The sequence below is a fragment of the Ruegeria sp. O11 genome, assembly GCF_056535285.1.
The window spans coordinates 336739-452081 of record NZ_JBQERS010000001.1; the positions used below are offsets into that span (position 1 = coordinate 336739).

The window sequence follows — 115343 nt, forward strand, 5'->3', positions numbered from 1 at the left end:
GCGTGGGTGATTTCACCAAGATTCCGAACGGGACCGGAGGGTTGGAAGATCGGATGCCGATGCTATGGACCCATGGGGTGAATACCGGGCGTCTGACGCCGAATGAGTTCGTGGCTGTTACTTCAACTAACATCGCCAAGATATTGAATTGCTATCCGAAAAAGGGCGCACTTCTTGTGGGCGCGGATGCTGATTTGGTTGTTTGGGACCCGGACAAGGCCAAGGTAATCTCGGCCGAGACACAGCAATCCTCCATCGACTACAACGTCTTTGAGGGCAAAGAGGTGCGCGGGTTGCCGCGGTTCACGCTGACCCGCGGTGCGGTGGCCGTACATGATGGTGAGATTCAGACTCAGGAAGGGCACGGGAAGTTCGTGGCGCGTGAGGCCAATACCCATGTGAACAAGGCGCTGAGCACCTGGAAAGAGTTGACAGCGCCCCGGCCTGTTGAGCGGACAGGTATACCGGCAACGGGTGTGTAAACCCCTTGGGTTGCCTTTCCGGCGACCCGGGTCTGACTTCTTCAAGGCAATGGAATGAATACAGAAAATACTACTCAGCCCGTTATTGAGGCAAGGCAGCTGGATCTTACATTTCAGACGAATGATGGGCCTATTCATGCGCTGAAAGATGTGAACTTGTCGATTGGCAAGGGGGAGTTTGTCAGTTTCATCGGTCCATCTGGCTGTGGCAAAACCACTTTCCTGCGCTGTATCGCGGCGCTGGAGACGCCGACGGGTGGGTCCTTAACCGTCAATGGAATGACCCCGGATGAGGCGCGGAGAAACCGGGCTTACGGGTATGTGTTTCAGGCGGCGGGGCTGTATCCATGGCGAACGATTGCGAAGAATATCAAGCTGCCCCTTGAGATTATGGGTTATTCGTCTGCTGAGCAGAATGAACGGGTTAAAAAGGTCTTGAAACTTGTTGATCTTGAAGGGTTTTGGGGTAAATTCCCCTGGCAGCTATCAGGAGGCATGCAGCAGCGGGCCAGCATTGCGCGAGCCCTGGCCTTTGATGCAGACATCTTGCTGATGGATGAACCGTTCGGTGCCTTGGATGAGATTGTGCGCGACCATCTGAACGAACAGCTCTTGGCGCTGTGGGCTCGGACCGAGAAGACTATCGGCTTCGTGACCCACTCGATCCCCGAGGCGGTGTATCTCAGCACCAAGATCGTGGTTATGAGCCCGCGGCCTGGTCGGATCACGGATGTGATCGATAGTCCTCTGCCGAAAGAGCGGCCATTGGATATTCGCGATACGCCCGAGTTTATCGAAGTTGCTCATCGCGTGCGCGAGGGGCTGAGGGCCGGTCATGGGGATGATGTTTGATGGCGGGTGACGGCATCAGACGGGCATCTTTGGATGATGTGAAAGATTGCGCGCGGATCATTTGGACTTGGGCGAAGCAGACGGGCTGGATGCCCGATGAACTGCCGCAAGAGGAACTGGCGGGCCTGATCCGTGAGGCGTTTCCCAACCGGGACGTCTGGGTCGCCGGAGATCCGCCTGATTGTTACATGTCGGTTGATCCGGTCCAGAACAAAGTGGGCGCGCTTTATTGTCTGCGGACGGGACGGGGTGTCGGCAAACGGTTGTTGGATAAGGCGAAGGAAGGGCGCGACCATCTTTGGCTAACGACGCATGAGCCCAATGTGGACGCGCAGCGGTTCTATCGTCGCGAAGGGTTTATCGAGACGGGACGGGAGCCTCCGGTGCCGCCTGACACGGTACCTGTCATTCGGATGGAGTGGCAGGCATGAAGCAATTTATTGCAGTCCTCACTGTCCTCGCGGCCATTGTTATCGTGTGGTACGCGGCCTGTATCCCGATGAATATCAAAGGGGTTCTGACTGAACAGGAGCGTGCGGGGGCCGAAGTCCAGCCGCCCTCAGCCAAAGATCGCCGAGACATGGGTGAGATCGGTCTGGCCTTGAATAACTCTTTCGCCATACCAGCGACATGGGAGCAAGAGCGTCCGCGCCTTCCAGCGCCCCATCAGGTCGCGATTGAAATGTGGGAGACCACGGTTCAGAAGAAAATCACCTCAAAACGCTCGCTGATCTATCATGGTTGGGTCACGTTAAGTGCCACAATGCTAGGTTTCGTTATCGGGACCGGGCTGGGCATTCTGCTTGCCGTTGGAATTGTGCACAGCCGGGTGATGGACTTGTCGGTGATGCCTTGGGCGATTGTTAGCCAGACCATCCCGATCATCGCGCTGGCACCGATGATCATCGTAGTTCTTTATTCGGTTGGCGTTCAGGGGATCATTCCCAAGGCCATTATTTCGGCTTACCTGAGTTTCTTCCCTGTCGTCGTCGGCATGGTGAAAGGGCTGCGTAGCCCTGATGCCATGCAGTTGGATTTGCTGCGAACCTACAATGCCAGCCGCTCGCAGGGGTTCTGGAAACTGCGTCTGCCGGCCTCGATGCCCTATCTGTTTACATCGCTGAAGATTGGTGTCGCTGCGTCTTTGGTAGGGGCCATCGTTGGGGAACTGCCTACAGGTGCTGTGGCGGGGTTGGGCGCGCGATTGCTCGCAGGCAGCTATTATGGCCAGACCGTGCAAATCTGGTCAGCGCTGTTTGCAGCGGCCATTCTTGCCGCTTGTCTTGTAGGGTTGTTGGGGCTGATTGAGCGGACGGTTCTGAAACGGATGGGGATGGCACAATGATACCTATTCTTGGTGCAATAGCTGTCTGGTTATTGGGCTGGTGGTTGAACAGCCGTCTGGCCAGCGGACCCTATTCCGACACTCGGATGGTGCGGTTTCTTGCGCCTTTGATCTTCGGTTTAACCGTCATTGGCATCTGGGAGCTGGTCGTGCGCGGCCTCGAGGTGCCATTGGTCATCCTGCCGGCACCATCTGTCATCTGGGTTCGTTTCTGGGACAGCTTGCCAACTCTTTGGGCGGACTTTGTACAAACGATCATCAAGGGCGCTTTGAGTGGCTATCTCATCGGCTGCGGTTCGGCCTTCCTTATGGCGATTGCGGTGGATCGATGGGATTTCCTGCGCCTCGGGCTGCTTCCTGTCGGAAACTTCGTCGCAGCACTGCCGATCGTGGGCACAGCGCCTATTCTGGTAATGTGGTTCGGCTTCGACTGGCACTCTAAGGCGGCCGTTGTCGTAGTGATGGTGTTCTTCCCAATGCTGGTGAACACGGTCGCGGGGCTGCGCGAAGCCACTGCGATGCAGAGGGATTTGATGGAGACCTATGCGGCCACCTATTGGCAAAGCTTTCTTAAACTGCGCCTGCCTGCCGCGATGCCATTCATATTCAACGGATTAAAGATTTCTACCACACTCGCCCTGATCGGCGCTATCGTGGCTGAGTTCTTTGGTTCTCCCACCTTGGGCATGGGCTTTCGGATATCCACCAGCGTCGGGCAATTGTCGCTGGATATGGTGTGGGCCGAGATCGTGGTCGCAGCGCTGGCTGGGACGGCCTTTTACGGCCTTGTGGCGATGATCGAAAAGGCGGTGACCTTCTGGCATCCCTCGCAGAGAGGATAAATGGAATAATTCAACAGACCCCACAAACGGGGCAAACATAAGCAACTAGGAGATATGATGATGAAGAAGCTACTCAGCGGGGCGGTTGCCGCCTTTAGCCTGGCAGCCAGTGCGGCACTTGCTGCGGATGAGGTGACGCTGCAATTGAAGTGGGTCACGCAGGCCCAGTTTGCAGGCTACTATGTGGCGAAGGACAAGGGGTTCTATGAAGAAGAGGGCCTGGACGTTACAATTCTACCCGGTGGTCCCGACATTGCACCCACTCAGGTGATTGCAGGCGGTGGTGCAGACGTGACGGTTGAATGGATGCCAGCCGCGCTGGCCGCGCGCGAAAAGGGTCTGCCTCTGGTAAACATCGCACAGCCCTTCAAAAGCTCTGGTATGATGCTCACTTGCTGGAAGGATGCTGGAATTGCTGCTCCCGAGGACCTGAAGAACCGTACTTTGGGTGTTTGGTTCTTTGGCAACGAATTCCCGTTTATGAGCTGGATGAGCCAGCTGGGTATCAGCACCGATGGCAAAAGCGACAGCGGTGTCGAAGTTCTTAAGCAAGGCTTTAACGTCGATCCGTTGCTCCAGCGCCAGGCCGATTGCATTAGCACTATGACCTACAATGAGTACTGGCAGGTCATCGATGCCGGTGTCACGCCCGAGGAACTGGTGACCTTCAAATATGAAGATCAAGGCGTCGCAACGCTTGAGGATGGCCTCTATGTGCTTGAGGAAAACCTGAGCGATGCGGCCTTTGCCGACAAGATGGAGCGTTTTGTCCGTGCCTCAATGAAAGGCTGGAAATACGCCGAAGAGAATCCGGATGAGGCTGCTGAGATCGTGCTTGAAAATGATGCAACCGGTGCCCAGACCGAAGAGCATCAGAAACGCATGATGGGTGAGATTGCCAAGCTGACCGCAGGGTCGAATGGTGCTCTGGACCCGACAGATTTCAATCGTACGGTTGAGACTCTGCTGGCCGGTGGTTCCGATCCGGTTATCACCAAGCAGCCTGATGGTGCTTGGACACACCAGATCACGGATGCTGCGCTGAACTAAGTTCAGCGACACGCGCAACTCTAAACGCGGTCCCATTGGGGCCGCGTTTTCTATTGTAGATGCCGGATTCGTGCCTGTACTTACTGCTTGAAACGTATAGTATTTCACTGAAATTACCGGCATTTAGTGACGCCGTAAAATATATCAGGTAAAAAATGCAGAGTTTTGCATCAGAATTCAATCAAGCGATCTCGTTGATCCTGAATGGGGATGCCGAGTTGTGGGCGATTGTTCTGTTGTCGCTGCGTGTTTCGGTATTTGCGGTGCTGATTTCGGCAGTCATTGGAATGCCTGTCGGGGCAGCATTGGCAGTCGCCCGATTTCCAGGGCGGCGCGCGCTTATCATTTTGATGAACGCTCTGATGGGATTGCCACCGGTTGTGGTCGGATTGTTGGTTTACCTGATGTTGTCCCGATCTGGCCCATTGGGTGTGCTGGAGCTGCTCTACACACCCACTGCCATGATCATAGCGCAGGTGGTTCTGGTGACGCCGATCATGGCCGCGCTTACCCGCCAGGTGGTTGAAATGCTGGCCGAGGAATATTCCGAACAGCTCCGCTCGCTTGGGGTATCGCGGTTGGCGTCGGTACCGGTGCTGTTGTGGGACGCGCGGTTGGCGCTGGTTACCGCCTTGTTGGCTGGGTTTGGCCGGGCGATTGCCGAGGTTGGTGCGGTGATCATAGTGGGTGGAAACATCAATCACGTCACACGCGTGATGACGACCACGATCGCTCTTGAAACCTCCAAAGGTAACCTTGCGATGGCGCTGGCCTTGGGGGTGATCCTGATCGGCTTGGCCGTGGCGGTAAACGCGATGGTCAGTGCGCTGACACTTCGTGCCGAGCGGGAAGGGCTGCGCCATGCGTGATGTCGTGACCGGGGCGCCGGGTATTCTGGACGTGAGCGGCCTGAGTATTGCACGTAATGGCAAGGCATTGCTGGACGTCCCGCACCTTTGTCTGGATGGTCCGGGCCCGACCCTTATTCTTGGACCGAATGGGGCGGGTAAAAGTCTGCTGCTGCGTTGCCTGCACGGACTGATACAACCAGATCGGGGACGGGTTTGTCAGAACGGTGCTGTGTTGAATGCCCGCCACAAGGCACGACAGGCGATGGTATTTCAAAGCCCTGTTTTGCTGCGCCGTTCTGTTGCTGCCAATCTGGACTTTGTTCTGAAGCTGGGATCCATGCCGCGCGCGGAAAGGAAGCATCGTATCGAATCCTTGCTGGATGAGGGCGGGCTAGGTGGCAAGGCGCGTCAACCCGCGCGTTCGCTTTCCGGTGGTGAGGCGCAAAGGCTCGCAATATTGCGCGCATTGGCCTTGGACCCCGAGACGTTGTTTTTGGATGAACCCACCAGCGCACTGGATCCCAGCGCAACGCAGATGATCGAACGGATGATCCTGCGCGCCTCTGAGCGGGGCGTACGCATCGTTATGGTGACGCATGACATTGGACAAGCACGCCGGTTGGCATCTGACATAGTGATGATGCAAGCAGGGCGAGTTGTTGAACACGGTAAAGCAATGCAGGTTCTGGAAGCACCAGAAAGCGACGAGTCGCGCCGGTATCTGGCCGGTGGCCTCGTTACCTGATTTATACAGATGGAGAAATGGGATGATCCCAGATTTCATTCGGGCATCAATTGTTGCGCTTGGGCTAACCGCTGGCGCAAGTTTGGCGGAAGAACCCTTTATTATCGTGCAGTCTACGACCTCTACTCAAAACTCGGGTTTGCTTGATTATATTTTGCCCGGGTTTGAGGCCGAAACCGGTATTGACGTGCGGGTTGTGGCTGTTGGAACTGGTCAGGCGATCCGAAATGCAATCAACGGGGATGGTGATGTCCTGTTGGTTCATTCCAAGACAGCCGAAGAGCAGTTCGTTGCTGATGGTTGGGGGGTTGAGAGGTTCGATGTCATGTATAATGACTTTATTCTCGTCGGCCCGAAATCTGACCCGGCCGAGGTCAAGAGCGATACCGATATCATCGCAGCCCTTGCGGCAGTGGCCAGCTCCAAGGCGCCCTTCGTTTCGCGCGGCGACGACAGCGGAACCCACAAGGCCGAGATGCGTTATTGGCAGGTGACAGATGTCGACCCGACAGTTGCGTCGGGAACATGGTATCGCGAGGCTGGAGCGGGCATGGGCGCATCGCTGAATATCGCTAGCGGAATGGGCGCTTATATCCTGACGGATCGCGCAACATGGCTTTCGTTTGGAAATCGAGGTGATTTGGAAATCCTGGTTGAAGGCGATCCTCGAATGTTCAACCAATATGGTGTGATTCTGGTGAACCCAGAGAAGCACTCAAAAGTTCGTGCAACTTCGGGGCAGAGGTTCATTGATTGGTTGATTGGTGCTGATGGTCAGGCGGCGATTGAATCCTATGAGTTGGATGGGCAGCAGATGTTCTTTCCGAACGCAAGATGAATTTCATCTTTGCCAATTGTCATTGGAAAAATGGAAAGATCAGCCACTTGCGCCGTTGTGGTGAATCTTGCCCAGATACCTGAGGTCATATCCGCCCAGGTCGGTAGCGCGTTCAGAGAAACGCTCGGATTGCAGGAACTGGATTAAAGTCTGCATCGGCGGCTCAAAGAAAGCGCGTCGCCAGATGGCAAGATCTAACCGTTCAGAGTGAGTGGGCACAAAGCTCAGCCCATAAGGGCTCGCAAGTGCACCGAGGCCGAACCCGGCTTCTGCTTTGCCATCCCGTACGGCAATCGCCAGTTCTTCTTCAGTGCGGGCGCAGATCGGGAGGGCATTCAGATCCTCTCGGCCGAGCCCATGCTTGCTAAGCTCTGCGTCGAACAGATGCTGACTGGCGGCACTGTCCTGTCGCAGGATGACGCGGCGGCCTTTCAAGTCCTGAATACCAGAGATCTCAGGTGTGCCAGTCGCAAGCAGCAGACCGCGCTGCCGATGCGCGATTTGGTAGAGGATCACCGGAGCGTTGCCCATTTTGTCGCGCAAAGACTGGGTGTTAAAGCCTTCGGGTTCATGGATATGCAGCGCAGCCGCTTGTGCTGTGCGGTCAGATAGGCGGTTCAGCCCGTCGAATGAACCGTCATAATAGGTGGCCAGCCCCGAGCCACTTTCCCTCAGCGCCCAATCCAGCAGCGGATCATGGCTGCCGGCGACAATGGGGGGCAGGGGCGGTTCTGCCACTTTCGGACCAGAGCGCGAAGCATTGAGCCATGCGATGATCTCTGCCTTCGGGAAGAGCAGTTTTCCCATTGCCCGCACACAAGGGATTTCACCAGAGGACGCCAGATCATAGGCTTTCCGCTCACCAATGCGCAGCAGATCCGCCAATTCGCGGGTTGTCAGGTATTGCGACATTCAGTCTAGGCGCACAGAAGAGCCGGAACCCGACGCTGCAGCGCTGAATCCGATCTTGTCCAGAACGATCGGCGCGGCAGCGGTAATGACGACCATCGCAACGACGGCGGAAAGGAAGGCTTTCATTATTTCCTCCGGCTCAGTTTTCGGGTGCCGTGGCGTGTCGTAAAAAGGTGACCAGATCAATGCGGTCTTGCGATCCGCTAATCCGCTGCATTGGCATCTTTGATCCCGGAATGTAATGATCCGGGCCCTTGTCGAAAAGAGCGTTTATTGTCTCTTCATCCCAAATGATATCAGAAGTTTGCAGTGTATCTGAATAATGATAGTCCGGTACTGTCCCTGCTTTGCGTCCAAACACCCCATACAGGGTTGGACCCGCGCGCCGCTGGTCATCCGGTGAAAGGCTATGACAGATTGAGCATTTGCGGGCAAATTGGCGTTCCCCATTTCCCATATCGTTCGGGTTCTTCAGGAAACTGGGTTCGGCCGCCGCCATCTGCTCGCGGTCTTCCGAGGCCGCGATCGGCCAGCTATACATCGCTTCGTCAATTCCGCCAGCATGAATATTTTGCCCATCGTTCGAAAAAGCCAGAGCCCAGACAGGCCCGCGTAGCGTAGCCCTGAAATCTTGCGAGATACGCCAGTTCAGGGTGTCGATGACCATGATAAAACCTTCACCATCACCGACAGCGAGAAGGCTTCGATCAGGGCTGAGGGCAAGCGCCAGTATCGGCCTTCGGTCCAGGGTGAAATCGCGTTCCTCGCCGGTTGCCAGGTCAAGGATGCGGGTGACGCCATCGACGGCACCGTATGCGATCCAGTTGTCGATAGAATTCAAGACCAACCTGTTCACGCCGAACCCGTGCTCGATAAGGCGATCCACCTCCTGACCGCTCGCGACATCCCAGAGGCGGACTGAACCATCGACACCCGCCGAATAAAGCTGTGACCCATCAGCAGTGAATTCCACGGCGTTTACCCCGCTGCCCGTTGGCCCGAGCAACATAGGTTCTGACCCATCGACCGGCCAAAGCCCGATCATTCCGTCCCAGCTTGCCGTAGCGACATGAGTTTTTGATGCAGCGAGCCCGACGATCTTTCCTTTGTGTTGTCCAACGATTTCGCCTCCGGGCCAACGGCGTAGCGTGAAATCATCACCAGCTGAATAGATTGCGGTGCCGTTGAACACGACAGTGTTGACGGCAGCTTCATGGCCTTCCAGCCATTCCGGGGTCTGTCCGGTCCACAGGCCAACCGAATTGTCGAAACTCGCCGTTGCGATGCGCCCGTCTTGTGCGATTGCGATCCCCATGATCGGCCCGCCATGGCCTTTGAGCGTGAAGAACTCGGACCAAGCGGGCAGGGGGATCAAGCCAAGCGTCAGAACCAGCCAGCGCATTTATTCAGCGGGTGAGGCCGCCGCCTTGCTGGCCTCTTTTTCCTGTACCTCTTCCAGCCACAGCGAGTGATGCTCGCGCGCCCACTGCTCTTCGACTTCACCAGTGCCCATGGCGTCAAAAGCACCTTCCATGCCGACTGAGCCGAGGTAGATATGAGCTATGATGATTGCAATGAACACATAGGCCACCATGACGTGCCAAACCTGGGCATATTGCATCTCTTCCTGTGGCGACATCTGCACGGGCAGGTTCAGGCCCAGCATCTGCGGAATGCCGGTTGCGTTGGCGATTTGGAATGTTTTTGCGAACATCGGCAGCTCAAACGGGAACAACAACGAAAGGCCCGACAAGCTGATCGAGGCGCCGAGTAGTATACAGGCCCAAAAAATCACCTTTTGACCTGCGTTGAACTTCTTCGCGGGCGGGTGGCTGTTCTTGGTGAACAAACCACCTCCGGCTGCGAGCCACTTCAGGTCTGTCTTGTTGGGTATGTTATGTGAAATCCAGTTCAAGGTGACGATGATCAAACCAAGCATGAAGGCCCAGGCGAGATTGTTATGTAGCCATTTACCCCCCTGCGCGATGGTTGCGAACCCTTCCTTGCCGAAAATCGGGATCAGGAAGTCACGACCATAAAGCGCCAGCAGGCCGGTGATGCCAAGGATCAGGAATGAACCGGCAAATAACCAATGTCCGAACCGTTCGAAACTATTGAACCGCAGGACCTTGCGCCCGGTCTTTTCGCCATCAATGCGGATTTTTCCGCGGATCAGGAAGAACAGAACGATGACCGCAATCATTCCCGCGATGATGTATGTACCGTATTCGCGCAGTGGCCCGGTACGGAAACTCAGCCACCACATACCGCCATCTTGAATCAAAACGCTGTCTGCTGGTCCATGGGATGAAACGGTGACATCTGCCGATCCATAGCGCAGCGCGCGATAGACATCGCTGTCTGAGGCGACGCCGCGTGTGCCGATTTGCCCGAGCAGGCCTTCCACATTGCCCTGTCCGGTATTTTCCGACCGATAGCTGTTGTCGACCTTCTCGCCGCGCTGTCGGGCCAGAATGTCCTCAAGCGTTGTCGCTCCGCCAGTCGAAGCGCGTTCATTCGTGGTTGCGGGTGCCTCAGCATCGTTGGTTTGGGCAACGGAAGCGTGGACCAGCCCGATGGTGAACAGCAATGCGAAGAGTAAGCGGAACATCTGAACCTCGGTCAAAATCCCTGATCAGGCGACCCACGGATGCGGGTCGCCTGTTTGGTTCATGAAAGCGGAGTTATCCGTCTTTCTGGTCGTAGGCTGTACCCCAACCCCAAGCGCCCGAGCCGAAGCCGCGCGCCACTACGCGTTCGCGGTAAACGGCAGACACTACGTCGCCGTCACCGGCAAGCAGGGCTTTGGTGGAACACATCTCGGCGCAGATCGGCAGTTTGCCTTCGGCGATCCGGTTGCGACCGTATTTGGCGAACTCCGCGGTCGAGTGCGTTTCCTCGGGGCCGCCAGCACAGAAGGTACATTTGTCCATCTTGCCGCGCGATCCGAAGTTGCCCGCCTGCGGATATTGCGGCGCGCCGAAGGGGCACGCGTAGAAGCAATAGCCGCAGCCAATGCACAGGTCTTTGGAGTGCAGGACGACCCCTTCTTCGTTCTGATAGAAGCAGTCGACCGGGCACACCGCCATGCAAGGCGCATCCGAACAATGCATACAGGCCACCGAGATCGAGCGTTCGCCCGGGTTACCATCATTGATCGTTACCACCCTGCGGCGGTTGATACCCCATGGCACTTCGTGCTCGTTCTTACACGCGGTTACGCAGGCGTTGCACTCGATGCAGCGTTCAGCGTCGCAGAGAAACTTTGCTCTAGCCATTATCGTCCTCCTTACGCTGCCCAGATTTTGCAGAGAGTACACTTGGTCTCTTGCATCTGGGTCACTGAATCATAGCCATAGGTCTGGGCGGTGTTGGTACTTTCACCCAGCACATAGGGGTCTGCACCGGCGGGATATTTGTGCCGCTGGTCTTCGCCCTGGAAATGGCCGCCAAAGTGGAATGGCATGAAGGCGACACCGGCACCAACCCTGTTGGTCAGCATCGCCATCACCTTGACCTTGCCACCCTCAGGACCTTCGACCCAGACCTGTGATCCGTCCCGAATACCAAGGTTGTTGGCATCGCGCGGATTGATCTCGACGAACATGTCCTGCTGAAGCTCGGCCAGCCACGGGTTCGACCGCGTCTCATCACCGCCGCCTTCATATTCGACCAGACGACCTGACGTTAGGATTATCGGGTAATCCTTTGAAAAGTCATTCTTTTGGATCGAAGCATAAAGGGTGGGCAGGCGATAGGCTTGACGGTCCTCGTAGGTCGGATAATCCGCCACCAGATCGCGACGCGGCGTGTAAAGCGGCTCGCGATGCAGTGGGATCGGATCCGGGAAGGTCCAGACAACCGCGCGGGCTTTGGCGTTCCCGAAGGGCGCACAGCCATGGGCGATTGCAACCCGCTGGATACCGCCGCTAAGGTCGGTCTTCCAGTTGGTTTTCTCGCCCGCAACAGCGTCAATGGCCGCGCGTTCTTCTGCGGTTAGATCGCCGTCCCAGCCAAGATCCATCAGCATCTGCATCGTAAATTCGGGATAGCCATCCTGAATTTCCGATCCAACGCTATAGACCCCTTCGGCCAGCAGGTTGTCGCCGTCACGTTCCACGCCGAATCTGGCGCGGAAGGTCAGGCCGCCTTCGGCTACCGGTTTGGACATGTCATAGAGGTTTGGTGTCCCTGTATGACCCATCTCAGCGGTACCCCAGCAGGGCCACGGTAGACCGTAATACTCGCCGTCGTTTGGTCCACCAATGGCTTGCAGCGTGGTCCTGTCGAAGGTGTGCTGGTTGGCCATATGGCTTTTCAGACGTTCCGGCGACTGACCGGTATAGCCGATGGTCCAGAGGCCCGAGTTGAACTCACGCGTGATGCTTTCAACATTCGGGGTTTCGGGATCTTCCATCTCGATATTGCGGAAGAACCGGTCTGCCCAGCCAAACTTGTTGGCGAACTTGGCCATGATGACCTCGTCCGGCAGGCTTTCGAACAACGGATCAACCACCTTGTCGCGCCACTGCAACGACCGGTTCGATGCCGTGACCGAGCCACGGGTTTCGAACTGCGTACAGGCCGGCAGCAGGTAAACGCCATCGGTACGGTCATGCAACACGGCGGAAACTGTCGGATATGGGTCGATCACGACCAGCATGTCCAGCTTCTCCATCGCCGTCTTCATTTCCGTCATCCGGGTCTGTGAATTGGGCGCGTGGCCCCACAGAACCATGGCGCGGACATTGTTGTCCTGGTCCATGTTGGCCGGGTCTTCCAGAACGCCGTCGATCCAACGAGAGACCGGGATGCCGCGCTCATTCTGAAGCGGTTTATCCTTGCCTTCCTTGTCCTTGATCGTGGCGAATTGGCCTGCGAGCCATTCGGGCTCTTCACCCCAAACGCGCGCCCAGTGACCCCATGCGCCTTTCGACAGACCATAGTAGCCGGGCAGGGTGTGGGACAGAACACCAAGGTCCGTCGCGCCTTGCACGTTGTCATGGCCACGGAAGATGTTGGTGCCACCACCCGTGGTGCCCATGTTTCCAAGTGCCAGCTGAAGCACACAGTAGGCGCGGGTGTTGTTGTTGCCGTTGGTATGCTGAGTACCACCCATGCACCAGACGACTGTACCTGGACGGTTGTTCGCCATTGTGCGGGCAACGCGCTTCAATTGCGATCCTGGAGTTCCAGTAACGCGTTCCACCTCATCCGGGTTCCAATTAGCAACCTCTTCACGAATTTGGTCGATGCCCCAGACACGGGTACGGATGAACTCTTTGTCTTCCCATCCGTTGTCGAAGATGTGCCAAAGGATACCCCAGATCAGCGCCACGTCTGTACCGGGGCGGAAGCGGACATACTCATCCGCATGCGCTGCCGTGCGTGTAAAGCGCGGATCGCAGACGATCAGCGGGGCGTTATTCTGCTCTTTTGCGCGCAGAATATGCAGCAGTGAGACAGGGTGTGCCTCGGCCGGGTTGCCGCCGATGATGAAGATCGCCTTGCTGTTGTGCATGTCATTGTACGAATTGGTCATGGCGCCATAGCCCCATGTATTCGCGACACCCGCAACAGTGGTTGAGTGGCAGATACGGGCCTGGTGATCCACGTTGTTCGTGCCCCAGTAGGCAGCGAACTTGCGGAACAGATAGGCCTGTTCGTTGTTATGCTTCGCAGAACCCAGCCAATACACGCTGTCTGGCCCGGATTCCTCGCGGATGCTCATCATGCCGTCGCCGATCTCGTTGATCGCCTCTTCCCAGCTGATGCGCTTCCACTCGCCGCCTTCCTTTTTCATCGGATACTTGAGGCGGCGCTCGCCATGGGCGTGCTCGCGGACCGAGGCCCCCTTGGCGCAGTGTGCGCCCAGATTGAACGGGCTGTCCCAGCCGGGTTCCTGCCCGATCCAGACACCGTTCTGTACCTCGGCTACGACCGTGCAGCCGACCGAGCAGTGAGTGCATACGGATTTGATATTCTCAACGGCGGTGTTTGCCGCTGTCTGGGCGCTGGCAGGCGTCACGGTTCCACCCGTGGCGCCGATCGCGGCAAGGCCGCCGATCGTCAGGCCCGAGCCACGCAGGAATGCGCGGCGATCGACGGTTTTCTCGCCGACCTGGGACAGGATACTTGTCCGCTGGGGGCGTCTCGCAACCCCGTTGGTCTTTTTCCTAAGCATTTCTTTCCTCCCTTGCGCGCCGTGTAAGCCACGGCTGGCTTGGTACTGCTGATCCTGACGTCAGGGCCAATCGCAACCGTCTGTCAGGTATGAAAACGTCCAGTCCTAGAACCGGGTGCTTTCGATGTATGCGCGCGTATGCGCGGTATCCTGCATCCGGGTTTCGTCCGTCGGCAGCTCGGCTGCTTCGGCCTGTCCGGTCAGGCTGGCTGCGGCAACAGCAGCAGGGGCTGCGGTTCCGGCCAGTTTCAGGAAGTCGCGGCGGGTTGCGCCTTCTTCCTTTGTCTTGCTCATGGGCTCCTCCTGTCCCAATTGCGGTTTGGCGCTGCAAAGCACCGGCGATTGGCGGATTAATCCGCCGTCATTCGGAAGGCTTCGCGCTCGATCTCCATGAACACCCGACCGGCGGTGCCGACCGAGGCATAGAGAACCGAGTTCTCAGCGCCTTCCAAATCTGAATAGAAATGTGCAGCCCATGGGCCGATGTGTTTACTCCAGAACGCCTTCTGGTCTTCCAGCGAGGCAGGCGCGCCGAAACGCCCGACGACCATGCCCGCCATCATCTCCATCAGAGAGGCAATGTTGTCTTCGGGTTCGTAAACATTTTGCGCCCGAGTGATTCCGCGCGCGGCCATGTCATTCCGAAGCTGGGCCAGCGGTTTTTCGTTCAGAAAACCGGTCAGATAGAAGCTGGCATAAGGCAACAATTCACCACGCCCCAATCCGATGAAAAGCGCATTGAACTCACGCTCGGCAGCGGCGGGCTTAGTGACCTTTGCCACGCGCGCCATCGCCTCTATGGCCTGACCCAGATCAGAGGCGTCACCGCTTAGCCCTGCCATCTGGTCCAGTAGCAACTGATCGGGCGGACCGGCCAGAAGCAAACCCAGAAAATTGTAGAAATCCGCGCGCAGACGATCCTCGGCCGAGATATCAATGGTTTGCGCGTTGTCTGCGGTCATAGAGTTATCCTTCGAATTCAAATTTCATGCGGCGCGGAGCAGGGGGGGCTTCAAGCTCCTCTGGTTCTTCCACATCAGCCACCATCATGGGTTCCGGCGCAGGTTCTTCGGCCTTGGCCGCTTCTTCACGCGCCTCGATCACATCAAGCGTATCTGTCTCTGGATCGCATTCTTGCTCTTCAACCTCGGCAGCGAGCGCTTCGACATGAGCCAACATGCCCTTGCCTACCTGATACGCGGTCTGAAGGTTCTCAATCACGCAGGCTGCGTCGGTGTAGTCCTCGCCGTAGTCGACCAGCCCGTCGACATTGGCCAGAACAGGGTTCAGCCGCCATAGGCGCCGCAAAGCGCGGCGGCGCAGGCGGTCAGGCACGGCTTTGGCCATGAAGCCCGAGACATCATCACCTGCTTGCAGCGTATCGGGATCGGGCAGATCAAACTCGGACAGAATTTCGGCGTCGCTTTTTTCTTCCAGCTCAGCTTGCCGCGTCGTGATGATCTGTTCCTCTGCGGCGAAAGCTTCTGCTTCGGTCTCGGCCTGAACGGCGGCCTTGCGGCGGGACCAGAAATCGCGCGCTTGGGTCATTGCAGCACCCGACGCGGTGCGCGGTAGACATCTGTGTCCTGACGGATGCGAGCGTCGCCTTTTCCGTCCTCAACCAAATCTATGCGCTTCTTATCCCGACGGCGCTTTACGAACACTTCGTCCCGATGATGCTGCAGCGTGAAATCGCGCACCCAAGCGATTAGACCTTCTGTCATCGGGATCTTCTCGACAATCTCCTCGCCGGTATCAGCGTAGTCCTGACCTTCAAACGGAGAGGCCGTGATCAGCACTGCATTCAAGGGAGTTTCACCTTTCAACTCATCCCGAAGCACCAGGTAAAGCGACGGCTGTCCGTCCGACAGGTTCACCATATAGGCCTCTGTCTCGTCAGCCCAGAGTGATAGAGGCAGTGTGGCAGCGTGATATTCGACGGTTTCACCTTCGCGGCGCAGCTCTTGCCAAGCCGCAGGTCCGGCGCCAGGCAACAAAGCGACTGCGCGCCAGCTCCAGCGGGCCCAACGAGTGACCCCGGGTGTTTTGCGCACGATGACGCCAACCGGCATTTCAATCTGGCTTGCGGCCTTGGCCACTGGCTCCTCCCCGGAAGGCTCTCCCCTGCCTTCCCTATGATGTACTATGGTACATAAATCGGCGCTGTGCCAAGTCCACTTGCATTGATCAGGTCGTTTTCTTCGATAATTTATTCGTTATTGACCTCAGCGGTTCGTGTATCGCTTGGGGGTCGATAAAAAATAGTGCACAAATCTACCATTCTGCCCAGTATCGCATTGCCACGGTGCGGATTGGGTCTAGTGTGAATTGGGGCGCGAACAGTCCGGGAGAAGATATGACCAGCAAGCTTTTGTTGTGTGATTGCGAGGGGACGCAATCAATTGACGCAGATCGCATATCTTCTGCCTGTGAACTGAGCTGTTCAAAGGTCCATACTGCGCTTTGTACCCGAGAACTTGGCGTGGTGGCTGAAATGCTTCAGACTGACGATCAGGTGGTGATTGCCTGCGGGCAAGAGACTGTCGTGTTTTCTGACCTTGCAGATGATCTGGGTGTGGATCAGCCGGGATGCGTTGACCTCAGAGACCGTGCTGGCTGGTCGGAGCAGGGCCAAAATGCAGCGCCTAAAATGGCAGCGTTGGCAGCTGAAGCGATGTTGCCGCAGCCGATCACTTCTGCAGTTGATGTTATCAGCGAAGGCACTTGTTGTATCATCGGGTCGGGCGAGATCGCTTATGATCTGGCTGAACAATTATCGGACAGCTTGGCCGTAACGGTTTTGGTCACAGATGAGGTTCAACCGCTGAGCCGTGCTTTTGATGTTATTCGTGCCAAGGTGCGGAACCTGTCGGGCGCACTGGGTGGGTTCACGTGGCATCTGGATCAAGTGCAACAGTTAGAACCCGGCGGGCGCGGTGACTTCGCGTGGAGCGCGCCGAGGGATCGGGCCACATCGCGCTGTGATATTGTCGTTGATCTGACTGGAGGTACGGCTTTGGTTGCGGCCCCGGATAAGCGCGAAGGCTACCTGCGCGCCGATCCTCGTGATGCGGTGGCAGTTGCGCGCCTGGCCTTCGATGCGCTGCAACTGGTCGGTACCTTTGAAAAGCCTCTTTACGTGCGACTGGATGAAGCGCTTTGTGCCCATTCACGCGCAGGACAGACCGGGTGTTCGAACTGTTTGGACATATGTCCGACCGGTGCCATCACATCAGCGACAGATCATGTGGCAATCGACCCCATGATTTGCGCCGGGTGTGGTGAGTGCTCTGCCTTATGCCCGTCTACAGCCATTACTTACGAGGATCCGCCGGTATCTGCCATTCTCTCTAGGATGCACATACTAGCGCGAACTTTTCGTCGGGCAGGGGGTACAGCGCCGCGTTTGCTGGTGCATGATGCCCACGGGGCGCAGATGATCCGAATGGTTGCCCGGTTTGGCCGAGGTCTTCCAGCGGATGTCATTCCACTAGAATTGCACGTGGTTTCAGGGTTTGGTCATGCCGAGATGCTGGCCGGGTTGGCACACGGCTTCGCCCGCGTCGACGTCCTGTTGGGGCCCAAAGTCGAACGGGACGCTCTGGATCGGGAACTGGTCTTGGCGCAGGCCATCGCGGGGCAGAGTGCCCTGAGCCTGATTGACGAGGTTGACCCGGATGCGTTTGCTGATCTGCTTTATGCGCAAGAGGTGCCGCTACCATTGACCGATCCGGTTCTTCCATTGGGGAACCGGCGACAAATCACCCGACTGGCGGCACAAGCGCTGAATGCCAAGACCGAATCACCGTTGGCCTTGCCCGATGGCGCGCCATATGGCGCCGTCGTAGTAAACACTGACACCTGCACCTTGTGCCTCAGTTGTGTATCATTGTGCCCCTCAGGTGCGCTGATCGACAATCCAGACAAGCCGCAGTTGAACTTTCAGCAGGATGCCTGCCTGCAATGCGGTATCTGTCGCACGATCTGTCCTGAGCACGCCATTGATCTGGTGCCGCAGCTTGACCTAAGCGACAAGGCCCTGTCGCAGCAGGTTCTTAATGAGGAAGAGCCGTTCGAATGTATCGAATGTGGTGCGGCCTTTGGTGTCAGGTCGACGGTCGAGCGCATAATGGACAAACTGTCCGGAACACATTCGATGTTTGCAACTTCGGATCAGGCAAGGCTGATCCAGATGTGTGATGATTGCAGGGTAAATGCTCAGTTCCACAGCACCGACAATCCGTTCCAGTCATCTCCCAGACCCCGTGTCGTGACGACGGATGACTATTTTTCAAAGCGTAAGGATCACTGAAGTTGCAGCGGTGCGCCCAGATCGGCGGCGCTGATGGCGGCGACAAAGGCCAAAATGGCTTCGAGATCATCCAGACTTATTTCCACCGGATGGATCGGGGATGGACGCTCGGGCGGGAAGGGCTCGGTTACGCCTTCAATCTGGGTGAAGGCGGGATGCGGGTTCAGGGCAAAAAAGGCCTGAAACCGCTCGGACCAATCAGGCATCGCGCGCAGGACGGCGAAAGACGGCGTAGAACCCAATCCGTTCATGCGGTTTTGCGGCCCGATCACATGGCACCGACCACAGTGAGTAAACGACAAATCCTGACCCAATGCAGCATCTCCGTCGATTTTAGCGTCTTCGACAACATCTGCGATTTCGAAGTTCGCGCTAAAAGGCCCACCTTCAGCGGGAACAAAGCTTTCGACGGTACGTTTGCCAATGTCGGACAACAGCCAGTCTCGGAACTTGATTTCCTTTGCGCTGGCATTAATGCGCAGATGATAGACTGTTTCGTCACGGGCAAAAACCGGATCGCCAGGAGGTGCCGGAGCAAGAGCCATTACACCATCATTGTCTGCGAGAACGCGGACCCCGGTCTTGAGAGAGAAGCGCGGAAGGATATGTTGCAGAAGACCCGAGTTTGAAATCTCATCTGGCGCTGCGAGTCCAATTGCCTCTTGTGACCAAGAGGGGGTGGCGGTGAGCGTCAGGCTCAGGCACAACAGGACAAAGCGCATGGCCAAACTTAGCGGTGTCAGGCCAATTGCGTCAAATGAACGAAAAGAGACGGAGTATCATGCAATGAGCGGCGACCGCAATCAGTCGACACGCAAGGCCCTAATCGAAGGGTGGATAACGGAGGTGGTCGCATGAGCATCCGTGACGCCGTACTGGCGAATCTAAAGAAGATCACTGATCCTGTTTCCGGGCAGGATATTGTCAGCGCAGGTATTGTGCGCGCACTGAATGTCGAGGGGGATACGGTGCGCTTTGTACTTGAGATCGATCCCAAACAGGCCGAGAAAATGGAGCCCGTGCGCGCCACAGCCGAGAAAGCGGCGCAGATGGTGGACGGCGTGTCCAACGTCTCGGCCATGATGACCGCGCATTCGGACAAGGCCCCACCCGATTTGAAGCCCAAGCCTAAGCCTTCGCAAACCGGACCGCAGGCGGTTCCGGGTGTGGACCGGATCATCGCGGTGGCGTCTGGTAAAGGGGGCGTCGGCAAGTCCACCGTGTCGGCCAACCTTGCCTGCGCGCTAGCCGCAGAAGGACGTCGCGTGGGACTTTTGGATGCAGATGTCTACGGGCCGTCGCAGCCCCGGATGCTGGGGGTTTCGGGTCGTCCGGCCAGCCCTGATGGCAAGACGATTCTGCCTTTGCGCAATCACGGTGTTACCATGATGTCGATGGGGCTGATGACCAACGAAGGACAAGCGGTTGTCTGGCGTGGCCCGATGCTGATGGGCGCATTGCAGCAGATGATGGGGCAGGTGCAATGGGGCTCGCTGGATGTGCTGATCGTTGATCTGCCTCCTGGCACGGGTGATGTGCAACTTACGTTGAGCCAGAAGTTTAAGGTGGATGGCGCCATCGTTGTTTCAACCCCACAAGACGTGGCTTTGATCGATGCTCGTAAGGGGATCGACATGTTTAATCAGCTCAAAACACCCATCGTTGGGATGATTGAAAATATGTCGACTCATATCTGTTCGAATTGTGGACACGAAGAGCACGTATTCGGTCATGGCGGTGTGGCGTCAGAAGCCGAGGCATTGGGAGTGCCACTGCTGGGTGAGATACCATTGCATCTGGATATCCGCGAGGCAGCAGACGGGGGGGCGCCGATCGTAGTCAGCAAACCCGACAGCCCACAAGCAGAAGCCTTCCGCAAGATCGCTCGCGACATGGTTGCCAAGGGGAATGCATGAGCCACCCGGTCTTTCCCCCATTGCTCAGCGGGCATCCTGCCAAGGCCGGAGAGGATCCGTTCGAAAAGGCTCAGGCCATGGCGGCGCTAGGCTGTGATGGGGGAACCGTGGTCTATAGTATTCAGGCGGATCGTCTGCGCGTTGCCATCGTCTTTGCCCCCGAGGTGCCGCTGCAGGATGCAATAGCAATGTTGCCGCTATGTGCCGTCGGTTTCCAGAACGCCCTGGGCGCACTGGCTCCTCCAGAAGTTGCTGTGCATCTAGGCTGGGACGGCGTAATCTGCGTGAATGGCGCAACATGCGGGACGATGAAGGTTGCAGCCTCGTCTGCCGAGGCAGGCGAGATTCCTAATTGGCTTGTCGTCGGTTGGGAGCTTGCATTGCTGTCGACCAGCGACGCCCCCGGGGAAACGCCGGATGTAACTGCGCTTTATGATGAAGGTTGTGCTGACGTGTCGGCGACGCAACTGGTCGAAAGCTGGTCGCGCCACATGCTGACATGGCTCAACCGCTGGCAAGAAGAGGGCAACGCGCCGCTCCATGCCGAATGGATGGGGCTACTGCGAGGGGTTGGAGAACCCATCGCGGATTCCGGTGTATTTCTCGGCACCGACGAACGGTTTGGCATGCTGATCCGCGAGGGCGCAGACACCCAAATACGCCCGCTGACAGAACTGTTGGAGACCGTCTGATGAATCTCGCCCGCGCAATCCATTTTGATGAAAGCGACATGAACGTGTTCCATTCACCTGCACGAACCGGTGAGTGGTGCATCCCGGGTGGATTCGAGTTTTCGAATTGGGGAGAGGCCGACTTGGAAGGCAAGGCACGTCAGGCCTTTGCCAATGGTTGGCTGGGGCTTGAGACGTTTGGGCGCGTGACATTCGTTGCGGTTACGCAAATTGAGCAGGCCGAAATTGACCAACTGACACAGAATCTGGCTGAGCATTTTGTGCAGTTATACGGTGCACCATCGGTCGAGGCGGCGATGGATGTCGCGCAGACCGAAATTGCGCACATGACCGAGATGTGCGAGGATCATGCCCCGAACACGTTGCTGACTGTGGCCCGGGAATTGACAGGGGCAGGGGTGCACGAGGCGTTTCGCGTGATCACGCCGCAAGAAACGCAGCTTGAAGCATTGGCCGTCCACGGATCGCTGGACGACTAGATCAAATCTGCGAAACCACCAAACTGGCCGCGTTTAAAGATCAATCCTTGACCGGGGCGGTGCATAACTTTCTCGACATGGCCAACAAGAATCAGGTGATCACCTGCCGCGTGACGCGCCGACAAGCGACAGTCGAAGCGGGCCAGACATTCAGCAAGACGGGGACGCCCGGCATCATCTTCCTGCCAGTCGGCATGAGAAAAATCGAACCCGTTACGCGCAAATTGCAGCGCCTGATCGTGCTGGTCCTGCGCCATCACATGGATCGCGTAATGTTCGCAGGTGCTGAAGGCGTCATACCGGTTCGAGTTCCGGTCGAGACACCATAAAACCAAAGGTGGGTCCAGAGATACGGATGCGAACGAGTTCACCGTGATCGCGGCGGGTCCTTCGGCGGTGCTGGTAGTGACTACGGTGACTCCGGTGCCGAAACAGCCCAACGCCTCGCGAAAGGCAAGATTGTCCTCAGGGCCAGGAATGAATGTTTTTTCCGTCATCACGCGCTCGTTCAAGGGGCCTGTCTCAGGTGCCATGTGGCGCAGGGATTGTCCACGAAAAGCTGCGGTGAATTGAGGATTTTCCGGCTAGTTCAGATCCTCCAGCAACCGCCCGTGTTTACGGGTTTCCGCGATGACGTCGCCAAAGGTTGTCATGCCGCGTGCCTTAAGCATTGGCAACATTCGGACCAGAGCCTCGGCAGTGGCAACCGCATCGCCCAGAGCAGTATGGCGTAGGGTTTCAGGTATGGTTACACCCAGCCGATCACAAACCGCATCCAGTGTGTGGGTTTCGCTTGCTCCGAAAAGAACAGCCGACAGCAAAACAGTGTCAAGAATGGGGTGGGACCAGTCTACCTCCATACGGTCGGCATGACGGCGTAGGAAAGCCATGTCGAATGGTGCGTTATGGGCGACAATCACAGCGTCACGGGCGAATTGGTGAAAGCTTTGCCCGGCCCCGGCGATGTCGGGCGCACCCTGCACCATCCTGTCGTTAACCTTATGGACTTTGGTCGAGGCTGGCGGGATCGGTATACCCGGATCGACAAGTGTGTCGAACTTCTCACCCTCGACAATCTTGCCCTTTACCACCCGCACGGCTCCAATCTGAACGATCTCGTCTTTATGAGGCAACAAGCCGGTCGTTTCAGTGTCAAAGACCACGAAACACAGGTCCGACAGGCTGCGTTCCTCAAAGACGTCATCCCCGGGTGTGTCGAGCAGCTCGAAATCATAGACCAGAGGGCGGGCATCCTCGGGCGGAATGCGGGCAACGCTGCCTTCAAAGACCAGCATATAACCCGGAGCGTCACCCAGCGGTTTCATCCGCGCGGTATAGGTTTGCCGCCCATCAACGCTGGACAAAGTGCAATAGACATCCATGCCGGTCTTGCACATCTCTTTGTAGGCATCGGTGAGGCCAGTGCTTTCAAGATAGTCAAACAAAGATGCGTTCAGGCGGGGGTGGGCGATCTGGGCCAGTACCCCGGCGGCCTGCGCATCATACAGAACGATCTGATGCTTGGGGCTTGCCAGAAGCATGGCGACGGGTATCTCGGTCAGCAGGGCGGTGAGGCGTTTTTTCTCAGCCGCCAGATGGGCGGTTTCCGCTGCGACGGCCTGGGCGGTGGTCATGGCGTTTTCGGCCAGCTGTTCTGCTAGCCCCGCGGCCGCTGGGGCAAGATCACCCAGATACCGCGCAGCTTCCAAATCGAGATCTGTGCTGACCCCTGCATGGGCGCGGGCCCGAAGTTGCGCGGAAAGACGTTCGATCGGTTTAGCCACGTTATCATCGAACAACAGCCAGACACCTGCGACCAGTCCGAGCAAACCGAAGGCGATCAACGCATCCGCGAAGATAAATGCATTGATCAGTGCCGGGTCGGCCGCACGTTCATAGCTAATCCACAAGACCACTGTGCTAACAAGTATCCCGCCCAAGGCCAGCAGACAAAAAAACAGGAAGATGCGCAGGCGTAGGCTTAGCTTGTGCAACATGGTCAGACTCCGCAAGTCGCCTCGATGATCGGATCTCCGGTCTCGGCCTTGAACCATGTTGCGTTCGTCAGGCTGCCATCGGTTGCAAATTCTGCACCGTCAACCAAATTGGCGCGACTATTCTCGGCACAATTGACTGCAATCGGCAGTTTTGAAACCGGTGCCCAGCGGCCGAAGAAGTAGAGATCCACAAGACGTTGATCAGGGACACTTTCGTTTGTGCGAACAGATACGGTATCGATGGCTGCGAAGCGATCGACGAAGGGCACCGCATATGTCCAAGGTCTATAAATCGCGCGGCTTTCGATCTCTTCGACAATTGCTAGCCCATCGGGCAGTTGACCACGCGTGCGATCATACCAGGAATATTCGCTTGAGATCGTCATGGCGATCATCCCAACGCCTGCCGCGACCGGAGCGGCCCATTTTGGCAACCGGCCACCGGTTAGTTTGTTCAGCACCATGACAACGCCGGCAAAGGCAAAACCTGCAAAGACCGTGCCTATCAATTCCAGAAACATATTGTCTCTCCGTTATTCAGGCCTGAATTAGCCCAGCATACCTTTGCCATGACCAACCGCCGATTGCATCGTTTTTACCACGACGAAGGCATCGCGAAGATGACTTCGCTCAAAGTCCGAAAGGGCGGTTGGGGGCAGATAATTGTCCGGCGCGTCACCGGATTTCACTAATCTGACCTGATGTTCCAGCCGCGTCTCGGCAATCAGATCATAGGCGTCCAAAAGATCGCGCGCACCGGATGCACTCAGGACATCTGCTGCCTGGGCAGCACTCAGACGGGCGCGTGTGTTGGCCTCAGATAACTGACCCTGAAGGCTGTAGATGCGTGCCAGATCAACCACAGGCACGACGCCATTGTGCTTGAGGTCCAGCGTATTGCGGTGTTCACCCGACCGGATCGTTGCAAAACCGCGCAGCAGCCCCAATGGTGGCGTGTGTTTCAGCGAATTCGAGATCATGTGCGCCACGAAGATCGAGTTTGCGCTGGCATTGGCCAAAGTCTCGGACTGCAGATCAGTGAATAGGTCGAAATTGCCCCCGATTGGGCGCAGATCGAACATGACTGAGGCCAGCATCTGTGCCTCAGGGTTCGGCCTGTCAATCCATCCTTTGAAGTAATCGCGCCAGACCCTGACTGGTTGGCACCAACGTGGATTTGTCGCCATCATGTCGCCGGGGCAATAGAAATACCCGCATGTGTCCAGCCCGTCCGATACGAACTTGGCCAGATCTGCGAAGTACGCCATGTCGTCTTCGGTTACGCTGTCATCCAGCATCAGGCAATTGTCCTGATCCGAAACACCGGTCTGCTCCTGCCGTCCTTGCGAGCCGCAGGCCAGCCACAGGTAAGGCACCGGAGGTGCCCCAAGCTCGGCCTCGGCCAGTGCCAGCAAGCGCCGTGTTGCGGTGTCAGCAATGTCGGTGATCAGTCGTGTCACGATCTCGTGCCGGTTGCCGCCTGCAACGAGTTGAACCAGCAGTTGGGGTATCTCGGCAGTGACTGTAGCCATCTCATCGGCAGTATTGGCGCGGGCGATCCGGCCCACCAACTCGGCAGAATTGACCGCCTGATAACGGGTGAGGTCGGTTTGAGTGACGATGCCAACCAACCGCCCGGCCTCGGAAATCGGGATATGCCCGATGCCGCGCTCCATCATCACATGCAGCACGTCCGAGCCGATATCGGTGGGGGACAGCGTGATCGGGTTGGTGGTCATGATGGCTGAAACCGCAGTGTCTGCTGGCATCGACTCGGCGACGAATTTGCCCGAGATATCGCGCAGGGTCGCGATGCCCAGCAACTTTTCACCCTCGGTCACGCAGAGTGATGAGATATTTCGGTCGCGCATGATCTGCGCGGCGTTTTGAACCGGAGTATCGGGCGGGCAAGTGGCAGGGTCGCGCGCCATCAAAATGTCAATTGCACTGGTGGCCAGGCTTTGCGGCCCGCTGCGTCCACCGCGTGTGCGGTTGAAGAATTTGGACACCACGTCGTGCCCGTCGATCAGGTTTTTCACCAATTCTGGTGGCAGCACGATCAGCACCGTCGGTGTATGCGCGCGCGCATGGGTTGCGGCCTTGCCGTCCTTCAGCAATCCGCGTTCACCAAATGAGTTGCGCAGTCCCAGATGCGAGACGACAGCGCCATTCTCATCTGTAATCTCCACCTGTCCTTCGTAGATCACAAAGACGCCGGGCAGAGCATTGCCCAACTGGTAAATGCTGCCATCGGCATCGACCTCGCGCACTTCGATCTGCTGGGCCAACTCGTCCAGCGCATCGTGGGGCAGGGCGTCATAGGGGTGCACAGATTTCAGAAACCGGGTGATTTCGTCATGGGACAGGGGCATTTACGCTCTCCGGAGTTCCGAATAAAAATCCCACCCGGTGGTGTGCCGGGCGGGAACAGTAAGTCGAAAGACGCGATCGAAGACAAGAGCCGCCGACCGCATCACACTCAGTGATCCTGAGCTGCGCCCGCACCACGGGGAATGCGAATGCTTTCGACCATATCTTTGATCTCCTGCGGAGTCTCTTTGGTTGCGCCCGCTACAAAGTAGGCGACCGCAAAGTTGATCATCGCACCGATGGCGCCGAACGAGGTCGACTTGATCGGACCCAGAAGCGGGTCAGCATCGGTGAACGAGTTGGTGCCCGGAATGAACAGCCAGCCCTTATGCAGGAAGATGTAGACCAGAGTTACGGTCAGACCAGCCAGCATACCCGCAACCGCGCCGGTGTTGTTGATGCGGGTCGAGAAGATCCCCATCATCAGCGCCGGGAAGATCGAGGCAGCCGCCAGACCGAAGGCCAATGCAACCGTCTGCGCCGCAAAGCCCGGAGGGTTGAGACCAAGATAGGTTGCAACAACGATGGCTACAGCCATGGCAATCCGCGCCGCCAGAAGTTCACCCTTTTCAGAGATCGACGGGTTGATTGCACCTTTGACAAGGTCATGGGACACAGCCGACGAAATCGCCAGCAGCAGACCCGCAGCGGTAGACAGAGCAGCCGCAAGACCACCGGCAGCAACAAGACCGATCACCCAACCTGGAAGGTTGGCGATTTCGGGGTTGGCCAGAACCAGGATGTCGCGGTTGAACTTGGTCAGCTCGTTTCCGACCCAGCCTTTTTCTTCGGCAAGCGCCTGCATGTCGGCATTCTTGTCGTTGTAGTACTGAATCTTGCCGTCGCCGTTCTTGTCTTCCCAATCCAACAGACCGGTTTTCTGCCAAGTAGCCATCCAATCATAGCGCGGATCGTTGTCGATATCTTCGACCGAGACAGCGCCACCTTCGATGCCGCCATTGGGCCACATCATGTCACTGATGTTCAGACGCGCCATGGCACCAACCGCAGGGGCGGTCAGGTACAGCAGAGCGATGAAGACCAGTGCCCAGCCAGCCGACCAACGTGCGTCAGATACCTTAGGAACGGTGAAGAAGCGCATGATGACGTGCGGCAGACCCGCTGTACCGATCATCAGCGATAGGGTGAACAGCACCATGTTCAGCGTGTTCGAGTGGTGGGCCGTGTACTCATTGAAGCCCAACTCGGTCACGATGGCGTCCAGCTTGGTCAGCAAGGGTTCACCGCTTGCGGTGTCACCAAACAGACCCAGCGCCGGAACCGGCGTACCGGTCAGCTGCAACGAGATGAAGATGGCCGGGATAGTATAGGCGGTGATCAGCACGCAGTACTGAGCGACCTGAGTGTAGGTCACGCCCTTCATCCCGCCAAACACCGCGTAGGCAAACACAACAGCGGCACCGATTAGCAGACCCGAGGTGTTGGACACTTCGAGGAAGCGGCCGAACGCCACGCCCACGCCAGTCATCTGACCAATCACATAGGTCACCGACGCAACGATCAGACAGATAACCGCCACGATACGTGCGGTCTGGCTGTAGAAACGGTCGCCGATGAATTCCGAGACGGTGAACTTACCGAACTTACGCAGGTAAGGCGCAAGAAGCAGCGCCAGCAGCACGTAGCCACCGGTCCAACCCATCAGGAAGGTTGAGTTGTCATAGCCGGTAAAGGCAATCAGGCCCGCCATCGAGATGAACGAGGCCGCAGACATCCAGTCCGCCGCTGTCGCCATACCGTTGGTGACCGGGTGAACGCCGCGTCCGGCAGCGTAGAACTCCGATGTGGAACCCGCACGGGCCCAGATCGCGATGCCGATGTACAGCGCAAAGGACGCGCCCACAAACAGCAGGTTGATGGTAAACTGATCCATGGCTCTTACTCCTCGTCCACGCCGTGTTCAGCGTCGAGCTTGTTCATGCGCCAGGCGTAGTTGAAGATCAGCACCAGAAAGACCAGGATCGATCCCTGCTGAGCGAACCAAAAGCCCAGATCTGTACCGCCAACGGCGATGCCAGACAGCAGCGGACGCAGCAGAATGCCGAATCCAAACGACACCAGCGCCCAAATCGCGAGGCTGATGTAGATGAGGCGCAGGTTGGCCTGCCAATAGCCCTTGTCGGCTTCGGCAGTCTGCGCGGAGTTTGTTGAATGATCCGCCATCGCGGGTTCCTCCTTCGCTTCCCTCATTGGCGGCCCGTTGCCCAACTCCTCCAGTGCCGTGGGCCGCTTCTCGAAATTGCCAGATGCCGGATGGCGTCAGGCATAGCTTCTCCGGTCTGCCGAGGCAGTTCCATTGAAGTATTCTGTTTTTGGATCAAGGCCCTAGGGCTTATCTGCTCCCCTTAGTCCATGACTTCGCCGACAATCCCGTTAAGGTCTCGCGCGATGTCGTCGATCTGACCCATGGCATCGATGCCTTTCAGCACGCCCTGGGCTTGATAGTAGTCAATCAATGGTGCGGTTTGCGCGTGATAGGCGGTGAGCCGCGAGGCGACCGTCTCGGCATTGTCATCAGCGCGGCGCTTGAATTCGGTGTGGCCGCACTTGTCACATTTGCCGTCTTCTACGGGCTGCTTGTAGGTGTCATGATAGCCTTCACCGCATCCGGCGCACGTGTAGCGACCCGAAATCCGCGTAACCATTTCGGCGTCTTCAACCTCAAGGCTGATGGCCGCGTTGATCTTCTGATCTGACGACGCGAGTAAACCATCAAGCGCTTCGGCCTGAACCGTAGTGCGCGGGAACCCATCAAGAATGACGCCCTTGGAGCAGTCCGGTTCCGCCATGCGGTCGCGCAGGATAGCGATGACGATCCCGTCGCTGACAAGATCACCGGCCTCCATTACCGCTTTGGCCGCATTACCGGCATCAGTGCCTGCGGCAACCGCGTCGCGCAGCAGATCACCGGTGCTGAGTTGTACAAGCCCGAACTTCTCTTCCAACATACGGGCCTGCGTACCCTTCCCGGCGCCCGGAGGGCCGAGAAGGATCAGAACGGCGGGGGATATGGTCGTGGCAGCGTCCATCACATCCTCACTTGTTCGCGCGGTTTTCGATCAGGTCTTCGACCACCGAAGGATCGGCCAGTGTGGAAGTATCCCCAAGCGAGCCAAAATCGTTCTCGGCAATCTTGCGCAGGATGCGGCGCATGATCTTGCCCGAGCGGGTCTTAGGCAGGCCAGGAGCCCACTGGATCACATCCGGGCTGGCGATCGGGCCGATCTCGGTCCGGACCCAAGTGCGCAACTCCTTCAGTAGATCATCCGAAGGCTCGCGATCATTCATCAATGTGACATAGCAATAGATGCCTTGCCCTTTGATTTCATGTGGATACCCGACAACGGCGGCCTCGGCCACGGCGGCATGTGCCACCAGTGCGCTTTCCACTTCGGCAGTACCCATCCGGTGACCCGAGACGTTGATCACATCATCGACGCGGCCAGTGATCCAGTAATCGCCATCCTCATCGCGACGGCAGCCGTCGCCTGTGAAGTAGTAGCCTTTGTAATCCGAGAAATAGGTCTTTTCGAACCGCTCATGATCGCCCCAAACGGTGCGCATCTGACCGGGCCAGCTGTCCTTGATGCACAGAACGCCTTCGACACCATTGCCTTCGATCTCAACACCGGACTGAGGGTCCAGAACCACAGGCTGAATGCCAAAGAAGGGCTTCATCGCCGAGCCGGGCTTCATCGCGTGAGCACCGGGCAGGGGGGTCATCAAGTGACCGCCAGTTTCGGTCTGCCACCAGGTGTCAACGATCGGACAACGTCCACTGCCAACCACTTCGTTATACCAGTTCCAGGCCTCCGGATTGATAGGCTCGCCGACCGTGCCCAACGTGCGTAGGTCGCTCAGGTCGCACTTCTCGACCCACTCGTTGCCTTGCCCCATCAGAGCGCGCAGCGCAGTTGGGGCGGTATAGAACTGGTTCACCTTGTGCTTTTCACACACCTGCCAGAAGCGCGAGGCATCCGGATAGGTAGGCACACCTTCGAACATCAGCGTGGTCGCACCGTTGGCCAGCGGGCCATAGACGATATAGCTGTGGCCGGTGACCCAGCCTACATCCGCCGTGCACCAGTAAATGTCGCCTTCGTGATAATCGAACGTGATCTCATGCGTCATGGCCGCATAGACCAAATAGCCGCCGGTCGTATGAACAACGCCCTTGGGCTGACCTGTCGAACCGGAGGTATAGAGGATGAACAGCGGGTCTTCCGCGTTCATCTCAGCGGGTGCACAATAGTCGTCCGCCTCAAGCGCCATTTCGTTGTAATCGTAGTCACGACCGTCGATCCACGTGGTTTGCCCACCAGTGCGTTTAACGACCAAGCATTTTACTGTGTCCTTACAGTGCAGCAGTGCAGCGTCTGCGTTCGACTTCAGCGGGGTCTTGCGGCCACCACGGGGCGCCTCATCGGCAGTGATGACGACTTTGGCGTCGCAACCGTTGATACGTGCCGCCAACGCGTCGGGTGAAAATCCGGCAAATACAATCGAATGAATCGCTCCGATCCGTGCACAAGCCAGCATCGCGTAAGCTGCTTCGGGGATCATTGGCAGATAGATGACAACGCGGTCGCCTTTGCGTACACCCATCGACTCAAGGATGTTGGCCATCCGGCAAGTGCGGCGATGCAGTTCGGCATAAGTAATATACTGAGCCGTGTCGTTTGGATCATCTGGCTCCCAGATAATGGCCGTCTGATCGCCACGCGTCTTCAAATGACGGTCCAAGCAGTTGGCTGAGACGTTCAGCGTACCGTCCGCATACCAATTTATGCCAACCGAACCAAATTCATAGCTGACGTCTTTGACCAGAGTGTAGGGCTTGATCCAGTCAACGCGCTTGCCTTGCTCATCCCAAAACGCCTCAGGGTTATTGATCGACGCAGCATACATATCTGCGTATTTGTCGGCGTCGACATGCGCACGGGCGACGGTTTCTGCGGATGGCGGATATGTCTTGGCATCTGCCTGGGCAGCGGTGGTCATTTTTGAGGCTCCTCCCTCTGGACTGGATTGCATGGGACCGATATTGCCAGCCGATCAGACAATGTCGATCCATTTCCTCCCCAAGTTGAATAATACGGAGATCAGAAAAGAAATAAATAAATTACGATAATCCTTGAACTTCTTTGTAAATAAGTTTCAGAATAATCGCGATACTTGTAAATAAATATGAAATTACCAGTAATTATTAAATAATAACAGTAATATGACTGTAACGTACAAAAAGCTCACCGGATCGGTTCTAGAATATTAGTATATAGCCCCATTTTGTTGAGCTGAATTGATGGCGGTAACACCGCTTATCCAAGCAGGGGTTGGCAGATTCCAGACTAGGCGCTAGCTTCTCTTTCAAGCGCCTCGATAGGGGGCGCATCTATGGGAGAGATCACAATGAATAAGATAGTGAGTGGTGCGGCCTTTGCCGCCCTGAGCGTGGCGTTTGTCACCGAGGCAGCCGCGACCGAATGGAATGCCTCGGTCTGGGGTAAACGTCGTGCTTTTACCGAACATGTTGAAAAACTGGCTGAACTGGTGAACGAGAAAACCGGCGGCGATTTCACCATCAATGTCAGCTATGGTGGCCTGTCGAAGCCCAAGGAAAATCTGGACGGGATCGAGATTGGTGCGTTTGAGATGGCGCAGTTCTGCGCGGGCTACCACCGCGACAAGAACCGCGCGATCACTGTTCTGGAGCTGCCCTTCCTGGGTGTGAACACACTGGATGAAGAAGTGGCTGTCAGCCACGCGGTTTATGATCACCCGGCGGTCAAAGATGAGATGGCGCAATGGAACGCGCGTATCATCATGACCTCGCCGATGCCTCAATATAACCTTGTTGGCACCGGTGACCCTCGTGATGAACTTGCCGAATTCGACGGGATGCGTGTTCGTGCCACCGGTGGTTTGGGGCAAGCATTTGAAGCGGTTGGTGGAGTACCTACGTCCGTGCCCGCAACCGAAGCCTACAATGCGATGGAATCGGGCGTGGTCGATACAGTGGCCTTCGCTCAGCATGCGCATCTGTCGTTTGGAACCATCAACGAAGCCGACTGGTGGACGGCGAACCTCAATCCGGGAACCGTGAATTGCCCAGTTGTGGTGAATATAGACGCCTATGAAGCCCTGCCAGCGGAACACCGTGAGGCGCTTGATAGCTCGATTGATGAGGCGATCGCACATTATCTGGCCAACTACGGTGGACTGCTTGAAAAGTGGGACGGCGTTCTGGAAGAAAAGGGCGTTGAAAAGGTCGAGATTGACGGCGCAGTTCTTGAAGAGTTCCGCGCCAAGGCCGCCGATCCAATCCGCGCAAAATGGATTGAAGACATGACAGCGCAGGGTTTGCCAGCGCAGGACCTGTACGATCTGGTGCAGGCAACACTGCAACAGCAACGCGGCGGTAACTAATCGCTCTTCGCCGGGTGTCATTGGGCACCCGGCCTTTCCTACAATCAAAGGATTGCGGAGATGGCAGGACATGCCACGGTGCTTGAGGATGGCAGTCTTCTAAGTCGGCTGGATCACCGATTGTTGCGACTGGAGCGCTTTATGGCGCTGATCAGTGGATTTGCGGTCTTCGGACTGATGGTGCTGGCTGTTGTGTCAGTCAGCGGCCGAAACGCCTTGAACGCGCCGTTGCCCGGCTATGTTGACTGGATCGAACAGGCGATGCCCCTGATCGCATTTCTGGGCATTTCGTTTGTGCAACGCGATGGCGGGCACATTCGAATGGATATCGTGATCTCGCGCCTGAAAGGGCGGGCGCTGTGGTTGTTCGAACTGATCTCGGTCCTGTTGATCCTACTGCTGATGCTGGCGCTGGTTTGGGGCAGTTGGTCCCATTTCGACCGCTCCTTTGATTTTGGCGCCCCGATGTGGAGCCGCGATAGCTCGATTGACATCGGGATTCCTATTTGGCCAGCCAAGCTGCTGGCGCCCGTTGCTTTTTCGGTTCTTTGTGCCCGGCTGATCTTGCAGGTCTGGGGCTATGGGCGCGCGTTCTTGCTGGGGCTCGAAACCCCGGTTGCCGTCCCGTTGATACAGGATGCCGCTGCACAGGCTGCAGCCGAGGCCGAACAATTCGAAGGACGTAACTGACCCATGGATACGATTGATATCGGCCTTTGGGTCACTGCCGGTCTGCTGATCCTGGTCGTCACGGGCATGCGGGTGGCATTCGCCGCTGGCTTGGCAGGCTTGATTGGCCTTATTTGGATATTCTGGGCCAAGTTTGGGTATGATCCTGGGCGATTTGGCAAAGCGCTAACGGTCGCAGTCAAAACAGCCGGGCAGGTGCCGCACTCTAAGGTGGCATCGCATACACTCAGCCTGATCCCAACATTCATACTGATTGGCTATCTTGCTTACTACGCTGGCCTGACCCGCGCCTTGTTTGAGGCGGCAAAACGCTGGGTGGCTTGGGTGCCTGGCGGTTTGGCCGTTTCAACAATCTTTGCGACCGCCGGTTTTGCAGCGGTCTCAGGTGCCTCGGTCGCCACATCAGCTGTCTTTGCGCGCATCGCCATCCCCGAGATGCTGTCCGTAGGGTATAACAAACGTTTCGCCGCCGGGGTGGTCGCCGCTGGTGGGACCTTGGCTTCTCTTATTCCGCCGTCTGCGATCCTTGTGATCTACGCCATAATTGTCGAGCAGGACGTGGGAAAACTGTTGCTTGCGGGTTTTATTCCCGGTGCGTTCTCGGCGGTGATTTATGGGTTGTTGATCGTTGGCATCGCCGTGATTTTCAAATCCGTCGGGCCGCCTGTGACAGGATTTACCTGGAAACAACGATTTGCGGCGCTTCCGGGCGCGTTGCCCATCGTGGCAGTGATCCTCATCATCATCTGCTTCGTCTATAACCCGTTTGGCGACAAGGCCTGGGGCACCCCAACCGAGGGAGGAGCCATCGGGGCCTTCATCGTGTTCTGCTTTGCCATGATCCATGGGATGCGCTGGCCAGAGTTCAAGTCGGCCTTGCTTGAAACCGCCAAACTGACCGCCATGATCTTTGCGATCATCTGGGGCGTTCTGATTTATGTCCGCTTTTTGGGATTCGCTGATCTGCCCGGAGCGTTTTCCGACTGGATCACCTCGCTCGAGATGTCGCCGATGCTGATCCTGATCTGCATCTTGCTGGCCTATGCAGTGCTGGGCATGTTCATGGATGCGATCGGCATGCTGCTTTTGACACTGCCTGTCGTGTATCCCGCCGTTATGGCCCTGAATGGGGGCGAGGCCGTTAGCGCCGCAGACAGCGCCTTTGGCATGTCCGGGCCGATGTGTGCGATCTGGTTTGGTATTCTTGTGGTGAAAATGGCCGAGTTCTGCCTGATCACACCACCCATTGGCCTGAATTGCTTTGTCGTTGCCGGGGTGCGCCCTGACCTTAGTGTTCAGGATGTGTTCAAGGGGGTGACGCCTTTCTTCATTGCAGATGCTCTGACCATAGCGCTGCTGGTGGCTTTTCCGGGGATCGTTCTATACTTGCCATCGCTGGCCGGATAAGAAAAAGCCCCGGCCAAAGGCCGGGGCACAGTTATTGATGTGCGGGTTCTTTATCCTGCCCGCATCAACATCCCAAACAGGTCCCTTGGGTCGTCAGGGTCTGCGAGCATATCCAATGCTTCATAGAAATCAGTGCCTTCAATTGCACTTTTGATATATCGTAATGCCGAAAAATCTTCGATTGCGAAGCCCACACTGTCAAACAACGTGATCTGTCGATCGTCGGTGCGGCCTTTGGCCTGTCCGGTCATCACTTCCCACATCTCGGTGACCGGGTGATCATCCTCCAGAGCCTGTATTTCACCTTCGATCCGCGTTTGCTCGGGGTATTCTACAAAGATATCCGAGCGCAGAAGGATATCGCGGTGCAGTTCGGTTTTGCCGGGGCAATCGCCGCCAATCGCGTTGATGTGGACGCCGGGGCCGACCATATTGTCTGTCAGGATGGTAGCGTATTTCTTGTCAGCGGTGCAGGTCGTTATGATCTGAGCGCCTTCGATCGCGTCCTCCGGCGTTTTACAGGGCACGACCGTCAGCCCTTTGCCCTGCAGATTGGCAGCACATTTCGCCGTCGCGTTCGTATCGGTGTCGTAGAGCCGGACAGTATCGATCCCGCACATGGCTTTGAATGCGAGACACTGGAACTCGGATTGCGCTCCGTTTCCGATCATCGCCATCGTCGTCGCCGATTTGGGTGCGAGGTATTTGCCAACCAGCGCCGAAGTTGCTGCCGTCCGCAGAGCGGTCAGCATAGTCATTTCGGTCAATAATGTCGGGTAGCCGGTATAAACATCAGCCAGCAGGCCAAACGCTGTCACGGTTTGCAGGCCCTCAGACGTGTTCTTGGGGTGACCGTTTACGTATTTGAACCCGTAAGCCTCACCATCCGAGGTTGGCATCAGTTCGATTACGCCGTGTGGTGAGTGAGCCGGGATGCGGGGCGTTTTATCAAAACTCTCCCAGCGTTTGAAATCAGCTTCGATCTGCGCAGCAATCTGTGTGATCATCTGTTCGACCCCGACGTGGTGAACCAGACGCATCATGTTGTCGACGGATACAAACGGCACGAGGGCCTTATCAGAGGGTTGCATCAAAGACTCCTATCGGCGGGAAAGATGGATACCAGCGATCATACAACGTACGGATCCACCGGCTGTTTCAATTGTGGGAACCGAGAGCGGCAGCGGAGTTGCGCTGGCTTCGATAACTGCGACTTGAGCGGGCGTAAGAGCCTTTAGGGCACGACTGGACAGCGCCAGAACAAGACCATCCTTGCCGCTAAGCTCAATCGCGTTTCCTGCAAAATCTGCGATCTGTTCATGAGACAGATCGATGACAGTACGACCAGACTCCTCAAGCCGTGCCCGAACTGTTGCCCGACGTTCTGGGTCGGAAATCATGTCCAAACAGATCAGCGCGTAGTGCGTCCCGATCCCCATCAGAACATTGGTGTGATAGACATCGCGTCCTTCGGCATCCTTTGCATCGAACGCGATCGGCTCATAGTTGAAATGCGTACAGAAACGTTCCAACAACACCGGATCAGCGCGGTTGGATCGAACGGTGTAGGCAATACGGCCCACGTGATCCAGAACCAATGCGCCCGTACCCTCAAGCGCGAGGTCGTCCTGTTCGAGGCCGGAATAATCGATGATGTCCTGAACACGATATTCATGCTTTAGCATCTCAATCACATCTGAGCGTCTTTCGCGTCGGCGCGATGGTACGAACATCGGATATATGGCGACATGACCGCCCGGATGGGTCGAAAACCAGTTGTTTGGGAACACGCTGTCGGGTGTATCGCGCTCACCTTCATCGTCAAACACATGAACGGTTACACCAGCAGCGTGAAGCTGTTCTACTGCTTTGTCGTGCTCATCCCGCGCAGCCGCTGAAGTCGCTGCGGCAGATCGATTTGCCAGCGTTTGAAACGCATTGTCGTCTCGGGTTTCTGGATTCGACGCGAATGCATGGGGGCGCACCATCACTACAGCCGAAGGCGATTGAAGAGATATCATCAGAAGCTCCGGGTTGGGCGATCGAAGATGCGACGACCCATCAGCGAGGCCGCAAGATCGACCATCAGTTTTGCGGTCCGGCCGCGCTCATCAAGGAACGGGTTCAACTCGACGAGGTCCAGCGAACAAACGAGGCCGCTTTCGTGCAGGAGTTCCATGACCAGGTGCGCCTCACGCTCGGTCGCGCCTCCGGGGACTGTGGTGCCAACCGCTGGTGCGATCGAGGGGTCAAGGAAATCCACATCCAACGAGACATGCAGCATGCCGTTGGCCTCGCGTACTTTGTCGAGAAAGGCCAGAAGTGGGGTCTTGATGCCGTGTTCATCGATGCTGCGCATATCGGCCAGCATCGCGTCATCCTTTTCCAGCGCTGCGCGTTCGGCTGGATCAACCGAGCGCAATCCTATCATCCCAACGCGATTGGTTGGGATTGGAGTGGTTACAGGAGGAAAGGGTTCAAACCCCGGTTGACCGGTGAAATAGGCAACGGGTGTTCCATGTAAATTGCCGCTATCTGTACTGCTCGGTGTATGAAAATCACTGTGTGCATCCAACCAAAGAACAAAGAGCGGGCGCCCGATTTCATTCGCATGTGCCGCCATCCCTGTGACCGTACCCATCGACAGCGCGTGATCGCCGCCCATGAAGATCGGCAAACCTTGCTCTGCGACTTCATTCGCAGTCCGGCTCAACGCCTGTGTCCAGCCCACGCATTCCGGAAGCGAGAACAGATGGGCGTCTTCTGGCACGTCTACCTGATCCGGGCGAGTGTCGCCGATGTCGGTCACGGTATGGCCCAGGTCAGACAGCGCTTGTTCAAGCCCGGCGACACGGTAGGCGTCAGGGCCCATTCGACAGCCCTGACGATGTTTGCCAGCATCCATCGGAATCCCGGCGAGAATGATGTTCTGTTTGCTCATAAATCTATCTATCGATACGATATGAGTTGAGAGAAGAGGGCAAATTGATCAAACTGGATCAACAAAATTCTATTTGGTAATTAAGTATGGACGAACTGGATAATAGATTGCTGAATGCCCTGCATAGGGACGCTCGTGCATCGCTGTCCGAGTTGGCCGAATTGCTTGGCGTAACACGAACGACTGTACGCAGCCGACTGCAGCGACTTAAGCAATCTGGCGAAATCGTGGGGTTCACTGTGGTGACCCGGCAGGGTGTGTCGGAAAGCCCCGTACGTGGATTGATGATGCTTGGAATCGAAGGTCGCGGGACCGAGCGGATCCGGTCCCGGCTGGCTGCGATGCGGCAAGTTCGGGCAGTACACTCGACTAATGGCAGTTGGGATCTGATAGCCGAGATCGGCACAGATACTCTGGACGAGCTTGATGAAGTGTTGTTCCAGATCAGGCGGATGGAAGGCATCACGCGGTCCGAGACAAACCTGTTGCTTTCTACGCGCAAGGGCCGTTCGTGACAGGCTGTTCAAGCCACTTTGACGGATTCGAGAATCGTGCAAAGCTTTGAATTAACACTGATCTGAAGATCATAGGGCAGGGACGTACGGTATGACCACAGAGGCGAGCACCAATGAGACGCGCGTGGAAAATTTGGCCGAGCGCGTAGCAGGGTTGCTGGAAAAGCCATTGGTCAAGATTGCGGTTCCGCTGCTGATCACCGGAATAGCACTCGCGGTTCTGCACGACCTGTCTGCACATGTGAAATGGTCAGATATCCAAAGTGATATCGCGGCGAAGCCTGGGAAGTTCATGTTCTTCGCGCTGTGTTGGACGGCGTTCAGTTTTCTGTCTCTATCATTCTATGATGTCCTTGCCGTGCAGAGCGTGGCTGGTGGAAAGGTGCCATTGCCCGTTGCCGGGATGGCTGGGGCGAGCGGTTACGCGGTGTCGAATTGCCTTGGATTCTCTTACATCACCGGCACCGCGATCCGATATCGGATCTATGCCTCGCTCGGGCTGGATTTGGGGCGCGTTGCGGGGGTGATCGCGACCTCGTGGGTGGCGTTCTGGATGGGGCTGATCCTGCTTCTGGGCCTGCTGCTTACCATCCATCCTGACGGTATTTCCAAGGTCCTGCCGATCAGTGAGACAATGGAAACTGTGATAGGCCTCTGCATGCTTGCGGGGCTGATTGTTCTGTTTGTCTGGCTTTCAAGCGGTGGGCGGCGATTGGCGTATGGCGGCTTCGGGTTCAACCTGCCGGGTGGTAAGCTGGCCAGCTTGCTGACAGTCGCTGCAGTTGGCGATCTGTTCGGCGCGTCCATGGCGCTATGGGTATTGATGCCTGACGATCTGGGTGTTGGCTATCCATATTTCTTCGCGGTCTATATCGGCGCAATCGCGGTGGGTATCCTCAGCCATGCACCGGGTGGAATAGGCGTGTTCGAAGCGACCCTGATTGCAGGCCTCGGGGCATCGGGCCGGTCTGATGTCATTGCTGCACTTCTGCTGTACCGGCTGATCTATACTTTTTTGCCATTTGCCATTGCCAGCCTGTCGATTGCGGTCGCATCGGCAATGACTCAGCGCCAACGCATCGGAGGCGCGATGAGCTGGGTTTATCGCGCAATCCGCCCCATTGTCCCGATGGTGGCCGCGGGCGTTGCAGCAGTGGCCGGGGTGATCTTGCTGGTCTCGGGTGCCTTACCTTCCAGTTCCCAAAACCTTGGCGTACTGCGTGCGGTGCTGCCTTTGTCGTTTGTCGAGGCCTCACACCTCGCAGGCAGTGTAGTGGGCGTTTTGTTGCTATTGGTATCGCGTGGACTATTCCGCAAACTCTATCGCGCATGGGTGGTGGCCATGTTGTTGATGGCGGCTGGTTTCTTTGCCTCGCTCGCCAAGGGGCTGGATACACACGAAGCCCTGTCCTTGCTGTTTACGATTGGCCTTCTGGCGATGTTTCGGGGGGCTTTCTACCGGGTTAGTGGTGCGTCGATCTTTCGGCTGAATATCCCATGGCTGGTCAGCGTAGTCGCATTGCTGGCGGTAATTTTCTGGATCGGGTTGTTCGCTTATTCCCATGTTGAATACGAGAACGCCTTGTGGTGGGATTTTGCCTGGAGCGGCGATGCCTCACGTTTTCTACGCTCGAGCCTTGTTGTCGCTGTGATCCTTGGCATTGTGGCGGTGAACTCTCTGTTTGGGCGCGAAATACCGGCTCCGGTTCGCACTGAAATTCCCAAAGTCGTTGAACGGCTTGTGATGGAAAGCGAAGATACCGAGTCTCAGATTTCGCTTACGGGCGACAAGCAATTCCTGATTTCACCCGATGAAACAGCATTTCTCGCCTATGCTGATACTGGCAACGCGCTCATCACCAAAGGTGAGCCGGTGGGAGATGAAAAGGCAGGGCAACAACTGATCTGGCAACTCAGAGAAATGGCCGACCGGGAGGGTAAGCTTTGTGCCTTTTACAGTGTCTCGACCAAGTATTTGCCAACCTTCTTGGACCTCGGTCTGTCGATTTTGAAGATCGGAGAGGTGGCCCGCGTGCCGCTGCAGGATTTCTCTCTGGATGGAAAATCGCGCAAACGGTTTCGTCAGGCCAAGAACCGTGCCGAGCGTGAAGGGTACAAGTTCGAAATCATCCCCAAGGAACAGCTTGCACCGGTGTTGCCCGAGCTTCGTCAGATCTCGGACGACTGGTTGGCGCAGAAGGCGGGTGAAGAAAAGGGCTTTGCCTTGGGTGGGTTCGACGATGACTATTTGTCTTATTTTGACCACGCCGTTCTGCGGGATGTGACAGGCAAGATCATGGCTTTCGCCAACCTATTTCAAGGCGGAAACAAATTCGAATTGTCTCTGGACCTGATGCGTTACGAACCCGACAGTCCCAGTTTTGTCATGGACGCACTGTTCGCCGAGATGATGGTCTGGGGTTCCGAGCAGGGATTCCACTGGTTCTCGCTGGGCGCTGCTCCGTTCTCAGGGATTGAGAACCGGCAGTTGGCCTCGCTTTGGAATCGGATCGGTGGGTTCGTTTATGAACATGGCGAGCAGTTCTACCACTTCGAAGGCCTGCGCGCCTTCAAGCAGAAATTCGATCCGGAATGGAGCCCCAACTATCTGGCCAGCCCCGGCGGATTGGCGGCGCCACGTATCCTCTACGAAGTTAACATCCTGATCTCGGGTGGCCTGCGCGGGTTGACGAAATAGCGTTTAGTTCAGGCTGGCGCGTGTTGGCGTTTTCTCAAGCAGATCACCCCAATCGGTGCGATAGGCCATTTCGGCCAGAACAGTCTCGGGTAGGAACTCCTGATTCTGACGGATCTGCCAGCCGCCACCCAAACCTTTGTAGATCGCGACCAGATTGGACGAGACTTCTTGCCGCGCCTCGATCAAGTTTGCTTGTGAACGGAGCAGGGCAGTCTGTGTATTCAAGATACGGGAGTAGCTGGCGATGCCGTCGCGATACTGGTCAACGGCAATATCGGCGGCTTTGCGCGAGGCATCGACGCTGCGCTGATAAAAGGTGACCTGTTTGCGCGCCTGTGCATAGGCGACCATCGCGCTTTCGACCTCGGAATAAGCGGTCAGCACGGTGTTCTGGTAATTTGCGATCAGCGCCTGATAAGCCGCATCCTGTGCGCGGACGTTGTTCTTGATGCGGCCATAGTTCAAGACATTCCAGACAACGCCCGCACTGGCCAATCCTGTGGCACTATTGGTACTGAACAGATCGCGCCCGCCCGAGGCTTGTAACCCGATCGACCCAGACAGGATGAATTGCGGATAGAGATCAGCCAAAGCGATCCCCACCTGCGCCGACTGGGTGGCTGCCGCAAGTTCGGCGGCGCGAACGTCGGGCCGCCGCCGTAGCAATTCGGCGGGGACTCCCACAGATACGTTGCTGCGCCCTGTTGGAATGCGACCCGAGTTTCCGATCAAGCCCGCCATCTGAGACGGCGTTTTTCCCAACAGAACCGCAAGCGCGTTCTTGGCCTGTTGGATATCGCTTTCCAGCTCGGGCACTAACGCCTTGGTGTTGTTGAGCAGGGCGGTTGATTCCTGTACATCCAGCTCGGTCGTCACGCCGTTGTTGAAACGCAGCTGGGTCAGATCTGTCGATTCCTGCTGAATCGTGATGTTTTCCCGCGCGATGCGCAGCGCCTCCTGCAACGAACGGATGTTGATATACAGCGCTGCAACGTCCCCGGTAAGCGTGACCAGAGCGTCGTCATAATTGGCGACCTGTAGTGCAAGGTTAGACCGTGCGGCCTGTACGCCGCGACGTTGTTGGCCCCAAACGTCTAGCTCCCATTGCGCATCAAAACCCACTTGCGAGGTTGAGAATTCGGTGTCCAAAGGGATGATACGCCGGATATCCGAAATCGGCCCAAGGTTGTCGCTGATCTGTCGGCGTTGCAGCGAGCCGCCCACGGCTTGTGATTGCGGGTAAAGCTCACCAAATGCGATGCCAAGCTGCGCGCGGGCCTGCAGTACGCGGGCACCGGCGACCTGCAAGGTCAGGTTTTGCGCATAGGCTTCGGCGATTAGTTTGTTCAGCGTCGGATCGTTGAATGTCTCCCACCAGCGCAAAACGGGGGCGCTGCGCGAGGTCAGGCCGCTTTGACCCGCGCTGGGGTTGTTGACCTCCATCCATTGCTTCACCACTGGAGAGTTGGGACGCACGAAATCGGGCCCCACCGGCGTACAGGCGGCGAGAGTGGCGGCGCAAAGGGCGGTGCCCAACAACCGGCGGAGAGTCATCTTACGCATCCTCAGATATCCAGCGGCCGGATGAAGTTGGCAAAGGAATAGAGGCGGATATTGATGCGCCTCAGAAACTCAAAACTTTGGCCCATGCCCGTGTAGATCGCCACGGCTGCATGACCACCTGCAGGAAAGGTATGCCCCTCAGGCACTTCGACCGAGATTTGAACCGCTATGCGACCGGGAAGTTTAGGTAGCTCAAAACCGGGCAGGCGGCCTGAGGGCAGGTATTGGCCTTGACGTGTGGCCCACCAGACGGCTTCGACCTTGCCGGTCAGAATTTCTCCGGGGTAAAGGTCTAGCGCAACTTCAACCGGTTGGCCGACCTCGACGAATTTCAGGTTTTGCTGGCGGAAGGTGGCTAGAATATAGGGGTCTTCTTCGGTGACAAAGCTGGCAATGGCACCCAGACGAATTTCCCCCACGACCATACCAGGACGCGCCTGTTGTGAAACGATCATGCCATTTTCGGGGGCATAGATCGTTGTGTTGTCTAGAAAATACTCGGCTTCGGCCAGCTGTGCCTCAGCCTCCAAAATGCCGGTATTCACCCCGTCGATCTGTGAATCCAGCGCGAGGTTGGCCTTTTCCAGATTGGCCTGAGCCTCTTTGATTTTAGCCTGATCTTCCGCGACCTGTTCGTTCCAGCGGTCTAGTTCGTCCTGACGTGCCCCACCAGCCGGAACGAGGTTTTCGTAACGCGCCTGTTCCGTTTGGGCATACGCCAATTGCGCATTTGCACGCTCAACCGCTTCGCTTGCAGCGATGACGTCCTGTTCGAGAATTTTCGCGTTTTGCTGTGCCGCCACCAACTGGGCATTTGCCTTGTCCACGGCCAGCGAGAACACCGTGTCGTCGAACTTATACAGCGGATCGCCCTTCGTGACCCATGTGTTGGGCTCGACCAGAACCTCGGACAGGATTGTGGGCTGTGTCAGGCGCGGAACGATCTGGATCGTGGACCGCACAACGTGGCTGTCGACTGAGAAGGGCTGAAAGAACCGCAGCGCGACCAAAAAGATCAGCAGCAGATGAGCGCCGACCCAGAACGAGACGATCCCCCACATGATGTTGAATTTCAGCCATTCCATCTTGAAAAAGATGAACCAGACAAAAATGATGTAGAACAGCGTGATGCCAAGGGCGACAAACATGAGTGCTGAATTCCTTTGGCGTTAGTCTTGCTTGGTTTCGTCGGTGTCCAGCGGGTCTTGGTATTCCGGTTTAACGGTGCCGCCCAGACGCTTGATCTCATCCCGGATCGCTTTGCGTTCTTCATCAGGGCCACGGCGCATGTCGACTGTCACCCCGTCATGGAACGCCCAGATAAAGGCATGCACCCACGGGACTATAGCCAAAAAACCCATCCATCCCATGATCTTGACGGCTTCGGCATGCGGGTGATTGCGTTTGATCGCTATTCGCCCCGGCAGACCCATGAGAAACAGAAACAACGCCATCACGGCAGCCAGAAGCAGAATGAGTGCCACAAATGTCAAATAGTCATAGTAGCCTAGCGGCTGCCCCAAAAGTCCCATGCTCGCGCCTCCTGTTGGGAAGGTTGTGCCATCCTCAGTTGTTGTTGCCCAGTTCGTCAATCAATTTGTAACTGGTCGGCGGGTCCGCACAAATGGTTGGGCCGCATTCGATCAGGGTCGAGATCGCGTTTAGCCCCGCCAGAGCCAACAACGTAAAAAATGCAGCCTTCGCCAACCCGCTTCCCCCGAAACGCGGGCCTTGCTGCGCGTCACTGACATATTGCCTGTCAAACATCAGCATGATCGCCGTTCCCAGAAGGACCAGAAAAAAGCAGATGGCGGCCCAGGTGTAGTAGTGCAGTCCTAGAACGGGAGAGCCATAGTGGCCCGTGCCTGGTACGATATGCAGCAGGATTTGACGGATCGAAACGCTGCCTCCGTAAAGTGCGGCAAGCAGCATCAGCGCATAGTGACGTGCGCGCGCTCCGTAAAGCAGGTTCAGCCCAAGTCCAACGCCGACGGCGACAAAGCCGACCCTCTGCAACAAACAAAGCGGGCAGGGCAACTCGTTCAGCGAAAACTGATAGGCGTAGGCCAATACAAGTACGAGGCTGACAGCAAATGCGCCAACGGCATTCAGGGTACGAGACAGTTCAGGTGTCATTGAAGCGCCCCCTATAGCTGAATGGTCAGCGTGCTGGTGGCGTGAAATTTCAGCCAATAGATGCACAACGTCAGAGTGATCAGAAACAGTGCCATTCCGGCGCCTGTCCGGCCAAAGTAATTTAATCCCATTGTGACTGTAAGTAACGAAAATAAAAGCGCGATCATGGTCCGCTGCCGCCCCCCTTGCGCCAATTGCAATTGATCACGACTTTGTCATCTGGTTTGTGGTCTGGCAAGCAAAGACAACCGAAAGGCGCAGTAGAGGGCTATTTGCATTCCATAATTTGCGTTTGCCAGTCATTGCATTTCCGGGCCAGCGTTTCAGGGAAGTCAGAATCTGTATAAACCGTATCAATATCCGCCAATGACGCTATGCGCGCAGGTGCGGTTCTGCGGAATTTGGAGTTGTCAGCGACGAGGCTGATCTGCCGTGCCTGTTCAATGATTGTTTGGCTGACCAGTACTTCCTGTAGGTCAAAATCCATCAAATCTCCGTCCAAATCTAAGGCCGAGCACCCAATTATGGCGTGATCAAATTTGAACTGTCGGATGGTTGAAACTGCCAGATTGCCTACCAGCCCGCTATCCGATCGGCGCAGAACACCACCTGCAACGACAATCTGACAATCCGGGTTCTCTACAAGGATATTGGCCACGTTCATGTTGTTGGTTACGACCATCAGATTCTTGTGGTCGAGCAACTGTCGTGCGACGGCCTCGGTCGAGGTGCCGATATTCATAAAGATCGAGCTGCCTTCCGGAATATCTGCTGCGCAGCGTTCGGCGATGCGAATCTTGGCCTCATGGTTCAGGGCACGCCGGTCCTCGTAACCAATATTGGACACGCCCGAACGCAGGACGGCCCCTCCGTGCACTCTGTCCAGTTTTCCTGCATCGGACAGCTCGGACAGGTCGCGGCGGATGGTCTGAACCGTCACCTGAAAGCGTTCGGCCAGTCCGTCGACGGTAACGCGACCCTCTTCATTGGCGATTTCAAGAATATCTGATTGACGGAAGGATAAAGACATAGATCAGCTCTGCGCTTGGGATAGTTCGTTTTTGTTCTATTTATTCAAACTGGCAAGAGTCTTTGAGCAGTAATTGTAATAATTTCACGAGATTTGACAATAAACGAACATTTTCGAAAAGTAATGTTGACGATACGAAGTGTTGTGATGCTAATGCCATCGAAACTGCCACTTTTGGGGAATCGTTTGGATATGTCATCAGACAGCAGTCATGTAACCGATCTTTTCATAATCGGTGGCGGCATCAACGGGTGCGGAATTGCAAGGGACGCTGCAGGGCGGGGATTGTCTGTCACTTTGGCAGAGATGAACGATCTGGCGTCTGCCACATCCTCGGCGTCGACCAAACTGTTCCATGGTGGGCTAAGGTATTTGGAATTTTTTGAGTTCCGTTTGGTCCGCGAAGCTCTGATCGAGCGGGAAACGCTGCTGCGCGCGATGCCGCATATCAGTTGGCCGATGCGTTTTGTGCTACCGTATCACGCCGATATGCGCTTTGATTCTGAGACGCCAACCTCGCGATTGCTGAGTACGGTGATGCCATGGATGCGTGGGCGGCGCCCGGCCTGGCTGATCCGGTTGGGCTTGTTTTTGTACGATAATCTTGGCGGCCGCAAAATTCTGCCGGGAACGCGCGCGTTAAACCTGCGCTCTGTGCCTGAGGGCGCGCCTTTGCAAGACAAGTTCGAAACAGCCTATGAATACTCGGATTGCTGGGTCGAAGATTCTCGGCTGGTGGTTCTGAACGCCCGAGACGCTGAAGCAAGGGGCGCGAAGATCAGGGTCCGGACCGAGGTTCTTGCGGCCAGGCGTGTTGATGACTTGTGGCATATCACGATCCGCGATCAGCAGAGCGGTGAGACTGAGACAATTCTGGCAAGGATGTTGATCAATGCAAGTGGCCCGTGGGTGGGCGATATCATTCAGACCAAGATCCACATAAATTCACGCGAAGGGGTCCGGTTGGTGCGGGGCAGTCATATCGTGACGCCCAAGCTGTTCGATCACGACAAATGCTACTTCTTTCAGGGTGAGGATGGGCGCATCATCTTTGCCATTCCCTACGAGCAAGACTTCACCCTAATTGGCACCACAGATCAGGATCATTCTGATCCATCGGAGCGGCCAGTTTGCACCGAGGCCGAGCAGGAGTACTTATGCGCATTTGCCACGAAGTATTTTAAGAAACCGGTGACTCGTGCTGATATCGTCTGGACCTATTCCGGCGTGCGTCCACTTTATGACGACGGCGCAAGCAGTGCCACCGCAGCGACCCGAGACTATACTCTGAAGGTTGATGCCACAGGCGGCGCTCCGGTTCTGAATGTCTTTGGCGGCAAAATCACCACATACCGGCGCCTCGCGGAAAGCGCGCTGGAGAAGATCGGAGAGTACTTCCCAGATCTTGCAGGGCCGTGGACTGCCGGGGTATCGCTGCCCGGAGGAGATTTCCCCGTTGATGGTGCGCCGGATTTAGTTCGGCAGGTGCAAACGGACTATCCTTTCCTTACAGAAGCATGGGCGTATAGGCTGGTCCGGGCCTACGGCACCGAAGCTTGGGACATTCTGGGGGCGGCCAAAGATCAGACCGATTTGGGCGAGGATTTTGGGGCGACGCTGACCGAGACCGAACTTGTTTGGTTGATGGACAAGGAATACGCGCGCACCGCCGAGGACGTTGTATGGCGCCGCAATAAGTTGGGTCTAAGACTAAGCCCCGAGCAGATTGATCGGCTCGATGACTGGATGACAAATCGGTAACGCAACAACCAGTCGCTTCACACGAAAAAACGCCCCGCTGTTTTGCGGGGCGTTTTCGTTTTGGTGCCGTTTTTACGCGGTTTCCTCTGACGGTCCTGGATCATTCTTGCTCCCTTTGATCCACTCTCGCATGCTTTGCATAACGGCATAAAGGACGGGAACCAGAATGACGCCGAACAGTGTCGCAGCAAGCATACCGCCAAATACGGCCACACCAATGGCCTTCTGGCTGGCCGCCCCGGCACCGTTCGCTGCCAGCAATGGAACCACGCCCAACAGGAAGGACAATGCGGTCATCATCACGGCGCGGAAACGCTGGAAAGCAGCCTCGACCGCGGCGTCTTTGACGGACAGCCCCTTGGCCCTTTGTTCCATCGCAAATTCGACGATGAGAATCCCGTTCTTTGACGCAAGCCCGACCAGCATGATCATCCCGATCTGAGTGTAGAGGTTGATGTCGCTGCCCACGATTGCCACCGCTGCGACGGCACCGAACAAGGCAACGGTCACCGACATCAGGATCGAAACGGGCATCGTCCAACTTTCATATTGGCCGACAAGGAACAGGTACCCAAACAGGATCGCCAACCCAAGGATCACAACGACCAGACCACCCGAGGCCAGCTGCTGCTGCGCCGTTCCGGTCCATTCATAGGCATAACCGGGGGGCAGGGCGGTCGCCGATTCTTCGGTCATAGCGGTGATGGCGTCACCGGTTGACAGTCCGGCCGCTGGAACTGCGGTCACAGTCGCAGAACGGAACAGATTGTGCCGTTTCAGCAGAACCGGGCCCAGTACGTTCTCGACGTCGATCAATGTGCCCAACGGCACCATCTCGCCTTTGGTGGAACGTACATAGAGGTCCGAGATATCCTCGACCTTGTTCCGGTACGAGCCTTCGGCCTGGATCATGACGCGGTAAACACGACCAAACAGGTTGAAGTCGTTTACGTAATATGAACCAAGCTGCGCCTGCATGGTCTGGAAGATCTCGGCCACCGACACCTGCAGCGTCTTGGCTTTTTCCCGGTCCAGATCAACGAAAAGCTGCGGGACGTTTGCGCGGAAAGTGGTGTAGGCCTGTGCGATTTCAGGCCGCTGGTTCGCGGCATAAACATATGAGCCAACAGCCGAGGCCAGATCCTGCGGCGATCCGCCTCCGGTTTGCTGTACCTCCATTTCCACACCGGCGGACATGCCCAAGCCCTGAATGGGTGGCGGGTTGAAGGACACAATCGACGCTGCGGATTCCTGGTTTGCAATCGCCAGAACCTTGCCCAGAATGGCATCGGCGCCCAGATCAGGTTCTTGCCGCTCCTCCCAGTTGGTGAGGTTGACGAAAATGGCCGCTCCGTTTGTCGTCGTGCCGTTCAGCAGCGAGAACCCGTTCACCAGAACGGTGCTCGCGACACCGGGGATCTCTTGAATCTGCGCATCCAGACGTGCCGAGACAGTTTCGGTGCGTTCCAGCGTTGCCGCGTCGGGCAGTTGGATGTCGACAAACAGATAGCCATTATCCTCAAGCGGAATAAACCCTTTCGAGGTGGTACCCATGATGGACCCTGTACCGGCAGCGAAGGCTGCGATGATGCCCAGTGAGATCACCGGCAGGATCAGCAATTTTCGTACAATTGCGGTATATCCGTTGCGCATCGTACCGATGAACCCTTCGAACACAGCCAGCAGCCCGGTTGGGGGACCGGAGCGTGCCTTTAGAACCAACCCACACAAGGCCGGAGACAATGTCAGGGCGTTGATCGATGAGATCACAACAGCGGTCGAGATCGTGACTGCGAACTGAGAATAAAGCCGCCCTGAAATGCCAGGCATAAAGGTGACGGGTACGAACACTGCCAGCAAAACCAGGGTTGTCGCAATCACCGGACCAGTGATTTGGCCCATCGCCTTGCGCGTCGCTTCGGCAGGGTTCAGCCCTTCATCCGCGATGATACGCTCGACATTTTCAACTACGACAATGGCGTCATCCACCACGATGCCGATGGCTAAGACAAGCGCAAATAGTGAGATCGTATTGAGCGACATGCCGAATGCCAGAAGGAAAGCGAATGTTCCGATCAGTGAGACGGGAATTGCCACCGCGGGAATAATAGTCGCGCGCCAACTGCCAAGGAAAATGAACACCACTGTAATCACGAGCATGAATGTCAGGATCAGTGTTGACACCACGTCATTGAGCGATTGTTCCACAAAGTCTGTCGTGTTGAACGGAACGGCATATTCTACATCCGACGGAAAGGCTCGGGACAGACGGTCTAGCTCGGCTTCAACACGTTCGGAAACCGCAAGCGCGTTCGCGCCGGGGGCCTGATAGATGCCGATAACCGTTGCTGGAACGCTTTGAAAGTAACCCGAAGCTGAATAAAACTGCGCACCAAGTTCTGTGCGTGCGATGTCTTTGACACGTACAATCGCGCCTGCATCACCGGTGCGGATAACGATATCTCCGAACTCATCAGCAGAGGTCAGGCGGCCTTTGGTCTTGATCGTGTATTGAAAGGTTTGCCCTTCCGGGACCGGAGGAGACCCTATTGACCCTGCAGAGACTTCGATATTCTGCTCGCGGATTGCGTTTATGACATCACCCGGAGCGATCGACAGCGCGGCCATCTTATCCGGGTTCATCCATATCCGCATCGCGTATTCCAGGTTGGTCAGAACATCCGCCTTACCTACGCCCTGAACGCGTGCCAGCGCATCCTTCAGGTTGATCGATGCATAGTTCGAAAGAAACACACTGTCATACGTGCCATTGGGCGAGGTCAGCGTGACCAGCAACAGCATGTTCGTTGACGCTTTTTGGGTTACCACGCCCGATGAGGTCACTTCGCTCGGCAACGAGGCCATGGCCTGCGCGACGCGGTTCTGCACGTTGACCGATGCAATATCGGGATCGGTGCCAACTTCAAACGTTACATTCAGAGAATAAGAACCGTTATCTGACGAAGTTGACGTCATATAGATCATGTCGTCCACGCCGTTGACCTGCGCCTCGATTGGCGCGGCTACAGTGTTCTCGACAGTTTCGGCATTCGCGCCGGTATAGGTGGTCGTTACACTGACAACTGGAGGCGTGATATCAGGGAATTGCGCAACCGGCAGGACCATATAACCGATCCCGCCCAAAATGGTAAGGACCAGCGAAATTACAAGCGCCAGCTTGGGCCGGCTGATGAACAGGGCAGAGAACATCTGTTATTCTCCTGGCTGCTCAGAGGCGACAACGGCATCGACGGCGACGCCGGGACGAACGCGCTGCAGGCCTTCGACGATCACACTTTCGCCCTCACGCAGACCATCCGTTACGATAATGGCCGAGTCGACGGGGTCTCCGGTTGTGATGTAGCGCTGCTCGACCATTTGTTTGTCATTGACGACCAAAACGAATTCCCCGCGTTGGTCACGTTGCAGGGCCGCTTGAGGGATTAAGACCTGCAGCGTTGGCTCCAAAGCATCGATTTGGACGTTTACGAACGCGCCATCGACAAGCAGACGTTTGGCATTTTCGAACTGTGCTGTGAGGGTGATCGCACCGGTCAACGGGTCAATGCGGTTATCTACAAAAATGATTTCGCCTGTCTCGTCCAGTACGGTTCCATTCGGCAAGGTCACATGGACGTTTGGACTTTTGTTGCTTTCTGCCAGGGTCGCTGGATCTTCACCAATTTGTTCAAGAACCGAGGTGAACTGTTTCTCGTTCAATGAAAAATTCACGTAGATGGGGGCTTCGCTAACTAGCGTGACGAGGGGCGGATTATTGGGGCCGACGACGTCGCCAACACTAATTTCGACCCGACCGATCCGACCAGAAAATGGCGCGTGAATCTGGGTGTAGCTGAGATCAAGTTCGGCCTGCTGGATGGCCGCATTCGCAGCTTTTACTTCGGCTTCCGCAACCAATTCGTTGGCACGTGCGATATCACGTTCGGACTCGGGTGTGGCGTCTCGCTTGTACAGTTCTTCTTTTCGCGCCAGATCGACTTTGGCCAGTTCAAGGTTGGCCTGAGCGCGGTCAAGATCAGCTTTGCGCGCCTCCAGAGTTGCTTGGTAAAGGTCTGGTTCGATCGTGAACAGCAGGTCATCTTTAGACACGGGGGCGCCGTCATCTACGTTCTGACTGTCCAGAAATCCGCTGACGCGCGCGACGATGTCGACCTTGTCGATGGCCTCGGCCCGCCCAATAAACGTCGCCTGATCAGTAATCTCTTCTGTATAGGCCGCCGCGATCGAGACTTTTGGCGCGGGGGCGTCTGACTGATCCTGTGCCATAACTGAGTGCGGAAGGATGGACCATGCGATTACACCGAGAGATGCGCCTATTGTCCTGAAATATCCGCGGCGGCGGTATGTGGGCTTTTTAAATGCAAAGGACATGATGGCGCCTCGTTCAAACTAAAGATAATGCGCCCGGGCATCAGATATGCGCGGACGAGTCGAGTGATGTTTCAGGCAGGATGGCGGGTTTGGCGCAGTTTCTCAAGCATGTTGAGACTTCCTGCTAAGTTCAGATGGTAAAAAATTTCTTTCCAATTGGCGGACTTAGCTTGCGTCAACAGCAGATTTGCAGAGGAAAGGGCATCTTTTAGGGCCGGTGGGTCCCCTGAATAAAACACGACAGAGGATTGCTCAGCCCTCTGCCGCTTCATTCACAGATGAAGATTTGTTGTTACTTACGCGTCCCGGCGAAGCGATTCTGCCAGTCTTCACGTTGCTCATCGGTCACCTTGGCGAACAGCACATCGGGAACCGTGAAGTCGTGGCCTGCGGGTAGGGCACGCAGTGCGGCGTCGACGTCATCAGGCCAGCTGGTGTCCAGCGTGTTCATCGCGCTAAGCATTTTTGCCGAAGTTTCAGGAATAAACGGCGCGCTCAGAACCGCATAGAGTCGGATCAAGTTCAGCCCCAGCCTGACTTGAACCGCAGCCAGCGCCGGGTCTTCCTTGAAAGTTGACCAGGGGGCCGCGGCCTGCAGGTATTCGTTGCCTGCGACCCAGATCGCCCGCAACTCCTGCGCAGATTTACGCACTTCCATTGCTTCCATGTGGCCTTCATAGGCGCGGATGCGTCGGGTCAGTTCTGCGATAAGCGTTTGCTCATGCTCACCATATTCACAATCACCCGGAACGGCCTCACCGAACTTGGAGCGGCAGAACTTGGTGATCCGGCTGACAAAGTTGCCCAGAACGTCAGCGAGGTCCTTGTTGACCGATTGCTGGAAGTTTTCCCAGGTGAATTCGCTGTCGCTGCTTTCCGGCGCATGGCTCAAAAGCCACCAGCGCCAGTAGTCGGCAGGCAGAAGCTCCAGCGCCTGATCCATGAACACGCCGCGCCCTTGTGAGGTTGAGAATTGGCCGCCGTCATAGTTCAGATAGTTGAATGATTTCAGGTGATCGACCATCTTCCACGGCTCGCCCGATCCCAGAATGGTAGCCGGGAAGCTGAGCGTGTGGAACGGCACGTTGTCTTTGCCCATGAACTGGACGTAACGCACGTCATCTGCGCCTTTGTCGGTGCGCCACCAGCGTTCCCACTCGGCATCGGACTTACCGTTGGCATCCGCCCATTCCTTTGCGCAGGCGATGTATTCGATGGGCGCGTCGAACCAGACGTAGAAGACCTTGCCTTCCATTCCAGGCCAGTCCAGATCGCCTTTCTTAACCGGCACACCCCAATCCAGATCGCGGGTGATGCCGCGGTCCTGCAGACCGTCGCCATCATGCAACCATTTCTTGGCAATCGAGGTGGTCAGGATTGGCCAGTCTGACTTGCTGTCAATCCACGCATCCAACTGATCCTTCATAGCGGATTGGCGCAGATAGAGATGTTTGGTCTCGCGTACCTCTAAATCCGTCGAACCGGAAATTGCTGAGCGGGGCTCGATCAGGTCGGTCGGGTCCAACTGCTTGGTGCAATTCTCGCACTGATCACCACGCGCGCGATCATAACCGCAATTGGGGCATGTGCCCTCGATATAACGGTCAGGTAGAAACCTGCCGTCGGCGTTTGAATAAACCTGCTTCTCGCTGACCTCACGGATCAGCCCGGCCTCATCCAGTTTGCCTGCGAAGTGCTGGGTCAGGTTACGGTTCTGATCGCTGGATGAACGGCCAAAGTGGTCAAAACTCAGACCAAAGCGTTTGGCGATGTCTGCCTGCACCGCATACATATCGGCGCAGTATTCCGCGACGGGTTTGCCCGCTTTCGCCGCAGCCAGTTCCGCAGGGGTGCCGTGTTCGTCGGTTGCGCACAGGAACATGACCTCATTCCCCCGACCACGCAGATAGCGCGCGTAAAGATCGGCGGGCAACTGCGAGCCGACCAGATTGCCGAGGTGTTTGATCCCGTTGATATAAGGGATCGCCGAGGTGATGAGAATCCGAGCCATTTTGCGTTTCCAGATAACTGTCTGCGCGCCCGTCTACAGTATGTCGGCGGTTAGCAAAAGGCCGGGTTTTGCGACTCTGTGTAATTCACACTGAAATCGCGCTTAGTGCTTTTCACGCGAACCTTTCAGCAATCTGCCAATCGTAAACGAAGTACGCGGCGCATAGACGTAATTTGTCCGTTCGTCGGGCGTTGGGCGCGAGCGCATGCGGGCAAGGCCAAACACGATCAGGAATGCATGACCCAGAGCCACGAAGGCAAATAGGGCGCCAGGGCCGAACTGCTGGATCAACGTGGATGAGATGTATGGTGAGGCAATCGCGCCCAGTGCGTACCAGAACATCAGTGCTGCGGCCAGTTCTACGCGTTGTTCGGTAGTGGCAAAGTCATTCGCATGGGCTGATGAAACCGAGAAGATCGGGAATGTGGTCAGGCCGAAAAAACCGGCTGTCAGCATGACGCCGACAGTGCCGGTTCCGCTGGCCAACATTGTGATGCCGCAACTTAAGACCGCTGCTGCCGATAACCAGATCAACACCCAGCGTCGGTCATATTTGTCGGCCAGCCAGCCCAGCGGGTACTGCGCCAGTGCGCCGCCCAGAACGAATGAGGCCAGAAAGAACGCAATCTGATCTACAGCCAGCCCCACCTCCTGACCGTACACAGGGCCGACCATTCGAAATGAGGCCGAGCTTAGGGCTGCGACGATCACTCCGGCCACCGCAAGCGGTGAGTTTTGCCACGCCAGCCGGGGCCGTAAGCGTGGTGCGTCCGGGGTTTTGGGTTGGCTCGCGCGTGTTAAGGTCAAAGGCAGTAGAGATGCGCAGCATAAAATGGCCAGAAGATTATATGAAACATAGGATGCCGGAGGCAGAACCGCGATGATCAACTGCGCGCAGAGCGAGGCGCCCAGATCCGCGATGCGATAGCTTCCCATCACACGTCCACGTGATTCATTTGTGACCTTTGCATTTAGCCACGCCTCAATCACCGTGTAGCACCCGGCAACGCAAGTGCCCGACGCGATCCGTAGGATGGCCCAAACATAGGGGTTCTCGGTCAGCGTGTGTCCCAACAGCCCCATGGCACCCAAGGCGGTGCAAACGGCAAATGCGCGCGAGTGTCCGACGCTTCCCATCAGGCGCGGTGCCCACCAGCAGCCAATGAAAAAGCCGAGGAAATGCGAAGAGCCCAACAGACCTATTTGTTCTGTCGAAAAGTTCAGTGTCAGGCCCGAGATCGCATCCAATGGCCCGACACCGCCGGTCGACAATTGCAATAGTATCACCGAAAGAAAAAGTGCGGCAAATGAAATGATCGTACGCATGATGGGGGCAGCTTGTCTTTATTGTCACGAATTGCGCGTGTCTATTCGACACCTTAGCGTCGTTTTTTGGCGTTCCTTGGCTAATCCTGTCGAATGATTTCGGCTCGGATGTTTAAACCAATCATTGGCTGTACCAGATCAGGATAGCCTGAGGCACCAAATTCGTGCCGATTAAGCGCGCCCACCAACTTTATGAACAGGATGTCCAGATCATCCACTGCGCTGCCTGGTCTTCGATAAAGATCAGCCTTCAGCGTTACGGGACGGGTTACATCACGCACTGTCAGATCCCCCGTTACAGTCGCGCCTTCCGAGATGCGACCAGTGGGTCCAAGTTGAATATTGGTCGTGACGAACCGAATGGTTGGATATCGGGCGGCGTTCAACACGCTGCTGCCTAACATCGGACCGCGCGCAAAGGGTAATTTCGTACGAGCTCGGGCCACGTCCATCGCAACATCGACCCTACTGTTTTGAAGGCGTCTCGTGTCGATTAAAATCTGCGCCGACTGAACTGGCATCGTCCCTGTTTGTGCTGTGCCAGACAGAGTGTAGGTAAATTCGACCGAGCTGCGCGCAGTTGCCAGAACGTATGGGGTGAGTGCTGCATGAGCGTCGCGCGCGAACGGTAGAGCCGCAAGGCCAGCGATGAGTGTGCGGCGCGTGAGGTCGGTCATGCCAATGCTGTGTCGCCGCGTGGCCTTGAGCGTTTCAAGAGCATCAGCAGGATCGCGATGTTCATGCCATTCCATACGATGCCGTTGATAAAGGCGAGTTGATAGTTGCCGGTTACATCGTAGATCCAGCCGGACATCCAGCCGCCCAGTGCCATGCCCAGAATGGTCATCATCAAGACTAAGCCGACGCGCGCGCCGGCCTCTTGTGGCGGCATGTATTCGCGCACAACCAAAGCATAGCTGGGAACGATACCACCCTGCGCCAATCCAAACAGCATGCTGACAACGTATAGCGAAACCATTCCGTCGTAGGGCAGAAACAGGAACAATGCGATACATTGCAGGGTCGAGCCGATCAGCAGTGTGGAAAGTCCACCCAATTGGTCCGCAACCAGCCCCGAGATTATTCGGCTGACCACTCCTCCCAGTAGCATCAGTGACAGCATTTCAGCCCCGACCGCTGGGCCGTAGCCGAGGCCGATGCAATAGGACACGATATGGACCTGTGGCATCGACATTGCCACGCAGCAGCCGATACCAGCCAGCCCGAGGATGTATTGCAGGGCGCGGGGTGAAAAGCCGACGCTCTGAGCCTTGATCTGTGCTGCTGCTGCTGCGGTGCTGTGCGCTTCGACCGGAACTTGGCGACGCAAGAGCAGTGACAGGGGTATGACAACGACCAATGTGATGAGGGCGAGGCTCAGGTAAACCTGTTGCCATCCTTCGCGCTGTAGAATGCCCGATAACAGCGTGGGCCAGATTGCACCTGACAGATAGTTGCCGCTGGCCACCAGCGCCACGGCAATCCCGCGCCTGCGCATGAACCAATGCGAGATATCGGCGATCAGTGGTCCAAACCCGATCGATGTTCCAAGACCCAGCAACAGATGCGCGACTGAAAGGAGGGCAATGTTCGGTGCAAGGGTGGCCAGCAAATAGCTTAATGCGCTTAAGAGGGCGGCCCCGATCAGAGCCTTTGTCACGCCCAGATTATCCACCAGCTTGCCAAGCCACATGTTGCCAAAGGCAAAACCGATCATGGTGAGCGTATAGGGCATCGATGCGGCAGCTCTGCCTGCTCCAAAATCGGCCTCGATGGCGGGCATCACGACAACCACAGCCCACATACCCACATTGACCACCGTTGCGATCGCCAGAGTGATCAGCAGGCGAAGCCAGGAGTATTGGCTGTCATGGATCGGATGTGTCATGCGGGCACGCTAGGGTGCAAGTTCTGCTTTGACCAGTCACAAGTTATGTGAACGTGGGTGCGTCTTCGGTTTTGATCTGTTGTAACTGCAGGCCGAAATGTGGGGCCGTCCGCGTCACGTGCCAACTGGCCGGGGGCAGGGCGCGGGCACGGCGGCGGGTCAGGCGCCAACTGCAGGCCTCGTCCCGATAAGTCGGCTCCATATGCCAGCGCGTCTCGATCCCCTGCGCGCCGCCATCGTCAGGTGTCAGCAACAGTCCCAGAGGGGCCTGACCCGATGTGCCACCCTGTTCGGCGGCCAGATGCAACCGCCGAACAGGGGTCAGACCCGGCGGGCCGGGCAGGTCGCCGATAACCACGGGCGCGGCACCACTGCGCAAGGCTTCTTCCATGCACCACAATAGGTCTTCGGGTTTATCAGGGCGGATCAGCAGAAACTGGGACGGGTCGGCAAAAGGTAACATGCCTTCGGGATGCAGCTGGAGGACCTCCCATGCCGGGGCAATCCACATTACCGGACCCTGAGTTTGCCCCGCCACCCACAGGGCAAAACTGCGCCGGGCAGGGCCGCAGGCCTCGTGCACACGGGCCAGTTGCAGGCTGATCTGTGGGTGCAGGGCCACCCCGGGCGGGGTGCGCGCGGGCTTGCGGCCAAGAAGATGGGTGGACATGCTTATCAAACTAGCATGTTCCCAATTTGTTCTCAATTGAGGATTGCCGTCAGCGCGACAAAATCAGGCGTCCGTCAGCAAACTGGATATTCGAGAACCGATGCAGATATTCCATCCCCAGCAGCGATTGATCCAGATCGCCCTCATTGATCGAGGCTGGGATATTGCGATCCGTGATCGGGCCCAGGGACAGGCTGTCCAGCCGAACCGGAGCTGTCCGCACGATGCCATTGGCCGTCGATGCACGACCAAGATAATTCAATTGATCCGTATCGATTCCAATTCGCTCGGCATCTTTCGGACTAATGACGATATTGCTGGCCCCGGTATCGACCAGAAAGGTCACGGCTTTGCCATTCACAAGCATCGGCAAATAGTAGTGTCCATCATACGAGCGGGGCACTTCGATCCTCTGATCGGTCACGGTCAGTTGTGGGGTAGGGCTGACGGTCGAACGGATGTCATCCCACAGTCCGACTACGGCAATAACGCCGATAAAGATAAATACCCAGGCCGCGACCTGCTGCATGGTTTTGCCCAATGACTGGCGGTTCTGAGTGAAAAACCACATCAACAGGGCGGCTCCCAGCAGAACCAGATAGGTCAATCGCCCAAAATCTTCGCCATCCATTCAATCACCCGAATACAGTTGTCTGATGCCAATATGGTGCCTCAGGAGGCGAAACCAAAGGCTTTAAGGCCATCTAGAATGAACTGAACCGATAGTGCGGCCAGCAGCATACCCAGCAGCCGTGTCAGTACGTTCAACCCGGTTTTGCCCAAGATGCGAGCAATCAGACCTCCGGCCAGAAAGAACACAAAAACAACCAGCATGACGCCCAGCATGACGGCACAGGCGGCTGCGATCCCTTGAATGCCGGGGTTCTGTCCGGCCAACAGAATGATAGTTGCGATCGAGCCTGGTCCGGCGATCAGAGGAATGGCCAATGGGAACACCGACGGGTCAGGATGCTCTTCCTCTTCCGCACGGTTCTCGCGCCGCTTGTTGCGCCGCTCGAACAGCATGTCGAGCGCGGTCAGGAACAACAATGCGCCGCCGGCCACTTTGAACGCAGGCATCGAGATACCAATAAAGCCCAGAACCGCCTCACCAAACGCGGCAAAGGCGATCAGGATGAAAACGGCGGTCAAGCAACTGCGAATGGCAATCTTACGGCGCGTTGCGGCATCCATGTCCTGTGTCAAAGCAACAAAGACCGGCGTAGTGCCGAACGGGTCGATCACCACGAACATCGTGGTGAAAGCAGTTATGAAAAAGGCCATGTCGATCATGCTGCGCTCTCTGCCTGTTCCAAGCGTTCTGCGGCGGCAACCCAAAGGGCCTCAGCCTTTTGCATGGCCTCGACCACCTCGGCGAACTTGCGGTTCCAGGTTTCCAGATCGTTGATCCGATCATCTTCATAAAGCGCCGGATCTGCCAGCTTTGACGAGAGTTTATCGTGCATATCCGCCAACTTCTCGACCCGGTCCTCGCATTTGCGCAGATCCGCGCGCAGGGCCAATACCGTCTCGCGCGATGCTCGTTTGGGTTTGGCGGTTTGCGGTTTCTCTTTAACAGACTTGTCGCGGGCCAGCAGAAGGGCGCGATAGGCCTCAAGGTCGCCGTCGAAGGGCTTCACGGTGCTATCCGAGACCAGCCATAGCCGGTCAGCGACAAGCGACAGTAGATGCATGTCGTGGCTGACCAAGATAACCGCGCCGGAATAGGCTGTCAGCGCCTCAATCAACGCCTCGCGGCTTTCGATGTCCAAGTGGTTGGTCGGTTCGTCGAGGATCAGCATATGCGGCGCATCTATCGTAGCGATCAGCAGCGACAAACGCGCCTTTTGCCCACCTGACAGACGACCGACCAGCGTTTCCGCCTGATCCGAATTCAACCCGAACCCCGCCAGGCGCGAGCGCCACTTGCCGGGTGCCTCATTCGGGCGCAGGCGGCGCAGGTGATCCAAAGGCGTTTCGTCCACATGCAGCTCATCCACCTGATGCTGTGCGAAATAGCCGATGCGCAGCTTGGAACTGCGGGTCATTTTTCCCGCCATCAGGGGCAGTCGGTCGGACAGCAGTTTCGAAAGGGTCGACTTGCCTTGACCGTTCTTGCCCAGCAAAGCGATGCGATCGTCCTGATCAATGCGTAGGTTCAGTCGTCGCAGAACCTCGGTCTCACCATAACCGGTCACGCCTCCTTCAAGCTGGATGATCGGGGGCGACAGCTCTTCCGGCTCGGGGAAGGAAAAGGCGCGCAAAGCTGCCTCTTGTGGGGTTGAGACCAGCTGGATGCGCTCAATCATTTTGAGGCGAGATTGGGCCTGTACGGCCTTTGACGCTTTGTAACGGAAACGATCCACGAAACTTTGCAGATGTGCGATGCGTGCCTTGGCTTTGGCATTTTCGGATTCGGCTTGCGCCAGACGTTCGGCGCGGCGTTCGGCAAACTTGTCGTAGGGAACCGCGTAATAGGTCAGCTTGCGGTCTTCGAGATGCAGAATTGAGCCCACCGCACGATTTAGAAGCCCACGGTCGTGGCTGATGATGATGACAGTATGCGGGTATTTCGCCAGATAGCTTTCCAGCCACAGCGCACCTTCGAGGTCCAGATAGTTGGTCGGTTCGTCCAGCAGCAGCAGATCTGGCTGCGAAAATAGCACCGCGGCCAGCGCCACCCGCATGCGCCACCCACCCGAGAAATCCGAACAGGGCTTCAGCTGATCTTCATCGTCAAAGCCCAGTCCTTTGAGGATCGAGGCCGCGCGCGCTTCAGCCGACCAAGCGTCGATATCAGTCAGCCGGGTCTGGATTTCAGCAATCCGATCCGGGTCGGTCGCGTTGTCAGCTTCGGCCATCAATGAACTTCGTTCGACATCCGCTGCCAGAACGGTGTTGATCAGCGAGACATTCGACGACGGCACCTCCTGCGCCACGCCGCCGATCCGCGCGCGTTTCGGTAACGAGATATTGCCTGATTCCAGCGACAGCTCACCACGGATCAACCGGAAGAGCGTCGTCTTTCCGGTACCATTGCGCCCGACAAGGCCGACCTTGTGGCCGTCGGGAATGGTCGCACTGGCCCCGTCGAACAGGGGACGACCTTCAACGGCATAATTTATGTTCTCAATCCGTAGCATGACGCGCTCTTATCAGAGCATCCAAGACGCCGCCAGAGGTCACCATGTTCAAGCCAGAAGCAATGTGTTAGCGCTGTTCCGGTTCGTCTTCCAAACGGTTTCGATATGCGTCCGGCTCAAACTCCTCCGACCCTGATAACGCTGATTTTTGCGACGGCGCTATCAGTTCTGACATTGAACATGTTCCTGCCGTCGCTGGCGCATATGAGCGAAGATTTCGGCGTGGATTATGGCCTGATGAACGTATCCGTGGCCGGGTATCTATGTGTCTCGGCGGTCTTGCAATTGATCGTCGGACCGCTATCGGATCGCTACGGACGCAGGCCGGTATTGCTGATCGCGATGGCCATATTTGTAGCTGCATCGATTGGATGTGTGCTGGCAGACTCGATCTGGGCATTCCTTACATTTCGGATGGTTCAGGCGGCGGTGGTGGCCGGGCCAGTTCTGTCGAGCGCTTCGATCCGCGACCGATATCCCCCAAATGAAGCAGCCAGCAAACTGGGCTACGTCGCGATGGCGATGGCGCTGGCACCGATGCTTGGACCGATGCTGGGCGGTGCGCTGGACATGCTGTTCGGTTGGCGCGCCGGGTTCGTAATGTATTCGTTTCTTGGAGCAGGGGTACTGCTGCTGTTGTGGTTCGACATGGGTGAAACCAACACCAACCGATCCTCAACCTTCGCCGCGCAACTGCGCGAATACCCTCATCTGTTTCGCGCCCGCAGGTTCTGGGGCTACGCCTTATGCGCTGCGTTCTCTATCGGCGGTTTTTTCAGTTTCATCACCGGCGCACCGCTGGTCGCTGCGGCCTGGTTTGATCTCAGCCCCGCCATGCTGGGCCTTGGGATCGGGATCATCACGGGCGGTTTTATGGTCGGCAATTTTGTCACCGGGCGCATCGCAAAGCGCACTCGACTCACCACAATGATCCTATTCGGTCGGATCGTGGCGTCGGTCGGACCGTTCTGCGGGCTGTTGCTGTTCATCGGCAACATGGGCTCGGTCTGGGTATTTTTCGGTTCCGCCATCTGCGTTGGTTTCGGAAATGGTCTGACCAATGCAAATGCCTCGGCTGGCGTCATGTCGGTACGCCCGAAACTGGCAGGCAGTGCTGCCGGCCTGTCAGGCGCACTGATCGTGGCACTGGGTGCAGTCTTGACCATGATGACCGGGACTTTTGTGAGCCCTGAAAACGGGCCTTTTCTTGTATTGAGCATGATGTGCGCCAGCGGCTTTGTTGGATTGCTGGCAGTGCTCTATGTCCGACGGTTGGATCGTACCGACCCACTGCCTGAGGCGATCTGAACGATAAACGATCATAACGCTTTTCATGAGGCAAATACCATGCTAGGCGGCGCGCGATGGATTTCGGCGCGGGTCGCGCGCCCTAAAGTTAAGGAGAGGCCAACATGGCACTGGAACGCACATTCTCGATCATCAAGCCCGATGCAACCCGCCGCAATCTGACTGGCAAGATCAATGCCAAGTTTGAAGAAGCTGGCCTGCGCATCGTTGCGCAAAAGCGCATCCACATGACCAAAGCCCAAGCAGGCAAGTTCTACGACGTCCATGCTGAGCGTCCGTTCTATGACGAACTGTGCGAATTCATGTCGTCGGCACCGGTTGTTGTCCAGGTTCTGGAAGGCGAAGGCGCAATTGCGAAGAACCGTGAAGTTATGGGTGCGACCAACCCCGCTGATGCGGCCCCCGGCACCATCCGCGCCGAGTTCGCCGAGTCGGTTGGCGAAAACTCGGTCCACGGTTCGGACGCTCCGGAAACTGCTGCGGTTGAGATCGCCTACTTCTTCTCGGGCATCGAGCTGGTCGGCTAATCTTTCGTCAGATCAAAGTGTTAGGCCGTGCCCTTGTTGGGCGCGGCCTTCTTTGTTGCTTAGACAGGATTGAGGTCACTTGCCGTTACACGCACTCCAACGGCATCCAGATCTGAAATCAACTGGCTTTCAGGCGCCCGACTGGTGCTGGCCTTGATCGCATCGAACCGTTCACGCAATGCCCTCTTTTCCTCGCCTTTACAGTCATTCCATGGGCGTCCTTGCAAGCCCATGACTAAGACATAGTAGCCGATGAAATGCGGGCGGGTTCCAGCCTGCAACAGGCGAGCATATGCCTCATCAGCACCAAGATCGCGCAACTCCTGAGCTGTCATAATTCCCGCCCGTGCGCAGGCCTGTTCGAACGCTGGGCCAAGATTGCGGATTGATGAAATCGGGTCAGACATGCCTTGTCTTATCCGGTCCGACGTGGCCTGTCATCCGACAAGGTTGTTTGCTGTAGTCTATTCCGCTACCCAAACGTCAGGGGAGCGAAGCATGAACGACATAAGCCTAAAGAATCTTGCGCAAAATCTAGACCTGACAAACCCGCCCGAGGGGTTTGTCGATGACCCATTTCCCTTTTACGATGCTTTGCTCGAATACGCACCGATACTGCGTCAACCAGATGGTTCCGTACTGTTGTCTCGTCATGCAGATCTGGATGCGATTTATCGCAACACGACGCTCTATTCTTCGGACAAAGAGGCGGCGTTTGGTCCTAAATTTGGAGTTGGTTCGCCGTTGTTCGAGCATCACACAACGTCGCTGGTGTTCTCTGACCCGCCGCTCCACACACGGGTGCGCAAAATCATGACCTCGGCCCTGACGCCGCGCGCAATTGCGCGGATGGAGCCGGGTTTGATCGAAACTGTTGATGTATTGCTCGACGACATGGAAGGCAAAGCACAGGTGGATCTGATTGAGGATTTTGCATCGACGATTCCGATCCAGATCATTGGCAATCTGCTGGACGTCCCAATGGATGAACGTGCACCGCTAAGGGATTGGTCTTTGGCTATCCTTGGTGCTTTGGAGCCCGCTTTGACGGACACTCAGCTGGAAATAGGCCACAGCGCGGTACGTGAGTTCAAAGCCTACCTTCAGGACCTCGTTGCCCGTCGCCGTGCAAAACCGGGTGATCCTGAGATTGATGTTTTGACCCGCCTGATCCGAGGTGAGGGCGCAGATGAAAAATTAAGCGAAATTGAGCTGTTACAGAATTGCATCTTCATCCTGAACGCCGGCCATGAGACCACCACCAATCTGATCGGCAATGGGTTGGCATTGCTGAACGACCACCCGGAACAACGCAAACGCCTGCTGGATAATCCTGACCTGATCGCTTCGACAGTCGAGGAGGTCTTGCGCTTTCGGTCCCCCAATCAGTTTGGCAACAGGGAAACCACGGCAGAGGTTGAGATCGGGGGACATCAGATCGCCAAAGGAACGAACCTGCACCTCTGTATCGGTGCGGCGAACCGCGATCCTGAGGTATTTCCCGACGCCACGCGTTTTGACATCACACGCAAGCCGAACCGGCATCTGGCGTTCGCAGGTGGTCCGCATGTCTGCGTTGGCCTGACCCTTGCGCGGCTTGAAGGTCGCGTGGCGCTAGGGCGATTGCTGAACCGGTTTCCGGATTACCAAGTTCAGGAACCTAGGGTTCGAGGTGGCCGCATTCGCTTTCATGGGTACGCCTCTCTCCCTGCGATTCTTTAGTTATTTCACAATGCCTTGCGGCTTGAATTTCAATTATCAAAACCTGCGTGAAAGCCTCAGAGTCGTCTCCAGACCGGGCTTGCGGTTCCGGGCCTGAAAGCTGCCCCCGTGCATATGCGAGATGGCCGCTACAAGTGCGAGACCTAGCCCCGCGTTGCGTTCAGTCCGTGCGGGATCAAGGGTGACGAAGGGCATCTGCAACCGTGACAGATCGTTTTCCGGAACACCGGGGCCACGATCACGGACGCTGAGCAATGCATAATCCTCATCTTCCCGGATTTCGATGGTGATAGCAGTACCGGGAGGCGCATAGCGCATCGCGTTTTCGAGCAGGTTTGACAACGCCTGAGAGAGAAGTGGGCGGTGACCCTGGATCGGTTCGGCGTTACCAACAACTTCAAGACGGATATTCTGATCAGAAGCGACAGGTTCATAAAGTTCAACCACATCACCGACCAGTTGCGGCAAATTCACCGGCTCGAACTGCTCGCGCCCCAAACCGGCTTCTGCCCGCGAGATCTCGGTCAATTGGCTGAGGACGCGCAACAGATGATCAATTTCCCCAGTCGCACGGGCCAAGTCGATATCACGGTCCTGTTCGCTTTTCCCGGGTTCGGCAAGAGACTCGACGCGCTGACGAAGTCGCGACAGGGGTGAGCGCAGGTCATGGGCGATTGAGTTGGAAGTTGTGCGCAGGTTGCTGATCAGCTCTTCGATGCGATCAAGCATGTTGTTCAAAGTGCCAGCAACTTGGTCGAATTCGTCACCTGTTCCACGCAGGGGCATGCGCAGCGCCAAATCGCCTGAAACGATATTGTCGGCGGTGTCGGCAATATCCTTTAGCCGCGAGAACACAAGCCGAGTTAGCAACCAACCGGTCAACAGGCTAAGCGCAAGCGCGGTCGCCAGTGCCAGAGCAACCGAGCGAAGAAGAACACGATCAAATTGCTGTCTTGCCAGCGCATCTCGCCCAACCAGCAATCTTTCACCACCCGGCAATCTGATGGAAGCAGCAGAAATCGGAACGTGTTGATCGGTATCCCCTTTGCGCAACTGCAGGTCGACCCACCCACTGCCCGCTGTGATTCCTTCGGGCCAATGAGATAAATTTCCCGCCAGCTTTGTACCCTGCCGACCGGTTAACAGGTACAACGCATCGCGCTCGGCCGCTGTTGGCAATCGCCTCTCGATCGCAGTGATCAAACCGATCATGCCGTGCCGTTCATATTCATCCGCCAATCCGGTGAGCTCAGCCGACACGACCGAGCGCGTTTCGCCCGTAATCGTGCGGTTGGCAGTCACATAGACCATCGCAAGCACCGCCGCTGTTAGCAACGTGCTGAGAACCATACTGGCCAGAACCAGCCGCGTACGTGAATTTTTGAGCGACAGGCGCAGGTTATCCATCCGAAACCATGTAACCGGCCCCTCGGACCGTTTCAATAATCGGGTCGGCCCCGTCTTCATCGAGTTGGCGGCGAAGCTTCGAGATATGCACGTCGACTACATTGGTGTTCGGATCAAAGTGATAATCCCACACCCCTTCTAGCAACATGGTGCGCGAGACGACTCGGTTCTTACGCCGCAGAAAGAACTCCAGAATCTGAAATTCGCGCGGGGTTAGAGTGATTTCCCGGCCACTGCGCGTGACCTTGCGGGTCAACAAATCCATCTCAAGATCGCGGCAGGCGAGGGAAGGGGTTTCTTCTGACTCTTGTGGACGGCGCAGCAGCGCCTCGATCCGGGCGTGGAGTTCCTGGAACGAAAATGGTTTGACTAGATAGTCATCAGCACCTGCACGGAGGCCTTTGACGCGCTCGTCGACCGCACTCATGGCGGTTAGCATCAGCACAGGTGTTTTTACCCCGGCCGCACGCATTGATTTGATCAGCGACAACCCGTCCAAGCCTGGCAACATTCGATCCAGCACGACTGCGTCAAATCCGCCATCGGTGGCGTGGTACAACCCTTCGCGGCCGTCTGATGCAACTTCGACAACGTACCCTTCTTCGCCAAACCCTTTGGCAATGAAGTCCCGTGTGTCTTGGTCATCTTCAACGATTAACAGGCGTCTACTCATAATCAGGGCTCCTTCACATCGGGATTTAAACACACATACTGTTTGAAAAAAACATGCCGGGTGCGATGCCGCACCCGGCTGCTCCGGCGACGCGTGGACAATCCGCGTCGGCCAGAAATAAGCGCACCAGATTTCCCCATCATGTGGCGCGCTTAGGTGTGGGGTCAGACGATTTCGACCGCGACAAATATTTGGTTGCCGCCACGGTTGATAAGAACCAACGCTGGATCGGTCTTTTCGCTTTCCAGTGCTTCCTTCAGCGCATCCGGCGAAACCGTATCCAGATTGCCTAGCCGGACGATAACATCGCCGCGTTGCAAACCAGCTTTGGCCGCAGGGCTTTCGGGCTGGAGATCGGTGACAACAACGCCATCGACAGTTTCCGCGACACCAACTTCTGCACGGGCGCTTTCAGTCAGCGGAGCCACGATAACGCCAAGTTTGGTGCCTTCGAACTTGTCTTCCGCTACGCTGTCGGTGGCCGCCGATGCTGCCTGATGTTGGCCGATCGTCAGCTTGATCTGTTCTTCCTTGCCGTTGCGCAGAACTGTCAATGTGCTGTCGGTGCCAACCTTGGTGGTTCCAACCAGAACGGGAAGTTCATTACTGGATTCAACGGCATCGTCGTTGAAAGTCAGGATCACGTCGCCTTGCTGCAGCACGCCATCGGCGGGGCTGTCCGGGACAACATCGGATACCAGGGCGCCGGTAGCGACATCAATTCCCATTGCTGCCGCCAATTCGGGGCTCACATTCTGAATCGAAACACCCAACCACCCGCGGCTGACTTCACCGTCATCCAGCAGATCAGCTGTAATGTGATCGACAATATTGGATGTGACCGCAAAACCCAATCCTACCGAGCCTCCGCTAGGCGAATAGATTGCCGAGTTCACTCCGATTACTTCGCCTTCCATATTGAACAGCGGACCACCCGAGTTACCTTTGTTGATGGCGGCATCAGTCTGGATGAACTCGGCGTACGGACCTTCCGAAATATTGCGGCCCTTCGCAGATACGATGCCAGTCGTAACAGTCGCGTTCAGACCGAACGGGTTGCCGATGGCCACCACATCTTCGCCGACGCGAATTACATCGCTGTCACCCATTTCGACGGCCTGCAAGTCTTCACCGGCATCGATCTTGAGTACGGCAATATCCGTTAGCGGATCAGTGCCTATGACTTCAGCTTGGAACGTACGGTCATCGCTCAGGCGGACGGTCACTTCGGTTGCGTTGTCGACAACGTGGTGATTGGTCACGATGTAACCCGCCTCGTCCAGCACGAATCCAGAGCCCAAACCCTGGCTTGGACCGCGCTGTGGCATGTTGAACCCTTCAGGGCCTCCAAAGCGTTCAAAGAATTCACCAAAGGGGTGACCTTCGAAATTGAAGTCCTGCCCCTGCGCCTGTTTTGGCGTTGCGTCTTGTTTGGCGATGATTGTCACCACCGAGGGTGAAACCGTTTCGACCAGATCAGCCAGCGCCTCGTCTGCCATTGCGGGCAGAACGGTTGTGGCCAGCATTGCCGCGCCCAGTGCGCCAGCCCCCATCCAGCTGGATGTGCTTGGAAGAAGCAGTGAGGATTTCCGGATGCTCATTTTGACTCCTGTCTGTGTTTGGCGGTTGATCCCGCGCATTCAGACAGGAGATGCCCCAGCAACCTTGGGATATCCTGAGAGAAAAATTAAGAAACCTTAATTTCGCCACGTTTCGCCGCTTTAATGACTCTGTTCGGAAGGGCTTAACAGCGAGAATCAGCTTGGGAGAATCGAGGCGAATCGGTGGATTGTTGCCGACGAAGTCGATAATTTCGGAAAAGTATTGAATTGAATCATTTTTGTTAACAAAGAAACGGCGCGTGGACGGCCCGTCGAATTTCTCCCCTTAAAGTTGTATCGCGCAATCAATCTAATCTTTGAGTGTGTGTGTAGGTGTCTATGAAATAGGCGCAATGGGCGTATCGATGAACTATTAACGCTGTATTTGTTCCGATTAGAGTTATGGAAATGCAACCACTGGTAGAGTCTTGAGTGTTGTATTGTTGCGCAAAAGCCAAACCGTCTTCGCTCAAATTTACCATTTCTTCCAATTTTACATTGTTTGAACGCATCTGATCGGCGACATTGGAGATGCCCAAGTGAGGGGGGCCTGAGACACTAGGGGGTGTCAAAGGCACATCTCAGTCTCCACAGCGCTGAGCGGCATGTTAACGAGGGGGTCTTGTTTAGGTTCTGCAGCTCAAAGTCGGACAGCCTGATTGGCGATCTGATAGTGCTTTAGAGATTGGTGAAAGTGGTAGTCCTGTTTTGGGCATACGGCCCGGTCGAAAACGACCGGGCCGTGTTTATTTCGGGTGAAGCCCAGAAGGTTGGCGGGCTACCCACTCAGACCAATCCTCTGGCGTATCTAGATCCAACAGCGCATTTTGGCTGGGCAGGCGATGAAGGTGAACTGCATCCTTGTGACGCCGTACGACAGATTGCGCGCCACTGTCACCGGTCAATTCTGTCAGTTCTGCAAAGAGAGAGCGATCAAAGATCACCGGGTGCCCAGGGACGCCCTGGTTGGTCGCACCGCGCCAAATTCGATTGGCAGGATGGGTTTTGACCGATTGCAGGACATTGCGTAGATCTGCAGTCGTAAGGTCCGGCAAATCGGACAAAAGGATCATCACGGCCTTCGCATCGGCTGGGATTGCCGCCATCGCCCCTTTTAGACTGGCATTGATACCTTCCCGTGCGTTCGGGATTTCGACCGGCAGCACATCGAGATCTTTCAACACCGTATAGCGTGGATGAGGCATCGGGGGCAGGGCAACGAAAACAGGACCAACGGCAATCGCTCTTTGCGCTACACGGCGCAGCAGCGGCACGCCACCCACTGGCTGCATCAGCTTATCGGTCCCACCCATACGGCTGGATTGGCCGGCGGCGAGCAGTATGATGGGAATTTCTATCATCTCGCCACCATGCCGCTAAGTTCAGATTGTGTCATCCCCGCATTCTTGCACCGTCGGCATCAAACAGAGGCGTGGTGATCACACGGGCCGCGCGCATCCTGCCCAGTATCTCAATCGAAACCTCGCAACCTTCGGTTGCTTGTTCGGTTGGCAGGAATCCCATTGCTATCGATTTGCGTGCATAGTGGGAATACCCGCCTGACGTGCAGAAGCCGACAACTGAACCATCAATCCATATCGGTTCATACGCGTTAACATCGGCATCGGCTGCATCGACCTCGAACGCAACCAAACGGCGATTGGTGCCAGCAGAGCGTTCGGCCTCGACAGCTGCGCGGCCAATGAAGTTGCTGTTCTTTGCAAATGAGATGAACCGATCCAGACCGGTTTCCGCGGCGGTATAGTCCGGCGAAAACTCGTGCATCCACGACCCAAAGAACTTGTCCAAACGCAGGCTCATCATCGCACGCATGCCAAATGGTGCGATGCCATGAGGTTGGCCTGCCTGCCATAAGGTCCACCAAAGCTGCCGCTGTGCCATCGGATCACAATAGATCTCATATCCCAGGTCACCGGTATAGCTGACGCGCTGAACGATGCAGTCTGTCATGCCGATGGTCATCTCGCGCACGTCAAGGAACCTAAGTGAACTAACATCATCCCGGGTACAGGCCGACAGGACCTCGGTGGCCTTGGGGCCAGCAATCTGAAAGCCGTTCAGCCGGTCACTGATGTTTTCGATGTTTATGCCTTCGTCCTGATTTTGCAGGAACCAGCGCATGTGAAACGCCTGGCTGCCATATGAGGCCGTGACGCGAAACTCATTTTCGTTCAGACAGGACACGGTGAAATCCCCGATCAATTTGCCATTGGGCGACAACATGGGCGTTAAAGAAACACGACCCGGTTTCGGAATTCGGCCAGCCATGATGCGATCCAGCCATGCGCGGGCACCGGCACCGGTGATGCGGTATTTACCAAAATTGTGAATCTCGTTGATCCCCACTCCTTCGCGTACGGCGCGGACTTCTCGGCCAGTGGCCTCAAAAGCGTTGGAGCGGCGGAAAGAGGGTGTTTCGAAATCTGGTTCATCCCCTTTGGCAAAGTAGTTCGGAACCTCCAACCCGTATTGCTGCCCCCATACGGCACCGAGATCGCTGAAGATGTCATACATCGGTGTAGTTCGATTTGGCCGTGCGGCAGGCAGCTCTTCGTTCGGATATGCGACGCTAAACCGTTTCTGATAGTTCTCAATCACTTTGGGGCGCGTGTAACCGGGGCTTATCCAGTCGCCGAACCGGGCCACATCCATCGCAAACACATCGCGTTCAGGTTCACCTTCGATCATCCATTGTGCGAGAGTCAGGCCTACACCACCACCCTGACTAAAACCGGCCATGACACCACAGGCCGACCAGTAGTTCCGCACGCCGGGCACAGGCCCGACCAGGGGATTGCCATCGGGGGCAAAAGTAAACGGTCCGTGGATGACCGATTTGACCCCCGCCTCAGCCAGCACAGGGAAGCGTCGGTATGCAAATTTGATACTGTCGGTGATCTTGTCGAAATCATCGGGCAGCAACTCGTGGCCAAACTCCCAAGGGGTTCCGTCAACGGCCCAGGGCTTACAGGGTTGTTCATAGAAACCGATGCACAGCCCGCGCCCTTCCTGCCGCAGATAGCTTTCTCCTGCAGGATCCATCACATGCGGATGCTCGCCACCTGCGTCGATAATGGCCTCGATCTCAGGGACGGAGTCGGTGACCAGATATTGGTGCTCCATTGGATGAAGCGGGAAATAGATACCAGCCATTGCGCCGACCTCGCGCGCCCATAAACCGCCCGCGTTGACGATATGCTCGGCGTGAATCGTACCCTTGTCGGTCACCACATCCCATGTTCCGTCCGTGCGCTGGTTGGTCTCGCGCACCATGCAATGGGTTTCGATCGTGGCGCCGCCCATCCGCGCGGCCTTGGCATAGGCATGGGTGGTGCACGAAGGGTCTAAATGCCCATCCAGGGGGTCATAAAGCGCGCCAAGTATACCATCGGTGTTGGTGATTGGAGCGATCTTCTTGATCTCTTCTGGCCCGACAATCTCGGTCTCAAGGCCCATGAATCGGTGTTTCGCACGTTCGGCCAGTAGCATGTCGAAGCGATCCTGATTGTCGGCCAGAGTGACGCCACCCACATGGTGCAGGCCGCAAGACATGCCCGTGATCTCTTCCAGCTCTTTATACAACCGTATGGTATAGCCCTGCAGGGCGGCCATGTTAGTGTCGCCGTTCAGCGTGTGGAATCCACCTGCCGCGTGCCAGGTCGAGCCGCTGGTGAGCTCGGACCGTTCCAGCAGCATCACATCCGACCAACCAAGTTTGGTTAGATGATAGAGGACCGAACATCCGACGACGCCCCCGCCAATCACTACAACACGGGTGGTGGTTTTCACGATGCAACTCCCTCGGCTTTTGGCCGAGCCTGCCGAGGGCTCTGGCGCAATACTATTCCGTTCGCGACACTGCGCGTCGCTTGTCAATTGCGAACGCTGCCGAACTTAAAGAGGTCGCACTTTGAGGGCCGTGATCCGGTTACCCTCGCGTGCGGTGACTTCGAACCGAAAGCCGTGGAATGAAAACACCTGACCTACGATCGGGATCATCTGTGCTTCGTGAATGACAAGACCAGCCAAAGTGTTGGCTTCTTCGTCCGGCAGGGCCCAGTCGAGGGCGCGATTGACGTCGCGGATGGTCATTGCACCTTCGACGAGGAATTGGCCATCATCGGTGCGGGTGACGGGTACTTCTTCGTCGATGTCGAACTCGTCGGCGATCTCACCCACGATTTCTTCTAGAATATCCTCGAGCGTGATCAACCCGCGCAGCGATCCGTACTCATCCACAACAAGCGCGAAATGGCTGTGCATCCTAAGAAACTCGCGCATCTGGTCGTCCAGAGTGGTGGTTTCAGGAACGAAATAAGGATCGTTGGCCACCTTTGCGATGTCGAAATTCTTAAGCCGCTCCGGATCGCCATCTGCACCGCCGACTTGGGCGTACATCGCGCGAAACAAGTCCTTGGCATGGACCACACCCACGATGTTTTCCTGTTCCTCCCGGAAAACCGGCAGGCGGGTATGGGGGCTTTCCAGACATTGTTTGAGGATCGCCTCGGGCTCATCATCGGCATCGATCATCTCGATATTCGAGCGATGGAGCATGATCTCTTCCACCGCGCGATCACCAAGATCCAGCGCACCCAGAATACGGTCGCGATCTTCCTTTTCGACAACTCCTTCGGAATGGCCCAGTTGCAGCGCGCCAGCGATTTCTTCCCGCACTGCGAGGATGTTGCTGTCAGGGTCGATTTTTACGCCAAACAAGCGCAGCACTCCGCGCACCAGAAGCCGAACGGCGGCTACGACGGGCGAAAACACCGTCACTACAACACCGATAACAGGCGCGACCCATGCGGCAGCCTTTTCAGCGTTTGTAATAGCGTAGGTCTTGGGCAATACTTCGGCAAAGATCAACACCAGCAAGGTCATCACTAGCGTCGCCAATGCGACTCCGCTTTCGCCGAATAGCCGCGTAAACAGTGCTGTGGCCAGCGAAGCGGCAAGGATGTTGACAAGGTTATTGCCCAACAGGACCGAGCCGATCAGGCGTTCGTTGTCGTCGGTAATATCCAGCGCCTTCTGCGCCCCGCGTGAACCTTTGTCAGCCTGCGCCCTTAGCTTTCCGCGTGATGACGCAGTCAGGGCGGTTTCCGAGCCAGAGAAAAAGCCCGATAGCACAAGGAGAAGAAGAATGGATCCAGTCGTGATCCAGAATGCACTGTCGAGCAAAGAAGAGGTGGGTTCCATCGGTCCTAGGCTATTCTTGTTGCTGCATCCGTTATGGGGCTGCGACCTCGTCCGATCAAGGGGTTAGCCTTGATCTGTGGTGTCATCCTTGGCAAGCGGGTGGTGTTCCAGCACCAGTTCCGACAAGCGTTCATCCAGAACATGAGTATAAATCTCGGTTGTGGCGACATCCGCATGGCCCAGAAGTGTCTGGATCGAGCGTAAATCCGCACCATTGGCCAGCAGATGCGTCGCAAACGCATGGCGCAGTGTGTGCGGGGTGACCTTCTGGGGTGAAACGCCGCCCTCGACGGCCAGTTCTTTGACCAGAAGGAAGAAGCGATGCCGCGTCAAATGCCCTGATTTCCCGCGCGAAGGAAACAGAAAACGCGATGCCTGTGCACCTTTTTTTATCGTTTGCTCTTCAGCCGCATCGCGGACCATGAGCCATCCGCTTAACGCTTCGCGGGCGGGAGGGGACAGTGGAACCATCCGCTCTTTGCCGCCTTTGCCAAGAACTAACAGCATCCGGGGATCGCCTCTGGCAGAGCTTACCGGCAGCGACACAAGTTCAGTAACCCGCATCCCTGTTGCGTAAAGAAGCTCCATCAAACAGGTGTTACGTATTCTGTCGGCTTCGGACCGACCCGTTCGGCGTGCTGCGGCAAGCAGGCGGTCAACCTCAGGCACATCCAGCGTTTTGGGCAGTCGTTTCGCACGTCCGGGGCCTTTGATCTGGATCGCGGGGTTGCTGTCACGCCATCCCTCCTCGAACGCAAATCGATACAACTGCTTGATCGCAGACAACCGCCGTGCGCGGGTGGCGCGGGACAGGCCCTGCGCATCGCAGTCGATCAAGTAGCCTTCGATCCTGTCTCGGTCAGCCTCGGCAAAGCCAGACTTTCGTCGTACCAGCCAGTCTGAGAAATCCTTAAGGTCGCGTCCGTATGCAAGCAAGGTATTGGTTGCAGCCCCAAGTTCAGCGGCTTGCGCTTCGAGGAAGGTGGAAACCCATAGATCCTGAGACGAGGGTGCGGTCATCCTCAGGCCCCGTTCAGGATCATAAGCTGTAATGCAGCTCGGCGCGCGGTATCTTCGAGCCCGACACGTCGGAACGTGGCAATCGCGGCTGTCAGATCCACCAGATTGCCGCGCGCGCCATGGGCGAACAACTGCATAGTTTCCAGAATGGCCTCGCCCAACTGATCATTGAGCAGCATGGTGTTTATGTCCGAAGGGACAGGTGCAGACCAGGTAAAACCTTGTGAAATGGCATCAGCGAGTGGGGTAGGAGAGGGCGCGCGCTGCGGATCGCCTTGTGCAAGGGCAGACAAAAACTTGTTGGCGTCCGACTCGTCAGGCATCGTGCGTGCCGCGTCTTCATATAGTTCGGACAAAAGCAGAATACGCCAACGGAGGTTTTCTGCAGTCTGATCGGGCAACTTCATCGATGCCAGACGCGGCGCAAACAATTCGGCAAAGGGCACTTCCAGGCCGACCGATTTCATCTGTGCCGAAACAGCTGTTAACGCATTTGAAACTGGCCCCGGCTTGCCAGTTTCGAGCGCGGCTTCGAACTTTTGTATGGCTGAGACACGATCCCATACCGCACCTGAGGCTGCAGGGGAGCGTTCGGTATAAAGGCCAAGCAACTGGTTTGGCGTCAGAGCACCAATCCGCGTCAACCGTTCGGCAGCTTCGATCTGAGCTTTCCACCCCGCCACGTCCCGCAAATCAGCGTTTGCAAAGGCCCGAGGTAGAGATGCCGTGGGCAGGCGTTCACCAATGGCTTCGAACATTCGGAAGGTGAGAGGGTCGGGATCTTCGGGTTGCGGAAGATACTCGGCCCCTTCGAACAATTCCGGGCTGAGAAAGCGATCGAGCAGGGCAAGCTGATCGTCGGGCAATACCTGCAACGCATGTGCGGCTTCAAGTGTAAGCGCTGCCGAGGCCCAATCTCCTCGGCGCGCTTTGCAGAATATCTGAGCGGCGTAGTTCCTTGATAAATTCGGCTGAGCGATCAGGGCTGTGCAACTTCGATCTTCGTCACCGGTCAGCAACGTGGCATCGAACCAACGTCTAAAGCGGTCTTGCGTATCGGTCGGACCGGCCAGTTGAACCAAGGATTGCACCGGATCGGATGCGCCCAATTGCATAAGACGGTCCAGTCGCGCCATCAGCAATGTATCTTCCGCCTGCCCACCCGCTGGGGCGCGGGCTTCGGACAAGAGCAACGTAAACAACAATCGTTGCATCGCTGGGTTGGACTTGACCTGTACCTTCGAGATCAAATCCGCGAGCCGATCAGCATCGCTGCTGCGCCACAGGTCCACCGGCAGACCAGTGACTGAAGACGCAACCAACCCCAGAGGAGGGGACAGCGCTTCCAACGGGGTGACCTGCACCTCGGGTTGCAGTCCCGTCTGCGTCACAGGGGGTTCCATCAGCACGGTGCCCGGCAGGTTTTCTGGCGGGTCAGTTAGCCAGTCGATGACTGACAATGGCTCTTGCGTTTGCGCCTGTGCGGTCCCGGCCAGAAAAAGCGCCAGTAAGGTGCCTTTAGTCTGCATTCAGGATGACCGGCTCGCGAACTTCATTTTGCGGGGCGGAGAAGTCCGCGCCGAAATACGGCCCGATATAGGCATACCCGACCAGCCCGATGAAGCACAGGCAAATGATGTATATCAGGAACTTGATCAAACGGCCCATGGGTGAACGCTGCCTCAATTTTTGCTTTTGGCCAAGTTATAACTAGCATTTTCCCTAAGATCACGTCATTCACGACGAAATGAGCGAAATTAAGCATAACACGGTGCCTTCTGAGACAGCGACGCAGTTTCGACTGCACAAAACCGTCGTTTTGGTTGGAATGATGGGGGCAGGCAAAACAGCCGTGGGTCGTGCGCTGGCTGCCCGGCTGGGTGTTCCTTTTCTTGACAGCGATACCGAAATCGAATCGGCAGCCAACATGACCATCCCCGAAATCTTCGCACGGGATGGAGAAGCGTTTTTTCGCAGCAAGGAAAGTCAGATTATCGGGCGGCTTTTGGACGAAGAAAGAGGTATCCTGTCGACAGGTGGTGGTGCGTTTCTTGCCGAAGGTAATCGCAAAATGATCTCGGATCGTGGTGCCTCGGTTTGGTTAAAGGCTGATTTGGACGTGCTGTGGAATCGTGTCAAACACAAGGATACGCGGCCTCTGCTGCGTACAGCGGACCCCTATGCGACGCTGCGCGACTTGTATGAAGCGCGCGTGCCGATCTATGAACAATCTGATCTGGTGGCGGACTCGGATGGTGAAACCGCAATCGAAGATATGGTGGATCGGGTCATCGCCGCCTTGGTGACACGCCCAGATATTTTGGAACGAAATTAATGCATCAAACCGTACATGTAGACTTGGCCGAGCGTTCTTATGATGTTGAAATCGGCCCCGGACTTTTGGCGCAATCCGGGGAACGGATTGCCCCGCTGTTAAAGCGCCCGCGTGTCGCGGTTCTGACCGATGAAACGGTCGCGGGAATGCATCTGGATGCTCTGCGTGATGGATTGGCCTCAGCCGGGATCGAGATGACCGCGCTGGCGCTTCCAGCAGGTGAGGCAACCAAAAGCTGGCCGCATTTTGAGCGCGCGGTGGAATGGTTGCTGGCGGAAAAGGTTGAACGGAACGACATCGTCGTTGCGCTTGGTGGTGGGGTGATTGGCGATCTGGCGGGTTTTGCTGCTGCAGTGATGCGGCGCGGAGTGCGCTTTGTTCAGATACCGACCTCGCTGCTGGCGCAGGTCGACAGCTCGGTTGGCGGCAAGACCGGGATCAATGCGCCACAGGGTAAGAACCTGATCGGAGCGTTTCACCAGCCGTCACTGGTATTGGCCGATACTGATGTGCTGGGTACGTTACAGACGCGAGACTTTCTCGCTGGATATGGTGAGGTCGTCAAATACGGACTGTTGGGTGATGCCCAGTTCTTTGAGTGGCTAGAAGATAACGGGCCTCTGTTGGCATCCGGCGACATGGCAGCGCGAGTGCAGGCCGTCACGCGTTCGGTTCAGATGAAGGCCGATATCGTGGCACGCGACGAGACCGAGCAGGGCGACCGGGCGCTGCTCAATCTGGGTCATACCTTCTGCCACGCGCTTGAGGCTGCAACGGGCTATTCAAATCGTCTGTTGCACGGCGAAGGTGTCGCCATCGGGTGTGCGCTGGCGTTTGAGACCTCTTCTCGGTTGGGCCTGTGTTCGCAAGAAGACCCGAGCCGCGTCAGGGCGCATTTGCGTGCGATGGGGATGAAGACCGATCTGGCCGATATCCCGGGTGAATTGCCGGATGCAGAAACGCTGGTCGATCTGATGGCGCAGGACAAAAAGGTCATGGACGGTCAGTTACGGTTCATTATGGCACGAGGGGTCGGGCAAGCTTTCGTCACACCGGATGTGCCCCGCGAGACGGTGGTTTCTGTACTAAAGGACGCGTTGGAGGTGTGATTGAGGCTTAGCGCCCCTGGATCACCATCAACTCGCCGATATTTTCACGCGTGATATAGCCGACCATGTGCCCCGATTTAGTGCATACGGCAATCGCGGGGGCACCTTTGTGTAGGCCATTCAGGACTTTGTCCAATCCGCTGGTCAGCTCAACCTGCGGAATATTGGTATCCATAATCGAGACCGCCGATTCCGAGCGGGGATGGTCACCCGCCAATGCGGTAAACAGGCGATCACGGGTCACGAACCCCATAAGACTGCCGTCTTGTGCCAGTACCGGAAACTCGTGCTGGGTTGTGTGAATGACTGCTTGTGCTGCTGTTGCCAATGTATCGTCCGGCGATAACGCCTTATACTCGGTGATCATCGCATCCCGAGCCATCACGCGCCGTGCAACTGAACGCAACGCAACGTCCTGATTCTCGGCATTAGCAGCGATGAAAACAAAGACGGCGATCAGGACCAATATTGGATTGCCTGAGGTCAGCCCCAGAAATCCAAGCCCAACAGCAACGATCTGACCACCGAGTGCTGCAATGCGGGTTGCCTTGGCGCGTTCCATTTTCATGCACAGCAAGGCGCGGAAGACGCGTCCTCCATCCATCGGGAAAGCCGGGATCATGTTAAAGGCCGCCAACAGCAGGTTCACATAGGCCAAACGGCTGAGCAGGCCGGTTGCGGCCGAGTCAATCTGGTCGAGTGAACCAAGCTGTATGCTTGCCCCCAAGACAACAAGAATTGCCCAAATCGCGATGTTTACGGCGGGTCCAGCGAGGGCGACCCAGACCTCTTGCATCGGTTTTTCTGGCATTCGCTCAAGGCGCGCCAGCCCGCCAATCGGTAACAGAGTGATGTCAGGGGTACGGATGCCATATCTCCGCGCCATCAGCGCGTGGCCGAACTCATGCGCCACAACACAAGCAAACAAGGCGAGTACGAATACGACATTGTCAATCGCTGCAGGCAAGCCGCCGGTGGAATAGGCCGCAAAACCAACCCAGGCGAGCAGCAAAAAGAAGGTGACATGGACCCTCAGTTCCGAGCCGAGTAATCGGCCAAGTGAGAAGGACCATGCCATATTTAGTCTCCGCTTGGTTTAGAACGGAATCTCGTCATCGTCGATTCCGCCAGACGCAGGGGCTGGTGCGCTGGAGGGGCCGCCATATGGGTCGCCATATCCGCCGCCGGCTTGTCCGCCGCCATAGCCGCCTCCACCGCCGCCGCCTTCACCGCGGGCGTCGAGCATTACCAGCGTCGAGCCGAAGCCCTGCAGCACCACCTCGGTCGAATAACGATCCTGACCGGACTGATCCTGCCACTTACGCGTTTGCAATTGCCCCTCGACGTAAATTTTTGAACCCTTGCGCAGATATTGTTCAGCCACGCGTACAAGTCCTTCGTTGAATATGGCGACCGAGTGCCATTCTGTCCGTTCACGGCGCTCTCCGGTATTGCGGTCCTTCCAGGTTTCCGAGGTGGCAATGCGCAGGTTGCATACTTTACCACCGTTTTGAAACGTCCGCACTTCAGGATCGCGGCCCAGATTGCCGACCAGAATGACCTTGTTGACTGAACCCGCCATTTATTCCCTCGTTTTACTCTGACTGGATGGCGCCCGAATCTGGCGCTGTGTTCTGCTGCTGACCCTATACGGGCTGGGACTTGGTTAAAACATGATTGATGCTGCAACGGTGAATGGGAAAATATTAGGCCAACTTTAACCAAGCTTTCATTTCCGGTTGATTTAACTATAATTCGGCTGGTTATTGAGGGTGCAGGATTGGCTTTAATGCGGTTTCTGATCGGTGGTATTTCTGTTTTAAGTGTTTGCCTTGTGTCCTTTTCGGCGCAGGCGGAAACTCTTTCAACAAAGAATCGAAAGGCCCTTTTCCTCAAGCAATCCAAGGTATTGGACGGTCGTGCTGCAAGCCAGTATCGCGATTCAGATCGGCTTAGACCTAAAACTGAGAACGGGAAGTTTGCCAAGCGATACACCGGAAATTATCGGGGCCAATATCTGAATCACGCCCGGAATGCGGCCCGAAAGCATAATGTACCTGAAGAGCTGTTCTTGCGACTTGTCCAACAGGAAAGCGGATGGAACCCACATGCTGAATCGCACAAGGGTGCTTTGGGTCTTGCGCAATTGATGCCACAGACAGCTAGGTTGCTGGGTGTCAATCCGTATGACCCCATCCAAAACCTGGAAGGGGGCGCGCGTTATCTGTCGTGGCAGTATCGCAAGTTCAAATCTTGGCGGCTTGCTTTGGCGGCGTATAATGCTGGCCCCAAAGCGGTCGAAAAGCATGGCGGCATACCACCTTACAAAGAGACCCAAAACTATGTGAAAGTGATCTGGGGCGGCTAAAAACCGGTGCTGCGGCGCAGAGAGGCTGTTTCTTGATCAAGTACAGAGCGCTGCCTTAGTCTGGGAAGATAGCTCTCAGACTTGTGCGGTTTGTAATGATCAAGGATCGACCGGATATACCAGCCGAAACGATGGCCAACTGGCAACGCCTGGTTGATCTAGTTTCACAACTCGCGGACGTGCCAGCGACATTGATCATGAAGACCGAAGCACCCGATCATGCGGTCCTGATCACCTCGGATCATCCGGAAAATCCGTACCCTGTCGGCATGAATTTTCGCCTGAATCCCAAGCTTTATTGCCAGGGTGTCCTTGAACGAGATGGCGAATTTGTTGTCGAAGATGCTACTTGCGATCCAGCCTGGAGTGACAATGAGGACATGGAGCACGGCATGTCCTTTTACATCGGTTTTCCGCTGAAATGGCCGGATGGTTCAGTTTTCGGAACCATCTGCGTTCTGGATCGCCATCGCAATCGCCGCGCTTTGCTATTCCGTGAGGGTCTGGCGCAGTTTGCACGTATGGTTGAGTCGGATTTGGCTTTGATTCAAGAGGTTTATCTGCGGCGCGCGCTAGAGGAAAAGCTTAATGAAACACTGGCCCAGTTGGAAAATCGCGTCGAGTTGAGGACACGTGAGTTACAAGAAACCAACACTGCACTTCGGGTATTGCTGACAAGTCTGGACGACGACCGGAAAGAACGCGATCAGGACATTGTTGAACGGGTTCGTTCGATGGTCTTGCCGTATCTGGACAAGTTGCATAGCCAAATGACCGAAGGCGACGCCTCGCAAGTTTATCTGGAACTGGCATTGAGAAATCTGCAAGACATCACCACGATGATTTCCGACAAACTCTCGGATGCGTTTTCGGTTATGACGCCGACGGAAATCGAAATCGCGCAACTGGTCATGTCCGGTAAAACCACCAAAGATATAGCCCGGGCCATGTCGCGCGAGACATCAACGATTGATTTCCATCGCAATAATATTCGCCGGAAACTGGGACTCGAAGGGCGGGATCAGAACCTCCGCAGCCATCTTTTGTCGATTTCGTGATCTAGCAATATGGGGATTACCCCCATATTCCCCCCAGATTTTTCTGATCTGAGCCTTCCACGATGACCTTGTTAACCTGATCAGAAGGGTGCGGATACAGCCGCACCCGTTTAATCGGGAGGATCAAGATGGATCGCAAAGATCTAAAGCCGACAATACTGAACGGGGAACGAGACATTCTGGCAAAAGGCCTTTCACGCCGTTCGTTCTTTATGGCAGCCGGTGCCGCAGGTGTGGGGGCAGGAGCCTCAATGCTGAGCAGCAAACCAGCCGAAGCACAGTCTCAGGCTTGGCTGCAGCCGGGCAACAACAATCATGTGATTGATTTGCAAGGCTCGACTGGGCAGGCCAGCACGGGAACTGTTGGGATCGACTATTACGGTCACTGTGCCATCAAGATCACCTCGCCAAACGGAGCGACCGCGTTATTCGACCCTTGGCGGGATGATCCCTCGGGCGCATGGGGGTTATGGTTCCGCAACGAATTTCCGCAGATCCCCGTTGATATAACCATGTCCACTCATGCTCATTTTGACCATGATGCTATCGAACGGCCTAGCTCCACAATGGTTTTGGACAGGATGGCGGGGAATTTTGAGTTTGCCGACCTAAAGATCACGGGCTTTGCTGACAAACATGCCTGCGTTGCGCCGGGATGGTACGAATGGACCAACGCATTGGCCGAATTTGGTGCCGAAGCTTGCCCGCCCAACAACGTGGGCCACATGGATATGGTGGTCTACCTAGTCGAAACCGGCGGCATTCGCACTTTGATCTGGGGTGACAACCGTCACAATCCGCCTCAGGAGTTCTGGGATGCGATCGGGCAGGTCGATGTACTGACTTTGCCTGTCGATGGGTCGGAACATATCCTAAGCTTCGATCAGGGAAATGATATTGTCGCCAAACTCAAGCCCAAAATCATCATCCCGACACACTACCTCAATGAGGTTACGTCGTACACGCTGACGACGCTGCAGGCGGCAGACGATTGGGTCAAAAGCCAGCAGAGTTACAAGATGCTCGACAGCGCCAGCTTAAAGCTGGAAGCCGGGGATTTAGCGGGCATGAATCAGGAGTTCATGCACTTCGGCAACAACGTGATGACGGGTTGATTGCAAACTGAAACTGCCACTCACCCACGACCTGCGTCTCCTGTCCCCCCACCAATCGTGACGCAAATCGAAAGGGCCGGTCGAGGACCGGCCCTTCTTCATTCTTTTACGAGGAATTATTCGGCCGCAATTTTGATGACAGGCTCCATTTTAGCCAGAATATCTTCGGCAAGGTGACATTTGACCTGATGTCCATCCGCAAGCGTCTGAACCGGGGGTACATGGGACTCACACCGCCCATCTGGCACTTCGGACTTCCAGCGGCAGCGTGTCTGGAACGGACAGCCCGGCGGCGGGTTCATGGCAGAAGGGATGTCGCCTTCAAGAACGATATGCTGTTTCTCAACTGACGTGTCCGCGATCGGAACCGCGCTCAACAACGCCTCGGTATAAGGGTGGTATGGTGGAGCAAAGACTTGGTCGGTCGTGCCCAGTTCCACAACATGGCCCAGATACATCACCATTACACGGTCACTGAGGTAACGCACGATTGACAGGTCATGGCTGATGAACAGCAGAGTGGTTTTGTGTTCTCGCTGAATTTCCATCAACAGATCGGTCACCGCTGCTTGTACCGAAACATCCAGCGCCGAAACCGGTTCGTCCGCGACAACGATCCTCGCGTCTCCGGCGAAGGCGCGCGCGATTCCCACGCGTTGCTTCTGACCACCTGACAGCTGGCGCGGCATGCGATCGGCAAATGCCCTCGGCAGTTTGACAAGGTCCAACAGCTCAAGCATCCGCTTTTTCCGCTCAGCCTCTGAATTACCGACGCCAAATATCTCTAGGGCCCGAATGATCTGACGCCCGACAGTCATCGACGGGTTCAGCGTATCGAAGGGGTTCTGAAAAACCATTTGAACCTCGCCCACGGTCTTCGCGTCCCGCTCTTCGATAGGCACCTGTTCGATGTTGCGATTGTCCAGCAAAATTTGCCCGTCGGTTGCAGTTTCCAGGCCCATCAAAACCTTTGCAAAAGTGGACTTGCCACAACCGGATTCACCAACAATGGCCAGCGTTTCAGATTCATGCGCCTCAAAACTCAGGGTTTCGTTGGCCTTGACCACTTTAGTCTCACCCCCACCGAACAAGGCATTCGCAGCCACCTCATAATATTTCTTGAGGTTGTCCATTTTCAGGACAGTCCGGCCGATTTCACCTTTCTCTTTTTGCTCACCCACGGTGATTGGCGCATTCCAATCAATCTCCTGGAATTTCAGACAACGCGTATGGTGTCTGTCATTTCCCGGCACTGCTTCCATCAGGATGTCTTTGGCATCACAGCGACCTTCTTCGAAATAGTCGCAGCGCGGGCCAAAGTTACAGCCTGGGGGCCGCTCGTGGGGCAGGGGGAAGTTCCCCGGAATCGCCACCAGCGGGCGCGAGTTCTTGTCAGCTCCGGGCAACGGGATCGACCGGAACAGTGCTTGCGTATAGGGGTGTTGCATCTCGTCGAAAACATCCTTGATCGAACCACGCTCGACCGCTTCACCGGAATACATCACGCACAGCCGATCGCAGGTTTCCAGCACGAGCCCGAGGTTGTGCGAGATAAACAGCATCGAGGTACCGTATTTCTTGCCCAGATCCTTGACCAGTTCGACCACTGCGGCCTCTACGGTCACGTCCAAAGCGGTCGTTGGTTCATCCAGGATCAACAACGCCGGTTTCGACATAAGCGCCATCGCAATCACGATCCGCTGCTGCTGGCCACCGGAAAGCTGGTGTGGAAACGAATTCAGCATCCTTTCGGGGTCAGGAAGACGCACGTCTGTTACCACCTCAAGCGCGCGTGAATAAGCTTCTTCCGCACCGACGCCTTCGTGGATCATCGGAACTTCCATCAGTTGCTTGCCGATCTTCATCGCCGGATTCAAAGAGGCCATCGGCTCCTGATAGATCATTGCGATTTCATTGCCGCGAATGTCGCGCAGCTCTTCTGTGGACATTTCGCTCAGATCGCGGCCTTTGAACTTGATCGAACCACCGACTATGCGGCCGTTCTTGCCCAGGTCTTGCATTACGCCCAAGGCAACGGTCGATTTACCGCACCCGGATTCACCAACCAGTCCGACGGCCTCACCAGGTTGCACGCTAACTGAAAAATCCATCACAGCCGGAATTTCCCGCAGACGGGTAAAGAACGAGATCGACAGCTTGTCGATCTCCAGAATGGGCCCGTCATAATCCGCCAGTTTGTTCATCTTGTATCTCCTCGCGAGAGTCCGGGGGATCCCCTTCATCTGGCTAAAAATATCTCGGGGGATCCGGGGGGCTGGCCCCCCGGCCTCGATCACATCAGTCCTTCAGACTTTCTTCGCGCAGACCATCCGCCAGCAGGTTTAAACCAAGAACCAGCGACAACAGAGCCAACGCAGGCGGAAGGGCTGGGTGCAGATAGATCGACAAGAGTTTACGCCCCTCGTTGATCGTAGACCCCCAATCCGGGCTTTCCGGCGGAAGACCCAATCCGAAGAAACCCAAGGTCCCCAGAAGGATGGTGGTGTAGCCGATGCGCAGACAGAAATCGACGATCAGCGGGCCGCGTGCGTTGGGTAGGATCTCCCACAGCATGATGTACCACGGGCCTTCGCCGCGGGTCTGGGCCGCGGCCACGTAGTCTCGGGTTTTGATGTCCAGCGCCAAGCCACGTACGATGCGGAACACCGTAGGTGAGTTCACAAAGACCACCGAGACAAACACCACCAGAATACCACCCGGAATATCGAAGAGATCCAGATAGGTCGGCAGTCCCCAGATACGGTAGCTGTCGGTGTTAATGATGTAGCCGCTGGTCGAAATCAGCGAGAGATACAACCAGAGCGCAACGCCCAGTACTCCGATCAATAGCGGAGTCCGAAAGTTTGGCCGTGTATAGTACCGCGAATTCAGCAGAACACCCAGGAAGATAATTGGGAATACGAACAATACGGCGGCCATATAATTAGGAACGCCGGTCGCAACGATCTCGGGTGTGACCAGCAGGTAGAATAGCAGGATCACTGGGAAGGCCAGGATCAGGTTCGCAAGGAACGACAGAAGCGTATCCAGCCGCCCGCCATAGTAACCCGCAGGTAGACCAAGAGTGATACCAACCATGAAGGCAAACATGGTCGCCAGAGGTGCGATTTGAACAACAATCCAGGCACCCTTGACCATGCGACTGAAGACGTCGCGTGCAAGGTTATCGCCACCCAGTAGGTACCAGGCGTATTGACCCTCTTCCACACTGGCCAGAGGCGTACCCGGCACCTTGTTTTTCATGCCTGAGAGCTGAGCCAACGGGTCATGAGTGACGATCAGATCGAGCGCGCCGAAAATCCCGGTGAAAACCCAGAACATAACAAGGCCAAAGCCGATCATGCCAATAGGGCTGTCGAAAAGTTTGCCGTAAAGTCCAAGCTTGCGTTTGAACGCAATCGACATCGCATAGAGGATGATCAGCGACAGCCAAACTGGCAGGAATTGCTGGGATATGGCGCCAATGATACCGGCGCTGGTGCCCATCAGAATGCCCAACACAATATAAGCAACTGCGAGGCCCACTATAGCTAGAAAACTATAGCGCAGCGCGGCTTGTATCAGATTGCGAAGACCCGAGCTCGAACTCAGCGTTCCGTCTGGATTCACTGTCATTTGGTCTTCGGGCAGAACGATACTTGCCAGCATCCAGACAACGATGGACAAAGCCAAAAGCCCAAGCGCCAGCAACAGTAGCGGGTTGAGGAAGGCGATAGAGCCGGTCCAGGTAAGTGGTTCCATGATCTAACCCTCCTTAAGAAATGCGAATGCGCGGGTTGAGGTAGACATAGCCGATATCCGAAATCAGCTGCGTCACCAGAACCACAAAAACCGACACGACCGAAATCGCCAACAGCAACTGGATGTCGTTGTTGCCTGCCGCCTGCACCAGCGCCCAGCCGAACCCTTTGTAGTTGAACAGGGTCTCGACGATCACCACGCCGTTCAGCAGCCATGGGAACTGCAACATGATGACTGTAAAGGGCGCGATCAGCGCATTGCGCAGCGCATGTTTCATGACGATGTTCGAGAACGATACACCTTTCAGGCGCGCCGTCCGGATATACTGCGCCGTCATCACCTCGGTCATCGAGGCGCGGGTCATCCGGGCGATATAGCCCATTCCGTAAAGCGCAATCGTCAAAACCGGGAGGAAGAAGTTCTCGAAAGTCGGGTTCTCCATCGCTTGCGTGGCAGTACCCTTGAACCACTTCAAGCCGACAGCGGATGAAGTGAAAATCGCTATGAAGATAACACCAGAAACATATTCTGGGGTTGCAGTTGTGGTGATGGCAAAGGTCGATAGCGTCCTGTCGGTTGCTGAACCTTCTTTCATTCCGGCCAAAACACCTAAGATCAGTGCCGAAGGGACCATCAGCAACATAACCCAGAACATCAAACGCCCGGTTAATGCCAGCCGGTTGCCAACAACGGTTGAGACCTCATCCTTGAAGACGGTCGAATAACCCCAATACCCCTGCAGGATACCACAGAAACTGGGAGATTCTTCGGCAGTTTTCCCGGGCAGAATGCATCGGCCCTGAACGGTTCCATCTTCGTTCGTATGCCGATACGAAGGCAAGACCCCTAACCATTCACCATATTTGATAGGAGTGGATTGGAGGTAACCGTTTTTCTGCAAATAGCTCTCAACTTGCTCATCCGACATACGGAAGTTGCCCTGCGTTTTCGCAAGCTTTTCGAGGTTCGGGTAGAGGTTGGTCAAAAAGAAGACCAGGAATGTCAGGCACAGTGCAGTCACCAGCATGATGCCGACGCGCCTTAGAATGAAAAGTCCCATATTAGCCCCTGTTGGTCGGCCAGCATGAATGCCAAACGGCTTCATGCATCGCTGTTATTATGGTCGCCGTGTTCAGGACGAAAAGGCCGCGCCAGAGCGGCGCGGCCTTTGTGGTTTGGTTAGGAGATGATGCCGAACTTGTACAACTGCGGCAGGTCGGCGATGTGTTTTTCAACACCCACCATGTTGTCACGATGGTGGCGCATGGCGGTCCGCCAGTAGGGCTGGATGGTCACACCCTCGTCAATCATGATCGCCTGCAGTTTGGCCATCACTTCGCGACGCCTGTCGACATCCGCGATCGAGTTTGCCTCGGCCAGCAAAGTATCGAATTCTTCATTGGCAAAACCGGATTCATTCCACGCGACGCCTGACTTATAGGCCAGCGCCAGAACCTGAGTGCCCAACGGGCGGTGGTTCCAGTTGGTCGACGAGAAGGCGTATTTCGTCCAGTCGTTCCAGAAGGTCGAGCCCGGCAGAACCGTATGCTTGGCCTTGATGCCCGCGTCGTTCAACTGCGCGACCACCGCAGCGGTGGTGTTACGACGCCAGTCATCGTCAATCGACTGAACTTCGTGTTCGAAATCACCCATTCCGGCTTCGTCCATCAGGGCCTTCGCCCCCGCTGGATCATACGGAATGCGTGTCACAGCTGAATCATACTCCGGATGCATCGGGCCGACATGACAGTTATCGGCGGGGATGCCGTAGCCTGACATGCCCAGTTCCAAACACACTTCGTTATCAACGGCCATAGCCAGAGCCTGACGCACGCGCTTGTCGCCATAGATCTTGTTGCCATTCGCATCTTCAGCCAACTGGTTCGGGCGGATAACGATGGTAAAGCCTGATGGAATTTCGGAGCGGACGAGGCCGATGCCGTCGAAGATGTCGACAAACTCGCCGACCGATTCCCAGTTCATGTCGATCTCTTCGGCCTCATAGGCTGCCAGGAAGGCCGCCGGGTCGGTGCCGTAGTCGATGAACTCGATCCGGTCGATATAGCCGCCCTTGCCGGCCTCATAGCCCCACCAGTCAAAGCCTTCGTTGCGAACCAATACACCCTTAACACCCACTTCGTGGCTTTCCGGGATCATGAAGCCCGTACCAACGGGGTTGGAGAGCATGTCGTTCGCGTCAAAACTGCTGTGAACGATGGCGCCCGGATAGTCGGCCATGCCGGGGATGATTGTGATGTCGGGCGCGTTGCATTTCAGTTTTACGGTGTGCGAGTCAACAACGGTGATGGCACCGTCGGCTGCCTTCTGCGTTGACTCGTCGACCAGTGACGCCATGCGCGATGCCATCGAGTTACCCTCGAGCGACGAGTCACACCAGCCAGCGATGTTGCGCGCCACGTCTTCGGCGGTGAAGTCGTCTCCGTTGTTCCACTTCACACCTTTGCGGACGTTCAGCGTGTATTCTGTGGCGTCATCATTGGCTTCCCAGCTTTCCAGCAACATCGGCTTGAACGAACCGTCGTTGTTGTATTCGACAAGGTATTCAAGCCAGCCCGCAGTGAAGGTCGCAATTTGCGTCCAGTCATAGGTGCGAGGATCTTTCAATGCGCGCACTTCCATCTGGTAGCGAATGGTGCCGCCTTTCTGGGGCTCCTGCGCTGCAGCAGGTGATTGCAGACCGATCATGCCATATGCCGCCGGAACAGCGACGCCAAGTGCGGTTACCCGCGCCATGAACTCGCGCCGACTCAGATTGCCGTCGCGATACTCTTGAGCATGCATTTCTGCCGCCCAGTGCATCGGCTTTCCATTGATTGTCTGGTTTTTCATAGATGTCTCCCTGTGACACTAGTTATTAGGTAAAGTTCGCGTTGTGATTGATTGAAACGGGCGCTACGGCCAACGAATTGGATCGATTGACCGGGCCGCTGGCTTGTTTTCTTGACTATTGAACATCCCCATGACCTCCATTCGGCACCAGTTTCATTGCGGCGTCAATGTCGGAAATCGTCATTGATGGTACAAAAACGACATCAGGCGGAAAAGTAAGCCATTCAGGATTATTTCGTGGTGCGTTCGCAAAACTAGCCGAAAGCACCGCGGATCGAATTGACAGTCACGCTGCAAGACATTCGGTCGTTATTTTGGGGAGAAAACTAAGAAATCCAACTGCTTCCAATGCCCGAGGAATGCCAGTTACTGATGAGACGCGGCATCAATGTGGTGCCAGGATTTCATGCGGGCGCGAAACCAAGTTCGTTGTCGTTTGGCAAATTGACGTGTAGCTATTGTTGCCCGATCCTTGGCTTCTTCCTGGGACATGCGGCCTTCTAGGCATGCCATCAATTCAGGCACGCCAATGGCCTTGAAGGCTGGTAGAGAAGGGTCAAATCGGTTCTGCATCGCGGCCACTTCGGCCATGGCGCCTTGATCCAACATCTGATCGAAACGACGATTAATACGATCCAGTAACCAGCTTTTTTCGACGTCGAATACAATCGGAACTGTATTCCGAAGATCCAGAATTGGGGCAGGTGTGTCAGCCTGCCAATCAGCGAGCGGGCGGCCGGTTGCGGTCTGAACCTCCCACGCGCGTTGAACACGGGCTCGATTCTGGGTGTCGATTTTCTGCAGCGTTTGAAGATCAAGACCTTCGATCAGGTTTCTTAGTGATAATGCGTCCGCCTCGGCCCGAATTTCAGGAGGGGTTGCAGGTATCTCGGCCATCCCTTCGGTCAGCGCAGTGAAATACAGACCTGTACCACCCACAATGATAGGGCGCTGTTTTTGTTCAAGCAAAGGCGTGACGTCGCGAAGCCAATGTCCGGTGGAATAAGTCTGATCATATGCGACATGCCCATACAGCAGATGTGGGGCACGTTTTTCTTCTTCGATCGAGGGACGTGCAGATATGATGCGCCAGCAATCATAGACCTGACTTGCATCGGCATTGACGATCACACCACCGCAGCGCTGCGCGATCAAAAGCGCCAGCGCTGACTTTCCTGAAGCCGTAGGCCCAGCGATCAGCACCGGTTTGTCATCAGGAATCGGAGGCAACTGCGCCCAAAGCCGGTTCTCATTTGTATCGGCCATCGCTGATTGCCTTATCCCTGACTATCCGCATTGAACCTGCAGAGGTTTTGCTTCATTTTGCGCCGGAAAATAAACCCGTGCCAGCCCGGAGCGCAACATGAGCTTTTTCCCTTCTGACGAGACCACTGAGACCCCGAAAACAACGTATGACCGCGTCATGTTGAAGATTTCGGGCGAGGCCCTGATGGGGGATCAGGGATTCGGACTTCATCCGCCAACCGTCCAGCGCATCGCACAAGAGGTGAAATCGGTACACGATCTGGGTGTCGAAATCTGTATGGTCATCGGTGGTGGCAACATCTTCCGGGGGCTTTCTGGCTCGGCACAGGGGATGGAGCGTACGACCGCCGATTACATGGGCATGCTGGCAACGGTCATGAACGCGCTCGCGATGCAATCCGCGCTTGAGGCGGCCGGGGTCTTCACCCGTGTCATTTCGGCCATTCGGATGGACGAAGTATGTGAGCCATATATTCGCCGCCGCGCTGTACGCCACCTTGAGAAGAAACGGGTCTGCATCTTTGCGGCGGGAACCGGGAATCCATATTTCACCACTGACACCGCTGCCACTTTGCGCGCGAACGAGATGGCCTGCCAAGCGATCTTCATGGGTAAGAATGGTGTCGATGGCGTTTATGACAAGGACCCAAAAGAACACTCGGACGCGGTACGTTATGACAACGTTTCGTATGACGATGTGCTGGCTAAACGCCTGCGAGTGATGGATGCATCGGCCATCGCCTTGGCACGTGACAACAATCTGCCGCTGATCGTTTTTGGTCTGGATGAGCCCGGCGGGTTCCGCGGTATTTTGGCGGGTGAGGGCACCTATACCAAAGTCCAGGGATAGCGCATCAATTAGCACATAGACCGGGTCTAGCAGCCCGGTTCTTTTTTGGCGCTAGATATGAAAAATGTTATCAGCACAGTGACTTGACCTAATCTTTTCCGTCTGACTATCTGTTCCTGTTTGTTTGCAGCAAGCTGCCATCAGAAGGACTGCTGCCATAGCATGTCCTCTTATGGGGATGGCGGCCGGACAGTAATGCCTTGGTTGTTTTGGAAGTGCCCAGACCTTGCGCGGGCGGATTTCCGAAATGAGGCATGCGATCAGGGAGAGACGTGTGATGGGCACACTTGATATCGATTTCGTTAGGGCGCAATTCCCGGCCTTTTCTGAACCCAGCCTGAACGGGCAGGCCTTCTTTGAAAACGCTGGTGGATCTTATACCTGTAAGCCGGTGATTGATCGCCTGAACCGGTTTTATACACAGCGCAAGGTCCAACCTTATGCGCCATACGAAGCCAGCCGTCTGGGCGGCGAAGAAATGGATGAAGCGCGGATGCGGTTGGCCGCGATCATGGGCGTCGATACGGATGAACTGAGCTTTGGCCCCTCGACGACTCAGAATACCTATGTTCTGGCGCAGGCCTTTCGTCAGTGGATGCGGCAGGGTGATGCCATCGTTGTGACCAATCAGGACCACGAGGCCAATACCGGCCCGTGGCGTCGATTGGAAGAAGACGGTATCGAAATCCGCGAATGGCAGATTGATCCGGACAGTGGATCGCTAAACCCACAGGATCTGGAAAACCTGTTGGACGAGAAAGTCCGCCTCGTTTGCTTCCCACATTGCTCAAATGTCGTCGGCGAGATTAATCCAGTGACCGAAATCACGGCGATAGCGCATGCCGCGGGTGCGTTTGTCTGTGTCGACGGAGTTTCCTATGCGCCACATGGCCTGCCGAACGTCGGTGATCTCGGGCCCGACATCTATTTGTTCTCAGCCTACAAAACCTATGGCCCGCACCAAGGCTGCATGGTTATTCGACGCCCTTTGGGTGAGATGCTTCCGAACCAGGCCCACTATTTCAACGGTGGCACGCTCTATAAACGGTTTACTCCAGCCGGCCCTGATCATGCGCAGATCGCCGCGAGTGCTGGCATGGCCGATTATATAGGTCTGCTTTGCGATCATCACGGCGGGCCGGAAACCGGGGCGTCTGCGCGCGGTGGATTTGTTCATGACCTGATGCGCCGGCACGAAATTGCGTTGCTGCAGCCACTGCTCGATGCAGTCAAAGATAGGAACACTTTGCGTTTGATTGGCCCGTCCAAGGCCGAACAGCGCGCACCGACGGTGGCGTTAAGCCTAAACAAAAAGGCCGAGGCTGTTGCAGCCGAGCTTTCCCAATACGGGATCATGGCAGGTGGTGGCGATTTCTATGCGCATCGCCCTCTACAGGCCATGGGGATTGATCCAGATCAGGGGGTCCTGCGGCTCAGCTTCACGCACTATACATGTCATCAGGAAATTGATCAGCTTTTGCAGGCGCTTGACCGCGTTTTGTGATCCAATTTTTGTACCGGTTCGTATTCTTTTAAAAACAAGAGGCGGATATGGATTCCGGGCGTTCTCCGATCATTTTATGGTTCAGGCGCGATCTGAGATTAAGTGATCATCCGGCGTTGACGGCGGCGTTACGGTCGGGTCGCCCGATTGTACCCGTATTTATTCTGGACGATCAGGTTCAAGCATTGGGCGCAGCGCCCAAATGGCGTCTGGGGTTGGGTCTTGAGGCTTTTGCAATGACCCTTGATCAGATCGGCAGCAATCTGATCCTGCGCCGGGGGACTGCGCTGAACGTCCTGCAAGGTCTGATACACGAAACCGGAGCAGGAGCTGTATTTTGGTCGCGAGAGTATGACCCGAAGGCGATCAACAGGGACATGCATATCAAGGCGAGCTTGAACGAACAGGGGATCGAGGTGCGATCCTTTGCAGGGCATCTTTTGTTCGAACCTTGGACGATTGCGACCAAAGCGGGGCAACCGTTTCGTGTATTTACTCCGATGTGGAGGTCGGTGAGCGGACGAGATGTTGCGATGCCAGAACCGACTGCTGCACGAATTGCCAAGCCAGAACTTTGGCCTTCTTCTGATCGGTTGTCCGATTGGAATCTGGATCAGGAGATGCAGCGTGGCGCGACGATCGTACGACCGTTTGTCCGTCCTGGAGAGGCTGCGGCTTTGGATCAGTTGGATAGGTTTCTGGAAAATATTGATCACTATCAGGAAGCGCGAGATCGATTGGATCAGGTTGGTACGTCTGATCTTTCAGAATACCTTTCGTTAGGCGAAATCGGGCCGCGCACAATATGGCACCGGGTGCAAAACGCGGATCGCACTGGTTCGCGCGGGGGCGAGGCCTTTCTACGGCAGCTTGTGTGGCGTGAGTTCGCTTATCACCTGATGTACCATTGGCCGCATCTCCTGACCGACAATTGGAAACCTGAATGGGATGCGTTTCCGTGGAATACTGATCCCGACACGCCTGAAGTCCGCGCGTGGAAGTTGGCGAGAACTGGGGTGCCACTAGTCGATGCGGGGCTAAGGCAGATGTACGTGACCGGGCGGATGCATAATCGTGCACGGATGATTGTGGCGAGTTATCTAACCAAGCATCTGATGACGCACTGGAAAATTGGTGCTGATTGGTTTGCCGATTGCCTGATTGATTGGGACCCAGCCGCAAACGCGATGGGATGGCAGTGGGTGGCGGGTTCCGGGCCAGACGCAGCCCCGTATTTCCGTATCTTCAACCCAGAAACACAGCGCGAGCGATTTGATCCACATTCGGATTATCTGAATCGTTGGATTGCTGAGGGTCGGTCTGACCCGTCCCCAACCGCACGCGCCTATTTTAGTGCCATACCGCGGTCTTGGGGGCTTTGTCAGGAAGACAGCTACAGCGCTCCAGTGGTAGGGCTGAAAGAAGGTCGCATCCGAGCATTGGACGCGTATGAAACCAGAAAAGTTCCGGTAAGGAACTGAAAACTTGCCATAAACCGAATCCCGTCCTAGCTTTATTCTGCAACCGCAGAGGGGAGAGCGGATGTTCCTGACGAGCACCGAAGGGCAGGAGGACCTGCCAAGATATTTTGCACAAGTCTTCAAGATGCTGAGCCGCATGGAAAGCGGCCGCCTTGATATCGCTCTGCCGGATGGTCGGGTTTTTCGGGCGGATGCACCTAAAGCCGGTCCGGTTGCCCATGTGGATATCCATGATCCCGACGTCTTTGCCAGGCTGCTACGAGAAGGAGAACTGGGGTTTTCGGACGGCTATCTGGAAGGCGACTGGAGCACACCTGATCTGCGCAGCTTTATGGACTTGGTACATTTGGGAACTGAAACCGTTTATGACGATTTCACGGGCAAGTTCCTGGTTCGCGCCTACGAGCGTCTGAGGTTCTGGTTGCACCGCAATAACCGGTCGCAGGCGAAGAAGAACATCTCGTATCACTATGATCTTGGAAATGATTTCTATGGTATGTGGCTGGATGACACGATGACTTATTCCAGCGCCATTTTTGAGACCGGGCAGGAAAGCCTCGAGAATGCGCAGACCGCGAAATATGCCAGTTTGGTGGATGAAATGGGGGCCAAACCTGGGGATCATATCCTTGAGATCGGGTGCGGTTGGGGCGGCTTCGCCGAATATGCCGCCAAAGAGCGCGGGCTCCGAGTCACTGGATTGACGATCAGTCAGGAACAGTTGAAGTTCGCGAAGGAACGCATTGAAAAGGCTGGGCTATCGGATCTTGTAGATTTTAAATTACAGGATTATCGCGATGAACAGGGACAATATGACGGTATTGCATCAATCGAGATGTTCGAAGCGGTTGGTCGGAAATACTGGCCAGCATATTTTAACACTGTTCGTGACCGGTTGAAGCCCGGTGGGCAAGCGACATTACAGATCATAACAGTCGCGGATCACCGCTGGGAAGTTTACAAGAATGGTGTTGATTTCATACAGAAATACATATTTCCGGGTGGCATGCTTCCCGCCCCGTCCATCCTGAAAGAGCAGATAGATCAGGCAGGGCTTCAAGTAGTACGCTCAAAGGAATTTGGCCAAAGTTATGATCTGACACTGCGCCGCTGGTACGACACCTTCAACGCCAAGTGGGACCAGATTTCAGAACTGGGGTTTGATGAGCGTTTTCGCCGCATGTGGAATTATTATTTAACTGCATGCGGCGCAGCCTTTGACACCGGCAATTGTGATGTGACACAGATCACTATAGCTAAGCCAAGTTGAAGAACGGAACTACAAATGCCTACAGCTTCCCGCCTCGTCGCCGCGTTGTGTCTGCTGGTCATTGCGTTCCTTGTTTCAAGTATGATCATCAACAATGGTGAAGAGGGTAAAAGCTATGGCTGGTTCACATATGTGAACATGTTGTTAGCGGTGGCCTGTGGTTGGGTTATCATGGGCAAGCGGGCAGGCCGGGGTTGGACGGCTGCAGTTAACAATGGTCTGACTGGTGTTGCCGCGCTGGTTTTCTGGGGATTGTTCGTTCAAGGCACCTACGAGATGTTTAGCCAGGCGATGCGCCATCGGTATGGTGGCCCATTTGAAGCCTTGCTGGAAATCTTCAAGATCGGAGTGGCCTATGGTGAACAACTGCTGCCCAGTGAAATTTTGATTACGCTTGGTATTGGTGCCGTGGTCAGTGGGATACTTACCGAAATCGCCTTTCGACGCTGGCGTTAAAACGGATCTGCCAAGTCAGGGCTCCTACTTTGTCTAACCTGTTTTTCTACGGCACTTTGCGCCATGCGCCTTTGCTGGAACTCGTGATGGGTCAATCTGCGGACGAATTGTCGGCGAAACCGACAATCTTAGCTGATCACGCGGTGTATTCAGTAAAAGGCCAGCCTTTTCCAATGATCGTTGCTGAAAAAGGCGCAACGGCAGATGGCGTATTGGTGCAAGGATTGGGTAAGGACGAGCTTGCCCGATTGGCCTTTTATGAAGGCGGCTTCGAATATGATCTGCGCCAGCAAACGATCGAAACCAGCGAAGATGGGAATCATCAGGCATTGGTGTTCTTTCCCGAATCGGAGGCATGGAAGACCGACACTCTCTGGGATTTTGAGGCATGGAAAAATGATTGGAGCGCTTTGTCGATGCTGGCGGCGCAAGAGGTTATGGCCCAGTATGGGTGTGTTGACGCCTCGACGATTTCAAATAGTTTCCCTGCGATCCTCACACGGGCATGGGCCAGACTCGCAGCGCGTCAGCGAAGCACCGGAGATGCCCGGGACACCAAGAATGATGTCGTAATCCACCAACGCAACCACCCTTATGTCAACTATTTCGGTATCGATGAGATAGAGCTGCAGCACCGTCAGTATGATGGCAAGATGGGGCCTGTATTGCACCGCAGCGGCTTGATGCAAGGATCTGCAGTCATCGTCCTGCCTTACGACCCCAGGCGCGATACGGTTTTGCTGGTCGAGCAGTTTCGCGCACCTGTGTTCTTGATCGACGACCCCGAACCATGGATGTGGGAACCGGTCGCCGGTATGATTGACCCCGGCGAAACACCCGAGCAGGCAGCGTATCGTGAGACACAGGAAGAGGCGCATGTTTCTCTGTCTCGGCTGGAATATGCAGGTGGTGCCTATACATCCAGTGGATCGTCAACCGAATACGTCTACCTCTACGTCGGGCTGGGTGACCTGACGACGACTGTTGAAAGTGGTGGTCTTGCCACGGAAGGGGAAGATATTCGGAGTACAATTCTGCCGTTTGACGAATTCATGAACATGGTTGATTCACATGTTTTCAAGGATTTACCGCTTCTTTCTCTGGCACATTGGCTGGCACGAAATCGCGAACGTCTGCGCGCATAACTATCCCGGCTTGTGATCAAGTCAGGGCGACTGTAAATCTGCTGCAATACCATATGACAAGAGGACGCCATGCGCATTGCGAAAGACCTTGCCGACGCGGTCGGTAAAACACCCTTGATCCGGTTGCGTCGCGTCAGCGAAGAGACAGGATGTGAGATCCTCGGCAAAGCCGAGTTCATGAATCCGGGTCAATCCGTCAAAGACCGTGCGGCGTTGTTCATTATCCGCGATGCAATTGCGCGCGGAGACCTCAAGCCCGGTGGCACAATTGTCGAGGGTACGGCGGGTAATACTGGCATTGGTTTGGCATTGGTCGGGGCCTCAATGGGTTTCAAGACGGTGATCGTCATTCCTGAGACTCAATCGGAAGAGAAGAAGGACATGCTCCGACTTGCCGGAGCTCAGCTTGTGCAGGTACCTGCTGCGCCTTACCGCAATCCCAACAATTTTGTGCACTATTCCCGCCGCTTGGCTGAGGAACTTGCCCAGACCGAGCCCAATGGTGCCATCTGGGCGAACCAGTTCGACAATGTCGCTAACCGGCAGGCGCATGTGGAAACCACCGGCCCTGAAATCTGGGACCAAACCGGTGGCAAAGTTGATGGCTTCGTCAGTGCGGTCGGTTCGGGTGGGACCCTGGCGGGTGTCGCCGAGGTTTTGCAGCCCAAAGGCGTAAAAATCGGATTGGCTGATCCGATGGGGGCAGGCCTTTATTCTTATTACACTACAGGTGAGATCGCGATGGAGGGCGGCTCCATCGCCGAAGGCATCGGACAGGTTCGGATAACGAAGAACTTAGAGGGGTTCACCCCTGATCATACCTGGCAGATCACCGATAATGAGGCGTTGCCCTATATCTTTGATCTGCTTCGCGAAGAAGGTCTGGTGATGGGTGGATCAACCGCGATCAATATTGCGGGCGCTGTACGTCTCGCGAAAGAGATGGGGCCGGGGCACACCATCGTGACCGTATTGTGTGACTTTGGAACGCGCTACCAATCCAAATTGTTCAATCCTGACTTCCTGCGGGAAAAGGAATTGCCTGTTCCGGATTGGATGACCGAAGCACCGCGCAGCATTCCCGGCGTATTCGAGGACGTGTGATGCTGCGACAGGTCCGCCTGTTTCTGTTTCTAAGTTTATTCTGCCTGATCGGGCTGGGTGGGATCGCATCTGCCCAGCTCACTGACCGGCAGAGTGAATATTACCAGGGCTGGGTCAGCACGGCGGATCGGGCGGAATCTGTGATTCGCGCGAACCGGGCATCGAATGCCGCATTAGAGAATTTGCGCTCAGAAATAAACGGTTACCGCGAAGACTTTAACATGGCGCGCGGCGCAAACACGGATCGTATTCAGACGCTTGAGGGCCAGCTAAAGGCACTTGGCGCGAAGCCGGCAGATGGCGAGACCGAGCCTGAAGATATTGCAAAGCTACGCGCACATCTTGAAGAGCAACTTAACAGTTTGCGGGTGCCGCGCATAATCTCGGAAGAGGCTTTCAGCCGGGCCAACGGGTTAATCAGCGAAATCGACCGGATCATTCGTGACCGTCAGAAAAAAGAGATGCTGGAACGCGGGCCATCGCCTTTCAACCCCGTTTACTGGGCCCCAGCCTGGATCGACGTCAAGGAAGCGGCGCAGAGCCTGATCAATGAAACCGTCACGAATATGCGGTCTGACATCGTTCATGAGCGCATTCGTGAGCGTGGTCTCGGCATTTTCGTTCTGTTGGCCATATCTGCGGTATTGCTGCTATTTGGGCGCAAGTGGTCCGAAAAAGGGGGCGCTTTTCTGCGTTCTCTGGGGGGGCGCGGAAGTGGAGTCTGGACCTTCGTCGTCTCTCTGCTGCGCATACTGCTGCCTTGGTTGGGCGTTCTGGCATTGGTCACGGCGATCGTGCAGACTGGTGTTCTGGGCTTGCGCGGTACGTTGCTGATTCAGAATATTCCTTATTGGGCTGCCATCATCTTCTACTTTGACTGGATCGGTCGACAGGTCTACCTGATGGGGGCCTCTCAGAATTTCAAACGATTGTCGGCAGGCAGAATTCGAGAACTGCGGGTCTATATCGATCTACTGGCCGTCATACTCATTTTGCATGATCTGGTTTTGCTATTTGAGCAGATTGAGAATATTTCGGACGCAACACGAGCAGTTGTTGGTTTCCCGATCGTATTGGTTACGGCGCTGCTGCTGCTACGTGTGCGTCAGGTCCGCCAATCAGAACCACAGGAAGAGCAAGCCGATTCAGAAACGTCTCGCAGAGCGGCTGGTTTTAGTCAGTTGATTGAATTGCTGCGGCGCGCTTTGTTCATACTTGGGATTGCAACACCGATACTGGCCGCGTTGGGGTATACCAATGCCGCCGAAGCAATCGTTTTCCCAGCCGTGAAAACACTGGTACTGATCGCGGCGCTTGTGATCATACGACGGTTTATCACCACGATTTACGGTTGGTTATCGGGGCAGGGGGAGGCCGCGCGCGATTCTCTGTTTTCGGTTCTTGTTGGGTTTGCGCTGGCGATATTGTCGCTGCCTATTCTGGCGCTGTATTGGGGCGCTCGCGAGACAGACCTGCTCGAGGCCTGGTCACGATTGCTGCTGGGATTCGATATCGGCGGCGTCACGATTTCACCCAGTAATTTCCTCACCTTCGTTGCAGTTTTTGCCATCGGATACACATTGACCCGCCTTCTGCAAAGCGGGTTGCGCAATTCATTGCTGCCAAAAACCAGTATCGATCCCGGCGGGCAGAATGCCATCGTATCGGGAACCGGCTATGTCGGAATATTCCTGGCGGCGTTGGTCGCCATTGTTATTGCTGGATTTGATCTTTCCTCCTTGGCGATCGTGGCTGGTGCCTTGTCGGTTGGTATCGGTTTCGGTCTGCAAACCATCGTGTCGAACTTTGTTTCAGGGATCATCCTGCTGGTCGAACGCCCGATCTCAAAAGGCGACTGGATCGATGTCAACGGCATGATGGGATATGTTCGTGATATCTCGGTCAGGTCCACGCGGATCGAGACTTTTGATCGGACGGATGTGATCGTTCCCAACTCAGACCTGATCAGCGGAGTGGTCACCAACTATACCCGCGGCAACACCATTGGCCGGGTGATCGTTCCTGTCGGCGTGGCCTACGGTACTGACACCCGAAAAGTCGAAACCATTTTGGGTGAGATCGCCAATGGGCATCCGATGGTTCTGGCCAACCCAGCGCCGAGTGTGGTGTTTCAAGGATTTGGTGCGGATTCACTGGATTTTGAAATTCGGGCAATACTGCGCGATGTGAACTGGGTGCTATCGGTCAAATCCGACATGAACCATGAGATCAATCGCAGATTTGTTAAAGAGGGTATCGAGATTCCGTTCGCTCAGCGCGATCTGTGGCTGCGAAATCCTGAGGTGCTGACGGGCCAATCTGAGGAGGCTAAGCCCGACGAAGACCTATCTACTGCTGCCCCTTCCGCAAAGCCTGCCGATTTGACAGCTGATGATCTGGACTCTGCCGGAGACGCAGATGCAGACGCGGATGGCGACGGTCGCTAAACGCGACACATCAAGCATTTTTCCCAAGTGATTATCGGATTGTTACATTTCGATGTAGTCTGAATTTAATTTGAAGGAGGAATTTCGATGGTAACTTTCTCACACAGCCTTGTGCGTATTGCAGTTTGGAACCTTGCAGGTTTCAACCCGGTTAACACAAGTCTGGGCATACCGGCCAATAGTGAGCGGGTCATCCACCAGATTGAAGGCTTGGCTCTGCTTGATGCCGAGTTGATCACGCTGGTCGAGGTTAGCCCAATAGAACATATCAACCGGTTGGCAGCGGGTTTGGCGGACAAGGGCTTGGACTATCAGGTCAAGATCCTGCAGCAACCCAACGGTAACATCCACATTGGATTTCTCCACAAACCAGGGGTTTCTGTAACGGAGCTAAAGTTGATTGACGGCTCGGAAGGTAATGATTCCGGCGGGCGTCAGGCCCTTATCGCCGATGTGCAGGTCGGCAAGTTCAAAGCCAAACTGATCGCGGTGCACCTGAAATCCGGCCGTGACCGGCCTGAACAACAGATACGTGATAGCCAATGTAAGATCATCGGTGCCAAGATCGCCGAAATCCGAGCGACACCGGGCCTGACTCAGCGCACGATCCTGCTGATGGGCGATTTCAACATGATCCCCGGTCAGGACGTCAGCAATTTCCACCATCTTGGTGGGGATGACATGATGGACTTTGTTTCGTGCTGGGATTTGCAAGACCGGTTCTCGCATATTCTGGAAAAGGGTCGCGCCAACCTGCTGGACGGGTTCGCTGTTTCGCGAACCTATTCCACCGACTATGTCCGCGGCAGCCTACGGTTATTTCCGATGCACTGGACGATGAATATGGGGCGCGAAGCCTTCAAGGACGAGGTTTCAGACCATCTGCCATTTGTCGCCAGCTTTCGTATATTTTGAGCCACCTGTTTTTACGAATGGGGCCTTGCGCTCGGTTCAGAAATTCGCATAAGTCACCTCTACCGGAGAGGTGGCCGAGTGGTCGAAGGCGCACGCCTGGAAAGTGTGTAGGCGGGAAACCGTCTCCAGGGTTCGAATCCCTGTCTCTCCGCCACTATTTCAAGCTAAAATTTAGCGGGTGCTTAGCTGCCCAGTTGGTCTTCATTAGTTTGATAACAACGCAACGACTTGACTTGTTTCAGATCTTTGTCGCGTCTTCGAAGGCAATGAAACAATAAGAGATCGACCTGTCGGACAAGAGCGCGAATTTGCAAGCTGAAGCGTTTTGGATTCTAGTGCGTCTTCGATCAGACACAGATGCCCCATCAGCAAACCAGCCGATGCTTTGGCTTCTTCTACAGCAAGGCTATAGAGTGAGAACTGCGGGCCGCTTGCGTCAATTTGCAAATCAAAGCCCACATTTCGGGACCACGTGAACCAATCGTCGTTCCAGGTCTGGTCGTGCAAAATCGGTATCTCTCGGAAACCGTTTGAACAGTGCGCTCGGTCCAGAAGTGTAGGGGCGCAAACTGGCGCGATTACGTCTTGTGCCAAGGCAATTTGGTTTGACGATCCGTCCGGAACCGCGAAAAATATCGACAGATCAAACATCTCTCGCGAGAGACTGGGCGGAGTTTCCATAGCGGTGACAGAGAAATTGATCTCCGGCAATTCTTTTCGGATCCGTCGCAATCGTTTTGGAAGCCAGAGCTGGGCAACGGCGGGCAGGGCAGCGATATGAAAATCAGCGTTTGGTTTGAGGTCGCGCAGGGCACGTGCTGCATCAGCCATTTGATCAAAGGCAGCGGAGAAAACCGGGACAAGCGATTGCCCCTCAGGCGTGAGCTCAACGCCTTGCGCGTTGCGTCGAAACAGCGGTGTACCGGCCCAGCCTTCCAGTGCCTTGATATGCTGCGAGATCGCCCCGGGCGTAACGTTCAATTCTTCGGCTGCAGCAACAAAGCTGACGTTTCTAGCCGCCGCTTCAAAGGCCCGCATCGCATTCAATGGAGGGCCTTTGGGGCGCTTGGGGGCAACACTCATTGCACTAGCCTTAGTTTTTCTACACCAAGAAATATCATTTCTGCTTTGCGATGTCACGCGACTGCCGCCAATGTGGCAAAAACTAGGAGGATGTCAGATGACACTTGCACAAAGAGACTGGGTGCCCACCGCAAGCGAAGCACTGGTTCAAGATATCGCAAAAAAGGCGGAATCGGCATCTTCAGATGACCTGATGGTGCGGATCGAGCATCTTGCAGAGGAAAACCGCCGCATACACGAGCAAGAGTGCTTTAACCTGAACCCTGCCACAAATGTCATGAACCCAAAGGCCGAGGCGCTTTTGTCTTCGGGGATTGGGTCGCGGCCCTCGCTGGGCTATCCCGGTGACAAATATGAAATGGGTCTGGAAGCAATCGAACAGATCGAGGTTATCGCGGCGGAGCTTTGCGCCGATGTTTTTGATACTCGGTTCGCTGAAGTCCGGGTGCCCTCTGGGGCGATTGCCAACCTCTATGGCTTTATGGCGACCTGCAAAGCTGGCGACACTATCATAGCCCCGCCTGGATCAATTGGGGGGCATGTGACACATCATCTGGCGGGTTGCGCGGGTCTCTTTGGCCTGCGTACCGTCGAAGCTCCTGTAAACGCTGATGGCTATACCGTCGATCTGGATCAGTTGAGAGCGTTGGCAAAAATCGAACGACCAAGGCTGATCACCATCGGCGGCAGTCTTAACCTGTTTGAACATCCCGTCGCCGAAGTGCGTGCGATAGCTGATGAAATCGGTGCCAAGGTTATGTTCGATGCGGCCCATCAATGCGGCATCATCGCGGGGCGCGCTTGGTCCAACCCGTTGAAAGAGGGTGCACATTTCATGACCATGAGCACTTACAAAAGCCTCGGAGGACCGGCTGGGGGTCTGATCGTAACGGATGACGAAGAAATCGCAAAAGCGCTGGATGCAATCGCTTTCCCTGGCATGACCGCCAATTTCGATGCGGCCAAAACTGCGGCGCTTGCTGTCACGATGTTGGACTGGAAAGCGTATGGTTCTGCCTATGCGAACGAGATGATTGCGATGGCCAAAGCTCTCTCCAACGCATTAGATGTAAAGGGTGTTCCCGTCTTTTCTGGAACACAGGGCTTCACCAACTCTCACCAGTTCGCGGTATTGGCTGCCCCATATGGAGGAGGTCAGGCCGCATCTAAGCAGCTTCGCAAATGCGGGTTCCTCGCTTGCGGTATTGGATTGCCGGTGGAATTAGTGGAAGGCGATATGAACGGTCTTCGTATCGGCACACCAGAACTGGTGCGGTGGGGCATGACCTCTGGGGATGCCGAGCGTTTGGCTAATTTGATAACGCGTGGCCTGGGTGGGGAACAAATCCTGTCAGAGGTATCCGCATGGCGTCGTGAATTTGACACGCTGCATTATGTGAACTGAGAACAGGATGGCCGACTATGTCGCTGAACATTGTCGGCCACGCCAATCTTTGTTGGTTGAGCCAATGCAAACTGCCTATCGCAGATCAAAAACGGTAGGTAGCACCCAACAGCGGACCGGATTGATCAAACTTAAAGTCGTTACCATCGATGTCGTGGTCAAATGAGATATAGCGATACCCACCCCGGATCAGCCAACGGTCATTGATTGCGTAGTCGGCAGTTAGAAGAACTTGCCATGTTTCGCTCCCGCTCCGGAAACCGCCATAATCAATAAACCCGGTACCAGACCATTTGTCAGAGAACCTGACACGTGCGCGGGCACCAATCACAGGATCAGTCCAGCTTGCATCGACCGTTGTTCGGCGCCCAGGGGCAGCACCGGGTTGCAGGTCGAATTCAGTTTCGGTGCTAAACCACCTAAAGCCGCCGACGATATCAACATATGCGTCTTGATCGTCATAGACCCGATATCCTGCATATCCGCTCAGAAACTGAGTGGTGAAAGAGGTGTCCAAGCCCGAGCTCGCCGGGCCAGGTGTGTCGCTGCTGAAAGACAGATTTGTATAATTGTAGTCTGCCAGGAATGACCAACGCCCATTGGTCGCTCCGAATGCAGCCATAAAGGCAAAGTCCAAATTCTCCAACGCGTCGGAAAAGCTTAGCGTGCCATCTAATGTGCCCAGCGGGGTATCCAGCGACGTTTCTGTTTCCGGCATGAACAGGTAGATTGAGGCCTCGTATGACCAGTCGGACTGTTGGGCCGAGGCCATTGACGCCATTGCGCCCGCCAATGAGATTCCAAGGAGTGGTCCTCTCCAATTTCGTGTCGCACCCATTATTGCTCTCCCATCAAAGATCTTGTTTCCAATTTTCGTTACTGTGCAGCGAAAATCCGCGCAGTTTTGACTTGCGGTCAGGCTGCTTCATCCTCGGTTTTGCCAGAACCAACGCCAACACGATTGATATCAGTGCTGGGAAAGAACTCGGACCAGACATGCCAGAACATGCCTGCACGTAGAGTTTCGACCCGCTGTAGTTGCCCTTGATCAGACATTCCCCAAAAGTCGCATTTGGTCACGGGTTGCCCGCTGTCATTGTACCAGACGCCTAAACTTTCATATTTCGGATCAAGGCTGACGACGACATCCCGACCTCCGACTGTTGCGTTAACGATCCAATCGTTGTCGACGACGAAATCATCGGTCCAGCAGGTGGCATCCTGCCCAATGGTAATCCCCCAGACATAGGTTTTATTCGGCAACCGGTCGTCTGAACGATCCATGTTGTCCATCACCGGAGCGTCTTCCTGATGTTGACGGCCAATCCCCCACCCAAAGGTGATTTCGGTCATCATATCAAGCAGGCGCAGCAATGGGTTTGGGGAAGGTTCATTCAGGAAAACCTCTCCATCCGGGTAGGCTTTCTGAAAGCCACGAAATGTCATCCGGTAGGTAGGCCACGGCTTCATCTGGGCCTCGGGCCGGAGAGGGCATGCGAGGCCATCTGTGTTTGGGTTCTGGTCCGCTTCACGAAAGCCATATATCTGCTGAATCGGCTCGCCGCTTTCGTTGTCGCGCAGGATCAGGTTATTGCCGTGCTGGGCGAGAACCTCGAGATTCAGGCGCTTACCCTCTATTCTTGGAGTGTACCCCTGACCGAGATTGGCCATGGCACAATACGTCATGACGACGTCCTCTCCACCAAGCCCTTTTTCATTACCGGCAAGATGCGGTCGCATGATCTGCGCGTCGGGGTGTGCACGAGCGTGGCCGTTGTTGTCGATCACCATCACGGGCGCGGTCGGCCCCACGTATTTACGGGCCTCGTCAATGGGGAAGTACTGCGCGGTATTTAGTTGGTTTCTCAGTCCCAGATGAACCCAGACGTAGGGGAATCCATAGAAGAAAAGGACCAGCACTGCCGACACCAGCCACAGCCAGAACGGACCTGCACCAAGTATGAAATGTACAAGTGTTGCGACAGCAAATGCACCCAACCCAATAGCGATCAGGCGATATTCATGACGGATGAAGCGCACCATATTCTCGCGCTTCACTTTCAGCAGCATCTGGGACACATCGCCAAGGTCTCGGAAATAGATGAACCCGATCCCGAGTGATCCGATCAAACCCAGTGCAAAAAGAAGTAGTCCAATCATGTCATGATCCTATAGTCTTGAGCGCGTGATTTCCGTTGCACGGTGTTATTGCTGAGCGGATTGGCGTTTGATCAGGAAAGCCTCGACCGCTTGCTGGGTTTCCGGGCGGATGTTCTCGATCCCTTCATATGGCACACCATACGCTGGCGCGGTGTCGGGAAATTTCTCTTTGCGGGCCATATGTCGGCCAAGAATGCGTGCGAATTCCTGCCCTCCCCAGGCGCCAACCTCGGTTGAGACTGAATATTCCTCGCGCGTGTCCCGGTAGAGATCAAAGAACTTTGCCAAAATAGCGCTTTCGCCAGGTCCCGGCAGTTTCAGCTTAAGCTGGTCCTTCACGATCGCCTCAGGTTTGTTCACGGAATAGACGATGACGTGATCGCGTCGGGCCTTGGATTCGTCAGCAAACAACAGGGCGGCAGATTGGTCCACGCCATCCACCAGACGATCCCGCGGAATATACTGATCTGCCCCGGCAAAGCGCGACAGCGTTGTATAGAGGTCCGAGACATGGATGATGCTGTTGAGCAACCCGTCAGCCTCGATCATGCCGGGCCAGCGGATGAAGGCGTCGACTCGGATACCGCCCTCGGTCGTATCGCCTTTGCCGCCCGCATAGATCAGCGGGGTGAACCCGGATTGCGGCGCGTATTTGGTGAAGTGGCCGTTATCCCCCATGACCACAACCACGGTGTTTTCCGTTAAGCCCAGTTCTTCGATGCGCGCAAACAAGTCGCCCAGCCACTGATCCAGTAACTGCATCTTGTCGACATACAGACCACCATTCACGCTCTCTGGTCCTGATCGCCCGGCCCGGGTGTTGTCCAGCGGGATCATCGGCCAGTATTGCAGGAAAAACGGGTCTTCCCCACTTGCGAGGCGATCCAGTTCTTCCATCGTCTTGTCTTGAAATGCCTGGTTCATCTCATCGTATTTTGCAGCGTTCCAGCGCTCTCCGGTTTCCATACGAATTTCGCGGATAGGCCCGCCGGTTTCCCCTTCGATGACCGTCATCATCGCGGCCGAGTCCGGCCGGAACCAGCCGTCTAGCGTGTATTTGTCGTCATAGTCCCGGATTGCGACCGAGACCTGTTCTTTGATCGCATCATCATTGAAGATTGTCAGCTGGCCTTGTTGGTGGATGGCGTGCTGGGCATAGTCAAATCCCTGATTCATCGCCCAACTTTCGGCGATATCACCCATGTGCCATTTGCCGACATGGCTGGTCGCGTAACCCGCCTGCTTCAGAATCTCGGCCAGGGTGACTTCGTTTTCCGGCAAGCCAAACCCGGCAATGTCCACCGTTGTATCGCCCATACCCATGCGCACGGGCAACCGCCCGGTCATCTGCGCCACGCGGGTCGGCGTGCACGAAGGTTCGGTATACATACGCACCATTCGCATCGCCTGATCTGAAAAGTCGTTGATATTCGGCGTCTCATAACCTCGCACCGCGTTGAGCTCGGGAATTCCCATGTCGCCGAAGCCCATATCGTCGATCAGAACGCTGATTATGTTCGGGGGCTGCCCATTGTTGCTGTCGCGAAAAGCGGCCAGAGCTTCATCAACAGCGGTATCATCCTGTGCCCATTGTTCTGCGTGTTGTGCTTGCAGAATGTAAAACTCGGCGTCGTGTTGGATTGTCTTGTCTTGTGCCAGTGCGGTCTGCGCTGCAAAACTAACAGACATAGCCAATACCCCTGAAATCTTCATCCCATATTCCCCGGTCATCTGCTTGGTGGAAGGCAAACGCTTTTGCAGCTGCCTTCACATTTAAACATTATCATATGTAAACAACAATTTCTGTAGATTTCAATTTTGCCAACCCATGAACACATCACGGGTCAATTCTGATTCCGGGCGCAGGTTGTCGATGCCCTCATAGGGGATGCCGCGCCCGATCTCGGAATGCGGATGTTTGGCGATCATTTTTTGATGGCGTTTGATCATGTCCTGAAACGAAGCTCCGGCCCACAGCGAGTACCCAACCAACGGGTGCAGTTCACGTGGATCGCGATAGATGTTGAAGGTCGGGGCTGCCGCACCGGGTTGGCCGGGCGCGGGCAGGTGCATCTTGAACTCCTGCTTAACCACTGAGCGCAAAACAGGGCCTTCGTAGACATACACATAGTCGCGTCGACCATGACCTTCACCATTCAGCAACAGCGCCGTCTGATCGATCCCGTCGATGATGCGGTCACGTGGGATATGATCAGTCGCACCTGCAATCCGCGCCATGGTGGTGTAGATGTCCGACACGTGAAAGATATCACCGGCTGCGCTGTCCGCTTCGATCACGCCGGGCCAACGTATGAACGCGTCCGTGCGTACGCCGCCTTCTAGATGCTGGGTCTTACCACCGCGATAGATCAGCTGATTAAGGCCCGAGGTCCCCTCGTAGTGGTACATCAGCCCATTGTCGGCCATCAGTACCACAATCGTATTGTCGGCTTCTCCGGTCTCTTCAAGCTTGGTTAGAAGATCACCAATCCATCCATCCAACAGCTGCAGTTTGTCGGCGTGAAAGCCACCATTGCGAGAGAGGGCCTTATCCGCATAGACGAAATTAAGGGGGTAGAGAGGCCAATATTGCAGAAAAAACGGTTCTTCTTCGGCTGCAGCACGTTCTAGCTGCTCAAGGGCCTGACGTTGATAACGTTCGTTCATCTCTTCGTATTTGGCTTGGGTCCAAACCTCGCCCGGTGACATGTCCACCTCACGGGCAGTACCGCCTGCTTCGGCCTCGACACCGGTTACCAACCCGTATGGCTTGAAACGTTCGTCCAGAAGAAACTGATTGTTCTGCCCCTCAGGCACATATCCAAGCATATTGTTCGCACGCATCGCCTCGGGGGTCATGAGGCTTAGTTGAACCTGTTGATGTAGGGGAAACGCTGCCCAGTCGAAGCCCTGATTGTGCGGGTAGGCTTGTTCGATATCACCTTGATGCCATTTGCCGACATGTACGGTTTTGTAGCCAACTTCCTTCAATATCTCGGGCAGGGTTACTTCACTAGCAGGCAGGCCTTCGCCCACCAACGCAACTTTGACTTCTGTTACCCCGGCGCGGACAGGGTGGCGACCTGTAAGCATGGCAGTCCGCGTCGGTGTGCAGGATGGCTCGGTATACATGCGCATCAGCGATAGGCCTTCGGTGGCGAACTGGTTGATACTGGGTGTCTCGATGCCCATCACGTAATTCATCTTGCGGTCACCCATCTGACCAAAACTGATGTCATCGATCAGAATGTACAGAAAATTGGGTGGATTACCGCCATTCGCCTCACGAATTTCGGCTAACTTTGCGTCGATCTCGGCATCCTGTGCGTCCCACGCATCGCCGAATTGAACGCGCAGATAGTTGAACTCGCCGTCGTGAATGATAGGAGACTGCTGGGCAAATGCCGCTCCGGTGGTCAGAGTTAACGAAGACAGGATGCATATTAGTTTCATTTTAATCTCCGGGTTTGCCACAATTCTGAGGCATTTTTTGAGCTTCAACTATTCTGGTTTCGATACTGCAGCGAAGATCGGCGAGGGTTTCGGCCAAATCGGCTAGGAACCGAGATTGCTGAGGCGTGTTTGAGTGCTGCAAAAGAGCGATTTCAGTAAAGATCTCTTGGTAATCCAGACATATCCGGTCAAATTCACTGTCCTCGGTGCGTAAACTTTGCAGAAGATCAGCGTGTTCAGGGAACTGTTCCGCAATGAAATCACTCTCGACCATCGGCAGCACTTTCGAAGCTGGTTGCTCGGTCAGCATGCGCTCAGCAGGAATTTTCTTGAACGTAATAAGCCGCATGCTACGGTAGCAAGGTAGCTACAAGTTCTTATCATGAAAGGATAGTTCTTGACCGGCACGGGGGATGGAAAGCAACACGACAACAGGCGTAACTTCTCTTCTGAAGATGTACGTTCTGCGCTAGAACGTGTTTTAGACTCGGCAGGATTCAAGGGATCGGCCCGGATGCGGTCTTTCTTGACCTATGTCGTCGACGAGGCTCTTGCCGGACGGACCGATGAAATTCGCGCAAAAACGATCGCGATGGATGTTTATGGCTACGGCGCTGACGAGCTGACAAAACGCGAAGGCGTTGTGCGGGTAGATGCAGGTCGGGTGCGACGAAAGTTGAAGGCCTATTACGGTGGAGCCGGCGCGTCTGATCCGATCATGATATCGCTGCCCGTTGGTCGTTACGCACCTGAGTTCAGACCGGGCACGGGCCAGTACCGAAAGTTAACAAATCTGTGGCGTACAAGTGTGATGTCGGCGATTGCCATCATCCTTGTTGCGTTGGGTGGTGTCGGTGCCACCATCCTTACAAAGCAATGGTCATCAAGCGATGGGCAGGCCGAGCAGACCACGATCTATGACGTGTCTCCGGCGCGGGTCGAAGCGATGAACCTGTGTAGTGCCGGACAGGATGTGATGTTTCCTGTTGTAAACTTGCCGCGCCTGAAACCCGCGTTGTTGATCTTTGAAACTGCGATTGAGCGTGATCCGCTTTATTTCTGCGGATACGCGGGGGCCGCTCAGGTCGAAACCATGCTTGCAATTCTTCAGTCTTCCGATCCTGCAGCCAGTGATATGCTTGCTGTGGCAGACGAAAACAGTGCTCATGCGCTAGAGATCGAACCGGATGCGGCATGGGCACTTTCATCGCGCGCCTGGCTGGAGTTTGGATTGGGGAATTATGAAAAGGCTACGGCGTTGTCCCGCAGGGCGGTCGATCTTGCACCAAGTGATCCACATATAGCTGAATTTGATGCGCTAATCTCGCTTTATACTATGAACTTCACGTATATTATTTCGCAATCAGAGCGATATAAGAAACTGGCAGAAAGCAGTGGTGGGCTTGTGTTCGGGAACGTGCTCGGGTCAGCTCAATTTCATTCTGGTGATTTTGCAACCGCGATCCGAACCTACGAAGAAACTATCGCACGTGGTGGCCCCTTCGGCCCAATTTCTGCGGCATATTTGATGGCGGCGCGCTGGAACAACGGAGAGCAGACCGAAGCGCGTCGGCTCGCAAGTGTTTACCAAAAGACCTGGCCCGATTTTCCACTGGAAGCCTTAAAGCGGCGGGTTTTCCAACAGTCACAACCGGTCGACGCACTTGTCGAAGCGATGAAAGCCGCTGGAGTAGTTATGGAGCGGAACCATGCGCCTCTTACAGCAGACTGACCTGCTCTGGAATTGGAAGTTTTGTCATTCGTCCTGCGCGACCAGCCCCAAACCGCGTAAGTAGATACCGATCCCACTTTCGAGCAGGTCTTCAGGAGGGAAGGGAGAGCTTGCACCGGTATTGCGTGCATAAAGTTCAACGACACCGTGACTCATCGCCCAAATGTGAGCACTGAACATTGACGCAGGGGGTCTTTTCTCTGGCGGTATGTGTTGAGACAAATCGCCAGCAGCTTTTTCCAGCACATTCTTTGCGCGATTGGCGGCGAGGGCCAATTCGGGCGTTCGGTTTAGGGATATACCGCTTTCGAACATCGCGATGTAGTGGCCTGGGTGCTTGCGTGCAAAGGCTAGATAGGCGCGCCCAGTGGCTTCAAATGCTGCCAGTGCCGACGGTTGCCCCTTGTCATAGGCGAATTGCATCAGGTCAGCGAACATCTCAAAGCCTTGTCGCGCGGCCTCAGCAATCAGATCTTCGCGCCCTTCGTAATGTCGATAGACCGCTGCGGGCGTCACCCCAGCCGTCTTGGCGGCCTCGGACAGTGTAAATCCGGTCGGACCTTTTTGTTCAATCAGAGACAGGGCGGCCTCGATCAGGGCCTGCTTCAGATTTCCGTGGTGGTATCCGCGCTTTGTCATCCCGTCCTCAAGTGCTTATACGGGTATATACGCACAGGTCATGACCTAATCCAGCGCAGTTCGTGTATTGCCCCATACCAAGTTCAGGCATCCCAGATTTCCGGTCCACCACTGATCTTTTTGTCTGGCTCGCCAACCACGTCGGCATCTTTGCCATCATAATCCAGCCCGCTAAGCACTGTGCGAATGGCGGCCAGCCGAGCGCGTTTTTTGTCATCGGACCGAATGATCGTCCAAGGACAATCTTCGGAATGGCTGCGGGTCAGCGTTTCGGAAATTGATTGGCTGTATTCGTTCCACTTGTGCAGACCAGCTATGTCGATTGGGCTGAGTTTCCATTGCTTCAAAGGGTCGGTTTCGCGGACAAGAAAGCGGTTTAGCTGTTCTGAGCGACCTACATTCAGCCAGAACTTGAACATGTGGATCCCGTCATTCTTGAACCCCATTTCCAGAGGCAGAACCTGTCTGAAGAACCGCTCACGCTCATCTGTTGTGCAAAAACCAAAGACGTTTTCAACGACGCCCCGGTTATACCAGCTGCGATCAAAGAACACGATTTCTCCGGCAGAGGGCAGGTGTGAAATATAGCGTTGAAAATACCACTGGCTGCGTTCAGCATCTGATGGTTTGCTAAGTGCAACATTGCGCGCGCCCCGTGGATTAAGGTTTTCGCGGAACCTTTTGATTGTCCCACCTTTCCCCGCTGCATCGCGTCCTTCGAACACGATGGCGACGCGCTGATCAGTGTTCTTGACCCACCGCTGCATCTTGACCAGCTCGATCTGCAAACCCTGCATCTGTTGGTCATATTCCTTGCCCTTCATCTTTTTCGGGTAAGGGTAGGTCGGGTTCAGAATTTCCCCTTTTTGGGCCTGCTCAATGACCGATTGAACAGTTTTGGGCGCGTCATTGCGAAAATAGCTCTCGATAGCGCCATGTTCTGATTTGGTCATGTGCGGCCTCGCCATAAAATCCATAACTTACTATGGATTACGGATGGGGTTAACGCAAACCCGCACGTGCGGCGGCACGGTCGATTGCGGCTGCGACCTCCGGTGCGGCAACTACCTGAGGCATGTGACCGACACCGTCCAGTTCGACCAGCTCCGCACCTGGTATTTGCTCTATCAGGCGCTCAGAATGCCAATCCAGCCCAACGGTCGTATCGGCGGTGCCGTGGACTATTTCAGTTGGAACCGTAATCTCGTTATAGCGGGGTTGAAGTTCGGTGATTTCGTCCAGCAGATTTGCTCGCTGTTTGGCATTTGCATGCATCGATGCGCGGCGCATGGTCAGACCGGGGCCGAAATGTTCCGCATAACCTTCGGGGGCTACTTGCGGCGCAAAAACCTGATCCAGTGCTTTCGAAACGAACCAGTCAGGAACGAAGGCGCTGACCAACGGCAGGCCAAGTGCGTTGCCGATGGTTGTTGCGCCCATTGTGTTGAATGCGTCCAATGGCGTCTCCCAGGGGGTAGCTGCAGGAGCGATCAAAACGAGAGCGGCGATATTGTCAGGTCGTGTGACTGCCCAGGCAAGTGCGACTGACCCGCCATAGCTTTGCCCAGCAACAACGGGTTTTTCAGCACCAAGTTCTGAGGCAGCTTTCTGTAGGATTTCTGCTTGTTCAACAATGGTTTCTCCGTCTGGGTTAAAGCTTTCAGAATAACCTAGCCCAGGGCGATCGAATACGATGACCCGATAGCTTTCTGCTAAGATCGGTGCCAACGCAAATGTCATGTCGCGCGTATTCCCGCTGGAACCGTGGATCAGCACGACATCTGGACCTTCGCCCATGACGACGGCATGTACAGAGATACCATCGACATCCAGGATCTGACCTTCAGGAGGAAACGAAGCTTCGGCACTGCCTTCGCGTTGCGTTCCACGCCAGGCAGTGACTATGGCAACGGCTGCTAGCGCAATGCCAATTGTTATCAAGAGTTTACTGGCCAATTTTTTCCAAATCAAAGGGGGTTGTCTGATAGATGGAATTGATCCAGTTGCCATAAAGCAGATGTGCGTGACTGCGCCAGCGGTTCTGCGGATGCTGGCTTGGATCATCGTCTGGATAGTAATTTATTGGGACATTGATCGGTGTACCGTTGGCAACGTCCCGGTCATATTCCTGCTTAAGAGTGTCGCTGTCATACTCGAAATGATTGAAGATATAGAGCGCCCGATGTGCTGGATCTTCGATCAGGCAGGGGCCCACATCATCGCTGCCAAGCAGTGTGATCAGATCAGGTACCGCGTCGATTTCATACTGCCGCATCTCGGTCCAGCGGCTTACAGGGATCACGCAATCGTCAGAAAAACCACGTAAAAATGGCGATGCTGGCGCAAGATTTCGATGCCGGAAACACCCGAAGGCCTTTGCATTCAGCATATGTTTTTTGACATCGTGAAAATGGTTGATCATGGCCATGCCACCCCAACAGACGCCGAAGGTGGAATGCACATTGGATTGCGTCCACTCGAACACTTCACGGATTTCGTCCCAATAGGTGACATCAGCGAAATCAAGGTGCTCGATTGGGGCACCCGTAATGATCAACCCATCAAATTTCTGGTCCTTTACCTCCTGAAAAGGATGGTAGAATTCGGCCATATGCTCGGCAGCGGTGTTTTTGGTCTGATGCTCGGTCATACGGATCAGCGAAAGTTCGATCTGCAAAGGTGTCGCCCCGATCAGACGCGCAAACTGGTTTTCGGTCTGAATTTTCTTGGGCATCAGATTCAACAGGCCGATCCGCAAGGGGCGAATATCCTGCCGTGCGGCCTGATCTTCGGCCATGACCATGACACCCTCATTGGTCAGGACGTCAAAGGCGGGCAGGTCGGAAGGAATTTTAATCGGCATTTGGTCACGCTGTTGAAACTGCGAAAGAAGTCTGGAACTTATGCGGGGTTGGCGCGGGCCTCAAGGGTGCGTTCGATCAACTCATCGAAATCACTGCTGTCGCGGACCTTGGCGATATCGTCGGCGGCGATTGTGACGCCCCAGTTTCGTGCCATCGCTTCATATCTCGGTTGTCGGTGCGCCAGCGCTTGCGCATAGGTCCAGCGTATGAACGCGTCCGGATCGACCGCGGAAGCTTGGCAGTTGTTAAGTGCAAGGTATTCATCCCAGACCCGCTGCAGGAACTCGGCTTGGTAAGACATGGGCTTTGGGGCCTTGTCGAAGCGTTTTACCAATTCCTCAGTATGGGCCTCGTCGCCCTTGATCCAGATCATCAGCGTCTGACGCGACAGTTCGGACAGGACCTGGTCGTTCGGATCTTCGGGCTCGACCCACTCGCAGATAGAACCACCGGTATCGCAGATAAAATGCGGATAGCTGTACAGGCGCTCGGCTCGGTCGATAAAATACTTGGTATCCAACAGGGCGTGAATCTCTGCTAACCGGAACTGTTCCTGGCGAATCCAGTATTCCGAGATTTCAAGTCCACCAAGCGCGGGATTGCCGGGTTTGCCCAGATAGGCGGAGACGGGGGTCAGGTTTTCGAACGTGATGTTCGATCCGATATAGATCGAATCCGATAGCAGAAGCTCGCGCAGAAAGGGCACTTTCATCGCTTCGGCCTTGGCGTTGTCGGCGATGTATTCGCCCATGTAGCGTGTCCCGATCCGGTAATCGATCGAGTAGTGGAACCAATCACCCGCATCCCGAAGAGTGTTCGAGACATAGGATTTCCCCAACCCGGACATACCGAAGAACAGTACTTTCTTTCGCGCGGCGTCGCGCCAGTCCTTTGCCGAGTTGTAGATCATGCGCCACCATCCCTTGTTTTGCATTAGCTAAATCGGGCTGATCGCGGCGTCAATTGTGCTGCTGTGTTCCGCAATGAAAAGAAGGCGTGTAATTGG

104 protein-coding genes and 1 tRNA gene (1 of these 105 running past the window's edge) are annotated in these 115343 nt (G+C 55.7%); 39 read left to right on the forward strand and 66 right to left on the reverse strand.

Annotated features, from left to right (window positions below; translation table 11 throughout):
• The 9 genes from hydA to ACRZ91_RS01750 all read left to right on the forward strand — a co-directional run.
• Positions 1-482, forward strand: the 3' portion of a protein-coding gene (hydA, locus tag ACRZ91_RS01710; RefSeq protein WP_480902111.1) for a dihydropyrimidinase. 973 nt of this gene lie to the left of the window's left edge; only the last 482 of its 1455 coding nucleotides appear in the window; its start codon lies off the left edge, out of view; the stop codon is at positions 480-482.
• Positions 483-536: 54 nt separating this feature from the next.
• On the forward strand, positions 537-1334 hold the full coding sequence (locus ACRZ91_RS01715; RefSeq protein ID WP_480902113.1) for an ABC transporter ATP-binding protein: 798 nt from the start codon (positions 537-539) through the stop codon (positions 1332-1334).
• Positions 1334-1765 carry a GNAT family N-acetyltransferase gene (locus ACRZ91_RS01720; protein WP_480902115.1) on the forward strand — a complete coding sequence of 144 codons (432 nt, stop codon included), beginning with the start codon at positions 1334-1336 and terminating at the stop codon, positions 1763-1765. The genes ACRZ91_RS01715 and ACRZ91_RS01720 overlap by 1 nt, the downstream gene beginning before the upstream one ends.
• On the forward strand, positions 1762-2679 hold the full coding sequence (locus ACRZ91_RS01725) for an ABC transporter permease (RefSeq protein ID WP_480902117.1): 918 nt from the start codon (positions 1762-1764) through the stop codon (positions 2677-2679). Before ACRZ91_RS01720 ends, ACRZ91_RS01725 begins: the two co-directional genes overlap by 4 nt.
• Complete coding sequence (locus tag ACRZ91_RS01730) at positions 2676-3521, forward strand: ABC transporter permease (RefSeq protein ID WP_010439450.1); 846 nt, start codon at positions 2676-2678, stop codon at positions 3519-3521. The genes ACRZ91_RS01725 and ACRZ91_RS01730 overlap by 4 nt, the downstream gene beginning before the upstream one ends.
• 60 nt (positions 3522-3581) lie before the next feature.
• Entirely contained in the window at positions 3582-4571 is a 990-nt protein-coding gene (locus ACRZ91_RS01735; protein WP_480902119.1) for an ABC transporter substrate-binding protein, read from the forward strand.
• A gap of 155 nt (positions 4572-4726) precedes the next feature.
• Positions 4727-5440, forward strand: a complete 714-nt coding sequence (locus ACRZ91_RS01740; RefSeq protein WP_010439456.1) for an ABC transporter permease — start codon at positions 4727-4729, stop codon at positions 5438-5440.
• Entirely contained in the window at positions 5433-6167 is a 735-nt protein-coding gene (locus tag ACRZ91_RS01745) for an ATP-binding cassette domain-containing protein (protein ID WP_480902122.1), read from the forward strand. Before ACRZ91_RS01740 ends, ACRZ91_RS01745 begins: the two co-directional genes overlap by 8 nt.
• A 22-nt stretch (positions 6168-6189) precedes the next feature.
• Positions 6190-7005 carry an ABC transporter substrate-binding protein gene (locus ACRZ91_RS01750; RefSeq protein ID WP_480902124.1) on the forward strand — a complete coding sequence of 272 codons (816 nt, stop codon included), beginning with the start codon at positions 6190-6192 and terminating at the stop codon, positions 7003-7005.
• A 39-nt stretch (positions 7006-7044) separates the two neighbouring features.
• Here ACRZ91_RS01750 and ACRZ91_RS01755 read toward each other — a convergent pair whose 3' ends face one another.
• The 10 genes from ACRZ91_RS01755 to ACRZ91_RS01800 form a co-directional block, all read right to left on the reverse strand.
• The gene (locus ACRZ91_RS01755) at positions 7045-7917 is read right to left on the reverse strand and encodes a substrate-binding domain-containing protein (protein ID WP_480902126.1); all 873 of its coding nucleotides are present in this window, start codon (positions 7915-7917) and stop codon (positions 7045-7047) included.
• Entirely contained in the window at positions 7918-8043 is a 126-nt protein-coding gene (locus ACRZ91_RS01760) for a hypothetical protein (RefSeq protein ID WP_260025789.1), read from the reverse strand.
• Between the two features lie 13 nt (positions 8044-8056).
• Complete coding sequence (locus ACRZ91_RS01765; RefSeq protein WP_480902128.1) at positions 8057-9319, reverse strand: c-type cytochrome; 1263 nt, start codon at positions 9317-9319, stop codon at positions 8057-8059.
• Entirely contained in the window at positions 9320-10528 is a 1209-nt protein-coding gene (locus tag ACRZ91_RS01770) for a formate dehydrogenase subunit gamma (RefSeq protein WP_480902130.1), read from the reverse strand.
• Positions 10529-10601: 73 nt separating this feature from the next.
• Positions 10602-11195 (reverse strand): formate dehydrogenase FDH3 subunit beta, encoded by a 594-nt coding sequence (fdh3B, locus tag ACRZ91_RS01775; RefSeq protein ID WP_010439472.1) that lies wholly within the window; start codon positions 11193-11195, stop codon positions 10602-10604.
• A gap of 11 nt (positions 11196-11206) precedes the next feature.
• Complete coding sequence (locus ACRZ91_RS01780; RefSeq protein ID WP_480902132.1) at positions 11207-14101, reverse strand: formate dehydrogenase subunit alpha; 2895 nt, start codon at positions 14099-14101, stop codon at positions 11207-11209.
• A 105-nt stretch (positions 14102-14206) separates the two neighbouring features.
• Positions 14207-14395: a ubiquinol-cytochrome c reductase iron-sulfur subunit N-terminal domain-containing protein gene (locus tag ACRZ91_RS01785; RefSeq protein WP_170469532.1), complete on the reverse strand. Its 189-nt coding sequence runs from the start codon at positions 14393-14395 to the stop codon at positions 14207-14209.
• A gap of 56 nt (positions 14396-14451) precedes the next feature.
• Positions 14452-15063, reverse strand: a complete 612-nt coding sequence (locus tag ACRZ91_RS01790) for a TorD/DmsD family molecular chaperone (protein ID WP_480902135.1) — start codon at positions 15061-15063, stop codon at positions 14452-14454.
• A gap of 4 nt (positions 15064-15067) precedes the next feature.
• Entirely contained in the window at positions 15068-15649 is a 582-nt protein-coding gene (locus ACRZ91_RS01795; protein WP_480902137.1) for a DUF3306 domain-containing protein, read from the reverse strand.
• Entirely contained in the window at positions 15646-16200 is a 555-nt protein-coding gene (locus tag ACRZ91_RS01800; RefSeq protein WP_480902139.1) for a DUF3305 domain-containing protein, read from the reverse strand. The genes ACRZ91_RS01795 and ACRZ91_RS01800 overlap by 4 nt, the downstream gene beginning before the upstream one ends.
• 257 nt (positions 16201-16457) lie before the next feature.
• Here ACRZ91_RS01800 and ACRZ91_RS01805 point away from each other — a divergent pair, with 257 nt between their 5' ends.
• On the forward strand, positions 16458-18413 hold the full coding sequence (locus ACRZ91_RS01805; RefSeq protein ID WP_480902141.1) for a 4Fe-4S binding protein: 1956 nt from the start codon (positions 16458-16460) through the stop codon (positions 18411-18413).
• Here ACRZ91_RS01805 and ACRZ91_RS01810 read toward each other — a convergent pair.
• Positions 18407-19135, reverse strand: coding sequence for a hypothetical protein (locus ACRZ91_RS01810; protein WP_480902143.1), 729 nt, complete (start codon positions 19133-19135; stop codon positions 18407-18409). The two genes, ACRZ91_RS01805 and ACRZ91_RS01810, sit on opposite strands and share 7 nt — an antisense overlap.
• A gap of 132 nt (positions 19136-19267) precedes the next feature.
• Here ACRZ91_RS01810 and ACRZ91_RS01815 point away from each other — a divergent pair, with 132 nt between their 5' ends.
• From ACRZ91_RS01815 to ACRZ91_RS01825, 3 genes are read left to right on the forward strand one after another with little or no spacing between them, the layout of a single operon-like run.
• Positions 19268-20329, forward strand: a complete 1062-nt coding sequence (locus ACRZ91_RS01815; RefSeq protein ID WP_480902144.1) for an Mrp/NBP35 family ATP-binding protein — start codon at positions 19268-19270, stop codon at positions 20327-20329.
• Positions 20326-21021: a DUF4444 domain-containing protein gene (locus tag ACRZ91_RS01820; protein WP_170469554.1), complete on the forward strand. Its 696-nt coding sequence runs from the start codon at positions 20326-20328 to the stop codon at positions 21019-21021. The genes ACRZ91_RS01815 and ACRZ91_RS01820 overlap by 4 nt, the downstream gene beginning before the upstream one ends.
• Entirely contained in the window at positions 21021-21500 is a 480-nt protein-coding gene (locus ACRZ91_RS01825) for a DUF6505 family protein (protein ID WP_170770517.1), read from the forward strand. The genes ACRZ91_RS01820 and ACRZ91_RS01825 overlap by 1 nt, the downstream gene beginning before the upstream one ends.
• Here the strand turns inward: ACRZ91_RS01825 and ACRZ91_RS01830 are convergent.
• The 8 genes from ACRZ91_RS01830 to acs form a co-directional block, all read right to left on the reverse strand.
• On the reverse strand, positions 21497-21997 hold the full coding sequence (locus ACRZ91_RS01830; protein WP_170469560.1) for a flavin reductase family protein: 501 nt from the start codon (positions 21995-21997) through the stop codon (positions 21497-21499). The genes ACRZ91_RS01825 and ACRZ91_RS01830 overlap by 4 nt on opposite strands.
• Before the next feature lie 87 nt (positions 21998-22084).
• Positions 22085-23497, reverse strand: coding sequence for an exonuclease domain-containing protein (locus tag ACRZ91_RS01835; protein ID WP_170469563.1), 1413 nt, complete (start codon positions 23495-23497; stop codon positions 22085-22087).
• Between the two features lie 2 nt (positions 23498-23499).
• Positions 23500-24018, reverse strand: a complete 519-nt coding sequence (locus ACRZ91_RS01840) for a hypothetical protein (RefSeq protein WP_170469566.1) — start codon at positions 24016-24018, stop codon at positions 23500-23502.
• Positions 24019-24045: 27 nt separating this feature from the next.
• Positions 24046-25869 (reverse strand): DUF294 nucleotidyltransferase-like domain-containing protein, encoded by a 1824-nt coding sequence (locus ACRZ91_RS01845; protein WP_480902149.1) that lies wholly within the window; start codon positions 25867-25869, stop codon positions 24046-24048.
• Between the two features lie 107 nt (positions 25870-25976).
• Positions 25977-27761 (reverse strand): sodium:solute symporter family protein, encoded by a 1785-nt coding sequence (locus ACRZ91_RS01850; RefSeq protein WP_480902151.1) that lies wholly within the window; start codon positions 27759-27761, stop codon positions 25977-25979.
• A gap of 5 nt (positions 27762-27766) precedes the next feature.
• Positions 27767-28051, reverse strand: a complete 285-nt coding sequence (locus ACRZ91_RS01855) for a DUF4212 domain-containing protein (protein ID WP_010439512.1) — start codon at positions 28049-28051, stop codon at positions 27767-27769.
• A gap of 182 nt (positions 28052-28233) precedes the next feature.
• Positions 28234-28917 carry an adenylate kinase gene (locus ACRZ91_RS01860; RefSeq protein ID WP_480902153.1) on the reverse strand — a complete coding sequence of 228 codons (684 nt, stop codon included), beginning with the start codon at positions 28915-28917 and terminating at the stop codon, positions 28234-28236.
• A 7-nt stretch (positions 28918-28924) separates the two neighbouring features.
• Positions 28925-30889 (reverse strand): acetate--CoA ligase, encoded by a 1965-nt coding sequence (gene acs / locus ACRZ91_RS01865; RefSeq protein WP_480902156.1) that lies wholly within the window; start codon positions 30887-30889, stop codon positions 28925-28927.
• Positions 30890-31297: 408 nt separating this feature from the next.
• On the opposite strand from acs, the gene ACRZ91_RS01870 reads away from it, so the two are divergent.
• From ACRZ91_RS01870 to ACRZ91_RS01880, 3 genes are read left to right on the forward strand one after another with little or no spacing between them, the layout of a single operon-like run.
• Complete coding sequence (locus tag ACRZ91_RS01870; RefSeq protein ID WP_480902158.1) at positions 31298-32314, forward strand: C4-dicarboxylate TRAP transporter substrate-binding protein; 1017 nt, start codon at positions 31298-31300, stop codon at positions 32312-32314.
• Positions 32315-32374: 60 nt separating this feature from the next.
• A complete protein-coding gene (locus ACRZ91_RS01875) occupies positions 32375-33004 on the forward strand; it encodes a TRAP transporter small permease subunit (RefSeq protein WP_480902160.1) in 630 nt (209 codons plus the stop codon).
• A gap of 3 nt (positions 33005-33007) precedes the next feature.
• A complete protein-coding gene (locus ACRZ91_RS01880; protein WP_480902162.1) occupies positions 33008-34411 on the forward strand; it encodes a TRAP transporter large permease in 1404 nt (467 codons plus the stop codon).
• 50 nt (positions 34412-34461) lie between these two features.
• On the opposite strand, the gene ACRZ91_RS01885 is transcribed toward ACRZ91_RS01880, so the two are convergent.
• Genes ACRZ91_RS01885 through rocF form a run of 3 tightly spaced genes read right to left on the reverse strand, consistent with a single transcriptional unit; the run spans position 34462 to position 37352 of the window.
• Positions 34462-35505 (reverse strand): ornithine cyclodeaminase, encoded by a 1044-nt coding sequence (locus tag ACRZ91_RS01885; protein WP_480902164.1) that lies wholly within the window; start codon positions 35503-35505, stop codon positions 34462-34464.
• A 6-nt stretch (positions 35506-35511) separates the two neighbouring features.
• Complete coding sequence (gene ctlX / locus ACRZ91_RS01890) at positions 35512-36432, reverse strand: citrulline utilization hydrolase CtlX (protein WP_480902167.1); 921 nt, start codon at positions 36430-36432, stop codon at positions 35512-35514.
• On the reverse strand, positions 36432-37352 hold the full coding sequence (gene rocF, locus ACRZ91_RS01895) for an arginase (protein WP_480902169.1): 921 nt from the start codon (positions 37350-37352) through the stop codon (positions 36432-36434). The genes ctlX and rocF overlap by 1 nt, the downstream gene beginning before the upstream one ends.
• An 86-nt stretch (positions 37353-37438) precedes the next feature.
• On the opposite strand from rocF, the gene ACRZ91_RS01900 reads away from it, so the two are divergent.
• Together ACRZ91_RS01900 and mprF are read left to right on the forward strand one after the other, a co-directional pair.
• Complete coding sequence (locus ACRZ91_RS01900; protein WP_010439529.1) at positions 37439-37867, forward strand: Lrp/AsnC family transcriptional regulator; 429 nt, start codon at positions 37439-37441, stop codon at positions 37865-37867.
• A 91-nt stretch (positions 37868-37958) separates the two neighbouring features.
• The gene (gene mprF / locus ACRZ91_RS01905; RefSeq protein WP_480902171.1) at positions 37959-40565 is read left to right on the forward strand and encodes a bifunctional lysylphosphatidylglycerol flippase/synthetase MprF; all 2607 of its coding nucleotides are present in this window, start codon (positions 37959-37961) and stop codon (positions 40563-40565) included.
• A 3-nt stretch (positions 40566-40568) separates the two neighbouring features.
• On the opposite strand, the gene ACRZ91_RS01910 is transcribed toward mprF, so the two are convergent.
• From ACRZ91_RS01910 to ACRZ91_RS01935, 6 genes are all read right to left on the reverse strand, one after another.
• Complete coding sequence (locus ACRZ91_RS01910; RefSeq protein ID WP_480902173.1) at positions 40569-42119, reverse strand: efflux transporter outer membrane subunit; 1551 nt, start codon at positions 42117-42119, stop codon at positions 40569-40571.
• An 11-nt stretch (positions 42120-42130) separates the two neighbouring features.
• Positions 42131-43276 carry an HlyD family secretion protein gene (locus ACRZ91_RS01915; RefSeq protein ID WP_480902175.1) on the reverse strand — a complete coding sequence of 382 codons (1146 nt, stop codon included), beginning with the start codon at positions 43274-43276 and terminating at the stop codon, positions 42131-42133.
• A gap of 21 nt (positions 43277-43297) precedes the next feature.
• Positions 43298-43660 carry a DUF3302 domain-containing protein gene (locus ACRZ91_RS01920; protein WP_480902177.1) on the reverse strand — a complete coding sequence of 121 codons (363 nt, stop codon included), beginning with the start codon at positions 43658-43660 and terminating at the stop codon, positions 43298-43300.
• A 34-nt stretch (positions 43661-43694) separates the two neighbouring features.
• The gene (locus ACRZ91_RS01925) at positions 43695-44264 is read right to left on the reverse strand and encodes a disulfide bond formation protein B (RefSeq protein ID WP_319546995.1); all 570 of its coding nucleotides are present in this window, start codon (positions 44262-44264) and stop codon (positions 43695-43697) included.
• 11 nt (positions 44265-44275) lie between these two features.
• The gene (locus ACRZ91_RS01930; RefSeq protein WP_480902180.1) at positions 44276-44431 is read right to left on the reverse strand and encodes a DUF5993 family protein; all 156 of its coding nucleotides are present in this window, start codon (positions 44429-44431) and stop codon (positions 44276-44278) included.
• Between the two features lie 101 nt (positions 44432-44532).
• Positions 44533-45294: a DeoR/GlpR family DNA-binding transcription regulator gene (locus ACRZ91_RS01935; RefSeq protein WP_480603877.1), complete on the reverse strand. Its 762-nt coding sequence runs from the start codon at positions 45292-45294 to the stop codon at positions 44533-44535.
• Positions 45295-45486: 192 nt separating this feature from the next.
• On the opposite strand from ACRZ91_RS01935, the gene glpD reads away from it, so the two are divergent.
• Entirely contained in the window at positions 45487-47055 is a 1569-nt protein-coding gene (gene glpD / locus ACRZ91_RS01940; protein ID WP_480903372.1) for a glycerol-3-phosphate dehydrogenase, read from the forward strand.
• A 72-nt stretch (positions 47056-47127) separates the two neighbouring features.
• Here the strand turns inward: glpD and ACRZ91_RS01945 are convergent, their stop codons facing one another.
• The 10 genes from ACRZ91_RS01945 to ACRZ91_RS01990 form a co-directional block, all read right to left on the reverse strand.
• Positions 47128-50265, reverse strand: coding sequence for an efflux RND transporter permease subunit (locus ACRZ91_RS01945; protein WP_480902182.1), 3138 nt, complete (start codon positions 50263-50265; stop codon positions 47128-47130).
• Positions 50266-50268: 3 nt separating this feature from the next.
• The gene (locus ACRZ91_RS01950) at positions 50269-51447 is read right to left on the reverse strand and encodes an efflux RND transporter periplasmic adaptor subunit (protein ID WP_480650905.1); all 1179 of its coding nucleotides are present in this window, start codon (positions 51445-51447) and stop codon (positions 50269-50271) included.
• A 292-nt stretch (positions 51448-51739) separates the two neighbouring features.
• The gene (metG, locus tag ACRZ91_RS01955; RefSeq protein WP_480902184.1) at positions 51740-53458 is read right to left on the reverse strand and encodes a methionine--tRNA ligase; all 1719 of its coding nucleotides are present in this window, start codon (positions 53456-53458) and stop codon (positions 51740-51742) included.
• Positions 53459-53560: 102 nt separating this feature from the next.
• Positions 53561-54784, reverse strand: coding sequence for an MFS transporter (locus tag ACRZ91_RS01960; protein ID WP_010439558.1), 1224 nt, complete (start codon positions 54782-54784; stop codon positions 53561-53563).
• Between the two features lie 80 nt (positions 54785-54864).
• Positions 54865-55461 (reverse strand): YceI family protein, encoded by a 597-nt coding sequence (locus tag ACRZ91_RS01965; protein WP_480902187.1) that lies wholly within the window; start codon positions 55459-55461, stop codon positions 54865-54867.
• The gene (locus ACRZ91_RS01970) at positions 55458-56672 is read right to left on the reverse strand and encodes an MFS transporter (protein WP_480902190.1); all 1215 of its coding nucleotides are present in this window, start codon (positions 56670-56672) and stop codon (positions 55458-55460) included. The genes ACRZ91_RS01965 and ACRZ91_RS01970 overlap by 4 nt, the downstream gene beginning before the upstream one ends.
• 43 nt (positions 56673-56715) lie before the next feature.
• Positions 56716-57342 (reverse strand): ImuA family protein, encoded by a 627-nt coding sequence (locus ACRZ91_RS01975; protein ID WP_480902192.1) that lies wholly within the window; start codon positions 57340-57342, stop codon positions 56716-56718.
• Between the two features lie 49 nt (positions 57343-57391).
• Positions 57392-57973 carry a retropepsin-like aspartic protease family protein gene (locus ACRZ91_RS01980; protein ID WP_010439569.1) on the reverse strand — a complete coding sequence of 194 codons (582 nt, stop codon included), beginning with the start codon at positions 57971-57973 and terminating at the stop codon, positions 57392-57394.
• Between the two features lie 41 nt (positions 57974-58014).
• Positions 58015-58635: a MarC family protein gene (locus ACRZ91_RS01985; RefSeq protein ID WP_170539242.1), complete on the reverse strand. Its 621-nt coding sequence runs from the start codon at positions 58633-58635 to the stop codon at positions 58015-58017.
• Positions 58632-60485 (reverse strand): ABC-F family ATP-binding cassette domain-containing protein, encoded by a 1854-nt coding sequence (locus tag ACRZ91_RS01990; protein WP_480902195.1) that lies wholly within the window; start codon positions 60483-60485, stop codon positions 58632-58634. Before ACRZ91_RS01990 ends, ACRZ91_RS01985 begins: the two co-directional genes overlap by 4 nt.
• Positions 60486-60590: 105 nt before the next feature.
• On the opposite strand from ACRZ91_RS01990, the gene ACRZ91_RS01995 reads away from it, so the two are divergent.
• Positions 60591-61793, forward strand: coding sequence for a multidrug effflux MFS transporter (locus tag ACRZ91_RS01995; RefSeq protein WP_480902198.1), 1203 nt, complete (start codon positions 60591-60593; stop codon positions 61791-61793).
• Positions 61794-61897: 104 nt separating this feature from the next.
• On the forward strand, positions 61898-62320 hold the full coding sequence (gene ndk / locus ACRZ91_RS02000; RefSeq protein ID WP_008757405.1) for a nucleoside-diphosphate kinase: 423 nt from the start codon (positions 61898-61900) through the stop codon (positions 62318-62320).
• A gap of 59 nt (positions 62321-62379) precedes the next feature.
• Here the strand turns inward: ndk and ACRZ91_RS02005 are convergent, their stop codons facing one another.
• Positions 62380-62727 carry a TfoX/Sxy family protein gene (locus ACRZ91_RS02005; RefSeq protein ID WP_480902201.1) on the reverse strand — a complete coding sequence of 116 codons (348 nt, stop codon included), beginning with the start codon at positions 62725-62727 and terminating at the stop codon, positions 62380-62382.
• 91 nt (positions 62728-62818) lie between these two features.
• Here ACRZ91_RS02005 and ACRZ91_RS02010 point away from each other — a divergent pair, with 91 nt between their 5' ends.
• Positions 62819-64042: a cytochrome P450 gene (locus ACRZ91_RS02010; RefSeq protein ID WP_170770563.1), complete on the forward strand. Its 1224-nt coding sequence runs from the start codon at positions 62819-62821 to the stop codon at positions 64040-64042.
• Positions 64043-64078: 36 nt separating this feature from the next.
• On the opposite strand, the gene ACRZ91_RS02015 is transcribed toward ACRZ91_RS02010, so the two are convergent.
• From ACRZ91_RS02015 to ACRZ91_RS02055, 9 genes are all read right to left on the reverse strand, one after another.
• Positions 64079-65449, reverse strand: coding sequence for a sensor histidine kinase (locus ACRZ91_RS02015; RefSeq protein ID WP_480902204.1), 1371 nt, complete (start codon positions 65447-65449; stop codon positions 64079-64081).
• Positions 65442-66122 (reverse strand): response regulator transcription factor, encoded by a 681-nt coding sequence (locus tag ACRZ91_RS02020; protein WP_010439589.1) that lies wholly within the window; start codon positions 66120-66122, stop codon positions 65442-65444. The genes ACRZ91_RS02015 and ACRZ91_RS02020 overlap by 8 nt, the downstream gene beginning before the upstream one ends.
• Positions 66123-66286: 164 nt before the next feature.
• Positions 66287-67723, reverse strand: coding sequence for a Do family serine endopeptidase (locus ACRZ91_RS02025; protein WP_480650927.1), 1437 nt, complete (start codon positions 67721-67723; stop codon positions 66287-66289).
• A 746-nt stretch (positions 67724-68469) separates the two neighbouring features.
• Complete coding sequence (locus ACRZ91_RS02030; protein ID WP_480902208.1) at positions 68470-69084, reverse strand: nucleotidyltransferase family protein; 615 nt, start codon at positions 69082-69084, stop codon at positions 68470-68472.
• Between the two features lie 31 nt (positions 69085-69115).
• Positions 69116-71533, reverse strand: a complete 2418-nt coding sequence (locus ACRZ91_RS02035; RefSeq protein WP_480902211.1) for a GcvT family protein — start codon at positions 71531-71533, stop codon at positions 69116-69118.
• Positions 71534-71638: 105 nt separating this feature from the next.
• Positions 71639-72946: an HlyC/CorC family transporter gene (locus tag ACRZ91_RS02040; RefSeq protein WP_170778892.1), complete on the reverse strand. Its 1308-nt coding sequence runs from the start codon at positions 72944-72946 to the stop codon at positions 71639-71641.
• A gap of 63 nt (positions 72947-73009) precedes the next feature.
• Complete coding sequence (locus ACRZ91_RS02045; protein ID WP_480454742.1) at positions 73010-73966, reverse strand: tyrosine recombinase; 957 nt, start codon at positions 73964-73966, stop codon at positions 73010-73012.
• Between the two features lie 2 nt (positions 73967-73968).
• Entirely contained in the window at positions 73969-75495 is a 1527-nt protein-coding gene (locus ACRZ91_RS02050) for a hypothetical protein (RefSeq protein ID WP_480902216.1), read from the reverse strand.
• On the reverse strand, positions 75485-75634 hold the full coding sequence (locus ACRZ91_RS02055) for a hypothetical protein (RefSeq protein ID WP_480902219.1): 150 nt from the start codon (positions 75632-75634) through the stop codon (positions 75485-75487). The genes ACRZ91_RS02050 and ACRZ91_RS02055 overlap by 11 nt, the downstream gene beginning before the upstream one ends.
• A gap of 79 nt (positions 75635-75713) precedes the next feature.
• On the opposite strand from ACRZ91_RS02055, the gene ACRZ91_RS02060 reads away from it, so the two are divergent.
• Both ACRZ91_RS02060 and aroB read left to right on the forward strand, forming a co-directional pair.
• Entirely contained in the window at positions 75714-76301 is a 588-nt protein-coding gene (locus ACRZ91_RS02060; RefSeq protein ID WP_480902222.1) for a shikimate kinase, read from the forward strand.
• Positions 76301-77410, forward strand: a complete 1110-nt coding sequence (gene aroB, locus ACRZ91_RS02065) for a 3-dehydroquinate synthase (RefSeq protein WP_480902225.1) — start codon at positions 76301-76303, stop codon at positions 77408-77410. The genes ACRZ91_RS02060 and aroB overlap by 1 nt, the downstream gene beginning before the upstream one ends.
• Before the next feature lie 7 nt (positions 77411-77417).
• Here aroB and ACRZ91_RS02070 read toward each other — a convergent pair whose 3' ends face one another.
• Complete coding sequence (locus tag ACRZ91_RS02070) at positions 77418-78488, reverse strand: site-2 protease family protein (RefSeq protein WP_480902228.1); 1071 nt, start codon at positions 78486-78488, stop codon at positions 77418-77420.
• Positions 78489-78506: 18 nt separating this feature from the next.
• Entirely contained in the window at positions 78507-78992 is a 486-nt protein-coding gene (gene ssb / locus ACRZ91_RS02075; protein WP_010439606.1) for a single-stranded DNA-binding protein, read from the reverse strand.
• 207 nt (positions 78993-79199) lie between these two features.
• On the opposite strand from ssb, the gene ACRZ91_RS02080 reads away from it, so the two are divergent.
• The 3 genes from ACRZ91_RS02080 (at position 79200) to ACRZ91_RS02090 (ending at position 81951) form a co-directional block, all read left to right on the forward strand.
• Entirely contained in the window at positions 79200-79778 is a 579-nt protein-coding gene (locus ACRZ91_RS02080) for a lytic transglycosylase domain-containing protein (RefSeq protein WP_480902231.1), read from the forward strand.
• Positions 79779-79873: 95 nt separating this feature from the next.
• Positions 79874-80836 (forward strand): LuxR C-terminal-related transcriptional regulator, encoded by a 963-nt coding sequence (locus ACRZ91_RS02085; RefSeq protein ID WP_260025851.1) that lies wholly within the window; start codon positions 79874-79876, stop codon positions 80834-80836.
• A 128-nt stretch (positions 80837-80964) separates the two neighbouring features.
• Positions 80965-81951 (forward strand): MBL fold metallo-hydrolase, encoded by a 987-nt coding sequence (locus ACRZ91_RS02090; RefSeq protein WP_480902235.1) that lies wholly within the window; start codon positions 80965-80967, stop codon positions 81949-81951.
• A 116-nt stretch (positions 81952-82067) separates the two neighbouring features.
• Here ACRZ91_RS02090 and ACRZ91_RS02095 read toward each other — a convergent pair whose 3' ends face one another.
• The 5 genes from ACRZ91_RS02095 to miaA all read right to left on the reverse strand — a co-directional run bounded on the left by ACRZ91_RS02095 (position 82068) and on the right by miaA (position 89829).
• Positions 82068-84155: a dipeptide ABC transporter ATP-binding protein gene (locus tag ACRZ91_RS02095; protein WP_010439616.1), complete on the reverse strand. Its 2088-nt coding sequence runs from the start codon at positions 84153-84155 to the stop codon at positions 82068-82070.
• Between the two features lie 94 nt (positions 84156-84249).
• Positions 84250-85713 carry an ABC transporter permease gene (locus tag ACRZ91_RS02100; RefSeq protein ID WP_170539278.1) on the reverse strand — a complete coding sequence of 488 codons (1464 nt, stop codon included), beginning with the start codon at positions 85711-85713 and terminating at the stop codon, positions 84250-84252.
• Between the two features lie 13 nt (positions 85714-85726).
• Complete coding sequence (locus ACRZ91_RS02105) at positions 85727-86773, reverse strand: ABC transporter permease (protein WP_170469685.1); 1047 nt, start codon at positions 86771-86773, stop codon at positions 85727-85729.
• 119 nt (positions 86774-86892) lie between these two features.
• Entirely contained in the window at positions 86893-88563 is a 1671-nt protein-coding gene (locus ACRZ91_RS02110) for an ABC transporter substrate-binding protein (protein ID WP_170703268.1), read from the reverse strand.
• A gap of 366 nt (positions 88564-88929) precedes the next feature.
• Positions 88930-89829, reverse strand: a complete 900-nt coding sequence (miaA, locus tag ACRZ91_RS02115) for a tRNA (adenosine(37)-N6)-dimethylallyltransferase MiaA (protein ID WP_480902239.1) — start codon at positions 89827-89829, stop codon at positions 88930-88932.
• Positions 89830-89926: 97 nt separating this feature from the next.
• On the opposite strand from miaA, the gene pyrH reads away from it, so the two are divergent.
• The 10 genes from pyrH (at position 89927) to ACRZ91_RS02165 (ending at position 101155) form a co-directional block, all read left to right on the forward strand.
• Positions 89927-90679 (forward strand): UMP kinase, encoded by a 753-nt coding sequence (gene pyrH / locus ACRZ91_RS02120; RefSeq protein ID WP_480902242.1) that lies wholly within the window; start codon positions 89927-89929, stop codon positions 90677-90679.
• A gap of 277 nt (positions 90680-90956) precedes the next feature.
• Positions 90957-92183 (forward strand): aminotransferase class V-fold PLP-dependent enzyme, encoded by a 1227-nt coding sequence (locus ACRZ91_RS02125; RefSeq protein ID WP_480902245.1) that lies wholly within the window; start codon positions 90957-90959, stop codon positions 92181-92183.
• A gap of 47 nt (positions 92184-92230) precedes the next feature.
• A complete protein-coding gene (locus ACRZ91_RS02130; RefSeq protein ID WP_480902248.1) occupies positions 92231-93664 on the forward strand; it encodes a cryptochrome/photolyase family protein in 1434 nt (477 codons plus the stop codon).
• A gap of 61 nt (positions 93665-93725) precedes the next feature.
• Positions 93726-94934 (forward strand): class I SAM-dependent methyltransferase, encoded by a 1209-nt coding sequence (locus ACRZ91_RS02135; RefSeq protein WP_480902251.1) that lies wholly within the window; start codon positions 93726-93728, stop codon positions 94932-94934.
• A gap of 15 nt (positions 94935-94949) precedes the next feature.
• Positions 94950-95390, forward strand: coding sequence for a TrgA family protein (locus tag ACRZ91_RS02140; RefSeq protein WP_170539292.1), 441 nt, complete (start codon positions 94950-94952; stop codon positions 95388-95390).
• Between the two features lie 29 nt (positions 95391-95419).
• The gene (locus ACRZ91_RS02145; RefSeq protein ID WP_480902254.1) at positions 95420-96535 is read left to right on the forward strand and encodes an NUDIX domain-containing protein; all 1116 of its coding nucleotides are present in this window, start codon (positions 95420-95422) and stop codon (positions 96533-96535) included.
• A gap of 69 nt (positions 96536-96604) precedes the next feature.
• Positions 96605-97639 (forward strand): cysteine synthase A, encoded by a 1035-nt coding sequence (locus ACRZ91_RS02150; protein WP_480650960.1) that lies wholly within the window; start codon positions 96605-96607, stop codon positions 97637-97639.
• The gene (locus ACRZ91_RS02155) at positions 97639-100086 is read left to right on the forward strand and encodes a DUF3772 domain-containing protein (protein ID WP_480902258.1); all 2448 of its coding nucleotides are present in this window, start codon (positions 97639-97641) and stop codon (positions 100084-100086) included. Before ACRZ91_RS02150 ends, ACRZ91_RS02155 begins: the two co-directional genes overlap by 1 nt.
• An 87-nt stretch (positions 100087-100173) precedes the next feature.
• Positions 100174-101001 (forward strand): GMP synthase, encoded by an 828-nt coding sequence (locus tag ACRZ91_RS02160; protein WP_480902261.1) that lies wholly within the window; start codon positions 100174-100176, stop codon positions 100999-101001.
• Positions 101002-101065: 64 nt separating this feature from the next.
• Positions 101066-101155: transfer RNA gene (locus ACRZ91_RS02165), tRNA-Ser, on the forward strand.
• A 50-nt stretch (positions 101156-101205) separates the two neighbouring features.
• On the opposite strand, the gene ACRZ91_RS02170 is transcribed toward ACRZ91_RS02165, so the two are convergent.
• A complete protein-coding gene (locus ACRZ91_RS02170; protein WP_480902264.1) occupies positions 101206-102084 on the reverse strand; it encodes a LysR family transcriptional regulator in 879 nt (292 codons plus the stop codon).
• Positions 102085-102181: 97 nt separating this feature from the next.
• Here ACRZ91_RS02170 and ACRZ91_RS02175 point away from each other — a divergent pair, with 97 nt between their 5' ends.
• Positions 102182-103489 carry an aminotransferase class I/II-fold pyridoxal phosphate-dependent enzyme gene (locus ACRZ91_RS02175; protein WP_480902267.1) on the forward strand — a complete coding sequence of 436 codons (1308 nt, stop codon included), beginning with the start codon at positions 102182-102184 and terminating at the stop codon, positions 103487-103489.
• A gap of 85 nt (positions 103490-103574) precedes the next feature.
• On the opposite strand, the gene ACRZ91_RS02180 is transcribed toward ACRZ91_RS02175, so the two are convergent.
• From ACRZ91_RS02180 to ACRZ91_RS02200, 5 genes are all read right to left on the reverse strand, one after another.
• Positions 103575-104327 (reverse strand): outer membrane protein, encoded by a 753-nt coding sequence (locus ACRZ91_RS02180; RefSeq protein ID WP_480651042.1) that lies wholly within the window; start codon positions 104325-104327, stop codon positions 103575-103577.
• A 77-nt stretch (positions 104328-104404) separates the two neighbouring features.
• Positions 104405-105649, reverse strand: coding sequence for a DUF3179 domain-containing (seleno)protein (locus ACRZ91_RS02185; RefSeq protein WP_480902270.1), 1245 nt, complete (start codon positions 105647-105649; stop codon positions 104405-104407).
• A gap of 45 nt (positions 105650-105694) precedes the next feature.
• Positions 105695-107338, reverse strand: coding sequence for a sulfatase-like hydrolase/transferase (locus tag ACRZ91_RS02190; protein WP_480902272.1), 1644 nt, complete (start codon positions 107336-107338; stop codon positions 105695-105697).
• A 123-nt stretch (positions 107339-107461) separates the two neighbouring features.
• Positions 107462-109102, reverse strand: a complete 1641-nt coding sequence (locus tag ACRZ91_RS02195) for a sulfatase-like hydrolase/transferase (protein ID WP_480902274.1) — start codon at positions 109100-109102, stop codon at positions 107462-107464.
• 1 nt (position 109103) lies between these two features.
• Positions 109104-109451, reverse strand: a complete 348-nt coding sequence (locus tag ACRZ91_RS02200; protein WP_480902277.1) for a hypothetical protein — start codon at positions 109449-109451, stop codon at positions 109104-109106.
• Between the two features lie 165 nt (positions 109452-109616).
• Here ACRZ91_RS02200 and ACRZ91_RS02205 point away from each other — a divergent pair, with 165 nt between their 5' ends.
• Complete coding sequence (locus ACRZ91_RS02205; protein ID WP_480902280.1) at positions 109617-110834, forward strand: tetratricopeptide repeat protein; 1218 nt, start codon at positions 109617-109619, stop codon at positions 110832-110834.
• Between the two features lie 24 nt (positions 110835-110858).
• Here the strand turns inward: ACRZ91_RS02205 and ACRZ91_RS02210 are convergent, their stop codons facing one another.
• The 5 genes from ACRZ91_RS02210 to ACRZ91_RS02230 form a co-directional block, all read right to left on the reverse strand.
• On the reverse strand, positions 110859-111473 hold the full coding sequence (locus tag ACRZ91_RS02210; RefSeq protein WP_010439657.1) for a TetR/AcrR family transcriptional regulator: 615 nt from the start codon (positions 111471-111473) through the stop codon (positions 110859-110861).
• An 83-nt stretch (positions 111474-111556) separates the two neighbouring features.
• The gene (gene ppk2 / locus ACRZ91_RS02215) at positions 111557-112426 is read right to left on the reverse strand and encodes a polyphosphate kinase 2 (protein WP_480902283.1); all 870 of its coding nucleotides are present in this window, start codon (positions 112424-112426) and stop codon (positions 111557-111559) included.
• A 49-nt stretch (positions 112427-112475) separates the two neighbouring features.
• The gene (locus ACRZ91_RS02220; RefSeq protein ID WP_480902286.1) at positions 112476-113429 is read right to left on the reverse strand and encodes an alpha/beta fold hydrolase; all 954 of its coding nucleotides are present in this window, start codon (positions 113427-113429) and stop codon (positions 112476-112478) included.
• Positions 113419-114336 carry a homoserine O-acetyltransferase MetA gene (gene metA / locus ACRZ91_RS02225; protein ID WP_480902288.1) on the reverse strand — a complete coding sequence of 306 codons (918 nt, stop codon included), beginning with the start codon at positions 114334-114336 and terminating at the stop codon, positions 113419-113421. Before metA ends, ACRZ91_RS02220 begins: the two co-directional genes overlap by 11 nt.
• A 38-nt stretch (positions 114337-114374) precedes the next feature.
• On the reverse strand, positions 114375-115247 hold the full coding sequence (locus tag ACRZ91_RS02230; protein WP_480902291.1) for an ATPase: 873 nt from the start codon (positions 115245-115247) through the stop codon (positions 114375-114377).
• Positions 115248-115343: the final 96 nt, after the last annotated feature.

Coding starts and splice junctions, on each gene's coding strand:
- ACRZ91_RS01715 (WP_480902113.1), top strand. CDS start 537: ATGAATACAGAAAATACTACTCAGCCCGTTATTGAGGCAAGGCAGCTG.
- ACRZ91_RS01720 (WP_480902115.1), top strand. CDS start 1,334: ATGGCGGGTGACGGCATCAGACGGGCATCTTTGGATGATGTGAAAGAT.
- ACRZ91_RS01725 (WP_480902117.1), top strand. CDS start 1,762: ATGAAGCAATTTATTGCAGTCCTCACTGTCCTCGCGGCCATTGTTATC.
- ACRZ91_RS01730 (WP_010439450.1), top strand. CDS start 2,676: ATGATACCTATTCTTGGTGCAATAGCTGTCTGGTTATTGGGCTGGTGG.
- ACRZ91_RS01735 (WP_480902119.1), top strand. CDS start 3,582: ATGAAGAAGCTACTCAGCGGGGCGGTTGCCGCCTTTAGCCTGGCAGCC.
- ACRZ91_RS01740 (WP_010439456.1), top strand. CDS start 4,727: ATGCAGAGTTTTGCATCAGAATTCAATCAAGCGATCTCGTTGATCCTG.
- ACRZ91_RS01745 (WP_480902122.1), top strand. CDS start 5,433: ATGCGTGATGTCGTGACCGGGGCGCCGGGTATTCTGGACGTGAGCGGC.
- ACRZ91_RS01750 (WP_480902124.1), top strand. CDS start 6,190: ATGATCCCAGATTTCATTCGGGCATCAATTGTTGCGCTTGGGCTAACC.
- ACRZ91_RS01755 (WP_480902126.1), bottom strand. CDS start 7,917: ATGTCGCAATACCTGACAACCCGCGAATTGGCGGATCTGCTGCGCATT.
- ACRZ91_RS01760 (WP_260025789.1), bottom strand. CDS start 8,043: ATGAAAGCCTTCCTTTCCGCCGTCGTTGCGATGGTCGTCATTACCGCT.
- ACRZ91_RS01765 (WP_480902128.1), bottom strand. CDS start 9,319: ATGCGCTGGCTGGTTCTGACGCTTGGCTTGATCCCCCTGCCCGCTTGG.
- ACRZ91_RS01770 (WP_480902130.1), bottom strand. CDS start 10,528: ATGTTCCGCTTACTCTTCGCATTGCTGTTCACCATCGGGCTGGTCCAC.
- fdh3B (WP_010439472.1), bottom strand. CDS start 11,195: ATGGCTAGAGCAAAGTTTCTCTGCGACGCTGAACGCTGCATCGAGTGC.
- ACRZ91_RS01780 (WP_480902132.1), bottom strand. CDS start 14,101: ATGCTTAGGAAAAAGACCAACGGGGTTGCGAGACGCCCCCAGCGGACA.
- ACRZ91_RS01785 (WP_170469532.1), bottom strand. CDS start 14,395: ATGAGCAAGACAAAGGAAGAAGGCGCAACCCGCCGCGACTTCCTGAAA.
- ACRZ91_RS01790 (WP_480902135.1), bottom strand. CDS start 15,063: ATGACCGCAGACAACGCGCAAACCATTGATATCTCGGCCGAGGATCGT.
- ACRZ91_RS01795 (WP_480902137.1), bottom strand. CDS start 15,649: ATGACCCAAGCGCGCGATTTCTGGTCCCGCCGCAAGGCCGCCGTTCAG.
- ACRZ91_RS01805 (WP_480902141.1), top strand. CDS start 16,458: ATGACCAGCAAGCTTTTGTTGTGTGATTGCGAGGGGACGCAATCAATT.
- ACRZ91_RS01810 (WP_480902143.1), bottom strand. CDS start 19,135: ATGCGCTTTGTCCTGTTGTGCCTGAGCCTGACGCTCACCGCCACCCCC.
- ACRZ91_RS01815 (WP_480902144.1), top strand. CDS start 19,268: ATGAGCATCCGTGACGCCGTACTGGCGAATCTAAAGAAGATCACTGAT.
- ACRZ91_RS01820 (WP_170469554.1), top strand. CDS start 20,326: ATGAGCCACCCGGTCTTTCCCCCATTGCTCAGCGGGCATCCTGCCAAG.
- ACRZ91_RS01825 (WP_170770517.1), top strand. CDS start 21,021: ATGAATCTCGCCCGCGCAATCCATTTTGATGAAAGCGACATGAACGTG.
- ACRZ91_RS01830 (WP_170469560.1), bottom strand. CDS start 21,997: ATGACGGAAAAAACATTCATTCCTGGCCCTGAGGACAATCTTGCCTTT.
- ACRZ91_RS01835 (WP_170469563.1), bottom strand. CDS start 23,497: ATGTTGCACAAGCTAAGCCTACGCCTGCGCATCTTCCTGTTTTTTTGT.
- ACRZ91_RS01840 (WP_170469566.1), bottom strand. CDS start 24,018: ATGTTTCTGGAATTGATAGGCACGGTCTTTGCAGGTTTTGCCTTTGCC.
- ACRZ91_RS01845 (WP_480902149.1), bottom strand. CDS start 25,869: ATGCCCCTGTCCCATGACGAAATCACCCGGTTTCTGAAATCTGTGCAC.
- ACRZ91_RS01850 (WP_480902151.1), bottom strand. CDS start 27,761: ATGGATCAGTTTACCATCAACCTGCTGTTTGTGGGCGCGTCCTTTGCG.
- ACRZ91_RS01855 (WP_010439512.1), bottom strand. CDS start 28,051: ATGGCGGATCATTCAACAAACTCCGCGCAGACTGCCGAAGCCGACAAG.
- ACRZ91_RS01860 (WP_480902153.1), bottom strand. CDS start 28,917: ATGGACGCTGCCACGACCATATCCCCCGCCGTTCTGATCCTTCTCGGC.
- acs (WP_480902156.1), bottom strand. CDS start 30,889: ATGACCACCGCTGCCCAGGCAGATGCCAAGACATATCCGCCATCCGCA.
- ACRZ91_RS01870 (WP_480902158.1), top strand. CDS start 31,298: ATGAATAAGATAGTGAGTGGTGCGGCCTTTGCCGCCCTGAGCGTGGCG.
- ACRZ91_RS01875 (WP_480902160.1), top strand. CDS start 32,375: ATGGCAGGACATGCCACGGTGCTTGAGGATGGCAGTCTTCTAAGTCGG.
- ACRZ91_RS01880 (WP_480902162.1), top strand. CDS start 33,008: ATGGATACGATTGATATCGGCCTTTGGGTCACTGCCGGTCTGCTGATC.
- ctlX (WP_480902167.1), bottom strand. CDS start 36,432: ATGATATCTCTTCAATCGCCTTCGGCTGTAGTGATGGTGCGCCCCCAT.
- rocF (WP_480902169.1), bottom strand. CDS start 37,352: ATGAGCAAACAGAACATCATTCTCGCCGGGATTCCGATGGATGCTGGC.
- ACRZ91_RS01900 (WP_010439529.1), top strand. CDS start 37,439: ATGGACGAACTGGATAATAGATTGCTGAATGCCCTGCATAGGGACGCT.
- mprF (WP_480902171.1), top strand. CDS start 37,959: ATGACCACAGAGGCGAGCACCAATGAGACGCGCGTGGAAAATTTGGCC.
- ACRZ91_RS01910 (WP_480902173.1), bottom strand. CDS start 42,119: ATGACTCTCCGCCGGTTGTTGGGCACCGCCCTTTGCGCCGCCACTCTC.
- ACRZ91_RS01915 (WP_480902175.1), bottom strand. CDS start 43,276: ATGTTTGTCGCCCTTGGCATCACGCTGTTCTACATCATTTTTGTCTGG.
- ACRZ91_RS01920 (WP_480902177.1), bottom strand. CDS start 43,660: ATGGGACTTTTGGGGCAGCCGCTAGGCTACTATGACTATTTGACATTT.
- ACRZ91_RS01925 (WP_319546995.1), bottom strand. CDS start 44,264: ATGACACCTGAACTGTCTCGTACCCTGAATGCCGTTGGCGCATTTGCT.
- ACRZ91_RS01930 (WP_480902180.1), bottom strand. CDS start 44,431: ATGATCGCGCTTTTATTTTCGTTACTTACAGTCACAATGGGATTAAAT.
- ACRZ91_RS01935 (WP_480603877.1), bottom strand. CDS start 45,294: ATGTCTTTATCCTTCCGTCAATCAGATATTCTTGAAATCGCCAATGAA.
- glpD (WP_480903372.1), top strand. CDS start 45,487: ATGTCATCAGACAGCAGTCATGTAACCGATCTTTTCATAATCGGTGGC.
- ACRZ91_RS01945 (WP_480902182.1), bottom strand. CDS start 50,265: ATGTTCTCTGCCCTGTTCATCAGCCGGCCCAAGCTGGCGCTTGTAATT.
- ACRZ91_RS01950 (WP_480650905.1), bottom strand. CDS start 51,447: ATGTCCTTTGCATTTAAAAAGCCCACATACCGCCGCCGCGGATATTTC.
- metG (WP_480902184.1), bottom strand. CDS start 53,458: ATGGCTCGGATTCTCATCACCTCGGCGATCCCTTATATCAACGGGATC.
- ACRZ91_RS01960 (WP_010439558.1), bottom strand. CDS start 54,784: ATGCGTACGATCATTTCATTTGCCGCACTTTTTCTTTCGGTGATACTA.
- ACRZ91_RS01965 (WP_480902187.1), bottom strand. CDS start 55,461: ATGACCGACCTCACGCGCCGCACACTCATCGCTGGCCTTGCGGCTCTA.
- ACRZ91_RS01970 (WP_480902190.1), bottom strand. CDS start 56,672: ATGACACATCCGATCCATGACAGCCAATACTCCTGGCTTCGCCTGCTG.
- ACRZ91_RS01975 (WP_480902192.1), bottom strand. CDS start 57,342: ATGTCCACCCATCTTCTTGGCCGCAAGCCCGCGCGCACCCCGCCCGGG.
- ACRZ91_RS01980 (WP_010439569.1), bottom strand. CDS start 57,973: ATGGATGGCGAAGATTTTGGGCGATTGACCTATCTGGTTCTGCTGGGA.
- ACRZ91_RS01985 (WP_170539242.1), bottom strand. CDS start 58,635: ATGATCGACATGGCCTTTTTCATAACTGCTTTCACCACGATGTTCGTG.
- ACRZ91_RS01990 (WP_480902195.1), bottom strand. CDS start 60,485: ATGCTACGGATTGAGAACATAAATTATGCCGTTGAAGGTCGTCCCCTG.
- ACRZ91_RS01995 (WP_480902198.1), top strand. CDS start 60,591: ATGCGTCCGGCTCAAACTCCTCCGACCCTGATAACGCTGATTTTTGCG.
- ndk (WP_008757405.1), top strand. CDS start 61,898: ATGGCACTGGAACGCACATTCTCGATCATCAAGCCCGATGCAACCCGC.
- ACRZ91_RS02005 (WP_480902201.1), bottom strand. CDS start 62,727: ATGTCTGACCCGATTTCATCAATCCGCAATCTTGGCCCAGCGTTCGAA.
- ACRZ91_RS02010 (WP_170770563.1), top strand. CDS start 62,819: ATGAACGACATAAGCCTAAAGAATCTTGCGCAAAATCTAGACCTGACA.
- ACRZ91_RS02015 (WP_480902204.1), bottom strand. CDS start 65,449: ATGGATAACCTGCGCCTGTCGCTCAAAAATTCACGTACGCGGCTGGTT.
- ACRZ91_RS02020 (WP_010439589.1), bottom strand. CDS start 66,122: ATGAGTAGACGCCTGTTAATCGTTGAAGATGACCAAGACACACGGGAC.
- ACRZ91_RS02025 (WP_480650927.1), bottom strand. CDS start 67,723: ATGAGCATCCGGAAATCCTCACTGCTTCTTCCAAGCACATCCAGCTGG.
- ACRZ91_RS02030 (WP_480902208.1), bottom strand. CDS start 69,084: ATGATAGAAATTCCCATCATACTGCTCGCCGCCGGCCAATCCAGCCGT.
- ACRZ91_RS02040 (WP_170778892.1), bottom strand. CDS start 72,946: ATGGAACCCACCTCTTCTTTGCTCGACAGTGCATTCTGGATCACGACT.
- ACRZ91_RS02045 (WP_480454742.1), bottom strand. CDS start 73,966: ATGACCGCACCCTCGTCTCAGGATCTATGGGTTTCCACCTTCCTCGAA.
- ACRZ91_RS02050 (WP_480902216.1), bottom strand. CDS start 75,495: ATGCAGACTAAAGGCACCTTACTGGCGCTTTTTCTGGCCGGGACCGCA.
- ACRZ91_RS02055 (WP_480902219.1), bottom strand. CDS start 75,634: ATGGGCCGTTTGATCAAGTTCCTGATATACATCATTTGCCTGTGCTTC.
- ACRZ91_RS02060 (WP_480902222.1), top strand. CDS start 75,714: ATGAGCGAAATTAAGCATAACACGGTGCCTTCTGAGACAGCGACGCAG.
- aroB (WP_480902225.1), top strand. CDS start 76,301: ATGCATCAAACCGTACATGTAGACTTGGCCGAGCGTTCTTATGATGTT.
- ACRZ91_RS02070 (WP_480902228.1), bottom strand. CDS start 78,488: ATGGCATGGTCCTTCTCACTTGGCCGATTACTCGGCTCGGAACTGAGG.
- ssb (WP_010439606.1), bottom strand. CDS start 78,992: ATGGCGGGTTCAGTCAACAAGGTCATTCTGGTCGGCAATCTGGGCCGC.
- ACRZ91_RS02080 (WP_480902231.1), top strand. CDS start 79,200: ATGCGGTTTCTGATCGGTGGTATTTCTGTTTTAAGTGTTTGCCTTGTG.
- ACRZ91_RS02085 (WP_260025851.1), top strand. CDS start 79,874: ATGATCAAGGATCGACCGGATATACCAGCCGAAACGATGGCCAACTGG.
- ACRZ91_RS02090 (WP_480902235.1), top strand. CDS start 80,965: ATGGATCGCAAAGATCTAAAGCCGACAATACTGAACGGGGAACGAGAC.
- ACRZ91_RS02095 (WP_010439616.1), bottom strand. CDS start 84,155: ATGAACAAACTGGCGGATTATGACGGGCCCATTCTGGAGATCGACAAG.
- ACRZ91_RS02100 (WP_170539278.1), bottom strand. CDS start 85,713: ATGGAACCACTTACCTGGACCGGCTCTATCGCCTTCCTCAACCCGCTA.
- ACRZ91_RS02105 (WP_170469685.1), bottom strand. CDS start 86,773: ATGGGACTTTTCATTCTAAGGCGCGTCGGCATCATGCTGGTGACTGCA.
- ACRZ91_RS02110 (WP_170703268.1), bottom strand. CDS start 88,563: ATGAAAAACCAGACAATCAATGGAAAGCCGATGCACTGGGCGGCAGAA.
- miaA (WP_480902239.1), bottom strand. CDS start 89,829: ATGGCCGATACAAATGAGAACCGGCTTTGGGCGCAGTTGCCTCCGATT.
- pyrH (WP_480902242.1), top strand. CDS start 89,927: ATGAGCTTTTTCCCTTCTGACGAGACCACTGAGACCCCGAAAACAACG.
- ACRZ91_RS02125 (WP_480902245.1), top strand. CDS start 90,957: ATGGGCACACTTGATATCGATTTCGTTAGGGCGCAATTCCCGGCCTTT.
- ACRZ91_RS02130 (WP_480902248.1), top strand. CDS start 92,231: ATGGATTCCGGGCGTTCTCCGATCATTTTATGGTTCAGGCGCGATCTG.
- ACRZ91_RS02135 (WP_480902251.1), top strand. CDS start 93,726: ATGTTCCTGACGAGCACCGAAGGGCAGGAGGACCTGCCAAGATATTTT.
- ACRZ91_RS02140 (WP_170539292.1), top strand. CDS start 94,950: ATGCCTACAGCTTCCCGCCTCGTCGCCGCGTTGTGTCTGCTGGTCATT.
- ACRZ91_RS02150 (WP_480650960.1), top strand. CDS start 96,605: ATGCGCATTGCGAAAGACCTTGCCGACGCGGTCGGTAAAACACCCTTG.
- ACRZ91_RS02155 (WP_480902258.1), top strand. CDS start 97,639: ATGCTGCGACAGGTCCGCCTGTTTCTGTTTCTAAGTTTATTCTGCCTG.
- ACRZ91_RS02160 (WP_480902261.1), top strand. CDS start 100,174: ATGGTAACTTTCTCACACAGCCTTGTGCGTATTGCAGTTTGGAACCTT.
- ACRZ91_RS02170 (WP_480902264.1), bottom strand. CDS start 102,084: ATGAGTGTTGCCCCCAAGCGCCCCAAAGGCCCTCCATTGAATGCGATG.
- ACRZ91_RS02175 (WP_480902267.1), top strand. CDS start 102,182: ATGACACTTGCACAAAGAGACTGGGTGCCCACCGCAAGCGAAGCACTG.
- ACRZ91_RS02180 (WP_480651042.1), bottom strand. CDS start 104,327: ATGGGTGCGACACGAAATTGGAGAGGACCACTCCTTGGAATCTCATTG.
- ACRZ91_RS02185 (WP_480902270.1), bottom strand. CDS start 105,649: ATGATTGGACTACTTCTTTTTGCACTGGGTTTGATCGGATCACTCGGG.
- ACRZ91_RS02190 (WP_480902272.1), bottom strand. CDS start 107,338: ATGTCTGTTAGTTTTGCAGCGCAGACCGCACTGGCACAAGACAAGACA.
- ACRZ91_RS02195 (WP_480902274.1), bottom strand. CDS start 109,102: ATGAAACTAATATGCATCCTGTCTTCGTTAACTCTGACCACCGGAGCG.
- ACRZ91_RS02200 (WP_480902277.1), bottom strand. CDS start 109,451: ATGCGGCTTATTACGTTCAAGAAAATTCCTGCTGAGCGCATGCTGACC.
- ACRZ91_RS02205 (WP_480902280.1), top strand. CDS start 109,617: ATGCGGTCTTTCTTGACCTATGTCGTCGACGAGGCTCTTGCCGGACGG.
- ACRZ91_RS02210 (WP_010439657.1), bottom strand. CDS start 111,473: ATGACAAAGCGCGGATACCACCACGGAAATCTGAAGCAGGCCCTGATC.
- ppk2 (WP_480902283.1), bottom strand. CDS start 112,426: ATGACCAAATCAGAACATGGCGCTATCGAGAGCTATTTTCGCAATGAC.
- metA (WP_480902288.1), bottom strand. CDS start 114,336: ATGCCGATTAAAATTCCTTCCGACCTGCCCGCCTTTGACGTCCTGACC.
- ACRZ91_RS02230 (WP_480902291.1), bottom strand. CDS start 115,247: ATGATCTACAACTCGGCAAAGGACTGGCGCGACGCCGCGCGAAAGAAA.